Source organism: Veillonella agrestimuris, assembly GCF_943193065.1.
In the GTDB taxonomy this organism is placed as follows: Bacteria; Bacillota; Negativicutes; order Veillonellales; family Veillonellaceae; genus Veillonella; species Veillonella agrestimuris.
In genome coordinates this window covers 1-115,343 of sequence record NZ_CALPCS010000002.1, presented here as the reverse complement: position 1 = coordinate 115,343, position 115,343 = coordinate 1, and the positions used below count along the sequence as shown (strand labels likewise).

Genomic DNA, 115,343 nt, shown 5'->3' with positions numbered 1-115,343 from the left:
TGGTTTTTCGATGATTTTACCAGAACCATGACAGCGAGAACAAGTTCGCACCGATTGCATACGACCAAAAGGTGTATTTTGGATCACTGCTTCTTGACCTGAACCATTACAATTTGGGCAAGTATCTACTTTTGTACCTGGTTCACCACCAGTACCATGGCAATGATCGCATTCTTCATGACGATGAATTTCGATATCCATAGATTTACCGAAAGCAGCATCTTCAAAAGAAATATCAATATCTTCTCGAAGGTCATTCCCTTTTTGTGGTCCTTGTTGCGCGCTAGCACCGCCACCGAAGAACATGTCAAAAATATTATCGAAACCGCCGCCACCGAAGCCACTGAATCCTCCAAATCCACCTTGGAACCCACCGGCACCAGCGCCGCCTCCTTGTTTGAAGGCGTCGTGGCCGAATTGGTCGTACTGAGCTTTTTTAGTTTCATCAGACAATACTTCGTAAGCTTCATTAGCTTCTTTAAATTTTTCTTCTGCTTCTTTTGGATTGTCTTTATTTACATCTGGATGGTATTGGCGAGCCTTTTTACGAAAGGCTTTTTTAATTTCATCTTGGGATGCATTTCTATCAACCCCTAAGATGTCATAATAATCTCTTGCCATTCCTTACCAACCCTTCTTATTTCTTTTCATCATCTACTACAGTGTAATCTGCATCTACTACATTATCATCAGCACTTGTATTGCCTTGTGAATTAGCATCACCTGTAGCTTGTTGTGCTTGTTGCGCTGCTGCATACATTTGTTCAGCTAATTTATGTAGTGGCGTAGTTAATGCTTCGCTATCTTTTTTGATATCTCCAATATTGCCGGATTCGATAGATTTTTTAAGTTTATCTTTTGCTTCTTCAACTTCTTTCATCAATGCAGCATCACCTTTGCCTTCAAGATCTTTTAAGGCTTTTTCTGCTTGGTATACAAGAGAGTCAGCATTGTTTTTAATGTCTAATTCTTCTTTTCTAGCTTTATCTTCTGCTGCATGAGCTTCTGCTTCTTTTACCATGCGCTCGATTTCGTCTTCTTTCAAACCACTAGAAGAAGTAATAGTGATTTTTTGTTCTTTTTGTGTACCCAAATCTTTTGCTTTTACATGAACGATACCGTTCGCATCAATATCAAAAGTAACTTCGATTTGAGGTACCCCACGAGGTGCTGCAGGAATGCCATCTAAATTGAAACGACCTAATGTTTTATTATCCGCTGCAAACTCACGCTCACCTTGAAGTACGTGAATATCTACAGATGGTTGATTATCAGCTGCTGTCGAGAACACTTGAGATTTAGAAGTAGGAATTGTCGTGTTACGATCGATAATACGTGTAAATACACCGCCCATAGTTTCGATACCTAAAGACAATGGAGTTACATCGAGAAGCAATACGTCTTTTACTTCGCCTACTAATACACCGCCTTGAATAGCAGCACCAATAGCTACAGATTCATCTGGATTTACATTTTTAGTTGGTTCTTTACCAAGTTCGCGTTTAATTGCTTCTTGTACAGATGGAATACGAGTAGAACCACCAACTAACAATACTTTATTAATATCAGCTGCTGTTAAACCTGCATCAGACATAGCTTTGCGCGTTGGTTCAATAGTAGCTTGTACAAGATCAGCAGTTAATTCATCGAATTTTGCACGGCTCAATGTTACATCTAAATGTTTAGGTCCTGTTGCATCAGCAGTGATGAATGGCAAGTTAATATTTGTACTTGCTACACCAGACAATTCGATTTTTGCTTTTTCTGCAGCCTCTTTTAAACGTTGATCTGCTAATTTGTCAGTAGATAAGTCGATACCAGTTTCTTTTTTGAACTCTTCAATTAAGTAGTTCATAATGCGTTGGTCAAAATCGTCACCACCGAGGTTATTATTACCAGATGTAGCTAATACTTCGAATACACCATCACCTAATTCAAGGATAGATACGTCGAATGTACCGCCCCCAAGGTCGAATACGAGAATTTTGCCATTTTCATCTTTATCTACACCGTAAGCAAGTGCTGCTGCTGTAGGTTCGTTGATAATACGGAGTACATCAAGACCTGCAATAGCACCAGCGTCTTTTGTAGCTTGACGTTGAGAATCTGTAAAGTAAGCTGGAACAGTAATAACTGCTTGATTTACAGTTTCACCTAAGTATGCTTCTGCATCAGCTTTGATTTTTTGAAGAATCATAGCAGAAATTTCTTGCGGGGTATAAGATTTACCTTCTACCTCTACTTTATAATCTGTACCCATATGACGTTTAATGGAAATAATTGTGTTTTCTGGGTTTGACACAGCTTGTCGTTTTGCTAATTGGCCTACTAAACGTTCGCCATTTTTTGCAAAACCTACAACGGAAGGAGTCGTACGAGCCCCTTCTTGGTTCGTAATAACAACTGGTTCGCCGCCTTCCATAACAGCCACACAAGAGTTCGTTGTACCTAAATCAATACCAATTACTTTTGCCATATTATATGACCTCCTAAAAATTATTTATTCTACTACTTTTACCATTGCAGGACGAATGCAACGTCCATCAACAGTGTAGCCAGTTTGTAATACTTCAGATACCGTATTCGATTCAAACTCATCAGACGGTACGCGCATAACAGCTTGATGCAAATTAGGATCAAATGGTTGACCTACTGCATCAATCGTTGCCAATCCATGTTTTGACAACAAAGCCATTAAGTTTTGATGAATCATAATAAATCCATCTAGAAATACTTTGGCGTCTCCTTCTGCAGGAGCTTGTACGGCTCTTTCAAAATTATCTAATACAGGAAGCAAGTCTGTAATAATATCACCTTTAATAAAACCTGCTAGTTGTTCTTTTTCTTGATGTGTACGGCGTTTAAAATTTTCAAAGTCAGCTTGTAAACGCTTATATCGATTATCAAATTCTGCCGTCAATGCTTCTACATCGATAGATTCCTCTACTACTTCTTCTGCAGATGAAGTGTCTGTCGTTTCAGCATCTTCCTCAAGAATATCCTCTTTTACTTGTTCTTCAGCCATATTGTTACCTTTCTATTTTTGATTTCTTGCTATAGATTCCATTAATTGTTTCATATACGTCAACATATTAATAATACGCCCATATTCCATTCTTGTTGGCCCTAATATAGCCAAAGTACCAAAACTTTTATCGTCTTGTGAAAAATCAGCTTGAATTAAACTCATATCATTTAATTCTGCTATATTATTTTCAGATCCAATTTTAACCTTTATAGGGTGTTTAGAATCATCTTGTAGCACATGCCCTAATTGATGTTGTTCTTCTAACAATGAAAGCACTGGCTGCATCTTTTCTACACTTTTAAATTCAGGTTGTTGTAAAAGTTCTGTAGCACCTACAGAATAGAATAATTTACGCTTTGTTATACTTCTTAGCAATGTCTCGCCAATTATTAACAATAACTTTCTGGACCCATTCATACGACTAATGAGTACGCTCATAGATTGGGATGTAATATCTTGTAAAAACCAATTTTGCACAGCATTAGAAAACTGAACAGCTAAGCGCTGTAGTTCTTCCGCCTCTACAGGTTCATCAAAATACATCAGTTCATTATCTAGCGCTCCTGTAGCAGTAATGACAACCATAACGGCTTGATGACTATCTAAGGGCAATATATGAATGTATTTAAGCAATACGCGATCATGGGCTGGCGCTAAAAATAAACTCATACTATGGCTAACTTGAGATATAAGTTTAGCCATACTTAAGAATAGTTCAGTGCTAGCACCATTGGCATTGTCCCATACTGTGCGTATCCGCGCAGCATCTTCGCCGAGTACAGGTCCTTGATGCATCATAGAATCAACATATAAGCGATATCCTTTATTAGATGGTATGCGTCCTGAAGACGTATGGGGTTGCTCTAAATAGCCTAATTCTTCTAAATCAGACATTTCATTTCGAACAGTGGCCGGACTAATGCCTAAATCATAATTTTTCGCAATCGTCCTAGATCCCACAGGTTCTGCAGACTTAACATAATCCTCTATAATTGCTCGCAAGATGCGTTGTTTTCTTTCATCCATAATGACACCTCACTTGTTAGCACTCGTTAAGTTTGAGTGCTAATCGCATGTATAATATTATCACATAGAAAATAAAAGTCAAGAGAAAATATCGTAAAAAGTCAAATAAAATCAGTTTAGTCAAAAAGACAATAAAGAAAAATACTAAGGTAGTGAGTCCCTACCTTAGCATACTAAGCCTCTATTTAATTTATAGCGTAACACCTTCTAAGGGATTTCCTAATCTAACCAATACATTATGAATTCGCTCACGCGGTTCACCATGTTCACTATACCAATTGATCAATATACGAGCAGCTTTTTTAGCCTCTTCTATCGTTAAATTACGCGCTAAAATCGTTCCGGCTACTGGATTATGTCCAGTTCTGCCCCCTACAGCCAATAGAAATCCTTGAGATGTACCGATAAAAGCGATATCTTTAACCATTGCATCAGGACAGTTTCGGCCGCAGCCGCTCACGCCAATTTTACACTTATGAGCTAATTTCTTCCCATAGAAATTCTTTTCAATATAATCAGCTAATTCCCACGTTTCCATTTGCCCGTTTTTACAATGACCTTTACCAACGCAAGCAATTAGGGAATTGAGCCCCCTATGAACAACAGGTATAACACCATCTGGCAATTCTGCAATTAAAGCTTCTTTATCAGCTTTTTCAATGCCAATAATTTGAAGGCCTGTCACAACATGGCGAAAGGAACCGCCATATTTTTCAGCCAATACAATACAAGCTTTCATTTGATCTAAGGAAAATTCATTACGCAGTCCATGTAATATAACAGATGTTTTCATCATTCCTCCTATAACATGGGCATTCATCATCATCCTAATTATTATATCACGATTATAATAGAGGTCATATAAAATGTGTAAATACGTAATTCCCTCGTTTAATACCTTCTTTTGTTAATTTATAAACCCCTGCTTCATAGACTATGAGGCCTTGATTTATTAATGTTGCCAATACATCACTGTATTTTAATGCAAGAGAAATACCAAACTTCTCATAAAATCGTTTTTCTGAAAGTCCCCATTTCGTCCGCAGTGCTAAAAAGGAATAGTCTTCCATAGCTCTATCTTTAGAAATCACTTCTTCTTGTACAATAGGAAGTTCATAATTATCAACAGTTCTTGCATAAGGCATGACATTTCGATTATTTTCTCTCCTTACACCTTTGTAAAAGGAATGAGCCCCTGCGCCAAAACCTAAATAATCAGAGTCATGCCAATATTTGAGATTATGTGCGCTATAGGCGCCATCTTTAGCAAAATTAGAAATTTCATATCGTTCAAACCCTAGTTTTTCTAATCCACCTATAATCGTTTCATACATCTGCTCTTCACTATCCTCATCAGGTAAAGATAGTAATTCTGTATTTACTAAATGATACAAATATGTCCCTTCTTCTACTTGAAGACCATAAGTAGACACATGATTAATAGGTACAGAAGAAATGATACGAAGAGTCTCTTCTATATCAGCTCCCTTTTGGTTGGGCAAACCATAGATTATATCTATATTAATATCAGGAAAACCTACATCATGAGCCATCTTCACTGCTTCTATGGCCTCCTCACCAGTATGGCTTCGCCGCAACATTTGTAAAGCCTCGTTATTAAAGGTTTGAACACCAAAACTAATTCGTTGAAAGCCTAACTTTCGTAGTCCTACTAAATAGTCTCGTGTTACCTCCCCCGGATTAGACTCTATGGTGAAATAACAGTCATCAGCTAAGTGATAGAGAGATTTTATATGGTCAATAATTTGTTCCAATTGTAAAATTGATAATTCTGTTGGCGTGCCGCCCCCAAAATAAACCGTATCGATCAAAATGTCGCCCGATTCAGGATAAGCTTCTTTAAACAATGTCATTTCTTGCAATAAAGCATATAGATAGGTATCGTAATAGTCCTGCAAATTTTGGTAAGCAGGAAAATCACAGTATATACATTTTTGTTTGCAAAACGGGATATGGATGTACATCCCCATACCCCGTTCTACCAATCGTAATGATTGATTACTATTCATTTAATCTTCTACCTTTAAGATTGCCATAAATGCTTCTTGTGGAATTTCAACAGAGCCCACTGATTTCATACGTTTCTTACCGGCTTTTTGTTTTTCAAGCAATTTACGTTTACGAGAAATATCGCCACCATAACATTTGGCCAATACGTCTTTACGCCATGCTTTTACAGTTTCTCGAGCTACAATTTTAGTCCCTACAGCAGCTTGAATCGGTATTTCGAACATTTGACGCGGAATTAACTCTTTCAATTTCTCTGCTAAAGCACGTCCGCGAGTAGCTGCACGATCCTTATGTACAATAATGGATAAAGCATCAACAGGATCTCCATTTAAGAGAATATCCATTTTCACCATAGGTGATTGTTGATAACCAATCAATTCATAATCTAATGAAGCATAGCCTTTCGTAGCAGATTTCAATTTATCGAAATAATCATAAATGATTTCACTTAATGGCAAGTGATACACTACGGATACCCTAGTTTCATCTAAATATTCCATCGATTGATATTCGCCTCGTTTATCTTGTGAAAGCTCCATAATAGTACCTACAAAATCTTTAGGCACTATAGTTGTAGCTTTTACATAAGGTTCTTCGATATAATCGATTTCTGTAGGCGGTGGCAACTTCGCTGGGTTATCGACTTCTAGCATTTCCCCATTTGTTTTATACACCTTATAGTTTACAGATGGTGCTGTCGTGATAAGGGATAAATTATATTCCCGCTCTAAACGCTCTTGAATGACGTCCATATGAAGAAGCCCTAAAAAACCACATCGGAAACCAAAGCCTAAAGCTAATGACGTTTCGGCTTCATATTCTAGCGCTGCATCGTTAAGCTGTAATTTCTCTAACGCATCTCTAAGATTTTCATAATCTTTAGAATCTGTTGGGTATAAACCACAATATACCATAGATACAGCTTTTCGATACCCAGGCAATGGTTCAGCAGCAGGATTATTAGCTAAAGTAATGGTATCTCCAACGTGACAATCTTTTACATTTTTAATACTCGCCGCTACACAACCTACAGAGCCACAAGGAAGTTCTGTAACAGGTACTAAATGAGGTGTAAAAATAGCCAACTCAGTAACATCAAAATCCTTATTATCATGCATCATGCGAATTGTATCTTTAGCTTTTAAAGAACCTTCTTTTACGCGTACGTATGCAATAGCACCTTTATAAGCATCAAATCTCGAATCAAAAACAAGGGCTCTCGTTGGTTCATTGGATTTATCTTCTGGAGGAGGCACTTTCTTTACGATAGCCTCTAATATTTCAGGAATACCAATACCAGATTTAGCAGATGCTAACACTGCTTCTGATGCATCAAGACCAATAATATCTTCAATTTCTTGTTTTACTCGCTCTGGATCAGCAGATGGCAAATCAATTTTGTTGATAACAGGAATAATTTCCAAATCATGCTCTAACGCAAGATATACATTTGCCAACGTTTGTGCTTCTACACCTTGTGCAGCATCTACTACTAGTAAAGCACCTTCACAGGCCGCTAGTGATCGAGATACTTCATAACTAAAATCTACATGACCTGGCGTATCAATAAGATTTAACGTATATTCTTCACCATCTTCTGCTTTATATAAGATACGTACAGATTGCGCTTTAATCGTAATGCCCCGTTCTCGTTCTAAATCCATAGAATCTAAGACTTGGGCTTCCATTTCACGTTTCTGCAATGTACCAGTATATTCGATTAAACGATCGGCAATAGTCGATTTACCATGATCGATATGGGCTATAATACAAAAGTTTCGAATCTTTTCGGTTGACATAATATTTCAACAAATCAGATGATTTGTCGTCTCCTTTCTAACATACTGTATCGATAACCGCGCCTCCTAATAGTTGAGTTCCTTTATAGAACGCTACCGATTGGCCCGGTGTAATAGCTCGTTGCGGTTCCTCAAAAATGACTTCCATCGTTTCATCATCTAAAATTCTAGCTACGCAAGGAGATGGGTTGGCAGCATATCGAATTTTCCCTTCCGCATGTAATTCTTTTGGAATTGTGTCGTCTAAGAAATTATAAAATTTACAAATCATTTTATTCGTAAATAATCGTTCATTAGGTCCTACGATAACTTCGTTTTTCTCACCGTTAAAACCTATTACATATAAAGGATATTTATAAGCCACACCTAGGCCTTTTCGTTGGCCAATGGTGTAATTAAAAAGACCTGTATGACGACCTAATACTTCCCCCTCTTCCGTAACAATATTGCCCGGCTTTGGTGGCGCTTTCATTTCCTCTTCTACTAATTTTTGATAATTACCATGCGGTAAAAAACAAATATCTACACTATCCGGTTTTTTCGCTACAGGCAAATTAAATTCTTCTGCCATTTTTCGAGTTTCCGTCTTATGTTGCCCACCTAATGGGAACATAAGATGACTCAAAATGTGTTGGTTCATATTGTACATAACATAACTTTGATCTTTCGATGGATCAATGCCTTTATGCAATTCATATAAACCGCTCGTTTCATTAAAATTAACTTGCGCATAGTGACCTGTTACCATATGAGTCGCACCTAGTTCTAAGGCTCTATTTAACATTAAATCAAATTTAATATTTTTGTTACAAAATACGCATGGATTCGGTGTACGACCATAAGCGTATTCTTTTACAAAATAATCTACCACATTATCATAAAATACATCTCTCGCATCGATAACATGATGTTCTATACCGAGAAAATCACACATCTTCTTAGCATCTGTCACTGCTAATGGTACAGAATCGTAGTCTGTTCCACTAACCCATAACCATAATGTAATGCCAAATACTTCATAACCTTCTTTCAGTAACATAGCAGCTGTTAACGAGCTATCTACGCCACCACTCATGGCAACAGCAATCTTTTTTTTCATACTTTCTCCTTACAGGTCAAAAGACCAAGAATAATCAGGGTGAAAGCCTGACGTGTAAAACACTAATTATTGTATTCCATACTAGGAATACTAGTACTATACCATTTACTGGCGATATTTCAAAATTTCTTCTGCAGCGCCTAAAATACCGAGCATGGAATGTTCAAATACTAGGCCACCTTGCATAAAAATAGTATATGGTGGTCGAATAGGGCCATCAGCACTAAGTTCAATAGAAGAACCTTGCACAAAAGTACCGCCAGCCATAATGATTTTATCTTCATACCCAGGCATATCTCCTGGAATAGGATGAACATGAGCATCTACTGGGGAATACGCTTGCATACCGCGACAAAATTGTTCCATCTCATCAGCATTTTCTAAATTAATGGCTTGAATCAAATCATAACGCTTTGCATTAACTTTAGGAAATACTTCATATCCTAACAGTTCTCCTACTGCCGCTGTATACACCGCCCCTTTTAAAGCTTGCAATACAACGTGAGGAGCCATGAATAGTCCTTGGAAAAACAATCGATACCCAGGTGTATACGATCCCATATGATCCCCTAAACCAGGTGCTATTAACTGATATGCTGCATCTTCGACTAAGTCTGCTCGACCTACAATATAACCACCGGTAGGTGCTAATCCACCGCCAGCATTTTTAATAAGTGATCCAGCCATAATATCTGCACCGGCTTCTAAGGGTTCCTCTAATTCTGTAAATTCACCATAGCAATTATCAACGAAACAAATCGCTGCTGGGTTCTTAGCTTTCACTACGTGAACAATGGATCGAATATCATCAATTGATAAAGGCTCACGAGTGCTATAACCACGAGAACGTTGAATCACTACTGTTCTCGTATCTTTAGTAACAGCATCACCAATAGCATCTAAATCATAGCGATTGTCTTTTAAAGGTACTTCTTTATAGATAAAGCCCTTTTCAACTAAGGAGCCTCTCACTTCTCTCGTAGCGCCAATGACAGATTGCATAGTATCGTAAGGAGCGCCTACAGCATAAATAAATTCCTTACCTTTATCACCATTCCCCATAATTGCCATCAAAGTGGTAGCTAACGCATGGGTGCCCGATACAAAATGAGGTCTTACCAGTGCTTTTTCACCTTTAAAGACATAGGCGAATACTTCATCTAATTTTTCCCGACCTCCGTCATTATAGCCATATCCAGTAGTGCCATTGAAATGGTAGTCAGATACTTGGCATTCTTTAAAGGCTTCTAATACTTTTTTTGTGTTAGCCAATGCAATCGGTTCAAACTTCTTAAATTCTGGTTCTGCCATTGCAAGAGCTGTATTGCGAATATCTTCTAATGTCATTATATCTCTTCTTTATATACGTTACTTTATAATATCCAATACTATATATGCCAATCTAGATACCTAAATTTTTTGTAATAATAGATTGAGCTTGTTCAAAAATATCTAATTCAGTCATAGATGAATCAATATAGATCCACTTAATATAAGGCATCCGCTTATACCATGTAATTTGACGCTTTGCAAAATGACGCGTATGTTTCTTAATTAACTCAATAGCCTCATGAAGGGTAATATGACCATCGATATATTGAATCATCTCTTTGTAACCGATACCTTTGAAAGCTTGTCTTTCTCTTTGAACACCGTGATGTAATAAAAATCTGACTTCATCTACTAATCCACGGTCAATCATGATATCCACGCGTCTATTGATACGCTCGTATAAATCATCTCGACTTCTTTCTAATCCTATCACTGGCCCCATATAGGATAAACCATCTTTCGTTTGATTTATTACCCCTTCATAATGGCCAGCCTCCATCAATTCAATGGCACGATATAAGCGATGTTTATCAGTATAATTAATCTGAATTCCGCCTTTGTCAGCAAGATCTTCAGCCTTATGCCTAAGGCCATCTATACCACGTTCTTCATATAGTATATCTAATTGTTCTCGCAGTTCAACATTTGGTGCTATATCATTAAAATTATAATTTTCTAATAAGGACTGTACATATAACCCAGTCCCACCGGATAGAATAGGAATAGTCCCTTTATCATTTAACCTTGCAATAATATCTTTTGCTTGTCTTTGAAAAAGAGAAACACTATACGTATCATTAGGCTCTAATATGTCGATTAAATGATGCGGGGCTATATGCAATTCTTCTTCATTAGGTTTCGCCGTACCAATCGTTAACCCTTTGTATACTTGGTAAGCATCGCCAGAAATAATTTCGGCACCGTAGGCTTTAGCTAACGCCAATGTTAAGTCTGTTTTCCCTACTGCTGTAGGACCTAGAATCGTAATTAACCGCTCCATCATATCTCCTATACGTAATATATACCATATCCAATACGACTGTATTTTCCACCTACCCATGCATGAGGTGGATATCTACGAAAAATAGAACTAGATGGTCTTTCTTTTATAATCACACCTAACCGAGCTACTTCTTTAGACTGCATCATCACAGCATCAGTAATCGTACTCTCCACCGTATATCCACGCAACGGTTTAAATTGAGGACTTTCTTCAATAGGCCGTTCAAACATAGGATCAAAATAAATGATATGGACACTCTTTTTTTCTTTCTTAGCTAGTATATCCCGAAAATCACCGTGGATCGTTGTAATCCGTCGTAACGCAGCCGTTACATCGTCCTTTTCGTGGTGAAAGTTCTGTAAGCCATAAGTAGTAGCTAACCAAATGGGAAAAGAACCTTCTATACTTTCAATGGAAGCGTTAGGAAAGGCATAAGATAAGATGATACTATCCCCGCCAAGTCCTAATGTACAATCTAACATGGATAAATTCTGTACGGAACCATGATCAGATGCATCCTTATTATGTATGAGTTGGTTCACCGCAGATACTAAATGATCATCGCCATCTTTATCAATTCTCAACAATCTCAGTTGCGCCATAGATAGATGAAAGCTATGTCTTTGGTCCTCATTGAAATGAATCGTTAAGTCCTGATTACCGACTACCGCTACAGGCTGAGATATAGTTAACAACTCTTGCAAAGGACGCTTAGCACGTTCAACATAAGATAAAGAAAATTCTAAGGCCAATCGTTTAGCTTCTAATTTTTTCTCTTCTGTTATTTTTTGCGATGTCGTAATAATCATATAACCCTTTTATCTAAACTCTATTATCATTAAGAACGCAAAAATAATTTTCCCAGTTCTTGTGGTGTAAATTTAATAATAGTAGGACGTCCATGAGGACACACATATGGTTTTTCTGTATGAAATAAGTCTTCAATAAGTGTAGTCATTTGATACATATTGAGATTATGGCCCGCTTTTATAGCACCACGACACGAGGCGTAGGCTAACATTTCATGACGCAATTGTGCTTGTGTAGGTTGTTCATGATTATGTAAATAGGTAAATACATATTGCAAAATTTCTTGCGCTTTACTTTCTACAAGATCAACAGGCGCTCCTACCACTTTCATTTGACTAGGTCCACCTAATTCAACGTCAAAACCCAAGTCTAATAAAGCATCTCGTTCTGTGTCGATCAAATCGATTTCATCATCCGTTGCACTATGATAAATAGGTACTAATAAAGTTTGCATGGGAATTGCTTCCGACGATTTACATAATACATCGTAACGCACTCGTTCATGAGCAGCGTGTTGGTCGATAATGTATAAATCGTCTCCTTTTTTTGCCAAAATATAGCAAGAAGCAACTTGTCCCATCGGTATAAAACCAGAGGTTTGAATTTGCCGTTCTTCTATAGTTTCGCTGTGGATACGATGGAATCGTTCTTTATCTTCCGTCGTATAACTACTATAAGCAGTTGGTACAGCGGTGAAAGAAGCATCGTCAAAATATTCCTGTTCATAATTAACTTTTTTAGGTGCCGTGTAGCCCTTTTCTTTTAATCCATCTACAAAGTCTTGTGTTTCTTGGCGCAATACTTCATAGCCTTTGCTACGAGTATTGCCAAAAACCTTATCATAGTCAACTGTAGTAGCAATATGTTCTGCTACATTGTTCATATCTTTAACAGACTGTGTGGATTGATACGAATCATAGCCTTTAGACTCGGTATTCATAGAAGAGTCTAAAAATTGAGAAGACTCTCGCTGATATCGTTCGTGCAACGGATTATTTAAAGCGTTTAAAATACTATGATAAACAGCTTTAAAAATGATTTTATCATCCGAGAATTTAACTTCACTCTTGCGAGGATGTACATTAATATCCACTATGTCCGGTGGCACTGTAATTTGTAAAACCACTAAAGGATGTCCATTTTTGGGGAGCAATGCATGATAGGCATTGTCGATGGCTTTAATAATAGTTTTATCAGAAATAACGCGATTATTAACGATAATTGTTTGCCAAATACGAGTGCTCTTCAATAATGTCGGTTTTGATACGACACCTTCAATAAAGATATGTTCACTTTCATAGGCAACAGAAAAAATATCTTCTTTCGTTTTATATCCATATAAGGCTGCCACAGTATCGGCTAATACTCCATTTCCAGGAGTGATAATGGAGATCTTATCATCTACAGTGAGTTTAAATGCAATATGAGGATTACTAAGCGCTAGTTTACCTACAATATCTTGAATTTTTGAGCTTTCTGTACGCTCTGTTTTCAAAAATTTTCTTCGCGCTGGCGTATTATAAAATAAATCTCGTACTTCAATGGTCGTACCAGGCGCTGACCCATAAGGACTACAATCTGTGAAAGCACCGCCATCAATAAGGATACGCGTGCCCATATCATTCTCTTTTGTTCGCGTTACTAAGGAAAAATGAGATACTGAGGCAATACTAGCTAACGCTTCGCCGCGGAAGCCCAATGAAGCAATATCAAATAAGTCTTCTACTTGTTGAATTTTTGACGTCGCATGGCGCAATACAGCGAGACGAGCATCTTCTTCAACCATCCCTTTTCCATTATCGGTAATGCGCATATAATTAATACCACCATCACCAATTTCTACGTCAATCGTTGTAGCACCAGCATCGATAGAATTTTCAACTAGCTCTTTTACCACTGATGCAGGTCTTTCTACAACTTCTCCGGCAGCTATTTTATTGATTGTTGTTTCATCCAATACATGAATAGTCGCCATTATTTACCGCCTCCATTGCGAGCTTCTAATTGTAATTGATGAATAGCATTTAACGCTTCTATAGGGGTCATCGTATTGATGTCCATAGCTAATAATGAATCTACTACAGAGTGAGTAAATAGATTTCCAAATCCCTCTAAACTGTTTATATCTTTAGCAGTTAAGGGTGTAATCAGATCTGCACCATTCACTGTATGAGACGTCTGTACTCGATCTGCTAAATTTTCACTAGATGGACCTTGTTCTTCTAAATTCGATAAGATCACTTCTGCTCGTTTTAATACTTGTTGTGGAAGACCTGCTAATTTAGCTACATGAATACCATAACTCCGGTCTGCGCCGCCTCGAATGATACGGCGCAAGAAAGCAATATCTTTCCCTTTTTCTTTGACAGCTACGGTATAATTTTTTAACCTCGGATATACATCTTCCAAAGGAATTAACTCATGGTAATGTGTAGCAAATAAAGTTTTTGCATGCACGTGTTTACAAATATGTTCTACTACCGCTTGAGCAATGCTCAAACCGTCAAACGTACTTGTGCCTCGACCAATTTCATCGAGGATGATTAAACTTTTCGAAGTAGCATTATCTAAAATATAAGCTACTTCCTTCATTTCCACCATGAACGTACTTTGCCCAGTAGAAATATCATCACTAGCACCAACGCGTGTAAAAATGCGATCTACTGGAGAAATCGTGGCTTCTCGAGCAGGAATAAAAGAACCGATTTGGGCCATAATCATAAGAATTGCTACTTGTCGCATATACGTAGACTTGCCGGCCATATTAGGGCCTGTAATGAGCATAAACTCTTCTTCATCGTGATTCAATAGTACATCATTAGGTACAAATACCTCACGTTTTAAGAGTTTTTCAATGACTGGATGTCTACCATCACGAATATTAATAGAGCCATTCATAATGATACTCGGGCAAATATAATTCGACTCATATGCTACTGTGCTTAACGATGCTAATACATCTAGTTCGGCCAGAGCTCTTGCCGTTTCTTGAACACTTTTAACCACATCTTTAATTTGCTCCCGCAATTCTTGATATAAGCGATGTTCTAAAGCGATGATTTTTTCTTTGGCACTGAGAATTTTGATTTCAAATTCTTTCAATTCTGGCGTAATATAGCGTTCTGCATTAGCTAACGTTTGTTTACGAATAAAGTAAGGAGGCACATTTTCTGCATGTAATCGAGTCACTTCAAAATAGTAACCAAATACTTTATTATATCCAGTTTTTAATTTAATACCAGTTTCTTCCTTCGCTTTATCTTCTAACTCTTTTAACCATTCTTGACTATTGGTAGATAAAGAACGAAGTTCATCTAGTTCTTCATTATAGCCATCTCGAATGACACGACCTTCTTTTAATGTCAAAGCAGGCTGTTCAGCAATCGCTCTAGATAAGAGCTCATATATATCGCGATGATCATTCATGCGTTCATTAATAGATGTTAAAGCGAGACCTGAAAACTGGGCCAATACAGATTTAATACGCGGCAATACTTCTAATGATTCCCGCAAAGAGGTAAAGTCTCGTGGTGATACAGATCCAGTTTCAATACGACCTACAATACGTTCAAAATCATAAATATTGTCTAAATACGATTGTAATTCTAGACTTTCCGCATGTTTTGTAATCAATTCAGAAATAGCCGCTTGTCGTCTTTGAATATGAGGTACATCTATGAGTGGTGTTTCTAACCATTGTTTTAATAGCCGTGCCCCCATAGGTGTTAATGTACGATCTAATACATCAAGTAAAGTCCCTTTTACACCGCCATCACGAAGATTATGGGTAATTTCTAAGTGGCGCAGTGAGGCAGTATCTAAAATCAATCGATTGCCCACATCTAATTGATGAAGGTAGTTAATATGAGAAATACCAGTTTTGATAGACTCTTCTAAATAGAGGAGCATAAAACCTAATGCTTCTAGCACATCTTCTTCCATTAAACCAACACTTTCAAAATGGTCATTGGCTTTTTGTCTAGCTTCTTCTATTCGATTCAATGCAGAAAATGGAGAAAACACAATATGCTCAAATTGATTATCAATAAAATCTGTAATTTGCGTCGGTATCGTGCTACCCTCAGGAACAATGATTTCAGATGGTCTATAAATACTAAAAGCATCATAGAGATGACTCATTTGATCTGTAGGAACGCGGTCCCAGATGACTTCCCCTGTTGATATATCCGAAAAAATCAAAACCCATCCATCTTTTACAGCATAAAAGAGAGATAAAAAGTTATTACTCCGTGCATCATTTCCATTTTCTGTCATAACAGTACCAGGGGTAATGACTTTTACAACATCCCGCTTTACAATACCTTTTACAGCTTTCGGATCCTCTAATTGTTCGCAAATAGCAACTTTATAGCCTTTTTTTACTAAAGTATCGATATAACTTTCAGCAGCATGAAAAGGAACGCCACACATTGGTGTTCGTTCCTCTTCCCCTGCAGATCGGCCTGTTAAGGTAATATTTAATTCTCTAGATGCTGTAATTGCATCTTCATTAAATAGTTCATAAAAATCACCTAACCGAAAGAACAATAATTCGTCAGGATGACGAGATTTAATCTCTAAATATTGTTCCATCATAGGTGTTAATTTTTTTGCCATTCTTACCCCTTTTGAATCGTGCCGTAGCAGACCCAAGTTTGTGCTTTATCAATATAAGCTGGTACAGTCATACCTACTGTTAAAGACTCATCTTTGGGAAATAATACCATTTTATTCCCTGATGTACGACCAAACCACATATTATCATCTTTTGCACTTGGACCTTCTACGATAATATCATATATGTGACCTTCCATTTCTTTATTTAGCTCTAAAGAAATTTCATTTTGAATGTCCATTAATTGTTGTAATCGAACTCGTTTTACTTCCTCTGGTACTTGGTTTTCCATCGTAGCTGCTGGAGTGCCCGACCGCTTAGAATAAATAAATGTATACGCCATATCGTATCGTACATCTTTAAGCAGTTGTAACGTTTGTTCAAAATCTTCCTCTGTTTCTCCTGGAAAGCCTACAATAATATCTGTAGTAACTACTACATCTTTGATTGTTTCACGACAATATTGTAATAGTTCTTTATAATGCTCGATGGTATAGTGTCTATTCATCTTTTGTAAAATACGATTGGAACCAGACTGAATTGGTAAATGTAAATGAGTCACAATATTGCTAGATCGACCTAATGCATCAATCATGGATTTCGTCATATCTTGAGGATGACTCGTCATATAGCGAATCCGCTCAATACCAGGAATATTGTCAAGAGCATCTACTAAAGTACCAAAATCAGTGCCATCTTTAAAGTCTAACCCATAGGAGTTTACATTTTGCCCTAACAAAGTAATTTCTTTAAAGCCTTTTTTACCTAACTCGGTTACTTCTTTTACGATAGCTTCCACAGGTCGACTAATCTCGCGGCCTCGTACATGAGGAACGATGCAATATGTACAGAACTTATTACAGCCATTCATAATAGGAACCCAAGCAAAAAACGTACCATTTGGTTTAGCCTCTAACTCTGGTAACACTGTATGGTCCATTTCTACATTGATTTGATGTTTGTGAGTTCGTTTTACTTCATCAATCATTTCATTAATATGTTGAATATTATGCGTCCCCAATACAATATCAATATGTGGAGCTCGTTTGAACATATCTGCTTGATTTTTCTGAGCCATACAACCAGTAATAGCAATAATTAAGTCTTTATTTTTTTGTTTTAATCGTTTTAATTCACCAATCCGTCCATACACCTTAGTTTCTGCAGTTTCACGAACAGCACAAGTATTCAATAGAATTAAATCCGCCTCTTCTACATCTTCTGTAGGACCATAGCCAACCAGTTCTAATTGATGCGATAGTCGCTCGGAATCGGCCGTATTCATTTGACAACCGTAGGTATAAATATAATATGACTTCATTCTTACTCCTAGGTGCGTTTAATAATTTTACGCTTTGTTTCTACAATATGTTTAACTTTAATGGTCATCCGTTCTACAGACATGCCTGTAATATATTCTAATTCGTTGCGAACTGATTTCTGTACCTCTTGCATTAATGGTTTCACAGAATAACCTCGTTCAATAACAACAGACATATCTAACATCAATCCATTTTGCCCTTTCGAACTTTTTTTGAAAGTAATGTCTGACGATGTATCTACGCCAGCTACTTTTTTCAATCCATTTTTAACAAGTTTAATAATTACGTCATCATCAAATGTTAGACGACCATAATAGCTAAAGGCCGGTCTTACCACAGAACGTTCAAAACCTTCAGAACCAATGTGACCAATTTTGTCTGGATCTTGTTTTCTAAATGTTCTACGACGCCAAATTGTTTTTAATGGATCAATTAAGTACCCTCTAAAATGAGGCTTTAATTCCATGGTAGGAACAGGAATAATATGCTTCCCTTCTTTTAACCGCGCATATTGAGCGCGTTCAATCTCCTTTGGTGTAGCTACATCTTCAATACGAATATAACGATCAGGATCTTGCAATCCTAAAGCTTTCGTTATTTTTTTCACCATATTGTCAGAGGTGCCAATAATCATAAGTTTATTTGGATTAATTTTTTTCAGTTCTTCTTTTACAGCTTTAACTTGTAATGGGTCTTGAAAAATAGCTCGCCGAACTGCTTTGAGTCGGTTGGCTTCCTTTTTTGCCGATGTACCGGCTACAATTTTATTATCATAAATTAAAATACCATCATCAATGATGCATTCTACACTATTTTCATGAGCTAGTACGAGAGCTCTATGACTCTTACCAGTACCGCTGCTACCAACAAAAGCAATTACTTCCATTGATGCGTCCTTTCATCTAAAAGATTGATAAATGACTCTACTTTGCTACTATCTACGGTATATTCACCTAAATAACGAGGATATCGATTAGGTATACCATGGTAATCAGAGCCACCTGTAACAAATAGATTTCGTTCTTTTGCCATTTGCGCATATAATGCTTCGTCTTCTTCATTGTGTTTCGAATGATACACCTCGACACCATCAAAATCATAGGTTAATAATTCTTTTACATAGTCATCATTATTAATTAACTTTGGATGAGCTAGTACAGACAAACCATGAGCACCATGAATAATATCTAAAATCTCTGACACCTCGATTTTCACTTTAGGTATGTAACAAGGACTTTTAGAGCTCAAAATAGAACTAAACACTTCTTGTACATCTTTTGCATAACCGTGATTGATCAATAACTGTGCCACATGAGGGCGCCCATAAGCTTTTGTATGAGAATATAGTTCTTTCAATTCTTCAAAACTAATAACATAACCATGTTCATTGCATAATCGTATAATTTCTTTAATACGGTCTTCTCGCTTAGTTTTAAAATACTCAATAAATTCACATAATCTAGGACTATAACGATCAAAATCATAGCCTAAAATATGAATATCTTTGCCTTTATAATGACCACTAAATTCGCAACCTGTAATAATTCTCACGGGTGATATAGATGCTAATAATTCATCCACACCTGCAATTTCGTCATGATCGGTAAGTGATATGATGGAAATATTGTTAGTAACGGCATGTTGTAATAATTGTTTTGGTACTTCTACACCATCAGAAAAGGTAGAATGCATATGAAAATCGACAATCATATATACCTCCTTATTACAAATCCTTATCTTTTTATTATGACTTAAAAAGGCGCTAAATTCAAGAACCTCTATACAGATCCCTGAATGATCTCTTATACACGCCGACATATTATCACTTAATTTAGTTTTATGTATGCACCCTATTAAGACACAATAAATAATATAAAAATTGCGATTCTAATGAAAGATTCACTAGAATCGCAGTTTTCATATGCTATAGAGTCATACGATTATGTATCATTTACAGTGCTGTACGGAGTAAATCACACGTAGAGAAACTTATTATAGTGTAAATAATAGAGCACGAACTTTTTCAAGAACTTCATTAATTGGGCAATTAATAGCTTCCCCTGTTTTTCGAATGCGAATTTCTACTTCCTGACTCTCTAATGTATTTTTACTTACTGTAATACGTAATGGATAACCAATTAAGTCAGCATCTTTAAATTTTACACCAGCCCGATCTTTACGGTCATCTAATAATACGTCTACTCCATTCTTAAGGAGTTCGTTATAAACAGCTTGACTCACGTTCATTAAAGATTCGTCTTTTGCATTAATTGGAACAATAACAACTTCAAATGGAGCGATAGATCTCGGTAAAATAATGCCATTTTCATCGTGATATTGTTCAATAGCCGCCGCTAATGTACGACTCACACCAATACCATAACAGCCCATGACCATAGGTGTAGGACGCCCATTTTGGTCTAAAAATGTAGCATCTAAACTTTCAGAATATTTCGTACCAAGCTTAAATACTTGCCCCACTTCAATCCCTTTGCTTTTCTCTAATGGAGAACCACATATTGGGCAACTATCTTCATCAGTAATGAAACGAATAGGTGCCACAATGATGTCGTCAACGTTAAAATCACGTTTAGGATTGATATTGATATAATGAGCATCAGCTTTATTAGCACCACCACAAACATTGTAAGACTCCATAATGGATTCATCTACGACGATTAGGAAGTTTTCATTTTGTTCTAAACCAACAGGACTAATAAAACCAGCCGTTAATCCTACAGATGCTAATTCTTCTGGAGTTGCCATTTCTGGTTCTACAGAACCATTCACAGCATGTTGCACTGCTACTTCATTCACTTCGTGATCGCCACGAACCATAGCTAATACAACTTTACCATCTACGGAGAGAACAACAGCTTTCATTGTTTTTTCAAGTGGTAATTGCAACATATTCGCTACAGCTTCAATAGTAGAAGCATTTGGAGTATCTACGATTTGTAATTCTCCTAATGGCTCTACCTCTTGTTTCATAATGCCTGGTTTACCAATTTCAATATTGGCCGCATAATCACAAGATGTACAATGTACTATATCGGCTTCACCAGCTTCAGCAATGGCCATAAATTCATGCGTTTTGCTACCACCAATTGCTCCGCTATCGGCTTCAACTGGTCTGAAAGTAAGTCCACAGCGAGAGAAGATCCGACTATATGCATCGTACATAGATTGGTATGATATATCTGCACCGGCTTCATCGATATCAAAAGAGTACGCATCTTTCATAATAAATTCTCGACTGCGCATTAAGCCATAGCGGGGACGGCGTTCATCGCGGAACTTACTTTGAATTTGATATAAATTAACAGGTAATTGACGATAGGAGTTAATTTCATGTTTCACTAAGGTAGTAATCATCTCTTCATGAGTAGGTCCTAAGCAATACTCTACATCATGACGGTCATTGATGCGCATCATTTCTGCACCATAAGCATTCCAACGACCAGATTCTTTCCACATATCGGCAGGTTGCAAAATAGGCATCATAATCTCTTGAGCCATAGAACGATCCATTTCTTCTCGTACAATAGCTTCAATTTTTTTAATACTCCGCCAACCTAATGGTAAAAAACTATATAATCCATTAGCAACTTTACGCATAAATCCTGCGCGCAACATTAATTGTTGACTCACTACATCGGCATCAGAAGGAACTTCTCGCAATGTAGGAGCATATAATCTAGTGGCTAACATATTTTACTCCTCACTAAGTATTTCTAAATATTCGTCAATTTCTCTAAATAATGCGTCTACCAATTCTGCTTCAGGGACTGTTTTAAGAACTTCCCCTTTGCGGAAAACAATGCCTTGACCATTGCCACCGGCAATACCAAAATCAGCTTCTCGAACTTCTCCTGGACCATTTACAACGCACCCCATAACAGCAACTTTTATAGGTGCCGAAATAGTAGCTAATCGTTCTTCTACAATAGCGGCCATATCAAATAAATTGACTTGGCAACGACCACAAGTAGGACAAGAAATCATAGTAGCACCAAAGTTCCGTAATCCTAAATTTCCTAATATCCCTTTAGCTACTTCAATTTCATGAATGGGATCCCCTGTTAAGGATACGCGCAATGTATCACCAATACCATCTAATAATAAGGCCCCAATACCCATAGCAGACTTTATAGTCCCTTGCTTCACTGTACCAGCTTCGGTTACACCTAAATGCAAAGGATATGGTACTTTATCAGATAGTTTCCTATAGGCTTCTACCATTAACGGAACTTCTGTAGCCTTAATGGATAGTTTCATCTCTGTATAGTCTAGCTTTTCTAAAATACGTACATGTTCTAATGCCGTTTCTACCATGCCATCGGCTGTTGGATGTCCACCATGGGCTTCTAAAATATGTTCTGGCAGTGAACCTGCATTTACACCTATTCGAATAGGAATTTGTTTTGGTTTAGCCTTTTCAATGACAGCTAATACCTTGTCTTCTCCCCCAATATTGCCAGGATTAATACGAAGACCATCGACATTGTTATCAATAGCTTCTAAAGCTAACCTATAATCAAAATGAATATCTGCAATTAAAGGAATTTGAATGCCTGCGCGGACGGATTTTAACGCTTTTGCCGATGCCATTGTTGGCACTGCCACGCGAACTAATTCGCAACCAGCAGCGGCCAATCCATTAATTTCAGCAATCGCCTTTTCGGTATGCACTGGATCAGTAGTAATCATCGATTGGATACTGACTGGCGCATAGTCCCCAATTTTAACAGCCCCTACATGAATACCCTTTGTGGGCTTTCTAGTAATCATATATACTCCTTTAGATTATTGTATTACAATAATCGAATAATATCTTTTGTAGTGACATACACAAATAAAGCAATCATCATAGCTACGCCAGCCATTTGAATGTACATTAGTGCCTTTGGTGGCAATTTGCGTCGAGTAATGGCTTCTACCAAAATAATCACTAAATGGCCACCATCTAGCACCGGCAATGGTAATAGGTTGATGATTCCTAAATTAATACTTAACAGTGCTGCAAAAGCTAATAGTGGCACAAATCCTTGTTGCGCTACAGATCCAGCCATTTGAGATATCCCAACCGGTCCAGATAATTCAGCTTTTTCTGTGCCCATAATCATATCTTTCAAACCTAGTACCATAGATTCAATAATATGACCAGTTCTCTGTACAGCTAACGTAAAAGACTCCCCTACGCCAAGAGCTTGTCTATCAAAAGACGGATAAATACCAATACGAATGCCATTACCATCATCTTTAGGTACAACAGTCGTCTCTAAAGATTCACCATCTCGACTCACTACAATAGGAACACCATGATTAGCTTTTGTTTCTTTTAAAGTCACGGAAATGTCTTCCCATTTGGCAATTGGTTTATCATTAATAGATAAAATGACATCTCCATCTCGCAAATTAGCGAGCGCTGCTGGCTCCCCAGAAATAACACTTCCAATAATAGGCTTATCAGAAGTCGATAAGGAACCGACAAACACATTAATGCCAAAGAAAATAATGATGGCTAATAGAAAATTAAAAATTGCACCTGCAGAAATAACAATAAATTTCTGATAGGCTGGTTTATTATAAAAAGAACGATCATTTAATGGTTCTTCAGGACTCATACCAGCAATTCTATTAAATCCACCTAGTGGGATGGCACGAATAGAATATAAAGTTTCCCCATATTGAACTTTCACTAAGACAGGGCCAAAACCGATAGCAAATTCATCGACTTGCATTCCCGAAAGCTTGGCTGTAACAAAATGACCTAATTCGTGGATAAAGACGATGAGGCCAAATACAAATATTGTGGCTAATGCCGTTATCATATTATCTCCTATATATTATTTCATTAGCTATTTTGCGAGCCCATAAATCGACAGCTAATAAATTATCTAATGTAAATTCACTCGTATTCTCTGCTTTATCTAATACAGCAGTTACTATTTTATAAATATCGCCAAAACGAATAATATCATCTAAAAATGCATATACAGCTGTTTCATTGGCAGCATTAAAAATAGCAGGCATAAAATGTCCTGCTCTGCCTACTTCATAAGCTAATGCTAAGGCAGGGAAATCCTTTATTCTAGGCGGTATAAATTCGAGTTGTAATATCTCTTTAAAATCCAAATGATTCATATCTAACGGTAATCGTTTTGGATAGGTTAAGGCATATTGTATAGGCTCACGCATATCAGGATTGCCTAATTGCGCCAATATAGCTCCGTCCTTCATACGAATCATGGAATGTATAATGCTCTGTGGATGTACAACCACATCGATATGATCATAATCAAAACTAAATAACCAATGTGCTTCTATCACTTCTAAACCTTTGTTAAAAAGTGATGCCGAATCAATAGTAATTTTATTGCCCATATTCCATGTAGGGTGTTGCAAACAATCTGCTGCAGTGGCAGTGGCAATATCTTCACTTTTCCAATTTCGCAAAGGTCCACCAGAAGCGGTAAGAATCAAGGAGTCTACATTATCCTCATGTTGACCTTCTAAACATTGAAATATAGCACTATGCTCACTATCAATAGGAAGAATTTGTACATCATAGTCCTTAGCCAGACGAGTAATAAGAGGCCCACCAGCCACCAATGTTTCTTTGTTAGCAAGACCGATTGTTTTTTTATGTTGTATAGCTTCTACTGTAGGTTTAATACCTACAGCACCTACAATAGCGGTGATAACCATAGTTGCTTCCTGTAAAGTAGCCGCTGCTATCAAAGCCTCTTCACCGCCAATTAACTTTGTTGGCCCCGTATATTTTGATTTAAGGGTCGCATATGCTTCTTCATCAACAACACCTGCTAAAAGTGGTTGAAATTCATTAATTTGAGCTTCTAGTAATTCAATATTTTTATGAGCTACTAATGCCACTGCAGAAAACATATCTGGATGTTGTCTTATAACGTCTAATGTCTGCGTTCCAATAGAACCAGTACTGCCAAGTATACTTATATATTTCATAATTACCTTCTACTCTATTGTGAGACTTATGAATATAAGAAAATAAATAGTAATGTAGCTGGTGCTGTAAATAATAGACTATCAAAACGGTCTAATACGCCACCATGGCCAGGTAATAATACACCAGAATCTTTCACATTACATAAGCGTTTCATTTTCGATTCAAATAGATCTCCTAATGGCGCTAATATACCGCAAATTATTCCTACATAAATCCCCATAGAGATAGGTAAGAATGTGATAACTGCATATACTGCACCAGTTATAATACAACCAATAAATCCGCCAATAAATCCTTCTAGAGTTTTATTAGGACTAATATTAGGTACAATTCTATGTTTACCAAACGCTCGGCCTGCAAAATAAGCAAAGGTATCGCTAGCCCAAGTAGAAAATAACAGAAGCCATAATAGTACTACACCCCAAGCAGTTCCTTCCATAGGCATTTGCACTGTAGTATATAGCTCATTATGACGAATGAGTAACAACGATACAAATCCTAATACTACATAAAATAGTCCAAATATACTATAAGCAACACTAGTCATATTATATTTTCCAGTGCTGAAGGTTGTAATCATATAGAGTAATGCCACGAAAATAATCCCTATGGATATACTCATAACATAAGCATTAAACCATAGTGGTACAAAGATAGCGATAATCGCTAAAAATCCCCATAGAATAGGCAAGCGTAATCGCTTTTCTTTATAAAGAAATACGAATTCTCTCCATCCTAGTAAGGCTAATAATGTAATAACAATATCGTAGATTAATCCGCCTACAGTAATAGCACCTAAAGCAATAATAAAACCTATAATAGCTGTAATTACTCGAGTCTTAAGCATAGATTACTCCTCTTGAAGACCACCAAAACGGCGCTCTCTCTTTTGATAAGCTGCTACAGCCTCTAATAATGTTTCTTTCGTAAATTCTGGCCAATGCAAAGAGGTGAACCAAAATTCTGCATACGCTAATTGCCAAAGTAAGAAATTACTAATTCTATAGTCACTACTTGGTCGAATTAACAAATCTACATCACTAAATTCTTTAGTAAATAACTGTTCACTTACATAGCTTTCAGTAATATCATCACTTTGCAATGTACCACTTTTAACGGACTCTACCATCTTGCGCATAGCCCTTACTATTTCATCACGCCCCCCATAATTAATAGCTAATTGAAGGGTAAGACCTGTATTATTCGCTGTTAATTCTTCAGATTCTGCAATAATCTCTTGCAGTTCCTCTGAAAGTCCGTGAATATGTCCTATAAAACGAATACGAACATTATGCTCATGCATATAAGACACATTATTTTGTAAATATTCTTTAATTAGCGACATTAAGAAGGACACTTCTTGTTCTGGTCGCTTCCAATTTTCTGTAGAAAACCCATAAACGGTTAACGCTTTAATGCCAATTTCATCGGCACCTATAACGATTTGTTTTAACACATCTGCTCCAGCCCGATGTCCCATAGAACGTGGCATTCCACGGCGCTTGGCCCATCGACCATTGCCATCCATAATAATAGCAACATGGCGAGGTATATTCTGATCCTCGATAATAGGTTTCTCTGCAGATGATCGTTTAAATAATGTTTTTAGCATACATGACCTCCTGTGCATGGCCAAAGTCACTAGCAACCATCGGTCTATACAATAGAACATGTATTCCATCTTCATGGTCAGTGATGCGTGCTACATAGTATCCTTCAGAGGATACTTCAAAAAAACGATTAAAATTATCGCCTATGATTACCTTAAAAGGAATATGGGCAGCCCGCAATTGAGATTTTGCGAGCTGCCAAGGCATTCCCACAAGACTACTAGAATCAGTCATTATACTTCTAATACGTCCTTTTCTTTTACTGCTTTCAAATCATCGATTTGTTTGATTTTAGCATCCGTTAATTTTTGAATTTGCTCTAAACCTTCTTTAGCTTCATCTTCAGTGATTGTTTTCGCTTTTTCTTCTTTTTTCAATGTATCATTAACATCGCGACGAATATTACGGATAGCTACTTTTGCATCTTCTGCTTTTTTATGTACTAATTTAACGATTTCTTTACGACGCTCTTCTGTCAATTGAGGAATCGTTAATCGAATTTGTGCACCATCATTGCCTGGGTTCAGGCCAAGATCAGATTGCAAAATGGCTTTTTCAATAGCACCAATCATGCTTTTGTCCCATGGCGCTACTAAAATCATACGTGGCTCAGGAACAGAAATATTAGCCACTTGGTTAATTGGCGTTGGCGTACCATAATAATCAACCATAACTTTATCAAGTAATGCTACACTAGCGCGGCCTGTACGAATAGAAGCAAACTCATTTTTCATTGCTTCTATGGATTTATTCATACGCGTTTCTTGCTCTTGCAATAACTCTTTTAATTCCATAATATGTCTCCTTGTTTTGGAAGTTAATTTAACGACTATTCTCCACGAACGATTGTACCTACTTCTTCACCTTTAGCCGCTTTAGTAATATTACCTGGAATATCCATGCTAAATACGATAATAGGGATATTGTTATCTTTACATAAAGTAGTAGATGTAGCATCCATTACTTTTAATTCTTTTGCAATAATATCATTATATGTTAATTCGTCGAATTTAACGGCATTTGGATTTGTTTTTGGATCAGAATCATATACGCCATCGGCAAATTTCTTCGCCATTAAAATAGCATCTGCTTCAATTTCTGCTGCTCTTAATGCTGCTGTTGTATCAGTGGAAAAATATGGCTTCCCTAGTCCAGCACCGAAGATAACGATACGTTTCTTTTCTAAATGGCGAATCGCTCGACGACGAATATATGGCTCTGCCACTTCTTGCATTTCAATAGCAGTTTGTACACGTGTATCAACACCAGCTTGTTCTAATGCATCTTGCAATGCTAAGGAGTTCATAACTGTAGCAAGCATCCCCATATAGTCAGCTGTGGCACGATCCATACCTTGATTACTACCAGCTAAACCGCGCCATAAATTACCACCGCCAACGACAATAGCAATTTCTAAATCTGTACTTTTAGCGATATCTGCAATTTCTTTCGCAAATGTTTCTACTACATCTGGATTAATGCCAAAACCTTGGTCACCAGCTAGTGCTTCACCGCTTAATTTCAATACAATGCGTTTAAAATCTCTTTTTGCCATGTTTTAACTCCTCTATTGCAAAATAAGAGAACACTGTACGGTGTTCTCTTATTGTATCTTACTTATTTACCAACAGATGCCATTACTTCTGCAACGAAGTCATCTTGACGTTTTTCAATGCCTTCGCCCAAACCGTAGCGAACAAAACGGCGTACGTTGATGTTTTCACCGATTTTTGCAATGCTTTCATTAATGATATCTGTAACAGATTTGTCTCCATCTTTAATGAATACTTGTTCTAATAGGCAATTTTCTTTATAGAATTTTTCAATACGACCAGCTACCATTTTTTCCAAAACTACTTCTGGTTTTGGTTTACGGCCAGCTTTTACATCTTCTTCAGCTTCTACTTTAGCTTGTTCTAACAATACTTGGCGTTCGTGTTCAATAACAGATTCAGGAACTTCTTCACGGTTCAAGTATGTAGGGTTTGCAGCTGCGATTTGCATAGCAATATCACGTGCCAATGCTTGGAAATCATCAGTCTTAGCAACGAAGTCAGTTTCGCAGTTAACTTCTACTAACACACCAATACGACCACCAGCATGGATGTAAGATTGTACAACCCCTTCTGCAGCAATACGACCAGCTTTTTTAGCTGCTGCTGCTAAACCTTTTTCACGAAGAAGGTCAACCGCTTTATCGATATTACCATCAGTTTCTACTAATGCTTTTTTAGCATCCATCATACCTGCGCCAGTCATGTCGCGCAATTCTTTTACTAATGCAGCAGTAATTGCCATTCTTTTGTTACCTCCTAGTACTAATTAAGGTAAGGATATCCCTTACCTCAATTATATATGTTATAGATTTATCTTTCAAATAACCCCTAATAACGATTAACCGCGACCGTCTTGAACCATTTCAGTTGCGTCAGATACTGCATTCTCCAAAGCATCTTCAAAAGATTCTCCTTGACGACCTTCCAATACAGCATCCGCCATTTTAGATGCTAACAATTTAACGGCACGAATAGCGTCATCATTAGCTGGAATTGGGAAATCTACTTCATCTGGATCACAGTTAGTGTCAACAGTTGCCACTACAGGAATACCTAACTTTTGTGCTTCTGCAATAGCAATTTTTTCTTTTTTAGGGTCAACTACGAAAAGCGCACCTGGCATTTTAGGCATATCTTTAATACCGCCAAGGTATTTTTCAAGTTTATCCATTTCATGGCGAAGACCAATTACTTCTTTTTTAGGAAGTAATTCGAAAGTACCATCTTCAGCCATAGCTTCTAATTGTTTTAAACGTTTAATACGTGTTTCAATAGTTTTAAAGTTTGTCAACATGCCGCCTAACCAACGTTCGTTTACGAAGAACATGTTAGCGCGTAAAGCTTCTTCTTTAATTGCTTCTTGAGCTTGTTTTTTAGTACCTACGAACAAAATTACTTCGCCTTGGGAAGCAACTTCACGTAAGAAAGCGTAAGCTTCTTCTACTTTTTTTACTGTTTTAGATAAGTCAATGATATAAATACCATTGCGTTCAGTGAAGATGAATTTCGCCATTTTAGGATTCCATCTTCTAGTCTGATGACCAAAGTGTACACCAGCCTCTAATAATTGTTTCATTGATACTACTGCCATTGTGGCACCTCCTGTTAATTAACCTCCGTCGCTTCATCTTTCGGGTCACTCGAAATTGAGCACAGTACCGAAATCCACTGACGTGCGTATTTTTAATACTTTGGTATTTTATCACAAATATATGTGCTAAATCAAGCAATCTAATGATAAAATCGAGTAATTTATCTCAAAATCTAACCCCTTTAATTATTTCTGATAGCTTCAATCATAGCAGCCCGATCTGGAGCGCCAAATACGGCTGATCCTGCCACCAGAACCGTAGCCCCTGCCGCTTTAATAGGAACTGCTGTTTTATCATTAATCCCACCATCTACTTCGATAACAGCTGTCGTATTACCAGCAGCATCGAGCAATGCTTTAGCTTGCTTTACCTTTTCAATAGCTCTTGGAATGAAAGTTTGTCCTCCAAAGCCTGGATTTACAGACATAATTAAAATCATATCTAACTCGGCAGCTACATCTTCTAACGTCGATACAGGTGTACTTGGATTTAAAGACACTCCCGCTTTCATGCCAGACGATTTAATGTATTGAATTAAACGATGCATATGAGGCACTGTTTCCTGATGAAAAGTAAAATATTCCACACCAATTTTGGCATATTCTTCTACATAATCACTAGGATTAGTGACCATTAAATGCACATCAAACGGAAGTTTCGTATGTGGACGGATAGCTTTTACAATTGGGGCACCAAATGTTAGGTTTGGCACAAAGTGACCGTCCATCACATCGATATGAAGAAAATCAGCGCCAGCTAATTCGATGCTTTTAATCTCTTCCCGCAATATAGAAAAATCAGCAGATAACATAGATGGAGCAACTTTAATCATATTAAAACCTCTTTCTCTGATTTTTAATCTCTTCACGAATAGACATATAGGATTGATAACGACTCTCTCTAATTAAACCACTTTCTATGCCCGTTTTCACGCCACATACAGGTTCATGGTCATGGTAACAAGGACTGAATTTACAATCCGAAACATAGTCACCAAACTCAGGGAATAATGTAGGTAAACGTTCTAATGAAACATCGTTAAATTCAATAGCACTAAATCCAGGTGTATCCATAATAAATGAATGAGCATCTAAGCTAAAGAGAGAGGCATGACGCGTCGTATGCCTACCTCGTTTAATTTTTTCACTAATCCCCCCTGTTTGAAAGGAAAATTTAGGATCTACTGCATTGAGGAGACTACTTTTACCAACCCCAGAAGGACCAGCAAAAGCAGTAACCTTTCCAGATAATACATGTCGCAATTTATCTATATCGGTATTCATATATGCTGATGTAGTAATCACTGTATACCCTACAGATTGATAGAGTTCAAGAATTTCGTGTGTCTTATCATCTGCTAAATCATATTTATTAATGCACAATACAATAGGTATATCCGCATGTTCAATCATCACTAGCATCTTATCGAGCAACAATATATTGATATCTGGATCATGGGCTGCTACGACAAGAACAACTTGATCGATATTTGCTACAGCAGGGCGAACCATAGAATTGTGTCGCTCCAATATAGATTCAATTAAATTCTCATCGGAGAATTCAACATAATCCCCTACTAGAAGACTATACTTATCTTTTTTTAAGCGGCCACGAACTTTACATTCATGAACAATGCCGTCACCATCTTGAACGTAAAAATATCCGTTCATATTTTTAATCACTATACCAGTATTCATAGAACCTCTATAGTGCTGTATCTTGCACTAATGCTCCATCTAAATATACTTCTATGCGCACATTACCCACACCAGATACATTTCTAACAATTCTATCGCCCGGTTTATGGGCATCGTCATAAACAACTACAGAACCTTCGTCATCTTTGACAACAATACGTAACTCTTGTCGCTTAGCACCATTTGGTATCGTTACATCTACCGTACCTTTTACTCGATTCTCTTCTTTTTTAGGTTCTTCTTTTTTCTTTTCTTCTTTAAATTCAGTGGTCAAGTTTACAACTGAACCTTCTTCAATATCTTCACCAGCTTTAACGCTTTGATCGAGAACGACAGATTTTTCTTCTAACGAACCATCTACTTGATTCACACCTAAATTATGAGAGCCTAATACATCACGAGCATCTTTTAATGTCATCCCCACTAAAGAAGGCATTTTTATCTTTTTCGCTTTTGTTTGACTCAATACGATATCTACGGCCGTACCTTTGGCAACTTTAGAGTCTCCTGAAGGACTTTGAGAAATAATAATGTTATTTGGTTTATCCTCTATCGGCTGTTGCGTAATCTTACCTACTACAAGGCCGATGTCTTTTAATCTTTGACGCGCTTGATCAGCAGTTAAGCCCGATAGGTCTGGCACTGTAATATCGCCGACACCTTTCGATACGACTAAATGGATAGTCCGTTGTTCTTTTACTTTTTCACCAGCTCCCGGTGTTTGAGAAATAACTTGACCAGCTGGTACATCGACATTTGTTACTTCACTGGTGGAAACACGTAAGCGTTTATCTTCTAACATATTTCTAGCTACTGATGCTTGTTTACCTACTACATTAGGTACTTCTACTGTGGTATTACTCCAGAAATTACCATAACTCAAAAAAGCTCCTAAGAAAGCTATTAAGAAAATAATCGCTGCACTAAGTACAATATACTTCTGCGGAATCGATGCAATTCTATTTAACATAGTTTTTTTCTTACCCTCATTCGACATATCGTCATCTATTGTATTAAATTCTTCCATCGTGTCAGCGTTAACGGTAGGAATCATTTGGGTCGCAAAATCGTAAGGTTCTACTCGCTTTGTCTTACCAATAGTAAAACCTTGAGATAAGCGCAAATCACTAATCATATCTGTAATGGAGGCAAAACGATCCTTCGGATCTTTTTCTAAAGCTCGCAATACTACACCTTCTAATAATGGTGGAATAGAATGATTATGTCGCGTTGGTGGTGTTACTTTTTCTCTTACATGTTTTAACGCAACTGAAATCGGCGTTTCCCCTTCAAAAGGTACTTTCCCAGTTAACATTTCGTACAACACAACACCTAAAGAATAAATATCTGTGCTTCCATCAACAGATTTGCCACTTGCCTGTTCTGGTGATAAATAATGAGCTGACCCCATAATAGAATTCGTGTACATCATCGTATTAGTAGAGTTCATAGCTCTAGCAATACCAAAATCAGTCACTTTTACACGACCATTATCAGTAATAATTACATTATGCGGTTTAATATCACAATGTACGATTCCCATTGCATGGGCGTGTTCTAAGCCTTCTGCAATGGCAATGGTAAACTTAACCGCTTCATCAATGGACAGCGGGCCTTTTTCTTTAATGTACTCTTTTAATGTTTTCCCATCCACATATTCCATAATGATATAGTGTAAGCCTTGGTCAAATCCTACATCATACATATTGACAATATTAGGATGGTTTAATTTGCCTGCTGCTTGCGCTTCTCGTTTAAATCGAGCTACAAATTCTTCGTCGTTAGCAAAATTAGAATGTAATATTTTTATCGCCACTGGACGGCCTAACAACGCATCTTCCCCTAAATATACATCTGCCATCCCACCGGAACCAATCTTTCTGATTATGTTATATCGGTTGTCCAATATTATATCTTTTATATTCATAGTCCTTATTAATCTCCGTCTCTAGATTAAAGGGTACCTAAAATAATAGTTACATTATCACCAGCACCAGCTTCATATACAGCATCCATCATCTTTTGTACAGCTGCTTCATTATCAGTTGTACTAAGAATTATCTCTTTTATGACATCATCACTGACGTAACTAGTTAGACCATCAGTACATAAAAGAAGTCTAGAGCCTGGTGTAATGGAAATCGTGCCACTATCAACTTCCAATATATCGGCAGTCCCAATAGCTCTCGTAATTAAATTTCTCTGCGGATGTGTGAGCATTTCCTCTTTTGTAATTTCCCCAGAATCAAATAATTCTTGCACTACAGAATGATCCTTTGTGATTTGCTGCAATATAGTATCTTGGCAAATATATAATCGGCTATCACCTACACTAGCCCAGAATAATTGATTATCTACAACAGCAGCTACTACAGCAGTTGTTCCCATCCCAGATAATCTATCTTCATGAGCAACCCGCTGTATGATTTTTTGATTTGTCTGTAAAATCGCCTTTACTAAAGACTCTTCAGTAATTGGATTTGTTGTCTCTAAGGACTCTTTAATTTCATCAACTGCATAGGTACTAGCGATTTCGCCACCTATATAACCACCCATGCCATCAGTAACGGCACAAATATTTTGGTCAATGAAAAATCGATCTTCATTTTGCTGTCGCACTAAACCAATTTTGCTTAAACCAAATATATTATTCATGAATCTCCTCTTTTCGGCCATGAGCAACTTTCAATTGCCCACATGCGGCTTGTATAGCATCTCCCATTTCCTTTCGAATTGTAACAGAAAGGCCATAAGATGATACGATATCTTTAAATGTATTCATATTCTCATTAGACGGTTTATACAAGTCTATATGTTCATTACCATTAACAGGAATTAAATTGATATGACAATTTGGGAATTTCTTTCCAATCTCACCTAATTGATGTGCTTCTTTGAAAGATGCATTAACACCGTCAATCAAAATATATTCAAAGGTCACGCGTCGTTGTGTTCTCTCATAATAATAATGAACTGCTTCGAGCACTTCATCCAAAGCATGGTAAGCACCAACAGGCATAATAGTCCGTCGCACTTCATTTGTTGTAGCATGCAACGATAGAGCTAACGTTATTGGTAATCCCTCATCGGCTAATTTATAAATATTAGGAACCCAACCACATGTAGAGATCGTCATTTTACGATAACTTATATTGAAAACTGTTGGTTCATGGATTAATTGCAAGGCTTTCAATACATTATCGTAGTTTTGTAATGGTTCACCGGCCCCCATAACTACTAGTGAATGGATATCTTCTCCTTCTAATTGCGCAAATAGGAGGACTTGACTAACAATTTCAGCTACAGTTAAATCTCGAAATAATCCGCCTTGTGTAGAGGCGCAAAACACACAGCCCATAGCGCAACCTACTTGAGATGAAACACAAACAGAATTCCCATAATGTTGTTTCATTAGTACCGCTTCAATACGACTTGAATCAGCTAATTGGAGTAATAACTTCTTCGTTTTCCCATCAGGAGCCACTGATTCTGTCACAACCGTAGGCAATGAAATAGAACAATGTTCTATCAACCATTGTCTCAATTCTTTAGGAAATTGTGTCATCTCTTGAAAGTCAAAAATATGACGATGATAGATATAATCGATTAATTGTTTTCCTCTAAACTTAGGAATCTCATAGGATTCGAAGAGATTCTGCAACTCATCTAATGACTTTTCCAATAATTCAATCATAAATACTCCTATATAAGCTATATATTAGGACTGCTTAATCATGGAAACCATGAAAAAACCATCCATATGATCAATAGCTGGATTTGTAGTAATCATGCCATCTGTAGAAGATAATGGAAAATCACTAGGTACCATTTCTACAGAAAACTCACTATGTTTAGCAAGGAAAGCACGAACAACATCTTCGTTTTCCTTTTTATTCAATGTACAAGTGGAGTAAACAATTCGACCGCCAGGTTTTACAGTATTAGACGCCTTCTCTAATATATCCAATTGCAATGGTGGCAATTCTGAAAGAATAGATTCATCTTTTCTCCATCGCATATCTAATTTCTTTTGTAAAATACCTAAGCCTGAACAAGGCGCATCGACAAGAACTTTATCGAATTTCTCTTTCCAAGTACTAGGCAATTGGGTAGCGTCTTGTAATGTAGCAGATACAATATCAGCTCCTAAGCGCTGTGCATTATACTTCATAAGGTCTACTTTATGTTCGTAAATATCACAACTCATAATAGAACCTTCGTTCTCCATTAAAGCAGCCATGTACATGGACTTTCCGCCGGGAGCGGCACAACAATCTAAAATGCGATCCCCTTTTTGCGGATTCACTAGTCTCGCCACTAACATAGAGGCTTTATCCATAAATGTAATATGGCCATGGCTAACAGCCCTCGATTTTTCTAAACTGCCAATATGTTTATCAATATAAATCATATCCTTATAGTCAGAATCTTCTTCAATTACCCAATTATCTGTTCTTAATGCATTTATGCAAGAAGAACTATCTGTTTTTAAAGTATTAATACGAGCCGTCAGTCTCGGTTGTTCGTTGAACCAAGCACACAAGTTCTCTGTATATTCTTGACCAAACTCATTAACCCAAAGCGCAATGAGCCATAAAGGCATATTATAAATTAACGATATACGCTCTAACTCATCGGTGGCTAAATCATCAATACCAAGCGTACCTTGTTGCCGTATCACAGATCTAAGGATAGCATTGACGAATCCGGATAGTCCACGAGTTAGCTTTTTCGATAATGTTACAGATTCATTAACGGCTGCACTAGGGGGCACTTTATCCATGTATATAAGCTGATAAACGCCAAGCCGAAGAATCTCAACGGCCATAGAAGATAGTTTTTTCAGTGGACGCTTTGCCAAATGTACAATAATAGCGTCTAAATAATTTCTTCTCCGCAATACACCATAAACGAGTTCTGTAAAAAATCGTCGATCTAAATCAGAGAGATTATATCGTTGTATATACTCTTGTAATGTAATATTCGCATATGCACCATGACGATTGATATCACTTAAGGCTTTTACAGCTAACAAACGAATATTTTGTTTTTGAGATGTGTCTATATGTCCCATAATCTTCCTTACTGTGCATATCTTTTATAAATTTAGAGTCATGAATATAGTCATTACTTATTAATAACTTTTTCTATAGCAATTCGTACATTTTGTAAATCAATTTTTGTATTATAACAAGGCCCATTAGGTCGCTCATTAAGTACACCTATGACAGGAATTGGAAATACGTCGACCATACCGCTCGCCAAATCTCGTTCACAGGCAATGGCAATGACAAGTTCTGGTTTAGCAGATTTCACCTTCATGCGCGCTAATGTGCCACCAGTAACGACGATAAATTGACATCCATATTCCTTTGCCAGACCTAACAAGCCACCTACGTCACATTGACCACATTCTTTACAGTTATAAACGTCATGAGTGACTTTGTGAATGCAATCACTTTTTTGCAAGCAATGAGGTGTGAGCAATAAAATACGGTCTGGTGAAATCGAATCCCCATCGAGTAATACTAAATGATTAATTAAGCTAATCATAGACTGTCGTAAGGAATCTTTTGTTACGCCTCCCACAATAGATCCTATGGTTAACGTAATAGGAAATAGAGCGTAAATAAAACGATTCGATAAACGCAATAAAAATGGATGTATCTTCATACCTAGTGAAGCTAGCACTAATACAAGCCATAAGGTAATCATTAAAATAATGATTATAGCTCCTATCATTTCAAAGATTATAGCCCATATATAAGATAGTCGCTCTAATCCAGGCCACATAACATACATAAAGAAAACAATAATGCTAACTAATAGCAAACAAGTTACGCCCGACAGCTGTATATAAAGGCTATAGTTTTTATTATTCACATTATCCTTTGTCAAAAGCCATCCCACCTTTGATTTGGTGTCCGTTAATAAAATCTTGAGCAGTCATGCGCTTTTTGTTTTCTGGTTGAATTTCTGTAATTAAAAGATAGCCATTATTTCCTGTAGCAACAATCATACCACCTACGGTAGATACGATTGTACCTGGTTCATCTGCATCACTAACAGATAGATATTTCCCATTCACTTCAATAGTATTAGCACTAGCAATGATAGGGATAGCTTTCCATACTTTTAATCGCTTTCCACTTAAATAGGTATAACAACCTGGTGTTGGATTTAACCCGCGAATGAGATTAGCAATAGTCACCCCATCTTTAGTCCAATCAATATGTCCCATATCTTTCGTAATCTTAGCGGTATGTGTAGCAGCGTCATCATCTTGAGGGATACTTTGAATAGTACCTGCTACCCATTTATCTAGTACAGGATTAATTGTTTCTGCTCCTAGTTTAGCTAGTCGTTCAAAAAGCTCACCTGTCGTTTCGTTAGGACCAATATCTGTTTCGACGATATCAATGATATCCCCTGTATCAAGACCATCATCCATATGCATAATAGTAACACCTGTCTTACTATCACCGTTTAAAATGGCATAATGAATTGGTGCTGCCCCTCTGTACTTTGGCAATATAGAAGCATGCACATTGATACAGCCATATTGAGGGAATCGAATGAGCCATGGCGGTAAAATTTTACCATACGCAATAACTACCACCACATCCGGCTCTAAAGCCATCAGCTCTTCTTTTACCGCTTCATCTTTTAATGTGTGCGGTTGAAAAATTGGTAGTCCTAATTCTAAAGCAGCCATTTTAACAGGAGGCTTCTGTAATTGTTTGCCACGGCCCTTTTCTTTATCTGGTTGGCAATACACTCCTACAATATGATGGCCCCATTCTGCTAATGCTTTCAAAGTAGGCACAGAAAAATCAGGCGTACCCATAAATAGAACACGCAATGTTTCGTTAGACAATTTCTTTCTCCTCTGGATGATCTGCAATTAATCGCAAGTTTGTCGCCTTTTCAATAAATAAATAGCCTTCCAAATGATCAATTTCATGTTGGAAAATACGTGCCAAGAAGCCTTCTGCTTTAATCGTTACTTTTTTGTTATGTTCGTTAATCCCTTTTACAGTAATTGTTTCATATCGTTCTACATCACCAAAATAACCAGGAACGCTTAAACAACCTTCTGGTCCAATTTGAGAACCTTCAGCACGAGTGATTTCAGGATTAACAAGAGCAATCAAACCACTGCCTGCATGATCGTCAACAACGATAATACGCAATGATTCGCCTACTTGTGGTGCAGCTAAACCTACACCTTCTGTAGCATACATAGTTTCTGCCATATCAGCAATTAATGTACGCAATTTTTTATTTACATGTTCAACTGGCTTTGCCACCTCTTTTAATACAGGGTGACCTGCCTTTACAATATCTAAAACTGCCATATATTTCCTCTTTATCAAATAGGATCTACATCAATAAGAAGACCTTCTTGTGTAAAAATCCACGAATTATATATATATTCTTTTAATTCCTTCAAGTCCATACCGCGAATCATAATAGATAATCGATACATATTGCGAATTTTTTTGATACCGCTTTCATAAGGACCTATAATTTCAATGTCATTACTTTGAAAATGCGAGTCCAAATCGGTTACTATGCGCTGTGCAATATCACTCACCATGTCTTCTTTTTCATGGCGTACGACCATATATATCATATCTTTGAAAGGCGGATATCCTAGTTCACGACGATTTGCAATTTCTTCATTATAAAACCCTTCATAATCATGAGCCTTACTCTTTATTATAGCATAATTCAAAGGATTATATGTTTGGATTACAACGCGTCCCTCTTTTTCACCACGTCCAGCACGACCCGATGTTTGGGTAAGCAAATCGAAAGCTCTCTCTGAAGCGGAGTAAAGCGGAATATTTAGTACTGAGTCTGCCGTTAGTATACCTACCGCAGTGACATCTTTAAAATCATGACCTTTAGAAACCATTTGAGTGCCTAGCAAAATATCGTATTTGTGATTTCCAAAATCGCGGAGAATATCTTCGGCTAAATGCTTCCGTCTCGTTACATCTTGATCTAACCGAGCAATACGAGCCTCTTTAAAATGACGACGTAATTCTTCTTCTACTTTCTGTGTGCCAGATCCAAAGAATTTAATTTTTTTACTGGCACACTTAGGACACATAGTGGGAATTGGTTCATGATGATCACAATAATGGCACCGAAGTTCTTCACCTTCTTGATGATATACCATAGACACCGAACAATGAGGACACATTATAGTCTCACCACAATCGCGGCACATAACAAAAGTACTATAACCACGGCGATTTAAGAGCATAATCATTTGATTTTGCTCTTCTAACGTACTTTCAATTAATTCCATCATGGCATCTGAAAAAACTGAGTAATTGCCACGAATCATTTCCTCTTTCATATCGATAATATGAACTTCCGGCATAGGCTGTTCATAAATACGATAAGGCAATTCTAGCAATGTATATTCTTTTTCTTGCGCTTTATAGAAAGAGACTATAGATGGCGTAGCAGAGCCAAGTATAACAGGACATTGGTGTGCCTTAGCGCGCCACAACGCTACATTTCTAGCATGGTAACGAATCATATCTTCTTGTTTGTACGATGTATCATGTTCTTCATCTAACACAATCAATCCAATATCTTCAGCTGGTGCAAATATAGCCGAACGAGCACCGATAATGATGTGACTATCTTTTCTTCGAATCCGTTCCCAATTATTATTCCGTTCGCTAATAGTTAATTTACTGTGGAATACAACAACTTCTTGTCCAAAAGTCTTTACAAATCGTCGTACAATTTGGTCGGTCAACACAATTTCAGGAACTAAAATAATAGCAGTCTTCCCCTCACCTATACAGCGGGCGGCCGCTCTCAAGTACACTTGTGTTTTACCACTCCCTGTCACACCGTGAAGTAAAAATGGTTCATAACGGTGTTCATCAATAGCTTGTTGTATGGGCTTATAAACAGACGCTTGTGCATCAGTTAAAGGAATATCTTCTTCCTTACTTAATAGTTCTGTAAAAGTCGTTTTAGTATCTTTAAAACGAGACTCAATAGAAATACCTGGTTCAGCCGCTACTTGTTTAATCACCATATGGGAAAAGCCTTTAGCTCGCAATAATGATTTAGGAGCACCGCCAACTTCTATTAAGTAAGCCGCTAACTCCCTTTGTTTCTTTTTCTTAGGACTAAATTGAGTAACCGAAAATTCTGAAGAAACAACGAGCCACTCCTCTTTTGGTGCATCATAAGATTTCAATGTTTTATGAACCGTAAAGAGTCTCAATGCATCGCCATAAGAGCAAAGATAATACTGACTAATCTGTTTCGCTGTATCCATCATTTCCTTCGTAAACCACGGTTCACTATCCAAAACCTGAATAATGGCGCGAAGAGCAAAGTCGGGAGCTTCTGTTAACTCTTCATAACCAATGAGGATACCTTCTTCGCGACTACCACCGAGAGGGACTAATAGACGTGTCCCAGAGGCAACATCGCCAAATTTATCTGGCAATATATAGCTTAATGGTTTATTTAATTGTTTAGCAGGGCGATTAATAATTACCTGTGCAACACGCATTAGTCCACCTCCTTTAACCTTTACATTATATCATGAAAAGAGAATAAAATAAGACCCTAGTACTGTGCTAGGGTCTTATGTAAATCTTATAAACCTGCTTCGTGACGAAGAGTATCAGCTTTATCTATACGTTCCCATGGTAGGTCTACATCAGTTCTACCAAAATGGCCGTAAGCCGCTGTTTTACGATAATGTGGTTTTAATAAATCAAGCATTTCAATAATACCTGCTGGACGCAAGTCAAAGTGCTTTTTCACTAATTCTTCGATTTTAGCTTCTTCAATATGAGCTGTACCAAATGTATCGACTAAAACAGATACTGGTTTTGCTACACCAATGGCATAAGCAACTTGCACTTCACATTTATCAGCGAGGCCTGCAGCTACTACATTTTTCGCTACATAACGAGCGGCATAAGCTGCAGAACGGTCAACTTTGGAAGGATCTTTACCAGAGAATGCACCACCTCCATGACGAGCCATACCGCCATAGGTATCTACAATAATTTTACGGCCTGTTAAACCAGCGTCACCATGTGGGCCGCCAATAACAAATCGGCCAGTAGGATTGATGAAATATTTAGTATGTTCATCCACAAATTCAGCTGGCAACGCTGCGTCAATTACATAGCGTTTTAAATCAGCTTTAATTTGCTCTTGTGTAACTTCTGGGCTGTGTTGTGTGGAAATAACGATAGTATCAATACGTTTCGGCTTTCCATCAACGTATTCTACCGTAACTTGTGTTTTACCGTCTGGACGTAAATATGTTAATGTGCCATCTTTACGAACTTCTGCTAAACGACGAGATAAACGATGGGCCAAAGAAATCGGCAACGGCATTAATTCTGGCGTTTCATTAGAAGCGTAACCAAACATCATACCTTGGTCACCAGCACCAATTTTATCGAGCACTTCCCCATGACCTTCTTTAGATTCTAAAGCCTCATCAACGCCCATAGCGATATCAGCAGATTGCTCATCGATAGATACAAGTACGCCACAAGTATCGCTATCAAAACCGTATTTTGCACGAGTATAACCGATTTCTCGAATCGTATCGCGAACGATACGTGGGATATCTACATATGTAGTAGTGGAAATCTCCCCTACTACATGAACTAAGCCAGTTGTTACTAGCGTTTCGCAAGCCACACGTGCTTTTGGATCTTTTTCAATAATCGCATCCAATACAGCATCAGAAATTTGGTCTGCTATTTTATCTGGATGGCCTTCAGTTACAGACTCAGAAGTAAAAAACATATGTTTTTCTGCCATTTGTTCCTCCTATAATAAAAAAATCCCTCATGGTCTCTCATGAGGGAGACCCATCTATCAGTCTAGGACTGTTGGATTTAGCACCTTCTTCTATAAAGGGTTGCTGTAGCTTCACTGGGCCTATCCCTCCACTACTCTTGATGAGTTAAAAACTTATGTACAATTCTAACCTATTTAGTTTCAAAAAGCAAGCAACTTCTAAGAAGTAACTATTTATGAGCCGATTCTGTTTCTATATACCGTTCAGCTTTCTTTAAAGCCCGTTCAAATTTACGCCACATATGATGACGCCCTAATACGTCTAAGAAATCAGTTTTATACATTTCTCGTCGAATCTCGTAGTTTGCATCACTAATTAAAACGATAATATTTCGTTTTTTTAATTCTTCTACAATACTACTCAATACACGAAGACCTGTTAAATCAACAAAAGGAACTTCATTTAATCGAACGATAAGCACCTTAGGATCTTGATTAATGGATTTCAATACTTTTTCAAAGGCCGTAACAGCACCGAAAAACAACGGCCCTTCTACAGTATAGACCATAATATCAGGATGAATATGAAGCTCATGTTGCACTTCTGCCGATAACTCTTCACAGCTCACTTCGTGAATATCTATAGTATTTACCATTCTACGCATAAATAATAATACTGATAATATGACGCCTACATTAACAGCTACTACTAAATCTGTAAAAATAGTTAAGAAAAATGTAAGAATTAATATAATCTGGTCTTGTCTCGGAGCTAAGCGAATCATCTTAATAAAACGAGGAGCATCGCTCATTTTATAAGCTACTACAAATAGTATAGCCGCCATGGAAGCAAGCGGAATATATATGGCATAGGGCGCTAAAAACAATAATATAGCAATTAGCACAATGCCGTGTACAATGCCAGCAACTGGCGAATTACCACCTTGTCGGATATTTGTCGCTGTCCGTGCAATAGCACCTGTTGCAGCAATACCACCTAGTAAAGGAGTGACAATATTAGCCAATCCTTGACCCAATAATTCCGTATTCGATTCATGTTTTTGGCCACTCATACCATCTGCAACGACAGCAGATAACAAAGATTCAATTGCTCCTAGCATTGCTATTGTGAAAGCAGGACCAATGAGTGCTAGCATTTCATCGAGGGAAAAAACAGGTATCGTTAACGATGGTAAACCTTGAGGAATACCGCCAAAGGCAGAGCCTATAGTGCTAACGGTAGGAAACTGATAATACGCTTGTATCATAGTAGCCACTACCATCGCCACAATCGGGGCAGGCACTTTGTTTCCTATAGAAAATTTAGGAAACACTAATAAAATGAATAAACTTAACAGAGAAATCCCTAATGTAGGAATATCAGAATATGGCAATGATTGGATCATTCCCCACAACTTTTGATGAAACTGTTCTACATAAGGTAGTGTAGGAAAGCCGAAAAAATATGGCCATTGACCAATCCAAATAGTAACGCCAATACCAGCGGTAAAGCCCATAATCACAGGGGTAGGAATAAATCGGATAACCGTACCGAGTTTAGCAAAGCTCATAAAAATAAGCATAACCCCTGCCATAATCGTCGCCACTTGAAGACCTCTTATACCATGATTGGCTACAATGCTACTCAAAAGAACTACAAAAGCCCCCGTAGGGCCAGCTATTTGAACTTGTGAACCACCAAAGAGAGAGACTAAAATCCCTGCTACAATAGCAGTATAAATACCAGCTTGTGGTGTAACCCCGCTAGCAATAGCAAAGGCCATGGCCAACGGCAAGGCTACGACGCCCACTACAAGACCAGCTATTAAATTATTTCCCCATTGAGAAGGCTTTAGAGAACCTTGAGAATATGCTTTTTGTATAGCAAACATGGTATACGCTTCTTTCTTTTATTTATCCTTATTCCTCAACAATGTAGATACTTCTTTAATAATAGCAGCAGCTAATTCTGTCTTTTTCATATTAGGGATGACTTTAGATGTTCCATGAGGGTAGACAAAATATCCTTCATTTGTATCTACATTAAAGCCTGCATTAGATTTGCTCACATCATTGGCAACGAGCATATCTAAATTTTTCCGTTTCACTTTATCTTCCCCATAGGCCAATACATGCTCAGTTTCAGCGGCAAATCCCACTAATAGTTGATCTTTTTTTCGTTCCCCTAAACCTTGTAAAATATCTGGGTTTTTTACTAGTTCTAAGGTCATAGAATCCATTTTCTTTATTTTTTGTTCCGCCTTATTAGCAACTCTAAAATCAGAAACAGCAGCAGCCATAATCACTACATCTGTATTGTCATAATAGGAATCAACAGCAGCTTTCATAGATTCTGCAGAATCAACAGGAATATATTCTACCCCTTGAGGTACATCTAAGGATGTAGGAGCGCTCACTAAAATTGTTCTAGCCCCTTGTTTAGCAGCTTCTGCAGCAATGGCATAACCCATTTTCCCACTGGAATGATTCCCAATATAACGAACAGGATCAATATATTCTTGTGTACCTCCAGCAGTAACAAGAACAGTCTTATCTTTCAATAAGCCGTTCCCATCTATTACCTGGAGTTCCTGCGTTAACCACGATACGATTGCCTCTGGTTCAGGTAATCGACCGACACCAGTAACGCCACAAGCAAGCCATCCGGATGCAGGTTCCATAATATGGTAGCCCAGCTGTCTTAAACTTTCTAAATTGCGTTGTACAATAGGATTCTTATACATTTCGCTATTCATAGCAGGACAAAGAAATTTAGGTGCTGGTGTAGCCATAATGGTAGTTGTTAACATATCGTCAGCAATGCCAGCATTAATCTTCCCAATTACATTGGCCGTAGCAGGAACGACAATATACGCATCAGCCCAAGTAGCCAGAGCAATATGTTCTACATTCCAATTATGAATCTCTTCCCACATATCAATAGCAACAGGATGTCCACTAATTTCTCCGAAGGTTAGAGGCGTTGCAATATGCGTAGCATGCTCCGTCATCACTACTTTTACTTCTGCTCCAGCTTTGCGCAAACGGCTTACTACTTCAATTGCTTTGTATGCTGCAATCCCTGCAGATACACCGACAATAATGTGTTTCCCTTCCATAATTCTCCTTTTAAAAATTCCTTGTACTCCAAAAGAATACAAGGAATTGATTGTATTTATTTAATACCTTCTTTAGTTCGTTTATAAGATACTTCGCCTTCAGCAATTTCATAAAAAGCCAAAGATACTGGTTTATCTGTATGATGAATATCAGTTGCCAAACATGGTTCACCATCAGTTAATTCTCGAGCGCGTTTCGCTGCTAACGTAACTAATGTATATTTGCTATCTACTTGTTCTTCTAATCGTTTCAATGGAGGTTTTACCATCATATTATCACTTCTCCTTAGACTCTTGGTATTGTTTATAAATATACTGAATTTGTTCTTTATTACGACTAATTTTACATGCTTCTGCGCGTAAAATAGAAGCTACTTTTTCTGATGCTTCTTCTAAATCGTCGTTCACTACAATGTAATCGTATCGATGGGCTAAGGCTAACTCTGAACAAGCCATGGATAAGCGTTTATCGATTACTTCTTTTGCATCGGTACCTCGATTGTGTAACCGCTCCGATAATTCACTTAAGGACGGTGGTACAATATAAATAAAGACGGCATCGCTAAAGCGCTCCTTTACTTGCATAGCTCCTTGAATATCGATTTCTAATAATACACTTTTACCTTCGTCAAGTAAATCCATAACGTGCTGTTTCGGTGTACCATAGTAATTATCATATACTTTAGCATATTCTAAAAATGCATCTTCTGCTAGCAAAGCTTCAAATTCTTCCTTGCTACGGAAGAAATAGTTAACGCCTTCTTCTTCCCCTACACGCGGTGCTCGTGTTGTCATAGATACAGAATATACTAAGTTTGGCATTTCACTGCGTATATTGGAACAAATTGTTCCCTTTCCTGCACCTGAAGGACCAGATACGACGATTAATAATCCTCTGTCTGACATATGAACTCCTAATCTTCTGCAGATTCCTCTTCTACTTCATGTTGTACAATACGGTTAGCTACCGTTTCCGGTTGAATAGCAGATAAAACGATTTGACCACTATCCATAACTAATACTGCACGAGTTTTGCGGCCATATGTAGCATCAATGAGGAGACTTTTATCTCTTGCGTCTTGCACCATTCGCTTAATAGGCGCCGATTCTGGACTGATAATAGCGATAACGCGATTGGCAGACACCATATTACCAAAGCCAATGTTTAGTAATTGGATACTCATTATAGGCCTCCTTATTCTATATTTTGAACTTGTTCTCTAACTTTTTCTAATTCACATTTTAGTTGTACCACTCGATCTGTAATAGATAGGTCCATCGCTTTCGAACCGATTGTATTAATCTCTCGATTCATTTCTTGAATGATAAAATCTAATTTACGACCTATTGGTTCATCCTGTATAAGTGTGTTCCCTAATTGTACCACATGAGACCTGAATCGGACAATCTCTTCTGTTACATCTGTTTTATCAGCCACAATCGCAACTTCTTGTAAAATACGATCTTCAGAAATGCTTACATCTTTGGAGGCTAATAGATCACTTATTTTACCTTCTAATGATACTTTATATGTCTCTAATATATCTATCTTATGGTCATCTATATAGTCTATACTCGTCGTCATATGTGAAAGCATATCTAATAAGGCTTGTTGTATATTGCCCCCTTCATCCCTTCTCATATGAATGAGTTGATCTAACGCTTCTTTTGTAGTATTCACCACAAGGCTATCGATCTCCTCTTCTGGTATTGATTCTTCCTTATATTGAATCCAATCTTTAGAAATAGCTAGCACTGCTTGAAGCGGTACCTCTGCCATGGATGGATAAAAGCCTTCTTTTACTAATAGTTCTTGAATTTGTTCTTTTAAAGCACTGTTTACAGAAAAATCGTTACTATCCTCTATCTGCCGCTCCAATATAATGGACACGTCAACTTTACCACGATGAATTGTGTCTTTTATAAGCTTTCTCAGAATATGTTCAATGTGATTTAATTCTTTAGGGCTACGAACATTAATATCTAAAAAACGAGAATTTACCGATTTAATTTCTACCGTACATTGTAATCCTTTAATCATATTGGAACTTCGTCCAAATCCAGTCATACTTTTCATGAGAGCCTCCCTTTTTATTTATTGTAACACAACTGTAAAGAAAGCTATGTTATACTTATATACGTAACTCTATACTATGAGAAAGGAGTACTATGAATTTAGATGGATTAACCCTCTCTGTACTATGCCGAGAACTTAACGAGCAATTACAGTCAGGTCAAATACAACGTTTATATCAAATCGATAAACATACATTACTTTTTAAAGTACGAGCTTTCAACAATGATGTGAATCTTGTTATTACTGTTGGTGCAAATCCTGCTATTTATATAAGCAAGCCCATTCAAGATTTGCCGAAAGAACCGAGTTCCCTCACTATGTTTCTGCGCAAACACATTGAAAGCAGCCGTATTACAAAGGTGGAGCAAATTAATGGGGACCGCATTCTATGCGTACATCTCGATAAGTTGGAACTAGACGGATCCATTGCAACTACACAAATTTACATAGAATTAATGGGCAAATATTCAAATGCGATCTTTGTTCAACAAGGTATAATTTTAGAATCACTTATCCATGTATCACCTATTATGAATCGAGAACGATCCATTGGTCCTAAGTTAACCTATGAATTACCACCTAATGCTAACCGCGTTTCCCTTTTCGATTTTAATCACCTAGAAATCGTCAATCTCATTAAATCTTTTGGCGATGGCACGGTAGCACAAACAATTCGCTATATTTTTAATGGTTTCGGCAAACATTTACTAGACTATGTGCTAAAAAAAGTTCACTTAAATGGTAATGAGTCTATTGATTCTATTGAACGCGACCGTATTGAACAATTAGCATTAAGCCTTATAGACTTACAAGAGCAATTAAAGCATGCTAGCTATTTATACGACTATGAATTGAATGGAAAGTCTGTACTTTCACCAATTAGATTAGACGAAGGCACCTTACAACATACTTATACCACTATATCAGAAGCTATTGAACAAGAAATAGTTGCCAAAGGTTCTATTCATACAGCCGATCGAGAATTAGAAAAAATTATTACTCACGCCATTGCCAAAGAAGAAGTACGTCATCAAAAAATTCAAGATGAATTAAATGACACCGATAAAATGGAAACCTATAAATTATACGGCGATCTACTCATGATTAATAGCTATTTACAAGTTAAGTATGAATCATCTGTAGAAGTACAAAACTTATTGGCTGATGATAATAAAATGATAACTATCCCTTTGAAACCACAATTGACTATTGTAGAAAATGCACAATGGTACTATAAACTGTATACGAAATTAAAAAATCGTATAGTTAGTGGCCGTTATCAATTAGACCAAAGTAATATTAAGCTAGACTATTTACAATCGATTTTATATAGCTTCTCCTTAGCGAATACGCGAGAAGCATTAGAAGAAATTCGTCAAGAATGTATGGATGCAGGGATCATCAAAAAATCTAAAAAACCATTATCTTACAAGTTAGATAAGTCCAATTATATTCATCTTGAAATACCTGAAGGCGACCTCTATATTGGCCGAAATAATCAGCAAAACGAATATCTTACGCATCGCTTTGCCAAACCTACCGATATGTGGTTCCATACTCAAGATATTCAAGGCTCTCATTTGATTTTACGACCGAACCAAGAACTTGACGATATGGTAATTTCTCAAGTGGCCAAATATGCAGCATACTTTAGTAAAGCTCGCCACACATCTAAAGTTCCTGTAGATTACACGTATATTAAAAATATTAAAAAACCGCCTAAATCGCCGTTGGGCATCGTTATTTTTAGTACCCATCAAACGATGATTGTAGAGCCAGAGAAGCCACCGATGTATGATGAGTAGTCAAATCTAATAAACTATAGGCCTTCAAGGACAACTGACAAGATATGGCACTAAGTATTATCAAAACAGATTAATAAAATCCACTAAAAAGATAAAAATAGCATAAAAAAAGGGCGAGTTAATCCGTTGTGATTAACTCGCCCTTCTTTACGATTTACAATGACGCCTATTATTCAGCTTTTTGTTCGTTTTGTTTTAAGCTTTCACGATTTTGGCGAAGGCTTTCTAATGTTTTTTCCAAATTATTTTCTACGTATTTCAATACGTCACCAGCATATTGTAAAGAGCTAGATTTCAACTCTTCAGAAGATTGGTTGGCAGCATTGATAATTTGGTTAGCTTGTTCCTGTGCTTCTTTTACAAGTTCACTTTCAGCAGTTAATTTAGCAATATATTCTTTTGCTTGATCGATGAGTACTTCTGCTTGACGTTGTGCATCAGCAAGGACTTTATCTTTTTCTGCTACAATGCGACGAGACTCTTCTAATTCAAGAGGCAAAGATTCTTGAATGGCATCGATAATGCGAATGATTTCATCTTCTTCTACCATTCGTTTTGTAGTCATAGGAATACGGCTACTGGATTCAATAAGCACTTCCAAATCTTCAAGTAATTTTTCTGTTTTCATACAATTCACTCCTATTTTTGATTACTACGATTACGAAACCGTTCTTCTAGTTTTATCCTTACATCATCAGGCACAAGACCTTCTAAACGACCGCCAAATTTGGCAAGTTCTCGGATACCTGTAGAGCTGACAAAAGAATATTTATTATTCGTCATAATAAATACTGTTTCAATGTCATCATCTAAATATTTTGAAAAAAGAGCTCGTTGAAACTCGTATTCAAAATCGCTAAGCGCTCGTAAACCACGAATAATAATAGTGGCATTTTTCGACTTAACATATTCGTTCAGTAATCCACCAGTACAATCGATTTCTACATTATCTATATGCTTAACGGAGTTTCGAATCATCTCTACCCGCTCGTCCATAGTGAACAATGAATTTTTATTAGGATTCGTACTGACAGCAATAATTAATTTATCGACTAAACGACTGCCTCGTTCAAAAATGTCAATATGACCATTCGTTACTGGATCAAAACTTCCCGGACAAACTCCAATTCGCAAAGGTCTAACTCCTCTCACGAGATTTCACATAATAGGATACTAAAGTGTATCCAAACTTCTGCTCTTTTATAGATTCCCAATGATCTGGTACTGTAAATGTTTCGTCCTTATGATGTTCTAAAATAAGAACACCTTCAGGGGCTAACAAATCATGACCATCTACTAAATCAATAGTACTTTGAATGAATCCTTTTTCATAGGGAGGATCAGAAAATATATAATCAAATTGCTGATTATCTATAAAAGGCATGACTTGCGAAATCTTCTTTGGTACAATTGTCAATTCCTTTTCTACCCGGCAATGCGTTGCATTTTCTAATATGAGTTTCCCTGTCTTCATGTCTACTGCGACAGCAGAAGAAGCTCCTCGACTTAACGATTCAATGGCCAGAGCACCGGTACCAGAAAATAAATCTAATACTGATGCACCTCGGATACCACGATTACTAAGTACATTGAAAATACTTTCCCGAACCCGGTCCAAAGTAGGGCGCGTATCAATCCCCTTTGGTGCTTTTATAGTATGACCCTTTGCAGTGCCTCCAATAATCCGCATACAATCCTCTCAAGATTATAATACTCATTAATTATAGTATATAAATAAGTAAAATAAAAGTACCTTTTCAGATTAAGACACTTCTATTTTACTATTTCTACTCATTAATTCTTGTATAGCTAATGTAGGAGATTTTTCTTCGTATAGAACTTCATATAAAGCCTGTGTAATAGGCATATCTAAGTTTCGCTCAAGAGCTATATTCCTAACAATACGAGTAGCAAAAAAACCTTCTACCACCATCTTTGTATGGTTCATAATATAATCCATAGAATGACCTTTTGCTAATGATTCCCCTGCTTTCCGATTCCGACTATAAGGACTCATACAAGTAGCAATTAAATCTCCCATGCCCGCTAAACCAGAATAGGTTTCTTTTTTAGCCCCTAATGCTACACCAAATCGAGTCATTTCATGGAGCCCTCTTGTTAATAATAAAGCTTTACTATTGTCCCCTAATGACAAACCCTCTACGATACCAGCGGCTAAGGCTATAATATTCTTAGTAGCACCTCCCAGCTCAACACCAACGATATCATCTGTAGTATAAATACGAAATTCTTGGCAGTGTAATGCTTGTTGCACTTTCTCTGCTATATCTATAGCTTCTGCGCCTATAACGGCAGCAGCTGGTAAGTTACGCGCTATTTCTTCAGCATGGTTTGGTCCTGACAAAGCTACTAGATGCGTACCCTTCCCACGGAGTTCTTCCTCTACTACAGTAGTTAATAATTTACCTGTCGACTGTTCCACACCTTTTGAGCAAAGCACAAAGATTTGATCTTTTTTTACGAAATCCTTAATGCTCTGCAATGTATTACGCACATGTATAGATGGTGTCACAAGAAGTACTATATCTGCACTTTCGATGGCATATGTAAGGTCAGTGCTAATAGTAAGCGCCTTTGGTAAACGTACACCAGGCAAATAGTCTTTATTTTCTCCAGTTTCCTCTAGAAGTTTCGCGAATTCTGGCCGACGGCAGTAAAGTGTCGTTTCATTGCCTGCAACGACAGCTTTCATCGCTAGCGCTGTTCCCCAGCTGCCAGAGCCAATCACAGAAATATTCATATTATTCTCCTCGCTTTACTCGTTCTACTTTTAGCTCTTGTCCTGCTAATAAGCGTTGAATATTTTCTCGATGTCGTATAACTACAAACAATGCAGCTAGTGCATTAAAAAGAACGAACCAAATTGATTCATTTGTAAACCACATCAAAAAAGGCCCTGCTATAGCCGCTACAATAGATCCTAAGGATACGAATTTTGTAAAATATACAATGATGCCCCAAATAGCAAAACAGATTAACGCTACTAAAGGAGAAAGTGCAATGAGGACACCAAGACCAGTAGCGACACCACGGCCACCTTTAAAACCTAAGAAAATAGACCAATTATGACCTACCATGGCTAAAATCCCACCGAGTAACATATATATAGGACCTAACGATGAAAATAATAAAACACCTATAGCCCCTTTTAATACATCACACAAAAATACTGGCAAAGCAGCTTTTAAACCGATAACCCGATAGGTATTAGTAGCACCTATATTTTTAGACCCATACAAGCGCACATCGGTATTAAAAAAGAGTTTCCCAATAATGAGACCACTTGGGATAGAACCAATTATATACGCTAATAGAGCCAATCCAATTGTCATCAATGCTTCATTCATCATATACATATAATCCCCTATTCGATGTATTAATCATCATCGTCACGCTTTTTACCACGCAATACTAACCGTATTGGTGTACCTTCAAAGCCAAAGGATTCTCGCAAGCGGTTTTCTAAAAAGCGCATATAAGAGAAATGAATCAATTCTGGCTCATTTACAAACAAAATAAAGGTTGGTGGCTTAACGCTAGCTTGCGTCATATAGTAAATTTTAGGAATACGACCATTTCGAGATGGTACGGGATTAACCGTTTGTGCATCTTGTAACAATTGGTTTAATGTACCAGTCGATACACGGCGATATTGTTGTTCTGATACGAATTTTAACATATCTGCTAAGCGGTGAATACGTTGTTTCGTTAAGGCAGAAGCAAATAAAATAGGAGCAAATTGCAGGAAACCTAATTCATCATAGATATCTTCTGTATACCGTAATGTTGTTTTATCATCTTTTTCTACAAGATCCCATTTATTAACAACGATGACAACACCTTTACCAGCTTCATAGGCATAGCCAGCTATTTTTTTATCTTGTTCTGTTACCCCATCCACCCCATCTAGTACGAGTACGACGATGTCAGATCGATCAACAGAGCGAAGGGACCGTACAATACTATAGCGTTCTACAGCTTCTTCAATTTTAGACTTTCTTCGCATCCCGGCTGTATCGATGAGTACGAATTTTTGTCCTTCATGAGTCCAATACGTATCGATAGAGTCCCTAGTCGTTCCTGCTACGTCAGATACGATAACACGGTCTTGCCCTAATAAAGCATTCGTAAGAGATGATTTACCTACATTGGGACGACCAATAATAGCTACGTGAATCGTATCTTCTTCGTCTACATTTGTTCCTACAGGAGGGAAATGTTTTACTGTATCGTCCAGCAAATCACCTAAATTCATTAAGTTTTTAGCTGAAATACCAATAGGGTCACCTAAACCTAAATTGTAAAATTCATAAATATTAGGTTCTTGGCTAATACTATCAATTTTGTTAACTACTAATACAATAGGCTTTCCACTAGTGCGCAAAATATTAGCTACTTCTTCATCAGCTGGTACAATGCCTTGTTTGCCATCTACTACAAAGAGAATGACATCAGCTTCTTCAATAGCAAGTTCTGCTTGAAGACGCATCATTTTAGGGATAACATGACTATTTTCAGTAATAAACTCAATACCCCCAGTATCGATCATTGTGAATTCACGATTTAACCATTCTGCATCAAAATAAATTCTATCCCGTGTTACACCGGGAATATCTTCTACAATGGAAATTCGTTTATTAACAATGGCATTAAATAGTGTAGATTTACCTACATTGGGACGGCCTACAACAGCCACTAATGGTTTTGCCATAGTTTCACCTCATTTTAAATCTATATACATCACTCTATTTTATCATACTACAGGGAGCAGACGCAAAAAAGGCTAATCAAGGATAGACTTGATTAGCCTTTATAAGTAGCAATTATTCTGCTGCTTCTTCTTCAGTTTCTTTGGATTCCATTAACTCAGTTAAAGCCAAACCCAATTTTTTCTCATCTTTGTTAAGAGAAATGATTTTAACTTCAACTTCTTGGCCGCGGTTCAAATAGTCTTCCACTTTCGCATTACGTTGTTTTGTAATTTGAGAGATGTGTAACAAACCTTGGATGTCATCATTAACAGCTACAAATGCACCGTAAGCTACTAAACGAATAACTTTACCAGTAATAACATCGCCAACTTGCAATGTTTCTTCTGCTACATCCCATGGGCTTTTTGTTAAAGCTTTCAAGGATAAAGACAATTTGTTGCTTTCTTCATCAAAAGATTGCAATTTAACTTCGATTTCTTGACCAACGGAAAGAATATCTTCCACTTTTTTGATTTTTTGCCAAGAAATGTCGGAAATGTGAAGTAAACCTTCGATACCACCGATATCAACAAATGCACCGTAAGGCATGATTTTGCGAACAGTACCTTTGTAGTTTTCGCCGACAGTAATATTTTTCAATGCTTCAGCTAATTTAGCTTGGCGTTCCACTTCAAGTACGGCACGACGGGAAAGAACCAAACGGTTTTTCTTTTCATCGATTTCAAGAACTTTTGCTTCGAATTCAGTACCTACCAAGTTGTCCAAGGATTTTACAAAGTGTACATCACCTTGGGACAATGGAATGAAACCGCGAAGAGATTTAACTGTAACAACTAAACCCGCTGGAATAGCATCGATACCTTTACATACGATAGCTTCATCTTTTTCTTGAGCTTCAATAACATATTGCCAATCTTCATCTTTAGCCAAACGAGTCATGGAAAGATAAATAGGATTATCTTCTTTGATGTGATTCATAATAACGGCTTTAATTTCATCACCATATTTCAACACATCTTTGGCAGATTCTGGTGCTGGATAAGAGATTTCAGTTTTATTCAAAATCGCTTCAGTTTTATAACCGAAAGATACGTATGCACGATCGTCTTCAACTTGAACTACTGTACCTTCTACAACGTTCCCTTTCTTAAATTCTTCTTGACCTTCTGCTGCTAATAATTCTGCAAAATCTTTCATTGTCTCAATGACCTCCTTAATAATCCAGTCAGGAGTTGACGCTCCCGCTGTGACCCCTACCGTTTGTATTTTATTAAACCATATTGGCTCTAATTCAGTAGCGGTTTCAATGTGATACGTAGTACAACCAACGTCACGACAAACCTCTGCCAATCGGTTTGTATTACCGCTGTTTTTACCACCTATCACAATCATAAGATCAACATTACGAGCTAACTCAACGGCAGAATTTTGGCGCTCCTGTGTTGCATTGCATATCGTTTTGAAAACCTTAAGATTCTTAGATTTTTTCTCTAATATGTCTATTATACTGTTAAATTTGAATTGTGAAAAGGTCGTTTGAACAACTACCCCCATTTTTTCAACAATTTGTAGTTTTTCAGCGGATTCTTCATCTTCAATGATTATACCTTCGTTATTAGCCCATAAATTGATACTTTTAACTTCAGGATGATTTTTTTCACCTAAAATGATAAGATTCCGTCCTTCTTCAATAACAGATTTCGCATCTTGTTGTGCCTTTTTTACATGTGGGCAGGTAGCATCAACTACATCTAATCCCTTGGCTGCGGCTTCTTCGTAAATCGCTGGCCCTACACCATGAGAACGAATAATCATAGTCCCTTCTGAAATATCCGATACTTCAGCAATAGGATGCACCCCTTTAGACTGCAGTCGTTCTACCACTTGAGGATTGTGGATAATAGGTCCCAAAGTATAACTATTGCCTTCTTTGTTAGCCGCCTCATCAGCCATTTCTACAGCTCGTTTTACACCGTAACAAAAACCGTGATTATTAGCTAAAATTATTTCCATAAAGTCTCCTCGATCGCATTATTATGATAAGAATCTATCATGCGTTGAATTTCAGATTTTACTTTATCATTAACTTCTTCAATCGCTTCTGGCGTAGGTTTTGCCTTTTCTACGGGAATCATTTTACCAATAATGCAGGCGCTTTCATTTTTCTTCATCTCATAAGAACCAATAATAGCGACTGGAACAATACCTACACCCGTACGTAATGCAATAGATGCAGCACCATCGTGAAAACGACCTAATTTACCATTTCGTTGTCGATTACCTTCTGCAAATATGCCTAATACTTTATTATCTTTTAATAATCCTAACGCATGGCGAATCGCCACTTTATCAATGGCACCGCGATTTAACGGAAACGCTCCAAGCCAGGTGCAGATAAATCGCGACACAGGATTAACGAACAATTCTTGTTTAGCCATAAAGTGAACATGTCTAGGTAAAGCATAACCACAAATAGGTGGATCATTATTGCTCAAATGATTTGGCACAACGATAACAGGTCCTTCCATAGGAAAATTATCTCGACCGTATACTTTCAAACCAAAGCCTACTTTATAGCGCAACCAAAAGGCAGTGCGCCAAAGCCAAGTTGAAAATTTATTCACAATTAACGCGCTCCTCTACTAACGACAAAATATGTGTAACTGTTTCATCAAATGTCATATCGCTGGAATCCACTAATATAGCCTCTGCTACTTGCACTAACGGAGATTCTTTGCGGTTTTTATCCATTTCATCTCGTTCTGTAACGCTTCTTTGAATTGCTTCCAAAGGTAATTCATTAGGTGTTCCCTGTACTTCTAACCAACGTCTTTTAGCACGGGCCTCTACAGAAGCAGTTAAATAAATCTTAAGTTCCGCCTTTGGCAAAACAACAGAACCAATATCGCGACCATCTAAAATGACGCCGCCCACCTCTGCCATAGCTTGTTGACGTTCTACTAAATATTGGCGTACCCCTTTGTAAGAAGCAATAATGGACACATTATCATTGATTTTAGGTTGGCGAAGAAATTCCGTAACATCTTCACCTCTAATATAGACTTTACATCCTGTTTCTGTGGCTTCCATTGCCAAATCTAAGGTTTTCAGCAATCGCTCTACCGCTTTTTGATTATGTACATCTAAATGCTCATGTAACACAGCCCACGTAACAGCACGATACATAGCACCTGTGTCGATATATAAATAATGTAATTTATTAGCCACTACTTTTGAAATACTGCTTTTACCAGCCCCTGCAGGACCGTCAATGGCAATAGCAATTTTCTTAATACTCATAGTCTCCTCCTAATCGTCACCGTGAATGATATGCATAGCCGCTACATAGGCAGTGGAAAATGCAGCTTGCAAATTATATCCCCCTGTAAAAGCATCAATATCTAAGACTTCTCCAGCACCATATAAACCATTAACTAATTTAGACTCCATCGTTTTAGGATTGAATTCTTTCAGCGATAGCCCACCAGACGTAACGATAGCTTCCTCTACGGGACGCAATCCTTCAACAGTAACGGTCATATGTTGCAATGTATGGCACAAACGAAGCCGTTCTTCCTTTGTAATCTGATTAATTGGTTTATGCCCATCTAATTGAGCCAATTCAATGATGATAGGAATTAAATTTTGTGGTAACAAATCTTTCATCCCATTATTCAACTGTTTTTTGGAATATAGTTCAAAATCTTTTTGCAATCGCTTATCTAATGTTTCTGCTGACAAAGCAGGCTTTAAATTGATAGAGATAGTAATAGGTTCACTATTTTTTTTGCGCAGTAATTTCCCCACTGTATGACTTAAGGATAAAATGGTTGGTCCTGTCAATCCAAAATGAGTAAACATCATTTCGCCAAACATAGAAGCTTGTGTTTTTCCCTTACTAATGACCGATACTTCTACATTGCGCAAGCTTAAGCCCATAATAATCTTAACCCAAGGCTCTTTAGTAACAATAGGAACTAAAGACGGACGAATATCTGTAACACTGTGACCGACGCCACTTGCCAAGGTATAACCATCACCAGTAGATCCTGTTGACGGATACGATTTGCCACCTGTAGCAATAATGACTGCATGAGCAGCATAGAATTCCTTTTCCGTCCTGACGCCCGTAATACTATTATTTTCAACAACAATTTCTTGTACAGGTTCATTTAAATGAACTTTTACACCGTATTGCTTGAGCACCTTCATAAAGGTATTTCGCACTTCTAAGGCCGAGTCCGATTCAGGAAATACCCGTCCCCCTCGCTCCACCTTAGTCTTAAGTCCCCAGCTATGCAAGAGATCTAACAAATCAGTATTGCTGAAACGTTCGTAGGCGCCGTACAAAAATTTACCATTTCCCGGTGTATTCTTGATAAATTCAGACATATCTGCACTATTAGTAATATTGCACCGACCCTTACCAGTAATGCCCATTTTTTTGCCTACCATATTCATTTTTTCAAGCGAAATGACGCGAGCTCCTTCGCGACCAGCAATAGCTGCTGCCATCAATCCAGCGGCACCAGCACCAATAATTACTATTTGCTTCATTTTTTCTTAACTCCTAAAGCTTTTAGGGTATTGACTTCACGTTGTGTTAATTGTCGAGCACCACCACGTTTAACCCCGCTCAATGTCAAGCCACCGTAAGCAATTCGCTTTAGATTATGGATACGATAACCAAAATATTCGAACATACGCCGAACTTGTCGATTACGCCCTTCATGAATGGTAATTTCTACTTCATGAACCCCATTATGATCGTCAAAGCCTAAATCTACAATCGTAGCTGGCGATGTCAAACCATCTTCAAGCATGACTCCATTGGCAATCTCTTGTAAATCCTCTTCTTTAATGCGGCCTTTAAGACGAACTTCATATGTTTTTTCTACACCTTTTGAAGGATGTGTCAAATTTTGTGCTAATTCGCCATCATTGGTCAACAATAACAAGCCTTCTGTATATAGATCTAACCGGCCCACTGGGAAAATTCGTTTCTTTTCATGTTTAATGTAATCTAATACTGTTTCTCGTCCTTGTGGATCCGACACAGAGGTGATAACCCCTTTTGGTTTATTTAGTAAATAATACACAGGTTTTTCCATAGCTAATAATTGACCATTTACTTTCACCTTATCTTTTGCGGGATTAATTTTAACACCTAACTCAGTGACTTTTCGGCCATTTACTTGGACTTTGCCTTCTACAATTAACTCTTCTGCTTTTCGCCGTGAAGCAATACCGCAACTAGCGATATATTTTTGTAAACGCTCCATATTCTCTATCTTTCCTTCTATTTATTCATCATTGCAATTTACGCTTCCCTAAGTACATCGCTAGACTCAGGCGATTCGTAAATCTCTAATTCTTTATGTAAATCATCAATAGATGTAACACCAGTACTGCGTAAAAATTCATCAGTAGTACCATATAAAATAGGTCGTCCTACTGTATCTTTATGACCTAATTCAGCTATAAGAGATCGGGATAGCAATTGTTTTATCACTTTATCACTATTTACACCTCGCACCTCTTCGATTTCCGCTTTTGTTATGGGCTGCTTATAAGCGATAACTGCTAATGTTTCCATAGCTGCATTGGACAATTTATCTTCTTTCTTCCGGATTTGACCTACATACTCTGCACAGGAAGAATCACTCACCAATTCTATCCCTGCTGCCGAAGATCGAATGCGAATCCCTCGGTCTTGCGATTCTAATTCACCACTCAATTGATTGATACAATCGTTCATATCCTCTTGTGAAAGTTCAAATATATCTGCCAACATCTCTAATGATAGTGGTTTAGCAGCAGAAAATAGAACGGCTTCTACATATTTTGTTTCCATATTATGGGGCCTCCATTTCTGCCACATCTTCCTCTATGAGAGGGGCTGTAAATATAATATCATCGTCTTCGTAATACATATGAAGTGCTTGTTGCTTCAACAATTCCAATACAGCCATCACAATAGTTACCATACCACTGCGATTACCAATGCCAAGCAAAAGCTGACGGAACTGCAATCGCTCTCCCCTTCTAGCTCGACTAGAGAGGGAAATAATCATATCTTCTAAACTATACGTATCTTTCTCAACCTTCACTTCTACCATTTGTTCTGACTCAACAGTAGCTATAGTCCGTTGTAAAACGCTGAAAAATATATCATACAGTTTAGTGAGTTCTAAATTATAATAGCTATCGATTCCTAATATACTCGTTTCTTCAGGTCGACTAAATACATCTTCTTCTAACGATGCCTTATCCATTAATAAAGCTGTAAAATCTTTGATCTTTTTGAACTCTACTAATTTGGCTACTAATTCATCACGAGGGTCCAAAGATTCCTCTTCTTCAGGCTCCACCTTTGGCAATAACATACGAGATTTAATTTGTAATAATGTAGAAGCCATCAATAAAAATTCGCTACTATAATGAATGTCAAAGTGATTCCAATTATCTAAATACTCCAAATATTGAGATGTAATTTCTACAATAGGAATATCTGTAATATCTATTTTATGTTTTTCAATCAAATGTAATAATAAGTCGAGCGGTCCTTCAAAAACATCCAGTTTATAACTATAATCTCCCATGCATCGCCATCCCTGAGTTACAATATACCTAACTATATAATTATAGCGTAATTCTAAGAATTCTTCCACGTTGTCTATATACTTGTTTCACATATAATCCTTCTAAATCTGTGCTATTAGAAAATAATAGATATTTGCCTCTGTAATTTGTTTTTTTTATATATCTTTGTTATCTTTATAATGATAGATTATACTATGTAATTTATATTCCTTAAGAAAGGATTTCATATGTCATCAGCATTGGCACAAATAGGTCGGAATCCCATATTTCGATACGGTATTATCGGCATAGTTTTATATATCATTTTATTTTTAATCTATGAACCCATAACACTAGGTCTCGATGTAGAAGATCTATCTATTTTAACGATCCCTACCATTGTAGGTATGTTTTTATTTCAGTATTTTATGGGCACTACAGTCTTTCATAGAGCCTTCTTAGGTTATGGATTAGTAGGTATATTATGGGTTTTAACTTTTCCCTTATTATTCCATTGGTCCTATGTAAAGCCCTTATACTTCTATGAGTTTGCTAATGATTTTTTATTTGGCCTTTTATTATTTATGGGGTTATCAGGATTGCAGTTTTTTATATCACAATCCTACCGCTTTCATAAAGTAGGGTCTGCTATATTAGCTATTCTGTCAACTCTACTTAGTTTAATTCCATTTATACAAATCGGTTATTATATGACTACTTGGCACTGTTTAACGCCAGCTAGTCTCCTCGCATTATATATGACAAATCCAGAAGAAGCTTTTGGTTTTCTAAAAAATGCCGCTGGTATCCCTGGCCTTGTCGCTATAATCATAGGATTTTTACTATGGATAGCCTTCCTATATTGGTGTAATTTAGATATGAAACGAGTCGTAGAATTTAATTCCACACGACCTATGAGAAAATGGATTCTTTCCCTATCATTATTATCCTTTTTAATATATGTACCATTCTATGTATTTCCCCAAACCTGTATCATAGCCAATTGGAATTCCGTAGCCGATTATGTAGAAGAAATGCAAACTTATAATGATAAACATACTACCATCTATGAGTCATTTCAATTAACAACGAATGAAACTGCTGCTCAAAAAGTGCCCGGTACGGTAATTCTCGTCATTGGTGAGTCTAGCTCTCGAGATTATATGAAAGTATTCAATCCAGAATTCCTCTACGATGATACCCCTTGGCAAAGCGATATGCGTCATCACAATAGTGAGTTTATATTTTATGATAATGCTTACTCTTCTTATGTACAGACGGTACCAACATTAGAGCGAGCTTTATCGGAACGAAATCAATATGATGATCGACCATTTCTCGATTCTGCTAATATTCTAGACGTAGCTAAAAAAGCAGGTTATAAAACATCTTGGTTCAGTAATCAAGGGGTATTCGGAGAATATGATACGGCTATATCGCTCATAGCTAAAACGGCAGATATTACACAATGGGCTCACGATTCATATGCCTTTTCCGATCAATACGATGAATCTGTTTTGCCTCTTTTAGAGACGGTGAATCCTAGTGAAAACAACTTTATTGTCATCCATATCATGGGTAGCCATATTTACTATAACGATCGGTACCCATCATCGTTTAGTAAATGGAAACAAGGACCTTATCCGGAAGGGCTAGAAGCTTACGCTAACAGTCAACTCTACACAGATTGGGTATTGCAACAAATCTACAACTACGGAAAAGAACATCTCAACCTACAAGCTATGGTGTATTTCTCCGATCACGGTGAAAGCCTTGATAAATCTCACAATCCAGATACTTTTGATTTTGTTATGGCCCATATTCCATTGTGGGTGTATCTGTCTCCTGAATATGCTGCAACCTATCCAGAAACGGTAACGACCCTAAAAAAACATGAAACACAATATTTTACAAACGACCTTCTATACGATACATTAGTAGGGATTTTACAAGCCCCTAGCAACCGGTATGATCCGTCTAGAGATTTTAGTAATCCTAGCTATCGATTTAATGTACATAATCTAACAACATTGTTAGGCCAAGAGCCATTAATCAAAGATCCAGATAATAAAACTCAGTAACATCTGAACTATTATTCCACTATGCAAAAAAGCGTCCAGTTGATATATTACAATCAACTGGACGCTTTTTTGCATAGTATAATTCCCCTCCTATCGATAGAACGCTCCACAAAGACATTTACTAATCAATAATTTAGGATTTTCTTCCCTAATAATCTCTTATAAATTCGTCATCAATACATCTATGATATTTCATCAACAATTACGTCTATAGGTCATATAAATGAAAAAAAGACTAACCGAAGTTAGTCTTAATTGGTGCCGAGGACCGGAATCGAACCGGTACGGTTATTTCTAACCGACGGATTTTAAGTCCGTTGCGTCTGCCTGTTCCGCCACCCCGGCATGGGTAACGTATAGTGGAGGCGGCACCCAGAATCGAACTGGGGAATAAAGGTTTTGCAGACCTCTGCCTTACCGCTTGGCTATGCCGCCATACAATAGTGGAGCGGGAAACGAGATTCGAACTCGCGACCCCCGCCTTGGCAAGGCAGTGCTCTACCACTGAGCTATTCCCGCATGTACATGGTGCCTCAGGACAGAATCGAACTGTCGACACACGGATTTTCAGTCCGTTGCTCTACCGACTGAGCTACCGAGGCATGAATGGCGACCCCGATCAGATTTGAACTGACGATCTTCGCCGTGACAGGGCGACATGTTAACCGCTACACCACGGGGCCGTATCCAAAGTACTTGCTTAGTATATCTGTTCTAGAATTATTTGTCAAGCTTATATTATAAACTTCATTAAGAATTCAACTTCATCTTTTAATAAGCTATTGTCTTTATGTCCAGGGCATATAATTAAGTCCTTATTAAAAGTCATAATACGCTTAATACTCTCTTGTAACGCCTCAGCATTGCCATTATAATTGTCGCTATTCCCTACATTCTGTTTAAACACTGTATCGCCTGTAAATAAATGCCCCTCTATTTCTATACATACCGAACCAGCACTATGACCAGGCGTATGGTAAATAGTAAACGAAAATGGTCCAATCCGTAGCGATCCTTCTTCCAAAACTTCACAAGGCGTAAACATTTTCTTTTTATACACGCTAGGTCTCCGGCGAATCAATTGCAACAATTTATGATCATCAGCATGCAAATACACAGGCACTTGATAATATTTGTAAACATCATCTAAAGCAGATACATGATCACAATGACCATGTGTAAGAAGAATGGCTAACACCTTCGTATCTCCTACCATATCAATAATATGATGACTATGAAAGCCCGGATCAATAATGACGGAATAACCATCCTTCTTTAATACATAGCAATTTGCTTTATACAGCCCTAAAGGACGTTTTTCAATATGCATGAATAATTCTCCTGTTAGGGTAATAAGATAGTTAATTACAAAATGCGATATCGCTTTGTATCTTTCTTAATAAAATAACCTTCCCAAAATTGAGGATGAAGCATAACAAGGATTGTAAATAGTTCCAAACGGCCTAAGAGCATATCGAGGATAGCGATACATTTAGCGCCATATGGTAATACACTAAAGGAGTCTGTTGGCCCATAGCCTCCGAAGCCTAAGCCTACATTACTAAGGAAGGATGTCACAATGCGTAAGGCATCTCCACTACTCACCCCAAAGCAAGTCATAAGAAATACGGAAATGACATAAATCATTAAATATAGAAAAATAAATTGTTGTGTCATTTGTATCCATTTTTCAGGCATAGGTTTTCCGTTAATGCGAACGACTTGTACCATATCAGGATGAATTGATTTTCGTAAATACATAATACTACTCTTTACGAGGATAATAAGGCGGATAATTTTTATCCCCCCTGTAGTGGATCCACTACACCCACCAAAGAAGGTCGCAATAAATAACATCATTTGCGCGGCACCAGGCCATAAATCATAGTCTACGATAGCAAATCCACTACCAGTTTGTAAGGATACAAGCGTAAATGCAGCATTACGTAAGCTTTCACCAATGTAATCGGTTTGATGATTAATATACAAAAATACTGACGTAATAACAATGCCTGTAGCTAATATCAACCAATACATACGAGTTTCAAAATCATCTACTAAAGAACGGAGACCTTTTTGGAAAACTGTGTAATAGACAGAGAAGTTGCCACCAGCTAAAATCATAAAGAAAATAAATACTAATGAAATGTAAATACTATGACTATACGCAAAAGTTCCTTCTGAAGTAGGTGCAAAACCACCTGTAGATATAATAGAGAATGCATAGTTTAACGCATCAAATGGAGGAATGCCACCAGCCCAAAGCAATACAAAGCACAACGCCGTAAATAGGATATACAATTTCCACAATTTCGATGCAATATCTCTAATCCTTGGCAATACAACACCCGGCTTTGGTACCGATGCTTCGGCATTAAAGAAATGAGCTGCATCAGCCCCCAAGTTGCGCAAGAAAGATAGAATTAAAACGATAATTCCCATCCCTCCAATCCAGTGCATTAATCCCCGCCAGAGAATAAATGTCTTAGGAATATAGTTTACATCTGCAATAACTGTCGCCCCTGTAGCAGTAATACCAGATGTAGCTTCAAAGAGAGCATCTAAAGGATGTGTTAACACTTGAGATATTAAAAATGGAATAGATCCTAATAAGACTGTAAATCCCCAAGTAGAACCAACCACTAAAAATCCATCTCGCAAACTAAAATTATCACTAGAAATGCCCCATTTTGTAAAGATATATCCTAATCCTATAGATAAGGCTGCAGTCAATGCAAAGGACCAATATGCAGTTTCAAAGAGTATGCTATATATAAATGGAATCGTTACAAAGACGCCATAAATATAGAGCAATCTGCCCACTAAGGACATGACAATTTGTATACGCATAAAACCTCTATGTTAAATAGTTCAATAATTTACTTACTGATTCAGGTAATGTAAACAATACGATATGGTCGCCTACGAATATGTCTGTATTACCTCGTGGCACAATGGCTTCATCGCCACGAAGGATGACTCCTACCAAAGCCTTACCAGGCAATCGAATGTCCTTCAATTGCTTGCCTGCTACTGGAGATTGGTCATTAATTTCGATTTCAATGGATTCTGCTTTCCCGCCTTCAAAGGTGGAAATGGACACAACCCCTTCACCACTTCGAACGAAGCGTAGAATTTGCCCTGCTGTAAGAAGACGCGGAGAAAATACCACATCGATACCAACTTGTTCCATCAGCATAATATATTCTGGTCGTCCTACGCGAACTACCGTTTTCGGTATGCCCATATGTTTTCCCACTAAGGCAACTAATAAATTCAATTTATCATCATCAGTTAAGGCGATGATAACATCGTTATCAGCTACTTCTTCAGCTTCTAACAAATCGAAATCAGTACCGTCACCGTTAATAATAATGGCTTTATCCACTTTTGCTGCTAATTGTTCACAGCGCTCTAAGTCTTTTTCAATGACTTTAACAGTAAATCCAGCTTCTTCAAGGAGAACCGTTAAATTCTGACCCAATAAGCCAGCTCCAATGATGACCACTCGTTTATGAAAAACTGAGTGATCAGAAAACCATTGACTCTCTACAAGCTCAATAGCTTCTTTTAAACCTAAAAAGAAAACACTATCATTAGCTTCTACATAACTTTCACCGTGGGGAATGATCATATTCCCATTGCGCAAAATCCCCACTAATAAAGCTCCATCAGGAAATCGAACATCTTTTAAAGGTATTTTCTGGAATGGAAAATCATCTTCGATTTTAAATTCCATTAATCGTACAGTACCTTCGCCAAATTCTTTCACATCGATAGCAGATGGCGTTTCTAGAATATTCAAAAGTTCTTCAGCAGTAACCATTTCTGGATTGATAAACAAATCAACACCTAGTTTGGCTTTCATTTCATCATCCATATAGTCCGCTATATTCGTATCTCGCACACGAGCTACTGTTGTAGGAACGCCAGCAATTTTAGCAACAGAACAAGACAGCATATTGACTTCATCAGAGTCAGTAACGGCAATAAACATGCCCACATCATCCATACCGATTTCATTGAGCAAATTAATATCGCTACCGTTGCCTTGCACTAAACTCACATCAAGAACATTTTCTAAATTGTGAATTCGTTCTTGCGAACGATCGATTACATATACATCGTGATTATCTTGTATTAATCGTTGTGCCAATGAGTAGCCTACCTTACCAGCACCAACTACAACTATTTTCATACACTGTCCTCTTGGTTTGTAGGGGGAACCCATTCTTTTCCGATATCAGTTAAGAGTGTCCATCCCTCTTCTTGTACGATTTTTTTCTCTTTCATTAACCGCCCTAATGCGCGTTTAAAAGCAGCTTTACTAATATTAAACCTGTCTTTAATACGCATAGCTGACGATTCATCACTATAAGGCATTTTACCGCCTCGTTGCAATAAATATTCCATAATAATATCGCCATCCGAAAGAAGTGCTTTTTCTTTTGTCGGTCTCATAGAAATATTGATGCGACCATCATCGCGTTTGAAAGTGACACGCGCTTCTATCATTTCCCCTACTTTAAGATGATGTGTCATTTCAGAGCGATGTAAGAAAGCAATCCAACGCTCTGGTGTAATGATAAACGCACCATCTTTAGTAAGGTTATAAATGGCACCTTTTACAATTTGACCTACCGTGGCATCAGTAGCGGCTTTAGAGGCGCGACGCATTTCATCATCTACATCCATAGAGACAGCCATACGACCAGATTTATCGACATAAAGTCTTACCCAAACCTTTTCTCCCACTTGTGGCCGGCCCCGCATTTCTGCATGAGGCATAAAGATGCCTCGCTCTGTACCAACTTCAACGAAACATCCAAAGTTCGTCGTATTGATTACTTCTACATAACCGATTTGTCCTACTTTCATAGCCGGTAACCGCATAGAGGCAGTGAGACGACCTTTAGGATCACGATATAAAAAGACCTCTACTTCATCACCAATCTCAACAGGTGATAGTTGCTGATCTTTGTGAAGTAATATATCATCATTTGTATTACCTGTTTGACCATCTAAAAAGGCACCTTGATCGCTCGTGCGGAGCACTGTTAATGTAGCAATCGTATTTTCCAATAATTCGCTAGGCATATTATACCCCTTCAAATGGAATGCGCGGTGCATCGCTCCACAACGACTCTAAGTCATAGAACTGACGTGTATCTTCACCACCAAAGATATGACAAATAACATCACCAAAGTCTAAGAGAATCCATTCCCCCTCACGATAACCTTCTCGATGAAGGACAGTCATACCAATTTCTGCACCAATATCTTCAATCTCATCAGCAATGCTTTGAGATTGTTTACTATTTCTAGCACTTACAATCATAAAGAAGTCTCCAAGCATAGAAATCCCTTCTAAATCTAAGATTTCAATATGACTCCCCTTTTTATCAAAAGCCCCTTGTGCTAAGGCTAGTACACTTTGTTTAATATCTTCCTTTTGTTTCATAATAACTCCTAATTCGTTCTTTCTCCATTATCCTTAGTAGAGCTTGCGTCCCTACTAGTAGCTTCATCACCTGGCTCACTTGCTTGAGTAGTAACTCTGCCAGTAGAAGTATTTGTATCACCACCATCAATAGTTCCATTACTTTCAGACGCATTCTCTTCTACTTTCCTTGACATCGTCATCGTGTTCGTAACAAACTGACTGTAATCTTGTGGCGATAAATCACCTGTCATGATGCCTACCAAGCGTTGCGCTTCTGTAGGGTTAATAGACCAGTAGATGCGACCATCAATCGTTTCTTTCTCTCCTGGCAAGATATAGAAATGAATATTTTCTTTTTCCATCCCCCCTATGGAACGCATCAATTGAATGGCATCCCAAGTAGAAATATTCGTATCATAGAAATCCCATAAACGCCAAATATGCCACATATTGGTCAATGTAAATCGATCCTGTTCTCGATCTATCCACAATTTGAGGAATCGTTCTTGTCGTTGTAGACGACTGAAATTATCTTGTTTTTCGTCAGTATATCGCAAATACGCAAAGGCATTATCAGCATCTAAGTTTTGATAGCCTCGTCTTAAATCAATATCTTTTAAACCGCTTTCACTATCGATATGTTCCATATCTTTTTCAACATAAAACTGCTGATCCCCTAGCATATTGTGAGTTTTTTTGAAAGCAGTTTCATCAACCACAACATAGTAAGGGATAGAAATATGAAACATATCTTCTACAACAGCTTTAGTCAATTTGATGCCATCTTGTTCATACATTCTATTCAACATAGATATGGACTGCTGATCGCGACTTTCAATTTTACTATTGCTTGGAATACCAATGATATCCATCGTATGTTGAGACGTATTAATAGACATAAGGAATAAAGCATCACCTTGACTAGGATTGTTTTTATCTTTCCCTACCACTAACACATAAATTGGTTTGTCTACAGCTTTTTGTTCTACTTTAAGAGTTTCTGTATCTTGTTTTGGCTCTTCTTTTTCTTCTGTCACAGTAGGTGTTGTCAAACGGTTGTAAACATAAGAAGCGCCACTATAGATGCCCCAACCAATTCCTAATAGAATGACTAATGCAATGATGCCTACTAACATTAATCGGCCCCATTGAATAGTCGGCTTAGATTGAGCTCGTCTACGACGCCGTTTTCTGCGGATTCGCGCCCTTTCTAACTCATCCACATCAATTCCCTCCCCTCATGTGCTGTAGAATATCATTACGTCCTAAAATAGTGAGTACATAAATAGATAACCCCTTATCTAATAGATGTCGTATCGTCATATCGTAACCAGCTAACACACCTTCATTAAGACTTTTGTTCGCCGCCTCTCGTATAAAGTCTACCCCAGGGAAATCCCTATTTTTTTCAATGTAATCTGCTAAAAAAATGATTTTATCTAACTCCGACATATTCGGTTTTCCCGTCGTATGTACACGAATTGCTTCTAAAACGTCTTGCTTCGTCACACCATAGCGAGATTGAGCCAATACCATGCCTGCCAATCCATGCAATAACGCACCATTAGCAAACATCTCATCATCACAAGGAATATCCTGCACTAGTAACTGCATGTCTTGTAAAGATAATTCTTTACCACAATCATGTAATAACGCAGCTATATGCGCATCCTCTTCATTAACTCCATATATTCTAGCTAATGCTCGTGCTGCCTCTACTACACCTAATGTATGAGTAAATCTCTTTTTACTTAATCGCTCAGATAGATCTTGTTCAATCGCTTCTATATCCATTCTCTACTATTCCTTTTGATAAATATCATGACTTTCAATATAATCAGCTACAAGCTTAGGTACCATATAGCGGATGCTTTTCCCTCGTTGGAGACGATCTCGTAAATAAGTAGATGATAGTTTCATCTCTGGTACTGTTAATAAGTGAATTTTATCTTTTCCTCTAGGTCCTAATGATCTAATAGCCTCTTCTAAAGCTAGGCGGTTATCATTTCCATTAGGCCGTATAGCTCCAATAAAATGGCAAGATTCTAATACTTCATCAATCGATTTCCAATTAGGTAAATCCATAATTGTATCTGTACCAGCAATGAAATAGATTTCACAATCATCACCTAATTCTGATTTTAGATGGAGAATCGTCTCAATCGTATAAGAAAATCCGTCGCGTTTCATTTCAACATCAGACACTTCAAAGTATGGATTGTCAGCTACTCCTGCAACAGTCATAGCATATCTATGTTCCGCTGGTATAACCCCTTCAGATTTATGAGGTGGAATGCGAGAAGGGACAAATAAAACCTTCTCTAGGAGAAATTCTTCTCGAGCCACTTCAGCAATCATTAAGTGGCCTAAGTGGATAGGATTAAAAGTACCGCCAATAACACCAATTCTCGTCTGTTTTACCATATATATGACACGCCCTTTATGACTATAAAGCAAATCAAGATAAATAATAGTATGGCCTTACCATATGAAATCCATTCATATCGACCTTTAGGTGTTTGAATATATGCATAGTATGCCTTGATTAAGTACAGTAATCGTCTCACTGTCTAACCTGCCCATCACCATAGACGAAATATTTATAAGATGTAAGCGCCGCTAATCCCATAGGCCCTCTTGCATGTAATTTTTGTGTGCTAATACCAATTTCTGCACCAAAACCAAATTCAAAGCCATCTGTGAAACGGGTTGATGCATTATGATATACCGTAGAGCAATCGATGAGATTCATAAATAGGGTAGCTCGTTCTATATCATTCGTAACGATGGCTTCTGAGTGATGTGTAGTGTAACGATTGATATGCTCTATAGCGGCTTCCAAAGAATCAACAATCTTAATATTAAGATCAAAATCATTATACTCTGTGCTAAATGAAAGTTCGGTTACAGGTACGCCTGGAATTAACTGTAATACATCATCGGTAGCATGAATAGTTACTTTATGCTCTTCCATCGCTTGTGATAAAGCAGGCAAAAACTCTTCTGCTACTGCTCGATGAACTAATAAAGTTTCCATCGAATTACATACTGACGGACGTTGTACTTTAGCATTCATCGCAATGGATAGAGCCATTTCTAGATCAGCAAATTCGTCCACATAGGTATGACAAATACCGCTACCAGTTTCGATGACAGGAATTTGGCTTTCACTAATAACTCGTTGAATTAATCCCGCGCCACCACGTGGAATGATGACATCAATATAGTTTCGTTGACGCAAGAAAACTGCCACAGCATCTCGATCTAACACTTCCACTAATTGAATGGCCTCTCTTGGCAAATTATGAGCTTCTAGTACATCTTGTAGGATAGATACGATGGCACGATTTGTATGAAAAGCTTCCTTACCACCGCGAAGAATTACAGCGTTGGCCGTTTTAAAACAAAGAACTCCAGCATCAACAGTTACATTAGGACGAGCTTCAAAAATAATACCAATTACACCAAAAGGAACAGCCCGTTTTTCTATGCGCAAACCATTAGGTCGTTCTATCGATTCTAGAGTCGTACCTACTGGACTTTGTAAAGATGCAACTTGTCTAACACCTTCAGCCATTTGATGAATTCTTTCTTGTGTTAATAACAATCGATCCATCATCGCTTCAGGCTGACTCTCTTTTGCCAATCGAAGATCTGCTTCATTTGCTTTCAATATTAATGATTCCTGCTTAGTAAGTGCTTCTGCCATATCATGTAATACATCATTAATTTTCGCTTCTGAAATTTGACTTAATTTGATAGATGCGGCACGAGCAGATTCGCCCATAAGTTGGAAAATAGATTCATATTGATTCATATACTACCTCTGCTGTAAATTCTAATGAATAATCACCAAATTATTACGATGTATCACTTCATCATGAGTGGCATTGATTTGCAACACCTTAGCAATATCTGCTGTGCTATGACCTTTGATAAGCAATAAATCATGAGCATCATAATTGACTAATCCTCGAGCAATTTCTTTTCCATCATGAACGATAGATACGGTGTCACCTGATTCAAATTGCCCTTCTACATCGATGATACCAGCAGGTAATACGCTGGCCCCATGATTTAAAACAGCCGATGCACAACCATTATCGACGAGGATAGTCCCATTAATACGCTTTCCATAAGCTAGCCAATGTTGTTTTTGGTTAACTTTCTGTTCATTGGCCACAAATAAAGTGCCTATCACTTCACCTTTGCATACACGACGCAATGAATTTTCTTCTTCTCCACTGGTAATCACCATATGTATACCAGAGTTTGTGACCATATGAGCAGCTTTTATTTTTGTATACATACCGCCTGTACCCATATTACTACCAGCGCCCCCTGCAATCGCATAGGTTTCATCAGTAATACTATATACTTCACTAATTAAGGTAGCATTAGGGTCTGTAGTTGGATTGGCTGTATATAAACCATCTATATCAGAAAGAATGATTAATACATCTGCTTCTACAATGCCTGCTACAGTAGCTGACAATGTATCATTATCACCAATTTTATATTCTTCTATAGCAACTACATCATTTTCATTAATAATAGGAATAACATTGAGCTGTAATAAAGCATGTAATGTATTTCGCAAATTTAAATATCTATGGCGTGCCGTACTATCTTCTTTTGTTAATAAAATTTGACCAACTGTGCGTCCATATTCTCTAAATAGGCGCTCATACATATGCATCAATACACCTTGTCCTACCGATGCAGCAGCTTGTCGCAACACTAAATCTCTAGGCTTTTCTTTAAATCCTAAAGGAGCTAATCCCGCACCTGTAGCACCAGAAGAAACAAGAATAACCTCTTTTCCTTGATTAGCTAGATCTGACAATTGTCGTACTAATGTTTCAATGCGCTCTAAATGCAAGTGACCATTGGGATAGCACAATGTACTACTCCCTACTTTTACAACAATACGATTAGCATTTTTTATAGCCTCTCTCATAGAATCGCCTCCTCAAGGAAAAAAGGTTATATCATTTATTTCGGTAATATAATTTTTGGTTCTTTTTTTGCTTTATAAAGGACTCCATTAAATCCAATAATTTGTACTAATTCAGCACCGAGCATATCTGCTAGTTCTTGGAATACTTCTTTATCTTCTGGGCTATTATTATGCATCTTCACCTTAATAAGCTCACGAGCCATCAAAGCAGCTCGAGCACTGTCGATAACACTATCTTCTAAGCCATTTTTACCAATTTGCACAACCGGTTGCATGGTAGCTGCTAAAGAACGTAAATATCGTTTTTGTTTTCCTGTCATTATATCTCCTACTCTTGGAATGTAAATCGTTGATCGCCGATTACTACTTCATCGCCGTCTTTACATCCTTTTTCGCGTAACTTAGCATCTAATTCCATAAACCTCCAAATACGTTGGAATCGACGTAACGATTGGTCATCATCTAAATTAGTCATCGCTACGAGACGCTCTATACGTTTGCCTGTAATATAGAATGCTGCATCATCACCGCGAGTAATAACAAATTCCGTATCTGGCTTTGCTTCATACATAACAGTATCATCAGTAGCTTCTACTTCTGGCTCATAGTTTTCAACGTAATAGTAAGCACGTTCCATCAATTTTGGTAAACCATCACCACTTAAGGCATTGATAAGAAATACTTCATATCCTTTATCTTCAAAATATTTCTTTGTATTCGGAATCGTTTCATCATCAAAAACCATATCGATTTTATTAAGTGCTATAATTTGTTTTTTATTGGCTAATCTTTCAGAATACTTACGTAATTCTTCATTAATAGCATCAAAATCTTCTTTTGGATCTCGGCCTTCCATACCAGATACGTCAAGAACATGAATGAGAATGTTAGTACGTTCTACATGGCGAAGGAAGTTATGCCCTAAGCCCACACCTTCGCTAGCCCCTTCGATAAGTCCTGGAATATCAGCAAGGACAAAACTTCTATCTCCAGAAATGGTAACAACCCCTAATACGGGTGTTAATGTTGTAAAGTGATATGCTGCTACTTCTGGTTGTGCTTTTGATACTTTTCTCAAAATACTAGACTTACCAACGCTTGGATATCCCAATAACCCTACATCTGCCAAAACTTTTAATTCTAATTGCAACCAACGTTCTTCACCTGGTTCCCCCTTTTCCGCAAAGGTAGGGGCCCGGTTAGCACTTGTTTGAAATCGAGCGTTACCACGACCGCCACGACCGCCTTTAGCAATGACAAATGTATCACCATCATTAATTAGGTCACAGAAAATCTTACCTGTTTCATCATCTTTTACAACAGTTCCTAGCGGTACAGGAATAACTAAATCATCGGCACCGCGACCATGTTTATTAGAACTTTCACCATTGCCCCCTTGTGGCGCTTTAAATTGGCGTTTATAACGGAAGTCCACAAGAGTATTAATATTTTTATCAGCCTTCAAAATAATATCTGCTCCTTGGCCACCATCGCCACCACTAGGCCCACCATTAGGAACATATTTTTCTCTGCGGAAACTAGACATACCGTCACCGCCATCACCCGCTTTTACAAAGACACGAGCGCGATCTATAAACATAATTTTTCCCTTTTCTACACTACCATTGCTATAACGCTAAGTTTATTGCAATACTTCTAGTGCTTTTTGAACTTGAACATCGGAAGTCGTCCCATTTGGAGTCACTCCATTTGGTAATTCAACTTCTACATCTGGTTTTATACCAATACCATCAATAATACGATCATTAGGAGTATGATATTTAGCAATCGTCACTTTAATACCTTCTCCATCAAAGTTAGGATAAATGGTTTGCACCGTTCCTTTACCATAACTTGTAGTACCTACGATAGTACCTAGCTTTCGATCTTGCACCGCACCGGCAATAATTTCAGAAGCGCTAGCCGAACCTTTATTAATCAAAACGACCATTGGCACTGGCATATCTACACCTTTAGAACTATACATTGTAGATTCACCGCTCCGTGGCGTCATACTTACGAGAGGTCCTTCTGGCATAATAACGCTAGCAATATCTTCTGCGCTATTTAATAATCCTCCTGGATTATCACGCAAATCAAGAACTAATGAAGTCATCCCTTTATTTCGTAATTGATCATATTGCTCTTTAAAAGCCTCTGCTGTATGTTCTGCAAATTGACTAATTCGAATATATCCTACCGTATCTGTTAACATGTGACTTTTTACAGTAGGCAATGTGATTTCTTCTCGAGTAATAGTGAAAGTCTGTCTTTCCCCATCCCGTTCAATTACAATAGTCACGTCAGTGCCAGCTTCACCGCGTATGGTTGCAGCAGCCTCTTCGATTTTCATATCTTTTGTATCTTTTTCGTCAATAGATATGATATAGTCGCCACTTTTTAATCCGGCTTTATAAGCTGGCTGGTCATCAATAACAGTCACTGCTTCTAGACCTTTATCACCGTAACCTAAGACCATCCCAATGCCTGCATAAGTACCAGATGTATGTTGTTTTATGGTATTTAAATCTTCTTCATCTAAATACACACTATGCGGTTCTTGTAAGGATTCAATCATACCTTTTAGAGCGCCTTCAAATAATTCACCCTTACTAACAGGATCCATAAATTTCTGTGTCGCTACATAATAGGTAAAAGCGAATTTTGGGAGACCCCAAAAACTGCCCGATAAATACCAAAAAGTAAACCACATAACGAGTATGCCTGCCCCTATATATCTAAAAAGGTTCCAGCATATATTTCTTATATTCCACTTCATTTTATAAATAACCCATAGGATCTACTGGATCCCCATCTACGCGGACCTCAAAGTGAACGTGAGGGCCTGTACTATTACCAGTACTACCAGCATAAGCAATGAGCGAACCTTTGCTAACATATTGACCGTCGCCAACAGCGAGATCAGAATTATGTGCGTAAAGAGTAGATAAACCATTGCTATGGTCGATGATAACGGCATAACCATAACCACCGAGCCAGCCAGCCCACACGACAGTACCACTATCTGCTGCGTATACAGGATCTCCTTCATCAACACCAATATCGATACCAGCATGAAGAATTGAAGTCCCCCAAATTGGATGAATACGATAACCAAAGGACGATGTAAGAGGACCACTAGCAGGCCAACCTAAAACACCAGACCCTTGTGACCAAGTAGCATTTTGTTCGGCCGCAGCAGCCGCTGATGCGGCTTCCGCTGCACGTGCAGATTGTCGTTCTCGCAACAATGCAGTTACTTGTGCAGAAGCAGCATTTAACTCTTCAATAGCTTGCATAGCTGTAGCACGATCATTTTGTGCTCGTGCTAATACTTCGTTACGCTCTGCTTTTTTCGCTTCAATTTCTGCTTGTTTAGCTAAAGCAGCTTTTTCAATTTCTAATAATTGTGCTCGTTTTGCTTCTAATTCTTGTTTGCGAATCTCGATTTCTTCGCGCTCTCTTTTAATCTCATTAATCAAATTAATATCAGCGTCAATGATTCGTTTTAAAATTTCTAAGCGATTCGCAAAATCTGTAAAGTCTTTAGAGCCAATCACAACATCCAAATAACTAAGACGGCCATTGATATAAATATCGCGAACCCGCTTATAAAAGACAGCTTCTCGTTGTTCAAGACGTCGTTGTGCCTCTTCTAATTGTTGCGTACTCACTGCAATATCAGCTTCTACAGCAACGCGCTGTTCTGTTATAACTGCTAATTCAGCATTGGCCTGTCTTAATTCTTCTTCAATTTGTCGCAATTGTTCCGATACGCTACCAATAACGACTTCAGCGTTGGCTTGCTTAGAACTCTGTTCATTAACTTGCTGCTGTATTGAATCTAACTGATTTGTTAAATCCTCATCTACAGCCCATATATGAGTCGGTATTCCCGTCAATACCAAACCTGTCAAAAGGGCTGCTAAGAGGCGAGTTTTAAATGTATACTGTCTCATATAACCCCTATTATACTTTCATATATTGACGCAATGAAATGGTACTACCAATAGCACCTACGACGATACCACCTGCTAATAAGTAAAGGATAACGTCATAGAAAAACGGGAACATTGGTACTAATGGGAAAAATGCTAGTGATCTAGCTACTTCTAAGGTAATGAAATTGTATAACCAGCCTACACAAGCAACGGCAATGATAGCACCAATTAAACCTAATAGCATACCTTCAATCAAGAATGGCCAGCGAATAAATCCATTAGTAGCCCCTACGTATTTCATAATGGCAATCTCTTTGCGACGCGCAAATACAGTGAGGCGAATCGTATTGGAAATAATAAACAATGTAGCCCCTGCCAAGAATGCAATGAGTATAATACCACCAAAACGAATAACTTGAGTAATGCGGAACAATTCCTCAATGATATCTTGTCCATAGTGAGTACTTTCAACACCGCTGAATGTAGTGACTAACTTAGCTGTTGTTTTCACATCTTCTGGGTTTTCAAAAGTCAGTACATAGGAATTAGGCAACGGGTTTACCCCATCTAAAGCATTGACTAATTGTTGTTGCTCCCCAAGGCGTTCTTTAAAATCTTTCATAGCCTGTTCTTTATTGACAAATTCAAGCTGTTTTAAATTAGGTATCGCCTTGATTTGCTTTCCTGTTTCCATGATTTGTTCAGTAGTAAGACCATCTTTTAAATAGACGCTTAATTGTACTTGATTTTCCAGATTAGACGCCATATTGTTTAAATTCATAACGCCACAAAGGAATACGCCAAGCATAAATAAAGACAATGCTACTGTAGAAATAGAAGCTAATGTCATGAGACCATTACGCTTCATAGACTTAAGCGCTTCTTTAAAGAAATATTTCATTGTTCTAGGCTTCATTGAATTCTGCACCTCTCATATTATCACTTTGTATGCGACCATCTTTTAATTCGATAACCCGCTTATTCAAATACGTAACGATATCCATGTTATGAGTAATCATAACAACCGTAGTGCCGAAATCATTGATGTGCTTAAACAAATCTACAATATCTTTACTCGTAGTTGGATCAAGATTACCTGTCGGTTCATCAGCAATCAATACAGTCGGTCTATTTACAATAGCTCGAGCAATGGCAACCCGTTGTTGCTCTCCTCCAGATAAATCTTCTGGCAAATCGTTTGCTTTATCAGTAAGTCCGACTAGCTCTAATACATGAGCTACTTTTTCTTTAATAACTTTTGGTTTTTCCTCAATTACTTCTAAGGCAAAAGCAATATTTTCAGCTACCGTTTTATTAGGCAATAGTCTAAAGTCTTGGAATACAACACCTAATTTACGACGCAATTTAGGAATGCGACTACGGCGCATTTTGGTGACTTCATACTCATCCACAATAACGCTACCAGAATCAGGCACGACTTCATGTGTCAAAAGTTTAAACAATGTAGATTTACCTGCTCCACTATGACCACAGACAAGCACAAATTCACCGTCGTGAATATTGAGGCACACATCATCTAGCGCAACAGATCCATTTTCATATACTTTACTAACATTTTTAAATTCAATCATGGGTTCCCCTTTATTATTTACGTGTTACCACTCGCTTAACAGCTTCTACAATATGAGCTGCTGTCAAACCATATTTAGCCATTAATTCATTAGGTGTACCACTTTCCCCAAATGTATCTTTTACACCAACAAATTCCATCGGCACAGGATGATTAGCAGCAACGACTTCAGCTACAGCAGAACCAAGACCGCCTAATACATTATGTTCTTCTGCTGTTACAATAGCGCCTGTTGTAGTAGCAGCTTTCACAATCGCTTCTGCGTCGATTGGTTTAATAGAAGCCATATTGACTACTGTACAAGCAATACCGTTATTGTTCAATTCTTTTGCCGCTTCTAGTGCAGGACCTACAAGGGCACCACAAGCGATAATAGTAGCATCAGGACCTTCTTGCAATATAGTGGATGTACCAGGTGTGAAAGTATAGCCTTCCGGCATAACATCGTCTACACTAGCACGGCCTAGGCGAACGTATACAGGCCCTTCATATTGAGCAGCCCATTCGATAACAGCTTCTGTCTCTCGTTCGTCAGCAGGTACTATTACAGTCATATTTGACAATACGCGCATACATGCAATATCTTCTAAACTCTGGTGTGTAGCACCATCTTCACCTACAGTGATACCAGCATGAGTAGCACAGATTTTTACATTTAATTTTGGATAACATACGGCATTTCGAATTTGTTCAAAAGCACGGCCAGTAGCAAACATAGCAAAAGAAGATACAAATGGAATTTTCCCAGCTGCTGCCAAACCAGCACCAACAGAGATTAAATTTTGTTCTGCAATACCTACATTAAAAAATCGATTACTATTATCTTTTTTAAATGTATCTGTCTTAGTAGATTTCGATAAATCTGCATCGAGAACAACGATATTGGTATTCTCTTTACCGATACGAGCTAAGGCATTACCGTATGCTTCACGTGTTGCTTTACCCATTATTACACCCCCATAATTTCATTGACAAATGCTTCACCTTGTTCAGCACTAGGCGCTTTACCATGCCAACCTGCTTGGCCTTCCATTTCTTTTACGCCTTTTCCTTTTACCGTATGCATAACGATGCAAGTAGGCCCTTCTGTAAAGGCTTTAGCACTTTCGATAGCATTATGTAACTCAGTTATATTATGACCATCGACTTCGATTACGTTCCAGTTGAAAGCTTTAAATTTCTCTGGAATAGGTAATGGCGATAAGACCTCTCTAATGTCTCCATCAATTTGTAAGCCATTGAAATCTACAAAAGCAGTCAAATTATTTAATTTGTAATGACCAGCAAACATAGCTGCTTCCCAAACTTGACCTTCTTCTAACTCACCATCTCCAAGAACGGCATATACGCGGTATCCAGCATTGTCGATTTTACCCGCCAAAGCCATACCTGCTGCTGCAGAAATACCTTGTCCAAGAGAACCAGTCGACATATCTACACCAGGTGTATATTTCATATCTGGATGACCTTGTAAGATATGGTCAATTTTTCGTAAATTCAATAATTCTTCTTTAGGGAAATATCCTTTTTCTGCTAGCGTCGCATATAAGGCAGGCGCTGCATGACCTTTAGATAAAACAAAACGATCCCGATTTGGATCCTTTGGATTCTTTGGGTCTACCTTCATTTCCAGAAAATATAGTAAAGCCATAATATCTGCAATGGACAAAGAACCACCAGGATGGCCAGATTTAGCAGCAGTTACGGATCTAATAATACTAGCTCGAATCGCTTTAGCTTTCTCTTCAACTAATTGTAATTGCTCTTGTGTCAATGTAGTCATAGAGACCTCTCTTTCTGGATAGGATCCATTTAAATTAACCATGGTTTAGAAGCGATAGTGCAATCTCTGCATTCCGCTTCGAATCTACACGCAGTTGTTTAATCCGTTCAAACGAGCCCCTATAAGAGTCGGTACTCGTTAATAAATCGCGACAACGTTCATATAACATTTGCGGATCTAATTCTTTCATCGTTCCAATTGGCTCTTGTCCAATCATATGAAGGAAACTTGTAATCTTGGGATCATAAGAAATTCCAATAACAGGCTTGTTCATTAAGGAACTAAAAACAAGTGCATGAAGACGAACGCCAATCATAACATCTACATTACCTGATAAAGAAACTTGCTCCTCTGTTGTAAAAGGCCCTTCTAATACGATAGATGGCGCTGTCATAAGATGAGCAATTTCTTTTGCCTCCATTGTATCATCTGGATGAGACATAGGAATGAAGATAATTTCTGCATTATCTTTTTCACTAAGATTCGACAAAACAGTGGCTAAGCTTGTGCGGTATGCTGTATCTTCTTTCCAGCTACGTACAGCAATACCGATTCGCTTTTTATCACTAGACGTATTGCAGTCATAGCTTTCTAATATGTTGCGTCCTACCGATATATCGCCTTGATGCATAGCCAATACAGCATCAGCTGTCACCTCTACATCGTGAATACCTAATGATTGAAGTTCCTCTTTCGATATAGAGTCACGAACAGTAATGCGATCAACGTATTTTAACATAAAGCTAACAGCTTTACGCGTCGATTGACGATATAAAGGTCCAATCCCTTGCGAATAGAGCATAACAGGCTTACCAAATAACTTAGCAAGGCCCATAATACTCAAGTAATAATAGGTGTTTCGAATACTTGTTGCATCTTGCAGAAGACTACCTCCACCACTAATGACTAGATCAGCTTTAGTAATGGCTTTTACAATCGATAATCCCGCAAAAGTACCTACCGCTTGTATATTATGTTTTCGACTCGTTTCTGTAGGATTCCCGGAAATAACAGTAATATGAGCTGTACTTTCTACATCTCTAATGGCATCGATAATAGCGGATAACATAGCTTCATCGCCAGCATTGCCAAAACCGTAATACCCGGAAATAACGATATTACTCATGGCTTTCCTCCTTAGCGACGAACCATTGAGCGATATATAGGCATAGGCGGACGCCAATAATAGCGACTACACCTAATACTGCGCCTAATAAAAGTCCATCATAACCACGCATAATAGACATAAATACTGGCGTTCGAACGTGACAGAATGTTTGAACCATAGAAGCTATGCCAATAACGCCAGCAATGGTCAAGACGAAGTGAATAACCATTGGCCATTTGCGAAGTAATGCAAAAGTTGCCAACATCAATGCAGGATGACCGATGAGGAATTCCTTTTCTCGAGGTCTTGCATATAATGTATTCTCCAGAAATCTGCGCAACATCAGTTCAAAGCTAGGTACTGGAACACCTGCTGTATGACCACTACGCCCCACAAAAATCCAACCTGCCGCGCCTAATGCAGCAACTACAAAGAAAACGTACATTTTTACATCTGCAGTGAAAAATTCCACTACAAATTGTTTTGCTTCTTTTGAAGAATTGATCATACGCCCTTTCCATAATGGGAATCGCTGTAAATAAGCAATAGCCACCAAAATGACTGGTAATACAAAAGTTAATTTAACACCTCTAAATAAAGCGAACTCCATAAAGAATCGTGTATTCCCTAATAAAGCAGCTACATACATAGCACCTACTGCAGCAATAATAGCTGCTACGAGTAGATAAAAGAGGGATAATATTGTGGCTTTCCATGGCTCTATTTTGAGAGATTCACTATATCGGCGCCACTCTTCCATAAGAAGAATCATCGCCCCTACAGGTGCCAAAATAGCTGCAAAAAAAGCCCATACTTGAGTAATCAAGGTACCACTTGTCATAGTCATGCCTACTAAAGACAGGATAGACAGCACTACAAAAGCTATAATTTGCCATATTTTTTGCATAGCAATGAGCATTTGCCCTACATAAATAAATAGAGCTACACTACCAATAATAGTGAGTCCCAATGCAATTGGATTAGGCTCATAAGGTGGATAAATATTAGCAGGACCAAATTTATAGCCTTTTTCAGCTAACTTAGTAGTGGCTATATCGATATAATTTATGGTCGTTTGTAATACGGTTTCATTATTTTGTCCCGTTTCATAAACAGGGAATAAATTAAATCGAATATTCCGTTCTATATCGCTAATATAGAAGCGTTGTGCAGCCTCTTGCGGAGCAATTTTCTTTAACTCTTCTTTAGCAATTGTATAGACCCGACCTACACTATACTCTTTCTTAGCAGCCATCTCTAAGAAACCCATTTGTGGTTCATATTGCAACTGATTAACTGCTTCAATACCAACTAATGGAATGTGCAACTCATCCATATGAGCTAGTGTTTCATCAATATAGTGAGGTGCGCCTAACACTTCTTTACCAGCAAATATCATGCCCGTAACACGAGGAACACCTTCTAAACGACTAAATACATGTGCTATATCTTCAGGTGTTACATTTCGATAATTCGTAGGTCTAACGATAACGTTAAAACCTGAGTCTGCTACTTCCATAGCTTGAATTTTGGAAATACCTAAACTTAATTTTGCATAGTTTTCAGCACTAGCACCATATAGCTGAAGGACAGGACCAATGCTCGTTTGTAACTCTTTAACTTTATCTTTACTAATGCGATGATATAAATCTTCCCGAATCTCTCGATAATACCCTTCTTTTCCTGGCACTAGAGCTACATAAGTAGCACCAGGCGTTGCTGTATCACCATCAATCCTCACATTCGATAAATCCTGAGCATTAAGCAATTTGATATGACCAGCATCATTTGCTTTTTCTAATGTCCGATCATAAATGGCAAACGCTGTTACACCTGCATCTTTTAGTGCATCAAAAGCCTCTTCTTGACTTCGCTTTTCAAAAGCATTAGCTCTTAATACAGCATCATAATCGACAATATTTTCAATGTGATTTTGCACTTTCTCGACATTGTGTCTTTCCACCACTAAATACAAGGAGGATAAAAGACCGATAATGATACATGCAATGAGAACTAAGGAATGCTTAGTTTTATTAATCATCTGCACGATAAATCCTTTCTAATTGATTACAGGTTTGATTTTAATATGAATTTCATCACTTTCCACACTAACAGACTCTGCTTTCACAGGAATTGGAAATGTATTGAAATCATAAATCGTAATTGGCTCTAACACTTGTGATGTCAAACCACCGACAGTACTACCATTAATAGTAAATCGAGTAGGCGCAAAGGAAAGTACATTGTCTTTTAATTCTAAATTACCTTCCAAATTACCTTGTCCACGAAGAGCACCTAATAAGTTAACAGATCCAGAAACAGTAATTTTTTCGTTGCTAAGTTTTACATTGCCATTTTCTAACCCTGGCGTATTATCAACGAGGAACGTTTTTAAATCATCAGCCAATACAATACCTTCTAAAGAAGCGCTATTAGCACTGATTACATCAATCTCACGAGACATAAGCAAAGACACAGGATTGATTTTCAATCCTTCTGCACTATATTGAAAATGATTGAAATTTAATTTTCCTAACTTTACGTTCTCTAATGTACCTTTTACTTCATCCACTTCCCCATAGGTCAATTTAAAAGCAGGCATAGAACTAATATCTATAGTTTGGCTACTAGGATGTAATGCTTCATCAAGTTCAGATTGTACTTGTGATTCCAAATAAGATGGAAGTGCAAATTGTGCACCTACGGCGAGAAGCACAATGAGGAAAATAAGGAATAGAAAAAACTTTTTCATATAATCTCCTATACTGTTAAATTAGCTTCCTTCTTAAGGAATCCTTCGATAAATTGGTCTAAGTTGCCATCCATAACGGCTTGTACATTACCTGTTTCTACAGATGTACGGTGATCTTTTACCATATTGTAAGGATGGAATACGTAAGAACGAATTTGACTACCCCACTCGATAGCTTGATAAGTGCCACCAATTTGTTCTTTTAATTCTGCTTGTTTTTCTAATTCTAATTCAAATAATTTAGCTCTCAATAATCGCAAAGCTTGTTCTCTATTTTGCATTTGAGACCGTTGCGATTGACATTGCACGACGATGCCTGTCGGTTTATGGGTCATTCGAACAGCAGAATCTGTTTTATTAATATGCTGACCACCAGCACCACTAGCACGATAAGTATCGACTTGAACGTCCTTCATATCGATATTGATTTCTACAGCATCATCAATTTCTGGCATGACATCAACGGCTGCAAAAGATGTATGGCGACGAGCCGCTGCATCGAAAGGAGAAATGCGAACGAGGCGATGTACCCCTTTTTCTGATTTCAAATAGCCAAAGGCATTTTCCCCTTTTACAAGAAACGTAGCACTTTTAATACCAGCTTCATCACCTGGTTGCTCATCCATTAACTCAATGGAAAAACCGGCTTTTTCAGTCCATCTTAGATACATACGAATCAACATGGAGCACCAATCTTGCGCTTCTGTACCTCCAGCGCCAGCATGGAAGGTTAAAATCGCATTATTAGCATCATATTCTCCACTTAAGAGTAACAATACTTCTTGTTTCTCTACCGCTTCTTGAATGCCATTGATAAACTGCTTAATCTCATTTTCCATAGAACTATCGTCTTCTTCAATAGCTAAATCAAGCATCATGCTTGCATCGTCAATATCAGATACTAATTGCTTATACCCTTCTACAGAGTTTTTCAATTGTGTCGCTTCCTGTGATATTTCACGGGCTTTATCAGGATTGTCCCAAAATGTAGGGTCACTCATTTGTACATCGAGAGTGAAGATTCGATCTTCTTTCTGAGCGATGTTAAAGTGAATCCCTCATTCCATAAATACGTTCTTCTAGATTCGCTATCATTGGCTTTAAATCTTCTAACAATTTATGTCACCGCCTTTATCAATTCTATACTCATTTTTTACATTATAGATAACTCATATGACTACATCATATTTATCTTATTAACGTATTACAGTATTACTACAATGCCGTAATAAAAGAAAAATGGCCGTTGCTAGAAGGGAATCCATCAGCAACGTGCCATTTCACAAATCTAATCTATGTTTTGTGGCTCCAACACATCTTCATGATGGGACTGTGCACCCTCTAATTGATCTTTCGGTTCTTCAATTTCTTCAATCAATTGTGCACGAATTTTATACAATGCCATAATCGTTTCATCTTGAATGGCTTCGACCATACGTTGGAACATTTCATAGGCTTCAAATTTATATTCCACAAGTGGATTTTTTTGGCCATACGCACGAAGGCCAATTCCTTCGCGAAGCATATCCATGTTATCTAAGTGTTCCATCCATTTGTTATCTACTACGCGTAACATAATTGCTCGTTCTAATTCATTAAACATAGCATCTCCTAACAAGTCGATACGATGTTGGTATTCTTCATGAGCAATATCATGCAAGCGTTCATCTAACTCTTGGCGTGTATAGTTTTCCATATCTTCTGCAGACATAATCTCTTCTGTTAAGAAGTATTGGCTAAGGTGTGTATACAAACCTTCATAATCCCATTCTTCTGGATAGAGTTTTTCGTCTGCATAGGTGTCTACCGCTTCTGTTACAAGGCGATCAATCATTTCTTTAATCGTATCTCGTAATGATTCATTACCTAAGATGCGACGGCGTTGTTCGTACAGGACTTCCCTTTGTTGATTCATAACATCATCATATTCCAAAATATATTTACGAATATTGTAGTTATGATCTTCGACTTTTTTCTGAGCTCGTTCAATTGATTTTGTAATCAATGAATGTTCAATTGGCTCATCTTCTTCCATGCCTAAACGATCCATAATGCCAGAGATGTTATCAGCTCCGAAAATACGCATCAAATCGTCTTCTAAAGATAAGAAGAATTGAGAGGATCCAGGGTCCCCTTGACGACCAGAACGACCGCGCAACTGATTATCGATACGACGACTTTCATGGCGTTCTGTACCTAAAATAGCAAGGCCTCCAAGTTCAGGTACGCCTTCACCTAATGTAATATCAGTACCTCGTCCAGCCATATTAGTAGCAATCGTAACCATACCCATTTGGCCTGCATTCGCTACGATTTCTGCTTCCTGTTCGTGATGTTTTGCATTTAATACTTTGTGTGGAATGCCTGCGCGTAACAACATATCAGATAATTCCTCTGATTGTGTAATCGACGTAGTACCAATCAAGATTGGTTGTCCTAATTTATGTCGTTCTGCTGCATTGCGCACTACAGCGCGATACTTAGCAGCTTTTGTTTTAAAGATTTGATCGGCCAAATCTAAACGAATCAACGGACGGTTTGGCGGAATAGGAATAACGTCTAAACCGTAAATATCATTAAACTCTTTTTCCTCAGTTTTGGCAGTACCTGTCATACCTGCTAATTTATGGTACATACGGAAATAGTTTTGGAATGTAACAGATGCTAATGTTTGGCTTTCACGTTCTACTTTAAGGCCTTCTTTAGCTTCAATAGCTTGATGCAATCCGTCGGAATAACGACGACCAAACATTAAACGACCTGTGAACTCATCTACAATAACGACTTGTCCATCTTTAACTACATAATCTGTATCGCGGTGCATCATCGCATGAGCTCGTAAGGAAGCTCCTAACAAGTGATTAAGCTCGATATTTTCAGCATCATACAGATTTTCGACACCTAACATCCTCTCTACTTTTGCAATCCCTGCATCAGTAGGAGCGATAGTCTTCTGCTTTTCATCAACCGTATAATCTTCATCTTTCACAAGATGAGGTACGATTTCAGCTAATTTATAATAATTATCTGTAGAACGGTTACCTGGCCCAGAAATAATAAGCGGTGTACGAGCTTCGTCGATTAAAATGGAGTCCACTTCATCAACGATGGCATAATTTAATGGACGTTGCACCATTTGAGACACTTCAGAAACCATGTTATCGCGCAAATAATCAAAACCAAACTCGTTGTTTGTACCATATGTTACGTCAGCACTATAAGCTTCTCTTCGTTGATGGTAATCTAAATTAGCCACAATAAGACCTGTAGAAAGGCCTAAGAAACTATATAGACGTCCCATTTGTTCGCTATCGCGACGCGCCAAATAATCATTAACAGTAACTACGTGGACACCTTTCCCTGTTAAAGCATTTAAATATACCGCCAAAGTAGCTACTAACGTTTTACCTTCACCAGTACGCATTTCTGCAATATTGCCCTTATGAAGACAAATGCCGCCCATTAATTGCACGTCAAAATGGCGCATTCCCAATACGCGTTTTGATGCTTCACGACATACGGCAAATGCTTCTGGTAAAATATCATCTAATGTTTCACCTTTTGCAAGACGACGTTTAAATTCTTCTGTTTTTGCCACTAAATTTGTATCACTGAGTCTTTCAAATTCTGCCTCTAATTCATTTATATGGTCTACTACTTTGCGCATTTTCTTCAATTCTTTAGCGCTAGTATTACCAAAAAGACTTTGTAAAAAGTCAAACAATCAAATCACTCCTCTATAGGACATATCATTACATTATTTTATCTTATTTATTATAACGAAAAAGCCTTGAATAGTCAAAATTCAAGGCTTTTTACAACAATTTTATCGATTTATTTTCAATATACCATCGATTATTTCTCTATATAGTTTCGTACCTAAAAGACTGATTCGTTCACGAATGTTAACTACTGAAGTTCTGGTTCGATCAAACCATAGAATCCATCATGTCTACGATATACAACATTCATTGTTTCTGTTTCTGCATTAAAGAACATAAAGAAGTCATGCCCAATCAAGTTCATTTGCAAAATAGCTTCTTCTACATCCATAGGACGAACAACAAAATGTTTCCGTTTAACCACTTCTATTTGTTCTTCTTCTACAGGTATATCTAATGTAGCCACATCGGGGCGGAACACTTCTTGTCGTTTAAAACGTTTTGCCAAACGAGTTTTATGTTTGTGAATCTGACGTACAATTTTATCAACAACGAGATCGATGGCAGCGTACATATCATCGTTAGTTTCCACACCACGTAATACAATCTTATCGACAAAACAAGTTAACTCAACAGTTGCTTTTTCTTTTGCCACAGATAGTACTGCTTGTGCATCTAACTCATCATCAAAGTAACGAGTCAATTTGCTCAATCGTTTTTCTACATAAGCTCTAAGAGCAGCTGTTACTTCAATGTTTTTACCTCTGACTTGTACCTTCATATGTCAACATCCTTTCTAACAATCCACAAACAATATATCCCTATAGATATATCATTGTGTTATTTAAATATTTCTACCAACTTCAGAAAAACTCCTGCTTTTATATTATATAAATTTATAAAAATATTTTAACAGATTAATAAGGAAACAAAAAACTCACATCGGATATAAATTTTCTCAACTTACATCCGACGTGAGTGTATATGACTATATAAAATTGGTATTCCTATACGTGTCGATTTCGTATTAGGCTTTCACAACGTTAGCCGCTTGCGGACCACGATTGCCATCAACGATATCAAATTGAACATTTTGGCCTTCGCTCAAGGATTTGAATCCTTCATCTTGAATCGCAGAATAATGTACGAATACATCGCTGCTATCTTCTCTTTCAATAAATCCATAGCCTTTTTCTGCGCTGAACCATTTTACTTTACCCAACATGGTAACATCCTCCTAAAATATCTATATGTCTTAACTGTCTTGCACTACACTTGTATCATAGCACACTATGCATAAAATATCAAATAATAATAATTTCCTTTTAATGATTATACATATATAACTTTTTGTCAGTATCAACTATACATCAGAAGAAATTCAGATATTTATTCATTCATTTCAATCCTATATCTTTTTCTCATAATTAAGGGCCTTCTATATTAATAAACCATATTCGTATTAAAAATTATTATGCATAATCGTGTATGCATAAACCACGTTGATATCACAAATATTTATATCATTAATCTGTAAAACATGATGTACCTACTTAAACTAACCACTTTAGTTATAGATTTATTGTAAATTTTAATTTTTATTTATCATATTATTTGATATCTAAGAAATGCATAATCCTATATTTATAATAAAAAGTAGTCCTCTATGAAGATTAGAAAATCGTCACAAAGAACTACTGTATTCTTATTTTGGATTATAGAATTTTGGAGAGAAAACTCTTTGTTCGCTCATTAGTAGGCGTATCGAATATCTCTTGTGGTGTTCCATCTTCTAAGATTAAACCACCATCTACGAAGAGAACTCTATCAGCCACTTCTTTGGCAAAACCCATTTCATGAGTCACAATGACCATCGTCATTCCCTCTTCAGCAAGAGATTTCATAACATCTAAAACTTCCCGCACCATTTCAGGGTCCAAAGCAGATGTAGGTTCATCAAACAGCATGACTTTTGGTTTCATCGCTAATGCTCTAGCAATAGCAACACGCTGTTTTTGACCACCAGACAAGGAATTTGGATACGCTTTTGCTTTATCTGCTAGCCCAACTCGTTCTAACAATGCAAGAGCTATATTTTCAGCTTCTTGTTTCGGTGTTTTTCTCACTTTTGTTTGTGCCAATGTTAAATTATCAAGCACCGTCATATGAGGAAATAAATTGAAGTTTTGGAATACCATCCCCACTTCTTTGCGGACTTCGTTCAAATTGTTTTTATCCGCTAAATCCATGCTATCTACAATAACTTTTCCACTACTAGGTTCTTCTAAATAGTTCATAGTTCGTAACACCGTACTCTTGCCAGAACCAGAAGGGCCAATAATAACTACAACTTCCCCTTTTGCAATATGAAGATCAATGCCTTTTAGTACTTCGTTTTTACCAAAGGATTTACGCACCTTATCTAAAATAATCATTTTACGCTATTTTTCCTTTCCAAATAACCAACCAATTGAGAGATAGTAACAGTCATAATTAAGTAAATAACTGCTACAGTTCCCCAAATTTCAAAGGATGAGTAAGTTTTAGCAATGATCAACTGACCACGACGAGTCAACTCTTCAAATCCGATAACAGATACAAGAGAAGAATCTTTCAACATAGCAATAAACTCATTGCCCAATGGTGGAATAATAGCTCTGAAAGCTTGCGGCATAATGATATATCGCATAGTTTGGGCCCATGACAACCCGAGAGAGCGACCTGCTTCCATTTGTCCTTTATCAATAGATTGGATACCAGCACGGAAAATCTCAGATACGTAAGCACCAGAGTTAATACTACAAGCAGTAACAGCAGCAATAAATGGATCAATACGTTGACCTGTTATCATTGGTAAGGCGAAATAAATTAAGAAAATTTGCACCAATAAAGGTGTACCACGAATAATATCTACGTAGCATTTCGCCAATAATCGAACCACCATAAACCGAGATAAACCAGCTAAGGCTACTAATAACCCAATAAGAAAACCACAACCTACAGACATGGCTGTAATTTCAATTGTCACTAACGCCCCTTGTAATAACAAAGGTAAGTTATTAATGATAACATTCCAATCCATTCATGACTCCTATTATTTAAATTCTAATACTACCGGCATATCTGCAGGAGCATCTACATTAAACCACTTTTTATATAACTCATTGAATTCGCCATCAGCCTTCATATCAGCAATCGCTTTATTGATAGCTTCTTGCAATTCTTTGTTATCCTTATTCAAAGCTAACCCTAAGTATTCTTTTGTATTAGGGTACTCAAACAATTTGATAGATTCATCAGGGTGTTGTGTACTATAATACTGCGCTACTGGTAAATCGATAACAGTAGCATCTACACCACCATTTTGTAATTCTAACAAAGCTTCATTACTATGGTCAAATTCTGTTACTGTAGTACCTTCAATTTTATGAGCTAAATCAGCTCCTGTAGTCCCCATTTGAGCAGCGATTTTTTTACCTACTAAATCCTCTAAACTATTGATATTTACATCACCTTTATAGACTACAGCTAATGCATTTTCATAATAAGGAGATGAAAATAATACTTTTTCACTTCTCTGTGCGGTAATCGTCATGCCAGAAGCAGCTACATCAATATCACGTGTATTCAATGCTGGAATTAAAGCATCAAAGGCTACATTTTTAAGTTCTACATTTTTATTGAGTCGTTTACCAATAGCCCGAATCAACTCAATATCAAAACCAGTGTAGTCACTTGTTTTTTCATCTTTAAATTCAAATGGTACAAAGGTAGCATTTGTACCTACTACAATACTATTGCTTTTGTTAGCACCGTCAGAACCACAGCCAGCAATAAAAAAGCCTGCCATAGCTAGCATGAAACTACTTAAAATCAGTTTTTTTACTTTATTTTTTTTCATAAGTATTCCCTCACTTTACAAACTATCTTACGTTATAGTCATAGTATATAATAACCGAATATTTATGTCAATAATTTTATATATATTTTTAAAAAATGCATTATTAACGCCTTTTGATTTCATCTTTTATGCATTGACTGTATAAATATTCTATTTGTGTATAAAACAATTTGCCTGTTTTTTTATATATAACTATCATTTTTATATAGCTATGAATAAATGGCATACAAAAAGCACATGAGAAAGCCTCATGTGCCTGTATACGGCTGACCTGGTCTTTGCCCCCACACTCGCCTGCTGGAAGGTTCGCTCCTAAGCCTGTGGCTCCCCACTACTACTTCTCTCGGTTTACCGGCAGGACTTATATCTAAGCCGCACCATGCTCACAGTTTCTTAAACTGCTTATGTGGATCGTTTTGCCTGCGACTGGCCTCGACTTGCAACCACAGACCCGTATTCTTTAATTATAGAATATATAGCTAAGAAATGTCTATCAAATATACATATCTTATTATATATAAAGAAAGCAAGAAAGCAAACATATATTTCCTCTATTATCAGATCTATGAGAATGAAAATTTCAACCCCTTATTTTCATGTATAGAAAATAGGAATAGGATTTATAAGATTTTCTTAATAAATAAATATCATTTATTATATCGCAACATATGATCCACACCGTTAAGGCATTCTATTTTTGTCAATCTTTTTTCTTATGCAAAATGTGAATACTAATTTTAAATTACTTATCTACTTCATACACAAATCAAAAAAAATGTTGTATAATACGAATACTGTTATAGAAGATCGACCTAAAAACTGTACGATGTATACATCTTTTGGGAGAATATGTATACTGTCTAATTGTCTAGTAATTAAAGGGGTATATTATGTTTATGTTATCATTAATGCAGCCATCGGGACTGTATGAATTAGAGAAGGATAGTTTAGAAGCCATAAGCGCTCAGCTATTACAAATGATTCAGATGAAAAGTTATCATTTATATACACATTCTATTCAAGTCTCAAATTACGCAGTCAGTATTGCTGCAAAAATGGGTTTACCATTAAATGAAATTGAACAAATTCGTCATGCCGCTTTATTACATGATGTAGGATTATTAATGGTGCCTAATTCACTGATTCAAAAAGCACCATATCTTAATAAACAAGAAATGTCCAAATATAAACAACACCCTGCTAGCGGTGCCAACATGATTGAAAACTATCCATGTTGCCAACAAATTTTACCATATATCCGCTATCATCATGAAAAATGGGATGGATCTGGCTATCCAAAACACTTACGAGGGGCTAATATCCCTCTCGGAGCGCGCATTATTGCCGTTGCTGATTACTATGACTCTACTGTCAATCCATCTACGGAATTTTGGGCGAAAACAAAAGCGAAAGCCAAAGAAGAATTATTCAGTGCCTCCGGTTCCCTCTTTGATCCATCGGTTGTAAAAGCATTTATAGAAGTGTTAGGCTAAAAACTACCACTCGTCAATGTGAGCCCTTCAATTCTAAGAGGTGACCGAGTCGCTAGCACACGGCTAGCCGCTTCTAATGTGGCTCCAGTCGTATAGATATCATCTACTAATAAAATTCTTGTATCAGTAAAATCTATATCTTTATAATCATCTTGCCAAGTAAAGGCATGTTTCACCGTTTCTAATCGTTCTGTTCCACTTAAGGCCCACATTTCTTTTTTCGTATCGATTTTAGCTAAACAATCTAGCCACCGATAATATTGGCCGTTCCCATACTCTCCTTCTAAGGACAAAGCCCAATCTTTGAAGAAAAGATCGACTTGGTTATAACCTCGAATTTTCTTCTTTTCTGTGCTAGACGGAACAGGAATAATATAATGCGGTTTAAATTGGTGTATATAGAAGTTGTGCGATGCTAAAAAAGGAGCAGTCCCTTTGGACTGCTCCTTTTTTTCATTAAATTTTACATCGTATATAATTGACTTCATACCACCGCGATAATCGCTAAGAATATAAACACAGTCTAAGGATTGTAAAAACTTCTCTGGCACTTGTCTCACATGTAGAATATCAGTAATACAAGATTCACACCATTCCCCTTGTGTCACTACAGGAGTACCACAATGAGGACAAATGGGAGGAAATAAAAAATCTAATAGACCCATTATCCATCACACTTTCCTTGTAAACGTTCTTTAAACAATGTAAATCGTTCTTCTCCATTAACAGTAGCTACCGCTCTTTCAACAGAACTTTTAGTACCAATAATGATCACCTTTCGTTTTGCCCGTGTCACAGCAGTATATAATAAATTACGTTGCAACATGCCTCCATACATAGGAATAAAGGGGATAATGACAACCCCATATTCACTACCTTGGCTTTTATGTACTGTAATGGCGTAAGCAGGCATAATCATATGCACTTCATCGAGAGATAGGCGTACTTCTTTGTGAACGAATCGAATGCACATATCACTCTTCGTAATAGCATAAATAATGCCAATTTCACCATTAAAAATTTCTAATTCATAATTATTTAATATTTGGATCACCTTATCACCAACGCGATAAGTAATCCCATTGGCACGCACTTCTCCTTTATGTGCACTACTAGGGTTCACCACTTGCTGCACATATTGAGATATGCTGATACTCCCAGCTTTTCCTCGGCGCATAGGCGAAATGATTTGAATATCTAACTCATCATCTACGGTGTTAACTTCTCGTTCGTAAACATCGGTAATAGCTTTCATCATGTCATTTAAGGAACTAACGGGAATGAAAGTAAATTCTCCATTTACCGATTCTAAATTAGGCATGTTACCGCTATTAATCGCATAAGCACTATCCACAATACTATTCCCAGAACTTTGCCGATATATATGTTGCAATCTCGTATAAGGTACCATATCGCTATGGAGTAGATCTTTTAAAACAAATCCAGCACCAATAGGCGGCAATTGATCCACATCACCAACGATGACAATATGCGCTTCTTTCGGTATAGCTGCCATTAAAGAATAAAAAAGACGTACATTTAACATGGAAGCTTCATCAATAATGATAACATCAATATCGAGAGGATCATCTTCATTTTTCGTAAAATCATAAGAATCACTGCCTACAACAGGCATCAATAAGCGATGTATAGTAGTGGCTTCAAATTCTGTAGCCTCTGTTAATCGTTTAGCAGCCCGGCCCGTAGGAGCACATAAGACAATGCGATTTAAGCCACCTAATTGAAACCCTTTCACCAAAGCTTTGATGATGGTTGTCTTCCCTGTTCCTGGTCCCCCAGTAATGAGGGAGAACTTTTCAAAAAAGGATAGAGAAATGGCTTCTTTCTGCTCGTCCCCTAATCGGATATGGTTAGACGCCTCAAAGCTTTCAATAAATGTAGGAATGTCAAGAGCAACTGGATCTGCTCCTCCTAAAAAGTGCCGTGCATAATGAACGCCTTCTAATTCTGCTACATATAATTCTGGAGGATAAATATAGAGAATATCATCATAATAAGTACTATATAACAGGCCTTGAGAGATGTTATTTTCAATATAATCAGCTACTAAGTCCGGATTGATCTGTAATATATCATAAGCCCGACTAATGAGCATATCTACAGGCAAACAAGTATGTCCTTGATTGTCTAAAAGCCCTAAAATCCAGTTAATACCAGCTTCTAAGCGACGTTCATCTTGAGGATCCACCCCTAATTGTAAAGCCAATGTATCAGCCGTATTAAATAGCATATCAGGGACGATACGAAGCAATACATAGGGATTGTCTTCTATGACAGAAATAGAGGATGCCCCATAATAATTGTAAACTTGGCGAGACCATTTCGACGAAATTTGATGAGACTCAAAAAACTGGTTCAGTTCTGCTAAAATTCCTTCACCTAAAAGAGTATTATATAACTCTTCTTTCACGCTTTTGCGAATATTCGGCACATCTTTGATCTCTTCTGGCTTCTCTTCTCGCAACACGTCGAGAAGGCGAAGGCCAAAATAATCGCAAATCTTTTCTACCGTCTTTTCCCCTAAACCTTTAATACCCAAATTTAATAAGTAAAGCCTAGCAGCCCCCATATTATCAGGTTTAAGCTTTTCAATGCTATGGGCATCAAATTGGTGTCCATATTTTTTATGCTCTACATATTGACCTTTTACTTCTACGTCTTCCCCTTCTTTTGGGGCTTCAAATCGACCAGTACAAGGGATTGTTTCTTCGTTATAATCTTTCAAGAGAAATACACAATACGTATTCTGCGTATTTTGATATATAATTCGATACACAAATCCTCGTATTGATTCCATTATTTCTCCGTATTTGGTAAAGCTTCTATAATTTCCTGTACAGCATCAGTAATACTACCTTCATTACCAATTTTGATATGAGCTACCTCTTCATAGAGTGGATAACGCTCTTCATACACATTAAAGATATATTCAATACTCTCTTTTACGAGAGGGCGAATTTCTAAATCTAAATCGTCGAGAATATGATTTACGTCTCGATTAACAAATACAACTAAACCATTATTGCGCATAAGATTAACAGTTTTTTCAGACGTAACCGTGCCGCCACCAGTAGCAATAACAGAAGGCTTATTATGAATCAACTCTTTAATCGTTTCATATTCATATTCGCTGAAAGCATCTTTGCCATCGTAAATAAAAATATTTTGTACCGATTTTCCCACTTTATCTTGTATAGTTTGATCTAGATCGTAGAAATCACGGCCCAATTCTTTAGCCAACATTTTCCCTACTGTCGTCTTACCTGCACCAGGCATACCGATGAGGAAAATGTGCTTATGCATATGTTCTTTTAAAAACTCATTGCTAGTAGCTACTACTTGTTTCATGTAAGATTCAATATAAGGAGCCCATTGTGTTTGGCTGCAATTTTCTTTATGTTTGGCAATGATTTCTTCATCTCGCGCTTCATCAATTAAAGGCAAATGATGCTCATCTTTATATTTAGCAATAGCTTCAATAAGTAATAAACGTTGTTCAAATAATGTCACTAATTGCGAATCTATACTGTCAATTTGTTGACGTGCGTCTTTAATATCCATAATTCCCCCTTATGGCTTCTAACCTCTTAAAATCGACAACGCTTGGGCTTCATCAATTTTCATTTGTTCAATTAATTCCTCTAACTGATTAAATTTAATTTCCCCTCGTAAATAAGAAATAAATTGAACTGTTACTTCTTTACCGTATGTATTTTGATCAAAATCAAATAAATGGACTTCACAACGATGATATTGGTTTTTGAAAGTAGGATTATCTCCTATATTGCCTACTCCATCATACCATTTGCCATCTACACAAACGCGATTAGCATATACGCCATCTGGTGGTGTTGCCATTTCATTAGGCAATAATAAATTTACCGTAGGAAATCCTAAAGTGCGTCCCCGCTGATCTCCTTTGATGACAATTCCTTTAAACTGGTAAGGACGGCCAAGCCACTCTGCAGCTTCTTCCATACGCCCTTCTTCAATAGCTTTTCTAATAGCTGTACTAGAAACAGGTCCTTCTTCTGTAGGTAATAGTGATTCTACTAATACTTCAATACCTTTCGAAGCTAATAAATCTACCATAATAGCAGGCGTACCAGCTCCTTTAGCACCAAAAGTAAAATTAGTGCCTACAGCCATAGCTATGACATCAAGATGGTCCGTAAGAACATCTAAAAATGATTGAGGAGACATACTCATAAGCTCTTCGCTCATAGGAAGTCGCAATAGATAGTCTATACCCATTTTCACTAATATATCGTCCATAATAGAAGTAGATAATAACCGTTTTGGCACTTTGTCTGGACATAAAACAGTCTTCGGATGGGCATCAAATGTAACAAGAACAGTAACTCCATTATGAGTGTTAGCAGCTTCAATAGCTCTTTGAATTACCCTTTGATGACCTCGGTGCAATCCATCAAATGTGCCCAGTGCATATACAATTTTATCTTGAATAATAGATAACTCATCAAAGGAGTGTAATTGTTTCATAATGATCCTTAAATAAAAATATTTTTCTCTACCCGTATCGAATCAGACTTCCGTTTGACAATACCAATAAACCCATCTGGTCCATAAGCTCTATATAAGTGAGATGGTACCGTATGACTAAAACTATCTGTTATAGGCAATTCTTTTCCTTGCACCATCATCTTCAATTGTACACTATTTACATCTATTTTTGAAAGATGACTCACTGCAAAATCCGTTGGTAGCAACAAGTTTTCACCATGCACCATTAACTCTTCCGCCATATAGGAATCATGAATAGAAAAAGGTCCTACAGCAGTTCGTGCCAGAGAAGTCATCGTTCCTGGTAATCCAATGCGCATACAAATGTCTCGCAACAGCGATCGAATATAGGTCCCACTGGAACAAGTAACACGAATCGTGAAATACGGGAATGAATGGGCTAATAATTCAATATGTTCAATCATTATGGTACGGCTTGGCAATTCTACAGGAATTCCTTTGCGAGCATATTCATAAGCTCGAATGCCATTGATTTTAATGGCAGAATATTTAGACGGTCTCTGCTCTTGCGTCCCTCTAAAGGTCTCCAATATAGCCTCTAGTTCATCCCAGATAGGCTCATCATGACGAATATGCATCTCTTCATCAGGTAACACAGAGGTGCCCGTACTGTCTTCCGTATCTGTGAAAGTACCGAATCTACATTCGCCTACATAGGTTTTAGAAAAACTTTCTGTATATTCAATGAGACGCGTAGCCTTACCTAAAAATATAGGTAATACACCATAGGCCATAGGGTCTAAAGTACCACTATGCCCTATGCGCTTCTCTTTTAAAATACGTCTACAAATGGCAACTGCATCGTGACTCGTAATCCCCGGCGGTTTTAGAAATGGTAAAATGCCATCCATTATCCAATGACCTCCAACAATTGTTTCTTCGCTTCTTCTATATCGCCTGTAATGGTGCAACCAGCAGCGCGAATATGACCTCCACCGCCGAATTGTTGAGCAATAGCATTTACATCAGTTCTTTTGGAACGAAGGCTAACACGAGTACGGTCATGGCTTTCACCTTTTAACAAAATAGCAATATCTACGGTATCTACGTTGCGGATAATATCCACAAACCCATCTGTATCGTCCTTAAGAATAGCCATTGCTATAGGATCTAACTCGATAGTGGCAACCGTATTATCCTTATGAAAACTAATGGTTTGCATAACTGATTTAGTCAATTCCAAACGTTCCGCACTGACTGCTTCAATACGTTCAGAAATGATATGTGGACGAGCGCCCTGTTCAACGCAAAGAGCCGCCATAGCTAATGTGTTAGCCGTGGTGTTACTAAATTTAAAAAATCCACAATCTGTAGCGATAGCCATATATAAAGCATTCGCCATCGACTCTGTAATAGGCCAATTCCAGTTCTTACATAAATCTGTAATGATCTCACCAGTTGCTGCAAAATCGGATTTTAAATATAGATAATCAGCAAATTGAGTATTTGAAATATGATGATCTATATTAAAAATAGGTGCACTATGCAGTGCACCTATTTTACCAATTCGTTCATACGTGCTAGCATCCAATACCATGAGCATATCAACAGATACAGGATTCTCCTCAAAATAAGCAACATCGTGAATGTGATCTGCATAAGTTAAGAAAGAATATTTCTCTGGTACTATATCGTCCACCGCCATATAAACAGTTTTGCCTTGACCTACGAGGGCTTCGTAAAAAGCCAACATCGAGCCAATAGCATCTCCATCGGGGCGAACGTGAACAGTGAGCATAATAGAATTAGCTTCACACAGAGCCATGTGTAATTGATCAATCGTTATATTACTCATGTCTCTTCCTCTATATTAATTAGATGGTTCATCCTTTTTGATTTCATTCAAAAGGGATTCAATATGCATGCTGTAATCTAAAGATGTGTCTTTATCAAAAGAAATCTCTGGAATATGGCGCAATCGAAGAACTTTACCAAGTTCTGTACGAATGTGTCCAGCTGCATGTTTTAGGGCTATCAAAGTATCTTCTTTTTCTTTATCAGACCCAAATAGACTAACGTATATAGTCGCTTCTCGTAAGTCACCTGTTACGTGTACATCGGTAATGGTAGTGAAACCGATGCGAGGGTCTTTAAGACCTCGCATCAGCATCTGACTTACTTCTTGCTTAATAAATTCTTGTACTTTTCGTACCCGAACATCACTCATAATAACCTCCTAGAATTGAGGTGCAATTTCTTCCATCAAGTACGCTTCGATAACGTCCCCTTCTTTGATGTCGCGGTAACCTTCTAAAGAGATACCACATTCGAAAGTTGCTTTAACTTCTTTTACTTCATCTTTAAAGCGGCGTAAGGAATCTACTTTACCTTCAAATACAACGATACCATCACGGATCAAACGCACTTCAGAGTTATTGGTAATGCGACCTTCTGTTACATAAGATCCTGCAACAATGGCTTTCGGTGTAGAAATAACTTGACGTACATCAGCGCGACCAACTACAACCTCTTTAAATTGTGGCGCCAACATACCACGCATAGCAGATTCTACGTCATTAATTGCATCATAAATAACGCGATATGTACGAAGATCGACTTTTTCAGTTTCTGCCGCACGACGTACATTCGCATCTGGACGTACGTTAAAGCCCATTACAATAGCATTAGAAGCAGAAGCAAGCATAATATCAGATTCATTAATAGCACCTACAGCAGCGTGAACGATAACGATACGCACTTCTGGATTTTTAATGCCTTCTAAGGATTGACGCAATGCTTCTACAGAACCTTGCACATCTGCTTTAATGATGATATTAAGATCTTTCAATTCACCTTGTTGAATTTGGTTGAAAATATCATCTAATGTAACTTTATGAGTTGCATTTAATTCTTGAACGCGTTGTTTTGCAATACGTTTTTCTGCAATAGCACGAGCTTCGTTATCATCCATACCATTGATGATTTCACCAGCTTGAGGCACTTCGGAGAAACCGAGGATCTCTACTGGCATAGATGGACGAGCGACTTTTACTTTTTCCCCTCGCTCATTTGTCATAGCACGTACTTTACCATATGCAGTACCAGCCAGTACAGTATCACCTACACGGAGAGACCCTTTTTGTACTAATACAGTACATACAGCGCCACGACCTTTATCGAGCTGTGCTTCGATAACAACACCGTAAGCTTTGCGGTTTGGATTAGCTTTCAATTCCATCACTTCTGCAACGAGCAAAATATTTTCCAGAAGGTCATCGATACCTTCTTTTTGTTTTGCCGATACAGGAACCATAATTACATCGCCACCCCACTCTTCTGGCAATAAGCCGTGTTCGGACAATTGTTGTTTTACATGGTCAGGGTTAGCTCCTGGTTTATCCATTTTATTGATGGCTACAATAATTGGTACTTCTGCAGATTTAGCATGGTTAATAGCTTCAATAGTTTGTGGCATTACACCGTCATCAGCAGCTACTACGAGAACCGCAATATCCGTAGATTTAGCACCGCGCAAACGCATCGCTGTAAACGCTTCGTGACCTGGCGTATCAAGGAATGTAATTTTGTTGTCATTATAACGAACTTGGTATGCACCGATATGTTGTGTAATACCGCCAGCCTCTCCAGCTGTTACATTAGTTTGACGAATTACGTCGAGCAATGATGTTTTACCATGGTCAACATGCCCCATAATCGTAACGACTGGTGGGCGAGGTTTCAATGTTTCAGGTGCGTCTTCAATTTCGATAATATCCGTAGGATCCTCTTCTGGCTCTACTTCTGTTACGACTACACCAAATTCTTCCGCTACGATAGTAGCTGTATCTAAATCAATTTCTTGGTTGATGCTCGCCATAACACCTAAAAGCATCAATTTTTTGATGATTTCAGATACTTCACGGCCCATTTTTTCAGCTAATTCTTTAACTGTTAAAGAACCACTTAACTCAATTTCGCTAGCAATAGCGGCTTGTGCCTTACGCTCTTCTTCCGCTTTTTGTTGTAAATATTGCTCATTACGGTGTTTAACCTTATTTTTCTTCTTTTGCATAGAAGTGGACAATAAGGATTGAGGGCGATTATTTCCTTTTTTATTTTTCTTATTTCGGCGATCATCGTTGTTACGACGATCATCATGATTGCGACGATCCTCGTTATGACGACGGTCGTCGGAATTGCGGCGATCATCATGACGATGATTGTGGTGTTGTTCACGATTATCGTTATGACGATTTACAGCATTGTTATGGTTGCCATCTTGGCGAGGACGACCGTTTTCATCTCTGTTTTCATTACGATTATCTTTATTGCGTCCTTTACGATCTTGTTGTTGACCGCTTTTTGTAGGGGCATTGATTTGTACGTGGCGTACATTTGCTCTCGCCTTTTCTTGTTTATGTTCCTTTTTCTCGTCACTACGTTTCTTTTGCGGTTCGCTCACTTTTTTTGATTGTTCTACTTTTGACTGTTCTTGTTTACCTTTAGTTAATGCTTGTTTTACCACATTATATCCTGCATCGTCTACAGTATTAACAGCTTTAGTAATATTTTCAAAATTATTGTTTTGTAAAATAGAAATAACTTCTTTGCTTTCCACGCCAAACTCTTTGGCTATTTCATGAACGCGCTTTTTTGACATCTACATACCCCCTTATTACTGATCAATCTCTTTTAGCAATGCCTTTGCAAATCCCTCATCGTGTACGGCTATAACTACGCGTATTTCTTTTCCAATCGCTCTACCCAAAGCTTCTTTATGCGCTATTTTACGAAGTGGAATATTATGTACCGTTGCTAATTCGATATATTTCTTTTCATTATTCGCTACACAATCACTGGCTAACAATATCAATTTAGCATCTCTCTTTTTTACTGCTTTTTCAACAATAAAATCACCAGAACTAATCGAACCTGCCCGCTGTGCTAATCCTAAGAGATTTAATATTTTTTCGTCATTCATTATGCTTGTTGTTCCAAATCCTGCTCTAATGTTTCATATACATCTTTCGATACAGCATGCTTCAAAGAGCGTTCTAGTTTTCTGCCTTTATAGGCCGCTTGTAAGCACTCTTTGGAAGGACAAATGTAAGCACCTCGTCCAGGCGCTTTGCCAACTCTATCAATACTAATTGTTCCTTCTGGGCTCAATACAACGCGCATTAGCTCTTTTTTGCTCTTCTGTTCTCCACAGCCTACGCAGCTACGCATAGGTTGAGATTTGGTTTTCATTATGCTTCACTTTCTGCTTCATCATCAGTACCGAATCCAGTAAAAGGATGTTCTGCATCTTGACTTTCACTTTTGATATCGATTTTCCAATTCGTCAATTTAGCTGCTAAACGAGCATTTTGACCAGCTTTACCGATAGCCAAAGATAATTGGTAATCAGGTACGACTACATAGGAAGACTTTTCAGACTCACTTACATCTACAGAAATGACTTTAGCAGGACTTAAGGAATTAGCAATATAAATAGCTGGGTCTTCATCCCACTTTACAATGTCAATTTTTTCATCATGTAACTCATCGACGATATGTTGTACACGTTGTCCTTTAGGACCTACACAAGCACCTACCGGATCGATGCTTTCATCGCGGCTATATACGGCAATTTTAGATCGCATACCTGGTTCACGAGCAACTGATTTTATTTCTACAACACCTTCATAAATTTCCGGTACTTCCAATTCAAAAAGTCGTTTCAATAACCCTGGATGGGTGCGAGAAATCATGATTTGAGGGCCTTTTGTAGTTTTCTTAACTTCTACGATATAGCACTTAATGCGATCTCCTTCACGATATATTTCATTGGCAATTTGCTCAATTGGAGGCAAAATCGCTTCTGTTTTACCAAGATCTATATATACGTTCTTACCTTCCACACGAGTAATAATACCAGTAATAATATCGCCTTCACGGCTGTAATATTCTTCGTACACAACACTACGCTCTGCTTCTTTTAAACGTTGAATCAACATTTGTTTTGCTGTATGCGCTGCGCTGCGGCCAAAGTTAGCAGGCGTAACATCTACTTCTACAGTGTCACCGATTTCAAAGCGTTTATCTTTTTGGCGAGCTTCTACTAAACTAATTTCTGTTTCTGGCAATTCTACGTTTTCTACAACTTGTTTCTTTGCCATTACTTTATAAGCCCCTGTTTCCCGATTGAGCTCTACATAAGCGTCAGGATTTGATGTTGGTTCTTTTCTATATGCTTGTAATAAAGCAGCCTCTAAGGATTCAAAAATGACTTCTGGTGCAAAGCCCTTTTCCTTTGTAAGCACCATAACTGCTTGAATTAATTCTTGACTCACTCCTATGCCTCCATATACTAAAAATCAAGATGTAATCGAATTTGTGCGATACTAGACCGTTCAAAGGTCGTACTGTCACCATTGATTAAGAATTCTATAGTCTCATCCGTAAAGCCTTGCAATATACCAGTATATTGTTTTGCCCCATCAATAGGCTTAAACAATTGGATATCTACTTCACGGCCATTATAACGAATAAAATCTTTATCTTTTTTCAATACTCTGTCAAGACCAGGTGAGGATACTTCTAATAAATAATTCTCCACAATTGGGTCTTTTTCATCTAAAGCGGCGCTTACTTTTTCGCTCACCATTTGGCAATCGTCTAAGTCGATACCACCTGGTTTATCGAGATATACTCGTAAATACCAATCTCGTTCACGCACATAGTCTACATCGACTAATTCTAATTCTGTACCGGCAATTACGCCTTCCACTACAGAGGCTACAAACTCCTCTATGGCTTCTCTTTTCATTGCCATCCCTCCTTGTAACTTATACAATCTATATCTTTATAACATGTATCCTTGTTTTACAAACAAAGTACGGTTAATCATAAATGAAAGAGTGGGCTATTTGCCCACTCTTAAAAAAGTTTATATACAAGTCACCCTTATTATAACATATATTACCCATAATGTACAAATCGATTAGCGCTGATTCAACTCTTGTAACATAGGCTGTAAATGTGCTTCTAATAATGGTCCTAATTCTTCAATCGTTTTCGCATCTAAGCGATGATCGATTTCTGGATACTGTTTATATCGCAGCTCTGCAAAAAATTCATCGCGAAATTCATTATAAAAAAGTAGCAAACCTGTACACTCATCTTCTTTGCGATACTCCGCAATAATGAAAGACCCATTAATCATAGATACCGCATTACGAGGTGTAATGTCTAATGTAAAATCTTCAATGCGAGACGGCAATAGCGTTTCAAAATCCCAATTAGGGATACCTTTCTTTCTATAGGTATAAGAAAAACTTTCACTACTATTAATGAGCATTTTCGTTAACCCTTGTACAGCTCGTTCTTGCAATCCACGCCAAAAAGAATCAATATCTGCCCTGACAAACGAAATATCGACGAAGTAGAATAACGGCATTACTACGTGAACCGTGTAATCCTCTACTTCTTTATCATAAAGAGCACACCACTTCCAGCCTAATTCATTTTCATAATGGAATAATGGTAATTGTAAAACTATTTCGCCCTTTTCTAATCGTTCTTCGACCAACTTAATGGCATCTGGACCTGTAACAACTAAAGAAAAAGCTCCTATCGTCTCTGGCAACCAAGAATAATCTAACTGTTTACAAGCTTCAACGACGGTTTTCATATAATACTTCATACCTTTCTTGATAGGTTAATACATTTCTCACGTATTCTCGTGTCTCCGGAAAGGGAATAGTATCAATCATACCATTCCAATTATCGTCTTTAATCCACGATTCCACATGTCCACGCCCTGCATTATACGCCGCTAAGGCTTGTACTTCATCACCATTAAACTCTTGTAATAAATGTGCCAAATACCAAGTGCCTAATTCAATATTTGTATGTGGCTCTTGCAATTGACGATCTGTATAATTGCCATGTCCCATTTGCTCCGCTACCCAATGAGCTGTTTCTGGCATCAATTGCATTAACCCCATAGCTCCTGATGCAGATTGTGCGGTATTTTTATATTTGCTTTCTGCTAAAATAACGCTAGCCACTAAAGATGCTGGAACCCCTTCTTTTATAGCTGCCGCTTCAACTACCTGTCTATATTCATAGGGGTATGCTGTATTGCGGGCTACATTATCTTGTAAATAACAGAAATAGGCCACACCTAATACAACAACTGCCAATGCTGTTGCGGTAGTCCGTTTCATAAAGCCTCCCATTACATTAGACTATAACGTTTTCATAATCCAACACATATATTAATCACATATTTGTACATTCGTAAACAATAAATTCAAGTACGCATAATATAATACATCCAGATCAATATAATTTCATTATACATATAACGACTGCAATTTGTCATGCCATAGAGAATCTAACTGCGCTTGTAAAGATGCCAAATCACCAGTATTATCAATAATAATATCCGCATACTGTCTCTTTTCATCTATCGGCATTTGGCTATCAATACGAGCTAATGCCTCTTCTCTTGTAAATCCATTGCGGTCCATAAGTCGATGTAATTGAACTTCTGGTGTTACATAGACGAGCCATATAGTATCTAATATTTCATACCACTTACCTTCAATAAGAAGTGGAATATCATAGATCAAAACAGGTACACCTTGAGACTCAAACTGTCGTGTTAATTCCTCGATTCGATTTCGAATAAATCCATGAATCGAAGTATTCAATCGTTCACGCTCTTTTGGGTCATGGAACACAATAGCTCCTAAAGCCTCTCGATTGAGTGTTCCATCATCATTGATGACAGTAGATCCAAAGAGCCTTTCAATATCAGCTAGACCTTCTGTACCAGGTGCAACAACTTCTCTTGCTACTATATCAGCATCAATAAAGGGAATTTGTTTATTTTTAAAATAGTGTAAGACTGTGCTTTTTCCTGATGCAATACCACCAGTTAAACCAATTTTTAACATATAATCCCCTTCTGATTAATGCATTTAACACATATGTGCATCATAATGCTAGATAACGCATCTATAATCATTACGAATAAGACTCAACCGATTCATCTTCCAGTACCGCTTACTTAACAAGAGCCCAATTTTCTGCATCATGAACATCTACAATGAGTGGTACATCTAAGGTTACTACACTCTCCATAGTCTCTTTCAACAGTACTTTAATAGCTTCTAGTTCCTCATTAACAGCCTCTAACACGAGTTCATCATGCACTTGTAATAATAGACGCGATGTAAATCCTTTTTCTTCTAACAAGGACTCTACTTTGTTCATTGCTAATTTAATAATATCCGCTGCGGTCCCTTGAATTGGTGTATTCATAGCTGTTCGTTCAGCAAAAGAACGGCGATTAAAATTGCGACTATTAATATCTGGCAATTCTCTAACACGGCCGAACATGGTACGAACTTTTCCCGTCTCATGAGCTTCTTTCACCATATTGTCCATATATTCTTTAACTCGTGGGTAACGACTAAAATACAAATCGATATAATTTTTGGCCTCTCCTCGAGTTATACCTAAATCGCGAGACAAACCAAAATCAGAAATACCGTAAATGATGCCGAAATTAATGGCTTTGGCATGGGACCGCTCTTCACTAGTTACCTCTTCTTGAGCTTTACCTAATACTTCTGCAGCGGTAAAACGGTGAATATCCTTTCCTTCTGTGAAAGCCCGAATTAACGCTTCATCGCCGGATAAGTGAGCTAAAATGCGCAATTCAATTTGAGAGTAATCGGCGCTTACTAATGTATCAAAGCCTTCTCCTGGAGAGAAAAGAGCTCGAATTTCTCTCCCTTTTTCAGTACGCACAGGAATATTTTGAAGGTTTGGATCCGACGAACTCAATCGTCCCGTAGCCGTTACCATTTGATTAAAGGTAGTATGAATACGATGTGTTCTATCATTAATTAACACCGCAAGACCATCTAAATAAGTAGACACTAATTTTGAAATAGTTCTAAAATGTAAGATTTTTTCAATTAATGGACTTTCATTGCGCAACATATCCAATACTTCTGCATCTGTAGAATAGCCTGTTTTTGTCTTCTTAATAACAGGTAACCCCATTTTTTCAAACAAAATAACACCTAATTGTTTTGGCGAATTAATGTTAAAGGTTTCGCCTGCCATATCATAAATTTCTTGCTGCACTTCTTCTAGTTCAGCTTTAAAACGAACTGTCGTATCTTCTAATTTATCTGTATTAATATAAATACCGTTTTTCTCCATAACGAGGAGTGTGTGAATCAATGGTAATTCTATAGTTTCATATAAACGCCATAACTCTTCTCGTTGTACTGTTTCCACTGCAGGCTTGTTCATGGCGAATAAAGCTTTCACCATAGATACACATTCTACGTCCACGCTGCCAGTAGCAATGGATGGAACGGAGAATAGCTCAGTTAAGTACAAGTAACCATAATTAGTCCTAGTTGGATCTAATAAATAGGCCATTAAAGATATATCGTGAATGCGAGGCGTTCCATTATCTTGGAATAATCGAATCGCTGCCGGCTTATCCGTACCTAGTGCTTCTAAAAGGTCCTTCGTTTGCGTCGTTATAACCGTACTAGCACCGTTCAAAACATCTAATAAAAGGGTACCATTCGTACCATCTGTTTTTACAATGAAGTCACCATTAAAGATATAGATAGAATCAATCGTTCTAAACGGAGTTTTTCCATCAAACAAAGCATGGATAGCAACTTTTTTCTCTGTATAGAAATCAGGTGTCAATGCAGTACTATCTGCTAAATCATCTAAGGAAACCTCTTCTTGGACCGCAAATAAGCCGCCAATTTCATCTGCGCTATCACTATCATTGCCCATAACTTGCACTAATCGAGGCGTTAATTTCGTAAAACCTAATGTTTCAAACATAGGTTTTACCTCACTAACGTGAAATTGTTGTACAAAATTTTCTAATTCATATGGCAATTGAAGATCTGTTTTTATAGTCGCCAATTGGCGCGACAAAAAGGCAAGTTCTTTATTTTCTAATAATCGCTCTTTTAATTTCTTACCAGAAATAGCATCGATATTCTCATAAACACCTTCTAATGTGTCGTATTCGGCAATCAACTTAAGGGCTGTTTTTTCACCTACGCCAGGAACACCAGGGATATTATCAGACGAATCTCCCATAAGAGCTTTAATATCAATTACCTTGTCAGGGCCATAACCATATAATTCTTCCATATTCTCCAAGGTCACTTCCAACATATCAGAAATGCCTTTTTTCGTTAGAAATACATGGCTGTGTTCTGTAATTAATTGTAAGTTATCTCGGTCGCCTGTAATAATTTGAACGGCTAAATCAGAAGATCCAAATGTTTTAGATAGAGAGCCTAAAACATCATCTCCTTCAAAACCTTCTTCTTCGATAACACAAATGCCCATCGCTTTTAGTACATCTTGAATAAGACTAAATTGAGGCCGCAAATCTTCTGGAGCATCGGGACGATTCCCTTTATAGTCACTATATAGTTCTGTACGAAAGGTTTGGCGACCTTTATCGAAAGCCACCGCAATGTAATCTGGATTAATTTCTTCGTATAGTTTTATGAGCATCGTCAAAAATCCGTATACTGCATTAGTCGGTGTGCCTAATGCAGAACGCAATGGTGGCAATGCAAAAAAGGCACGAAATAATAGGCTACTGCCATCTATAATCATCAGTTTTTTCATAGAGCACCTCACTTAAATCTATCTATTAATTATACCATAAAAGGAATATATCACTCATGCTGTAACCTCCCTTTTATGAATAAAATAAAAGTTCTTGCTTATCAAATATCTTCTATGATATAATCATTCAGGTATAGAAACGATATTTTAAGGAGGTGACTCAATTGCCAAACATTAAATCCAGTATTAGAAGCGTAAAAACGGATGCTGAACGTCGTGCGAAAAACGCCGCTGTGAAATCTCAAATTCGTACAGCAACTCGTAAAACCGTTGAAGCTGTTCAAGCAGGCGCAGTAGAAGATGCAAAACAAGCACTTGTTCATGCTACTAGCGTAATTGATAAAGCGGCCTCCAAAGGTGTTCTTCATAAAAACACTGCAGCTCGCAAAAAATCTAACTTAGCAGCGAAAGTAAACGCTTTATAATTTAGATCTCAATAGCCTCTACTCTGTAGAGGCTATTTTTGATATAAGGCACAATCACTATAGAACTAAAAAGCAGCCTATCCCATATGGGAAGGCTGCTTTTTGTTTTCTATAAAGACTTTCACTCTATTACTCAACCTATAGTAGCTAACACTCTACAACACCTTTCGTAGTGACGCGAATAGCTGGAATGACTGTAAGGGCTAAGAAACTTAAATTAATAAATGGATCTAAGTCTTTACTGATCCCCATAGCATAGGCTTTCTCTTTCATATGTGCTACTTTTGCATCCACTATATCATGCGGTTCATTGGTAATTAAACCCATAATTTCTAGTGCTAATTCCCCTATAATCTGTCCATTTTCTACCATGACGTAACCACCACCGATGTCTTTGATCCGTTCAATGGCTATCATCATATCCGTATCATTATCACCAACGACGATAAGATTGTGCGAATCATGGGCAAAGGATGTAGCAATAGCACCATTATGAATATTAAATCCTTTGAGTACGCCGACACCATTACGCCCGCTTGCTTTATAACGTTCAATACAGGTAATTTTATTGAATTCACTATTCGGTTTAAATATTCCATTCTCTGATGGTACTATCTCTTCTGTTTTAGCCGTCACAATTTGTCCTGGTATGATATTAATCACTGCATGCGGACCATCAATAGGTAAATCTAATTGAGATGCTTTAAAGTCGCCAATATTAATAGTATTTAGCAACGCTGGTGGCACAGGTCGTTTCGACTTGTGGTATTCACTATGACGATCTACAATTTCTCCATTATAAATGACATCGCAAATAGACACTGTTATTTCATCATCGAGGACCACTAAATTAGCTTTATAACCTGGCGCAATCCAACCAGCATCTCTCAAATCATAACATTGTGCGGGATAGGTACTAGCCATTTTATAGGCTTTAATAGGCATTAACCCAAGTTCGATGGCTCTTCTAATATTATAACTAATATGACCTTCTCGACGGATATCTTCAATATGTTTATCATCTGTACAGAATCCATAACGCTCAACAGGACTACCACTATTAATAATGCCTTTTACAATGGCCTCTAGATTGTGAGCTGCACTGCCTTCACGAATCCACACATATAAACCTTGGCGCACTTGTTCACGAGCATCTTCATAGGTAATGCATTCGTGATTTGTAGTAATACCTGCTAAGCGATAGGCTGCTAATTGCTTCTGTGAAAGCCCAATAATATGACCATCTAACACGCCACCTTTATAAGCGTCTATCTTAGCTAACATATCTGGGTCAGCACCAATAACACCATAACAATCCATGACTTCCGCTAAGCCAAGAATAGCAGGATTATCTAATAATTCGGTAAGCGCTTTACTATCTAATAATGCACCATTATCTTCTCCGGGTATAGCCGGCACACAAGACGGTGCCATAACGTAAACATCACCGCGGGCTTCTCGCGTTTCATCAATCATATACTGAATACCTTTTATCCCTGCCACATTACCAGCTTCATGAGGATCTACAATATACGTTAATGTACCCTCTCTAGATGCTTCAAAAACGAGCTCTCTGGGATTAACTAAGGTCGATTCTAAGTGAAGATGAGCATCTATGAAAGCAGGTACAATATATTTATCGCTATAATCGATTTCCTTAATTCCTTCGTAGTCACCAACGCCCACAATATAACCGTCAGCAATAGCAATATCTCTTACATCCCACACTTCATTACCTACATCTAATACATGAGCTCCTTTTAATACTAAAGGGGCTTTTTCTAGACCCTGTGCAATATTAGATAATTCTTTTGTATATTTCATGCCAGTCTCCTTATTTCACAATGTTTTACGGTTCTATCTATTAAACTATTTTTGCCATTTTATATGTGATCCCCTATTATAATTCCTTATACTCTTATATCTTAGCTTCTTACGCTAGTATTTCTTTTAATACAAAAATGCCTGCTAACACGTACATCACAAAAGATACATCGCTATATTTTTTAGATAGTACTTTTACTAATACATAACTTACTAGCCCCCATTCAATACCTACGCCAATGGAATAGGCAAAAGGCATCATAATGATAGTTAAAAATGCTGGTAATCCTTCAGATATATCGCCAAAATCAATATCTTTTACAGATGCCACCATAAATAAACCTACTACAATCAGTACAGGTGCAGTCGCAGCTACTGGAATAGCTAATAATAAAGGTGCCGCAAATAAAGAGGCAATAAAAAGAACAGCTACTGTCAACGCAGTTAAACCAGTTCGGCCTCCTTCTGCTATACCTGCCGCGGACTCGACAGCTACAATATGCGGTGATGTACCGAGAGCACTACCTACAATGGTACCGATAGCGGCGACTTTCATAGAAGAGCCTTGTACTGCCATTTGCTGTTCTGCTGGTACTTCCGCTTGATTTGTTAAGCCAATCAATACACCTACAACATTAAATAAGTTAACAAATAAGAACGTAAAAATAACGAAGATCATATCTACACTAAAAATTTCAGAGAAATCATAATGCAATGCGATAGGCGCTAAAGACGGTGGCATCGATAGAATTGTATCAGGCATTGTAGTAACACCTGAGAAAAACCCTACAATAGCAGCAATAATAATGGCAAGGAATATGCCACCTTTTACATTACGTACTGTAAATACAGCAATTAATAGTATGCCAAGCATAGCAATCAAACTATTGGCACTATGTAAATCACCAAGGCTCACTAATGTAGCAGGCGAACTCACAATAAGACCGGCACTGCTCAGACCTATGAGGGTAATAAATAATCCAATCCCTGCTGTTACAGCCATCTTTAAGGTATGTGGAATGGCATTAAAAATAAGATTCTTCAAAGGTGTTAGAGCAATGATTAAAAATAAAATACCTGCTATAAGCTGTGCCGTTAAAGCAAAAGCAAAACTATGCCCCATTTGTATAACAACAGTATAAGCAAAAAATGCATTAATCCCCATCCCGGAAAGTCCTGCAAATGGCATATTGCTGACAAAAGCAAGAAGTAAAGTCATTACAATAGCCGATAGAGCAGTGGCCGTAAAAACAGCACCACCATCCATGCCACTAGCGCTAAGTATAGCAGGATTAACAGCTAATACATAAGCTACACATAAAAAGGTAGTAGCTCCCGCAAAGATTTCACTACTGACCGTGCTACCCCGTTCTGTAATATGGAACAATTTATCCCATATACTTGTTCCACGCACCTCATTCATAGTACCTACCTCCTTTAGATTTCTATTAACAAATACGAATCAAACTATATGTATACATTTCTACATACATACACAATTATCCTTTATAAATATACTTGATAACTGGAATTCTAAAAAAGATATACAAAACGCCTTTCATAGAATCTGTATTGATTCGCTTACAGTTGGATGCATACATCGAACTTGGAACCTAAATCCAATCCTATAAAAGGCGTTTTAATTTATATATTTAATTTTGATAAAAATGACTGACCTATATGATAAGAAGCAAGTCCAAAGTTTTCTAATATCGTTTCCCCTATATCAGAAAAGCTACGTCTTGTCCCTAAATCTATAGCATCATTCATACGACAATGATATGCCAATATAGGGACTTGTTCTCTCGTGTGATCCGTTCCCTCCCAGGTAGGATCATTGCCATGATCTGCAGTAATAAGCAATAAGTCATCATCACCTAATAACGGTAATAACCCACTCAACTGATAGTCAAACTCTTCAATAGCTCGTTTATAGCCCTCTGCATTGCGACGATGACCATATAAACTATCAAATTCTACAAGATTAACCATCATGAGTCCCTTAGTAAAACTGCCGCCCAATATATAAGGTACCAAATTCATACCATGAGAATTAGACACGGTAGGATACGACACATCCCATCCTACTTGAGCATAAATATCGCCAATTTTGCCAACGGCCACCGTAGGAATATGCGCTGCTTGCAATTCTTGCTGTACCATTCGCTTCTCAGGCATACGGCTATAATCATGACGATTAGCGGTGCGCATAAAACTTCCTGGCTCACCTACAAAAGGTCTAGCAATAATACGGCCTACATAATAATCTCCAATGCAAACCTTATTACGCGTAATATCACACATGCGATACAATTCCTCAAGAGGGATGACATCTTCATGAGCAGCAATTTGAAACACCGAATCAGCAGATGTGTAAATAATAGGTTTCCCTGTTTTCATATGCTCCTCGCCAAGGCGTTCAATAATCTCTGTACCAGATGCTACTTCATTGCCGAGGAATTCATAGCCCGTTTCTTTTGTAAAAGTCTCCATTAATGCCTGTGGGAATCCATCATAAAAGGTAGGAAACGGCACAGTTACAGGATGCCCCATCATCTCCCAGTGACCACTGGTAGTATCCTTTCCCGTACTAGTAGCTTCCATTTTACCATATGCTCCTATAACCGGATTGGTAGTTTTTTCAATATCTGCAATATGAGATAAGCCTAATTGCTTTAAAGTAGGACAATGAATCGGCCCTACAGTAGATTCAATATGACCTAATGTGTTGGCACCTTCATCATTGAATCTAGCTGCATCTGGTGCATGACCAATCCCCACACTATCCATGACGAGCAAAATAATACGCTTAAACATAAGTACCTCTCTATCTTTTGATACGCAAACCTACTATTACTTAAGATGAGGCAAAGCCAACATAATAGCAGCTAATGATTTACTATCTTTAATATTTTCCTTCTGTATAGCTTCTAGCAATTCAGGTAACGTATAATACTCAATCTCTACATATTCATCAGGGTCCCAATTCGTTGTTCCCATAGTAAGGCCTTTCGCTAAATACAGGTGTAATGTTTCATTACAAAATCCTGGGCTAGTAGCAATGACACCGAGAGGGCGCCATTCAGCAGCACTATACCCAGTTTCTTCCGCTAATTCTCTCTTAGCACACTCTAATGGATCTTCCCCTTTATCCAATTTACCTGCTGGGATTTCTAATAATGGTTCCCCCAAGGCATAACGGAATTGACGTTCCATAACAATCTTATTATCATCTGTAACAGCAATAATAGCCGTGGCACCAGGGTGATGAACTACCTCCCGCCATGCATCTTGCCCATTAACATCAGCAATATCGTAAGTCACTTGTATTAACTTGCCAGCGAATTTTATGTCTGAAGATTTTTGTATTTCTTTAATCACTGCCATAATAAAACTTTCCTTTGATTATATTTATAATTTCCATATAAATATAATTTTACTATAAAAAACCACATATAAACAATTGCATAAAAGCAGGTTCTATAATAAATGTTGGGGTGTCACCATCAAGGTGGCACAACCAACATTATTTTTTTGCAAAAAAAATAAGCA

General features: G+C 37.6%; 109 protein-coding genes, 5 tRNA genes and 1 riboswitch (1 of these 115 running past the window's edge). Of the genes, 4 read left to right on the top strand and 110 right to left on the bottom strand.

The window, feature by feature from the left end; genetic code table 11:
• The 44 genes from dnaJ to NFR29_RS01350 form a co-directional block, all read right to left on the bottom strand.
• Positions 1-621: the 5' portion of a molecular chaperone DnaJ gene (dnaJ, locus tag NFR29_RS01565; RefSeq protein ID WP_251422208.1), read on the bottom strand. The gene continues 531 nt to the left of window position 1, outside the view; only the first 621 of its 1,152 coding nucleotides appear in the window; the start codon lies at positions 619-621; the stop codon falls past the left edge of the window.
• A 16-nt stretch (positions 622-637) separates the two neighbouring features.
• Positions 638-2,476 (bottom strand): molecular chaperone DnaK, encoded by a 1,839-nt coding sequence (gene dnaK / locus NFR29_RS01560; RefSeq protein ID WP_251422205.1) that lies wholly within the window; start codon positions 2,474-2,476, stop codon positions 638-640.
• A 24-nt stretch (positions 2,477-2,500) separates the two neighbouring features.
• The gene (gene grpE / locus NFR29_RS01555) at positions 2,501-3,025 is read right to left on the bottom strand and encodes a nucleotide exchange factor GrpE (RefSeq protein ID WP_251422202.1); all 525 of its coding nucleotides are present in this window, start codon (positions 3,023-3,025) and stop codon (positions 2,501-2,503) included.
• Positions 3,026-3,037: 12 nt separating this feature from the next.
• On the bottom strand, positions 3,038-4,054 hold the full coding sequence (gene hrcA / locus NFR29_RS01550) for a heat-inducible transcriptional repressor HrcA (protein ID WP_251422199.1): 1,017 nt from the start codon (positions 4,052-4,054) through the stop codon (positions 3,038-3,040).
• Positions 4,055-4,244: 190 nt separating this feature from the next.
• A complete protein-coding gene (locus NFR29_RS01545) occupies positions 4,245-4,847 on the bottom strand; it encodes a nitrite/sulfite reductase domain-containing protein (protein WP_251422196.1) in 603 nt (200 codons plus the stop codon).
• Positions 4,848-4,911: 64 nt separating this feature from the next.
• On the bottom strand, positions 4,912-6,084 hold the full coding sequence (gene hemW, locus NFR29_RS01540) for a radical SAM family heme chaperone HemW (protein WP_251422193.1): 1,173 nt from the start codon (positions 6,082-6,084) through the stop codon (positions 4,912-4,914).
• Positions 6,085-7,884, bottom strand: coding sequence for a translation elongation factor 4 (lepA, locus tag NFR29_RS01535; RefSeq protein ID WP_251422190.1), 1,800 nt, complete (start codon positions 7,882-7,884; stop codon positions 6,085-6,087).
• A gap of 37 nt (positions 7,885-7,921) precedes the next feature.
• Positions 7,922-8,983, bottom strand: a complete 1,062-nt coding sequence (mnmA, locus tag NFR29_RS01530; protein ID WP_251422187.1) for a tRNA 2-thiouridine(34) synthase MnmA — start codon at positions 8,981-8,983, stop codon at positions 7,922-7,924.
• A 105-nt stretch (positions 8,984-9,088) separates the two neighbouring features.
• The gene (locus tag NFR29_RS01525) at positions 9,089-10,330 is read right to left on the bottom strand and encodes a methionine gamma-lyase family protein (RefSeq protein WP_251422185.1); all 1,242 of its coding nucleotides are present in this window, start codon (positions 10,328-10,330) and stop codon (positions 9,089-9,091) included.
• Between the two features lie 55 nt (positions 10,331-10,385).
• Entirely contained in the window at positions 10,386-11,315 is a 930-nt protein-coding gene (gene miaA, locus NFR29_RS01520; protein WP_251422182.1) for a tRNA (adenosine(37)-N6)-dimethylallyltransferase MiaA, read from the bottom strand.
• 8 nt (positions 11,316-11,323) lie between these two features.
• Entirely contained in the window at positions 11,324-12,127 is an 804-nt protein-coding gene (locus NFR29_RS01515) for a class I SAM-dependent methyltransferase (protein WP_251422179.1), read from the bottom strand.
• 29 nt (positions 12,128-12,156) lie between these two features.
• Positions 12,157-14,103 carry a DNA mismatch repair endonuclease MutL gene (mutL, locus tag NFR29_RS01510; RefSeq protein WP_251422176.1) on the bottom strand — a complete coding sequence of 649 codons (1,947 nt, stop codon included), beginning with the start codon at positions 14,101-14,103 and terminating at the stop codon, positions 12,157-12,159.
• Complete coding sequence (gene mutS / locus NFR29_RS01505; protein WP_251422173.1) at positions 14,103-16,745, bottom strand: DNA mismatch repair protein MutS; 2,643 nt, start codon at positions 16,743-16,745, stop codon at positions 14,103-14,105. Before mutS ends, mutL begins: the two co-directional genes overlap by 1 nt.
• A 2-nt stretch (positions 16,746-16,747) precedes the next feature.
• Positions 16,748-18,064: a tRNA (N6-isopentenyl adenosine(37)-C2)-methylthiotransferase MiaB gene (gene miaB, locus NFR29_RS01500; protein ID WP_251422170.1), complete on the bottom strand. Its 1,317-nt coding sequence runs from the start codon at positions 18,062-18,064 to the stop codon at positions 16,748-16,750.
• Positions 18,065-18,072: 8 nt separating this feature from the next.
• Entirely contained in the window at positions 18,073-18,951 is an 879-nt protein-coding gene (locus NFR29_RS01495; protein WP_251422168.1) for an Asp23/Gls24 family envelope stress response protein, read from the bottom strand.
• A complete protein-coding gene (locus NFR29_RS01490; RefSeq protein ID WP_251422165.1) occupies positions 18,942-19,775 on the bottom strand; it encodes a PHP domain-containing protein in 834 nt (277 codons plus the stop codon). The genes NFR29_RS01495 and NFR29_RS01490 overlap by 10 nt, the downstream gene beginning before the upstream one ends.
• Positions 19,776-20,057: 282 nt before the next feature.
• Positions 20,058-21,776, bottom strand: coding sequence for a proline--tRNA ligase (locus tag NFR29_RS01485; protein WP_251422162.1), 1,719 nt, complete (start codon positions 21,774-21,776; stop codon positions 20,058-20,060).
• A 3-nt stretch (positions 21,777-21,779) separates the two neighbouring features.
• Positions 21,780-22,856 (bottom strand): flavodoxin-dependent (E)-4-hydroxy-3-methylbut-2-enyl-diphosphate synthase, encoded by a 1,077-nt coding sequence (gene ispG / locus NFR29_RS01480; protein ID WP_251422159.1) that lies wholly within the window; start codon positions 22,854-22,856, stop codon positions 21,780-21,782.
• Between the two features lie 23 nt (positions 22,857-22,879).
• On the bottom strand, positions 22,880-23,899 hold the full coding sequence (gene rseP, locus NFR29_RS01475; RefSeq protein WP_251422155.1) for an RIP metalloprotease RseP: 1,020 nt from the start codon (positions 23,897-23,899) through the stop codon (positions 22,880-22,882).
• 1 nt (position 23,900) lies between these two features.
• Positions 23,901-25,052, bottom strand: a complete 1,152-nt coding sequence (locus NFR29_RS01470) for a 1-deoxy-D-xylulose-5-phosphate reductoisomerase (RefSeq protein ID WP_251422153.1) — start codon at positions 25,050-25,052, stop codon at positions 23,901-23,903.
• A 26-nt stretch (positions 25,053-25,078) separates the two neighbouring features.
• The gene (locus NFR29_RS01465) at positions 25,079-25,900 is read right to left on the bottom strand and encodes a phosphatidate cytidylyltransferase (RefSeq protein WP_251422150.1); all 822 of its coding nucleotides are present in this window, start codon (positions 25,898-25,900) and stop codon (positions 25,079-25,081) included.
• Positions 25,901-25,903: 3 nt separating this feature from the next.
• On the bottom strand, positions 25,904-26,665 hold the full coding sequence (locus tag NFR29_RS01460) for an isoprenyl transferase (RefSeq protein WP_251422147.1): 762 nt from the start codon (positions 26,663-26,665) through the stop codon (positions 25,904-25,906).
• Positions 26,646-26,897, bottom strand: a complete 252-nt coding sequence (locus NFR29_RS01455; RefSeq protein ID WP_251422144.1) for a hypothetical protein — start codon at positions 26,895-26,897, stop codon at positions 26,646-26,648. The genes NFR29_RS01460 and NFR29_RS01455 overlap by 20 nt, the downstream gene beginning before the upstream one ends.
• On the bottom strand, positions 26,897-27,457 hold the full coding sequence (frr, locus tag NFR29_RS01450; protein ID WP_251422141.1) for a ribosome recycling factor: 561 nt from the start codon (positions 27,455-27,457) through the stop codon (positions 26,897-26,899). Before frr ends, NFR29_RS01455 begins: the two co-directional genes overlap by 1 nt.
• 35 nt (positions 27,458-27,492) lie before the next feature.
• Positions 27,493-28,218 (bottom strand): UMP kinase, encoded by a 726-nt coding sequence (gene pyrH, locus NFR29_RS01445; RefSeq protein ID WP_251422138.1) that lies wholly within the window; start codon positions 28,216-28,218, stop codon positions 27,493-27,495.
• Between the two features lie 62 nt (positions 28,219-28,280).
• On the bottom strand, positions 28,281-28,961 hold the full coding sequence (tsf, locus tag NFR29_RS01440; RefSeq protein ID WP_251422135.1) for a translation elongation factor Ts: 681 nt from the start codon (positions 28,959-28,961) through the stop codon (positions 28,281-28,283).
• A 96-nt stretch (positions 28,962-29,057) separates the two neighbouring features.
• Positions 29,058-29,810, bottom strand: a complete 753-nt coding sequence (gene rpsB / locus NFR29_RS01435) for a 30S ribosomal protein S2 (RefSeq protein ID WP_251422132.1) — start codon at positions 29,808-29,810, stop codon at positions 29,058-29,060.
• A gap of 182 nt (positions 29,811-29,992) precedes the next feature.
• A complete protein-coding gene (rpe, locus tag NFR29_RS01430; protein WP_251422128.1) occupies positions 29,993-30,643 on the bottom strand; it encodes a ribulose-phosphate 3-epimerase in 651 nt (216 codons plus the stop codon).
• 1 nt (position 30,644) lies between these two features.
• Complete coding sequence (gene rsgA / locus NFR29_RS01425; RefSeq protein ID WP_251422126.1) at positions 30,645-31,508, bottom strand: ribosome small subunit-dependent GTPase A; 864 nt, start codon at positions 31,506-31,508, stop codon at positions 30,645-30,647.
• Between the two features lie 7 nt (positions 31,509-31,515).
• Positions 31,516-33,435 (bottom strand): Stk1 family PASTA domain-containing Ser/Thr kinase, encoded by a 1,920-nt coding sequence (pknB, locus tag NFR29_RS01420; RefSeq protein ID WP_251422123.1) that lies wholly within the window; start codon positions 33,433-33,435, stop codon positions 31,516-31,518.
• Between the two features lie 26 nt (positions 33,436-33,461).
• Positions 33,462-34,163, bottom strand: a complete 702-nt coding sequence (locus NFR29_RS01415) for a Stp1/IreP family PP2C-type Ser/Thr phosphatase (protein ID WP_251422120.1) — start codon at positions 34,161-34,163, stop codon at positions 33,462-33,464.
• Positions 34,156-35,202 (bottom strand): dual-specificity RNA methyltransferase RlmN, encoded by a 1,047-nt coding sequence (rlmN, locus tag NFR29_RS01410; protein ID WP_251422117.1) that lies wholly within the window; start codon positions 35,200-35,202, stop codon positions 34,156-34,158. The genes NFR29_RS01415 and rlmN overlap by 8 nt, the downstream gene beginning before the upstream one ends.
• Positions 35,203-35,226: 24 nt before the next feature.
• The gene (rsmB, locus tag NFR29_RS01405) at positions 35,227-36,582 is read right to left on the bottom strand and encodes a 16S rRNA (cytosine(967)-C(5))-methyltransferase RsmB (protein ID WP_251422114.1); all 1,356 of its coding nucleotides are present in this window, start codon (positions 36,580-36,582) and stop codon (positions 35,227-35,229) included.
• 53 nt (positions 36,583-36,635) lie between these two features.
• Complete coding sequence (locus NFR29_RS01400) at positions 36,636-37,223, bottom strand: DUF116 domain-containing protein (RefSeq protein WP_251422111.1); 588 nt, start codon at positions 37,221-37,223, stop codon at positions 36,636-36,638.
• 169 nt (positions 37,224-37,392) lie between these two features.
• Entirely contained in the window at positions 37,393-38,355 is a 963-nt protein-coding gene (gene fmt / locus NFR29_RS01395; protein WP_251422376.1) for a methionyl-tRNA formyltransferase, read from the bottom strand.
• 22 nt (positions 38,356-38,377) lie between these two features.
• Entirely contained in the window at positions 38,378-38,866 is a 489-nt protein-coding gene (gene def / locus NFR29_RS01390) for a peptide deformylase (protein WP_251422108.1), read from the bottom strand.
• 14 nt (positions 38,867-38,880) lie between these two features.
• The gene (gene priA, locus NFR29_RS01385; protein WP_251422105.1) at positions 38,881-41,064 is read right to left on the bottom strand and encodes a replication restart helicase PriA; all 2,184 of its coding nucleotides are present in this window, start codon (positions 41,062-41,064) and stop codon (positions 38,881-38,883) included.
• Positions 41,065-41,150: 86 nt separating this feature from the next.
• A complete protein-coding gene (gene metK, locus NFR29_RS01380) occupies positions 41,151-42,341 on the bottom strand; it encodes a methionine adenosyltransferase (protein ID WP_251422102.1) in 1,191 nt (396 codons plus the stop codon).
• Positions 42,342-42,388: 47 nt separating this feature from the next.
• Positions 42,389-42,488: riboswitch (SAM riboswitch) on the bottom strand.
• A 62-nt stretch (positions 42,489-42,550) separates the two neighbouring features.
• Positions 42,551-44,212: a SulP family inorganic anion transporter gene (locus NFR29_RS01375; RefSeq protein WP_251422099.1), complete on the bottom strand. Its 1,662-nt coding sequence runs from the start codon at positions 44,210-44,212 to the stop codon at positions 42,551-42,553.
• Positions 44,213-44,230: 18 nt separating this feature from the next.
• The gene (gene coaBC, locus NFR29_RS01370) at positions 44,231-45,439 is read right to left on the bottom strand and encodes a bifunctional phosphopantothenoylcysteine decarboxylase/phosphopantothenate--cysteine ligase CoaBC (RefSeq protein WP_251422095.1); all 1,209 of its coding nucleotides are present in this window, start codon (positions 45,437-45,439) and stop codon (positions 44,231-44,233) included.
• A gap of 56 nt (positions 45,440-45,495) precedes the next feature.
• Positions 45,496-45,711 carry a DNA-directed RNA polymerase subunit omega gene (gene rpoZ / locus NFR29_RS01365; protein ID WP_251422092.1) on the bottom strand — a complete coding sequence of 72 codons (216 nt, stop codon included), beginning with the start codon at positions 45,709-45,711 and terminating at the stop codon, positions 45,496-45,498.
• A gap of 4 nt (positions 45,712-45,715) precedes the next feature.
• Positions 45,716-46,345, bottom strand: coding sequence for a guanylate kinase (gmk, locus tag NFR29_RS01360; protein WP_251422089.1), 630 nt, complete (start codon positions 46,343-46,345; stop codon positions 45,716-45,718).
• An 8-nt stretch (positions 46,346-46,353) separates the two neighbouring features.
• Complete coding sequence (gene remA, locus NFR29_RS01355; RefSeq protein ID WP_251422085.1) at positions 46,354-46,623, bottom strand: extracellular matrix/biofilm regulator RemA; 270 nt, start codon at positions 46,621-46,623, stop codon at positions 46,354-46,356.
• 11 nt (positions 46,624-46,634) lie between these two features.
• On the bottom strand, positions 46,635-47,516 hold the full coding sequence (locus tag NFR29_RS01350; RefSeq protein WP_251422082.1) for a YicC/YloC family endoribonuclease: 882 nt from the start codon (positions 47,514-47,516) through the stop codon (positions 46,635-46,637).
• Positions 47,517-47,608: 92 nt separating this feature from the next.
• Between NFR29_RS01350 and NFR29_RS01345 the strand changes: the two genes are divergently transcribed.
• Positions 47,609-49,321 (top strand): Rqc2 family fibronectin-binding protein, encoded by a 1,713-nt coding sequence (locus tag NFR29_RS01345; protein ID WP_251422079.1) that lies wholly within the window; start codon positions 47,609-47,611, stop codon positions 49,319-49,321.
• Between the two features lie 169 nt (positions 49,322-49,490).
• Here the strand turns inward: NFR29_RS01345 and NFR29_RS01340 are convergent, their stop codons facing one another.
• From NFR29_RS01340 to NFR29_RS01280, 13 genes are all read right to left on the bottom strand, one after another.
• Entirely contained in the window at positions 49,491-49,949 is a 459-nt protein-coding gene (locus NFR29_RS01340; RefSeq protein ID WP_251422077.1) for an ATPase, read from the bottom strand.
• Positions 49,950-49,960: 11 nt separating this feature from the next.
• Positions 49,961-50,455, bottom strand: coding sequence for a pantetheine-phosphate adenylyltransferase (gene coaD / locus NFR29_RS01335; protein ID WP_251422074.1), 495 nt, complete (start codon positions 50,453-50,455; stop codon positions 49,961-49,963).
• Between the two features lie 4 nt (positions 50,456-50,459).
• Positions 50,460-51,011 (bottom strand): 16S rRNA (guanine(966)-N(2))-methyltransferase RsmD, encoded by a 552-nt coding sequence (gene rsmD, locus NFR29_RS01330; RefSeq protein ID WP_251422072.1) that lies wholly within the window; start codon positions 51,009-51,011, stop codon positions 50,460-50,462.
• A 72-nt stretch (positions 51,012-51,083) separates the two neighbouring features.
• Positions 51,084-52,082 (bottom strand): NAD(P)H-dependent glycerol-3-phosphate dehydrogenase, encoded by a 999-nt coding sequence (locus NFR29_RS01325; protein ID WP_251422069.1) that lies wholly within the window; start codon positions 52,080-52,082, stop codon positions 51,084-51,086.
• A 1-nt stretch (position 52,083) separates the two neighbouring features.
• A complete protein-coding gene (gene plsY / locus NFR29_RS01320) occupies positions 52,084-52,689 on the bottom strand; it encodes a glycerol-3-phosphate 1-O-acyltransferase PlsY (protein WP_251422373.1) in 606 nt (201 codons plus the stop codon).
• Between the two features lie 29 nt (positions 52,690-52,718).
• Positions 52,719-54,053, bottom strand: a complete 1,335-nt coding sequence (gene der, locus NFR29_RS01315; protein ID WP_251422066.1) for a ribosome biogenesis GTPase Der — start codon at positions 54,051-54,053, stop codon at positions 52,719-52,721.
• A 112-nt stretch (positions 54,054-54,165) separates the two neighbouring features.
• Positions 54,166-56,067: a bifunctional 4-hydroxy-3-methylbut-2-enyl diphosphate reductase/30S ribosomal protein S1 gene (locus NFR29_RS01310; RefSeq protein ID WP_251422063.1), complete on the bottom strand. Its 1,902-nt coding sequence runs from the start codon at positions 56,065-56,067 to the stop codon at positions 54,166-54,168.
• The gene (locus NFR29_RS01305) at positions 56,058-56,678 is read right to left on the bottom strand and encodes a lysophospholipid acyltransferase family protein (protein WP_251422060.1); all 621 of its coding nucleotides are present in this window, start codon (positions 56,676-56,678) and stop codon (positions 56,058-56,060) included. The genes NFR29_RS01310 and NFR29_RS01305 overlap by 10 nt, the downstream gene beginning before the upstream one ends.
• On the bottom strand, positions 56,671-57,354 hold the full coding sequence (gene cmk / locus NFR29_RS01300; RefSeq protein WP_251422057.1) for a (d)CMP kinase: 684 nt from the start codon (positions 57,352-57,354) through the stop codon (positions 56,671-56,673). Before cmk ends, NFR29_RS01305 begins: the two co-directional genes overlap by 8 nt.
• A gap of 9 nt (positions 57,355-57,363) precedes the next feature.
• A complete protein-coding gene (locus NFR29_RS01295) occupies positions 57,364-58,611 on the bottom strand; it encodes a BaiN/RdsA family NAD(P)/FAD-dependent oxidoreductase (RefSeq protein ID WP_251422055.1) in 1,248 nt (415 codons plus the stop codon).
• Positions 58,608-59,336, bottom strand: coding sequence for a pseudouridine synthase (locus tag NFR29_RS01290; RefSeq protein ID WP_251422052.1), 729 nt, complete (start codon positions 59,334-59,336; stop codon positions 58,608-58,610). Before NFR29_RS01290 ends, NFR29_RS01295 begins: the two co-directional genes overlap by 4 nt.
• 38 nt (positions 59,337-59,374) lie before the next feature.
• The gene (gene scpB / locus NFR29_RS01285) at positions 59,375-59,908 is read right to left on the bottom strand and encodes an SMC-Scp complex subunit ScpB (RefSeq protein ID WP_251422049.1); all 534 of its coding nucleotides are present in this window, start codon (positions 59,906-59,908) and stop codon (positions 59,375-59,377) included.
• Between the two features lies 1 nt (position 59,909).
• Positions 59,910-60,656: a segregation and condensation protein A gene (locus NFR29_RS01280; protein WP_251422046.1), complete on the bottom strand. Its 747-nt coding sequence runs from the start codon at positions 60,654-60,656 to the stop codon at positions 59,910-59,912.
• A 228-nt stretch (positions 60,657-60,884) separates the two neighbouring features.
• Between NFR29_RS01280 and NFR29_RS01275 the strand changes: the two genes are divergently transcribed.
• Positions 60,885-62,717 carry a phosphoethanolamine transferase family protein gene (locus tag NFR29_RS01275; RefSeq protein ID WP_251422043.1) on the top strand — a complete coding sequence of 611 codons (1,833 nt, stop codon included), beginning with the start codon at positions 60,885-60,887 and terminating at the stop codon, positions 62,715-62,717.
• A gap of 256 nt (positions 62,718-62,973) precedes the next feature.
• Here NFR29_RS01275 and NFR29_RS01270 read toward each other — a convergent pair.
• From NFR29_RS01270 to NFR29_RS01110, 33 genes are all read right to left on the bottom strand, one after another.
• Positions 62,974-63,062, bottom strand: a tRNA-Leu gene (locus tag NFR29_RS01270).
• Positions 63,063-63,077: 15 nt separating this feature from the next.
• A tRNA-Cys gene (locus NFR29_RS01265) sits at positions 63,078-63,152 on the bottom strand.
• A gap of 9 nt (positions 63,153-63,161) precedes the next feature.
• Positions 63,162-63,236, bottom strand: a tRNA-Gly gene (locus NFR29_RS01260).
• A gap of 7 nt (positions 63,237-63,243) precedes the next feature.
• Positions 63,244-63,319: transfer RNA gene (locus NFR29_RS01255), tRNA-Phe, on the bottom strand.
• A gap of 5 nt (positions 63,320-63,324) precedes the next feature.
• Positions 63,325-63,400: transfer RNA gene (locus NFR29_RS01250), tRNA-Asp, on the bottom strand.
• A gap of 50 nt (positions 63,401-63,450) precedes the next feature.
• Positions 63,451-64,047 (bottom strand): MBL fold metallo-hydrolase, encoded by a 597-nt coding sequence (locus tag NFR29_RS01245; protein ID WP_251422040.1) that lies wholly within the window; start codon positions 64,045-64,047, stop codon positions 63,451-63,453.
• Positions 64,048-64,082: 35 nt separating this feature from the next.
• Positions 64,083-65,567 (bottom strand): TrkH family potassium uptake protein, encoded by a 1,485-nt coding sequence (locus tag NFR29_RS01240; protein WP_251422037.1) that lies wholly within the window; start codon positions 65,565-65,567, stop codon positions 64,083-64,085.
• A 7-nt stretch (positions 65,568-65,574) separates the two neighbouring features.
• Complete coding sequence (trkA, locus tag NFR29_RS01235) at positions 65,575-66,915, bottom strand: Trk system potassium transporter TrkA (protein ID WP_251422035.1); 1,341 nt, start codon at positions 66,913-66,915, stop codon at positions 65,575-65,577.
• Complete coding sequence (locus NFR29_RS01230) at positions 66,912-67,814, bottom strand: CvfB family protein (protein WP_251422032.1); 903 nt, start codon at positions 67,812-67,814, stop codon at positions 66,912-66,914. Before NFR29_RS01230 ends, trkA begins: the two co-directional genes overlap by 4 nt.
• Before the next feature lies 1 nt (position 67,815).
• On the bottom strand, positions 67,816-68,178 hold the full coding sequence (gene rsfS, locus NFR29_RS01225) for a ribosome silencing factor (protein WP_251422029.1): 363 nt from the start codon (positions 68,176-68,178) through the stop codon (positions 67,816-67,818).
• 8 nt (positions 68,179-68,186) lie between these two features.
• Positions 68,187-69,383: an LCP family protein gene (locus NFR29_RS01220; RefSeq protein WP_251422026.1), complete on the bottom strand. Its 1,197-nt coding sequence runs from the start codon at positions 69,381-69,383 to the stop codon at positions 68,187-68,189.
• Position 69,384: 1 nt separating this feature from the next.
• The gene (gene yqeK, locus NFR29_RS01215) at positions 69,385-69,954 is read right to left on the bottom strand and encodes a bis(5'-nucleosyl)-tetraphosphatase (symmetrical) YqeK (protein WP_251422023.1); all 570 of its coding nucleotides are present in this window, start codon (positions 69,952-69,954) and stop codon (positions 69,385-69,387) included.
• Positions 69,955-69,960: 6 nt separating this feature from the next.
• Positions 69,961-70,584: a nicotinate-nucleotide adenylyltransferase gene (gene nadD / locus NFR29_RS01210; RefSeq protein ID WP_251422020.1), complete on the bottom strand. Its 624-nt coding sequence runs from the start codon at positions 70,582-70,584 to the stop codon at positions 69,961-69,963.
• Between the two features lie 139 nt (positions 70,585-70,723).
• Positions 70,724-71,977 (bottom strand): glutamate-5-semialdehyde dehydrogenase, encoded by a 1,254-nt coding sequence (locus NFR29_RS01205; protein WP_251422017.1) that lies wholly within the window; start codon positions 71,975-71,977, stop codon positions 70,724-70,726.
• Positions 71,978-71,998: 21 nt separating this feature from the next.
• Positions 71,999-73,120, bottom strand: coding sequence for a glutamate 5-kinase (gene proB, locus NFR29_RS01200; protein ID WP_251422014.1), 1,122 nt, complete (start codon positions 73,118-73,120; stop codon positions 71,999-72,001).
• A 35-nt stretch (positions 73,121-73,155) separates the two neighbouring features.
• On the bottom strand, positions 73,156-73,440 hold the full coding sequence (gene yhbY / locus NFR29_RS01195) for a ribosome assembly RNA-binding protein YhbY (protein WP_251422011.1): 285 nt from the start codon (positions 73,438-73,440) through the stop codon (positions 73,156-73,158).
• 8 nt (positions 73,441-73,448) lie between these two features.
• Positions 73,449-74,720, bottom strand: coding sequence for a GTPase ObgE (gene obgE / locus NFR29_RS01190; RefSeq protein ID WP_251422008.1), 1,272 nt, complete (start codon positions 74,718-74,720; stop codon positions 73,449-73,451).
• 42 nt (positions 74,721-74,762) lie between these two features.
• Positions 74,763-75,899, bottom strand: a complete 1,137-nt coding sequence (locus tag NFR29_RS01185; protein ID WP_251422006.1) for a S41 family peptidase — start codon at positions 75,897-75,899, stop codon at positions 74,763-74,765.
• Between the two features lies 1 nt (position 75,900).
• Positions 75,901-77,079 (bottom strand): murein hydrolase activator EnvC family protein, encoded by a 1,179-nt coding sequence (locus NFR29_RS01180; protein ID WP_251422003.1) that lies wholly within the window; start codon positions 77,077-77,079, stop codon positions 75,901-75,903.
• A 10-nt stretch (positions 77,080-77,089) separates the two neighbouring features.
• The gene (gene ftsX / locus NFR29_RS01175) at positions 77,090-77,977 is read right to left on the bottom strand and encodes a permease-like cell division protein FtsX (RefSeq protein WP_251422001.1); all 888 of its coding nucleotides are present in this window, start codon (positions 77,975-77,977) and stop codon (positions 77,090-77,092) included.
• On the bottom strand, positions 77,967-78,653 hold the full coding sequence (ftsE, locus tag NFR29_RS01170) for a cell division ATP-binding protein FtsE (protein ID WP_251421998.1): 687 nt from the start codon (positions 78,651-78,653) through the stop codon (positions 77,967-77,969). The genes ftsX and ftsE overlap by 11 nt, the downstream gene beginning before the upstream one ends.
• Positions 78,654-78,666: 13 nt before the next feature.
• Complete coding sequence (locus NFR29_RS01165; RefSeq protein WP_251421995.1) at positions 78,667-79,599, bottom strand: transketolase family protein; 933 nt, start codon at positions 79,597-79,599, stop codon at positions 78,667-78,669.
• Positions 79,600-79,601: 2 nt separating this feature from the next.
• The gene (locus NFR29_RS01160; RefSeq protein WP_251422370.1) at positions 79,602-80,435 is read right to left on the bottom strand and encodes a transketolase; all 834 of its coding nucleotides are present in this window, start codon (positions 80,433-80,435) and stop codon (positions 79,602-79,604) included.
• A 34-nt stretch (positions 80,436-80,469) separates the two neighbouring features.
• The gene (gene csaB, locus NFR29_RS01155; protein WP_251421992.1) at positions 80,470-81,561 is read right to left on the bottom strand and encodes a polysaccharide pyruvyl transferase CsaB; all 1,092 of its coding nucleotides are present in this window, start codon (positions 81,559-81,561) and stop codon (positions 80,470-80,472) included.
• The gene (locus tag NFR29_RS01150) at positions 81,554-83,584 is read right to left on the bottom strand and encodes a DUF5693 family protein (protein ID WP_251421990.1); all 2,031 of its coding nucleotides are present in this window, start codon (positions 83,582-83,584) and stop codon (positions 81,554-81,556) included. The genes csaB and NFR29_RS01150 overlap by 8 nt, the downstream gene beginning before the upstream one ends.
• A gap of 18 nt (positions 83,585-83,602) precedes the next feature.
• Positions 83,603-84,295: an LmeA family phospholipid-binding protein gene (locus NFR29_RS01145; RefSeq protein WP_251421987.1), complete on the bottom strand. Its 693-nt coding sequence runs from the start codon at positions 84,293-84,295 to the stop codon at positions 83,603-83,605.
• Positions 84,296-84,303: 8 nt separating this feature from the next.
• Positions 84,304-85,411 (bottom strand): peptide chain release factor 2 gene (gene prfB, locus NFR29_RS01140; protein ID WP_251421984.1). Its coding sequence is split into 2 segments (ribosomal slippage): positions 84,304-85,353 and positions 85,355-85,411, totalling 1,107 coding nucleotides; the frame shifts between segments, so codons are not numbered across the junction.
• 172 nt (positions 85,412-85,583) lie between these two features.
• The gene (secA, locus tag NFR29_RS01135; protein ID WP_251421981.1) at positions 85,584-88,019 is read right to left on the bottom strand and encodes a preprotein translocase subunit SecA; all 2,436 of its coding nucleotides are present in this window, start codon (positions 88,017-88,019) and stop codon (positions 85,584-85,586) included.
• 185 nt (positions 88,020-88,204) lie between these two features.
• Positions 88,205-88,738 (bottom strand): ribosome hibernation-promoting factor, HPF/YfiA family, encoded by a 534-nt coding sequence (hpf, locus tag NFR29_RS01130; protein ID WP_251421976.1) that lies wholly within the window; start codon positions 88,736-88,738, stop codon positions 88,205-88,207.
• Between the two features lie 246 nt (positions 88,739-88,984).
• Entirely contained in the window at positions 88,985-89,182 is a 198-nt protein-coding gene (locus NFR29_RS01125) for a cold shock domain-containing protein (protein WP_251421973.1), read from the bottom strand.
• 490 nt (positions 89,183-89,672) lie between these two features.
• Complete coding sequence (locus NFR29_RS01120) at positions 89,673-90,392, bottom strand: amino acid ABC transporter ATP-binding protein (protein WP_251421971.1); 720 nt, start codon at positions 90,390-90,392, stop codon at positions 89,673-89,675.
• Positions 90,389-91,039: an amino acid ABC transporter permease gene (locus NFR29_RS01115; RefSeq protein WP_251421968.1), complete on the bottom strand. Its 651-nt coding sequence runs from the start codon at positions 91,037-91,039 to the stop codon at positions 90,389-90,391. The genes NFR29_RS01120 and NFR29_RS01115 overlap by 4 nt, the downstream gene beginning before the upstream one ends.
• Positions 91,040-91,051: 12 nt before the next feature.
• A complete protein-coding gene (locus tag NFR29_RS01110; protein WP_251421966.1) occupies positions 91,052-91,858 on the bottom strand; it encodes a basic amino acid ABC transporter substrate-binding protein in 807 nt (268 codons plus the stop codon).
• Between the two features lie 890 nt (positions 91,859-92,748).
• Here NFR29_RS01110 and NFR29_RS01105 point away from each other — a divergent pair.
• A complete protein-coding gene (locus tag NFR29_RS01105) occupies positions 92,749-93,351 on the top strand; it encodes an HD-GYP domain-containing protein (protein ID WP_251421964.1) in 603 nt (200 codons plus the stop codon).
• On the opposite strand, the gene NFR29_RS01100 is transcribed toward NFR29_RS01105, so the two are convergent.
• The 16 genes from NFR29_RS01100 to polA form a co-directional block, all read right to left on the bottom strand.
• Positions 93,348-94,016 carry a ComF family protein gene (locus NFR29_RS01100; protein ID WP_251421961.1) on the bottom strand — a complete coding sequence of 223 codons (669 nt, stop codon included), beginning with the start codon at positions 94,014-94,016 and terminating at the stop codon, positions 93,348-93,350. The genes NFR29_RS01105 and NFR29_RS01100 overlap by 4 nt on opposite strands.
• Complete coding sequence (gene recD2, locus NFR29_RS01095; protein ID WP_251421958.1) at positions 94,016-96,169, bottom strand: SF1B family DNA helicase RecD2; 2,154 nt, start codon at positions 96,167-96,169, stop codon at positions 94,016-94,018. Before recD2 ends, NFR29_RS01100 begins: the two co-directional genes overlap by 1 nt.
• Complete coding sequence (locus tag NFR29_RS01090; protein ID WP_251421955.1) at positions 96,169-96,933, bottom strand: shikimate kinase; 765 nt, start codon at positions 96,931-96,933, stop codon at positions 96,169-96,171. Before NFR29_RS01090 ends, recD2 begins: the two co-directional genes overlap by 1 nt.
• Before the next feature lie 18 nt (positions 96,934-96,951).
• Positions 96,952-97,875 carry a bifunctional riboflavin kinase/FAD synthetase gene (locus NFR29_RS01085; RefSeq protein WP_251421952.1) on the bottom strand — a complete coding sequence of 308 codons (924 nt, stop codon included), beginning with the start codon at positions 97,873-97,875 and terminating at the stop codon, positions 96,952-96,954.
• 8 nt (positions 97,876-97,883) lie between these two features.
• Positions 97,884-98,768 (bottom strand): tRNA pseudouridine(55) synthase TruB, encoded by an 885-nt coding sequence (gene truB / locus NFR29_RS01080; protein WP_251421949.1) that lies wholly within the window; start codon positions 98,766-98,768, stop codon positions 97,884-97,886.
• Positions 98,768-99,712: a DHH family phosphoesterase gene (locus NFR29_RS01075; protein ID WP_251421946.1), complete on the bottom strand. Its 945-nt coding sequence runs from the start codon at positions 99,710-99,712 to the stop codon at positions 98,768-98,770. Before NFR29_RS01075 ends, truB begins: the two co-directional genes overlap by 1 nt.
• A gap of 15 nt (positions 99,713-99,727) precedes the next feature.
• On the bottom strand, positions 99,728-100,084 hold the full coding sequence (gene rbfA, locus NFR29_RS01070) for a 30S ribosome-binding factor RbfA (RefSeq protein WP_251421943.1): 357 nt from the start codon (positions 100,082-100,084) through the stop codon (positions 99,728-99,730).
• A gap of 9 nt (positions 100,085-100,093) precedes the next feature.
• Complete coding sequence (gene infB / locus NFR29_RS01065; protein ID WP_251421940.1) at positions 100,094-102,517, bottom strand: translation initiation factor IF-2; 2,424 nt, start codon at positions 102,515-102,517, stop codon at positions 100,094-100,096.
• Positions 102,518-102,532: 15 nt separating this feature from the next.
• Positions 102,533-102,838, bottom strand: a complete 306-nt coding sequence (locus NFR29_RS01060) for a L7Ae/L30e/S12e/Gadd45 family ribosomal protein (RefSeq protein WP_251421937.1) — start codon at positions 102,836-102,838, stop codon at positions 102,533-102,535.
• Entirely contained in the window at positions 102,838-103,107 is a 270-nt protein-coding gene (gene rnpM, locus NFR29_RS01055; protein ID WP_251421935.1) for an RNase P modulator RnpM, read from the bottom strand. Before rnpM ends, NFR29_RS01060 begins: the two co-directional genes overlap by 1 nt.
• The gene (gene nusA, locus NFR29_RS01050; protein ID WP_251421932.1) at positions 103,107-104,192 is read right to left on the bottom strand and encodes a transcription termination factor NusA; all 1,086 of its coding nucleotides are present in this window, start codon (positions 104,190-104,192) and stop codon (positions 103,107-103,109) included. The genes rnpM and nusA overlap by 1 nt, the downstream gene beginning before the upstream one ends.
• 17 nt (positions 104,193-104,209) lie before the next feature.
• Positions 104,210-104,668 carry a ribosome maturation factor RimP gene (locus NFR29_RS01045; RefSeq protein ID WP_251422367.1) on the bottom strand — a complete coding sequence of 153 codons (459 nt, stop codon included), beginning with the start codon at positions 104,666-104,668 and terminating at the stop codon, positions 104,210-104,212.
• Between the two features lie 174 nt (positions 104,669-104,842).
• Positions 104,843-105,532 (bottom strand): hypothetical protein, encoded by a 690-nt coding sequence (locus tag NFR29_RS01040; RefSeq protein WP_251421930.1) that lies wholly within the window; start codon positions 105,530-105,532, stop codon positions 104,843-104,845.
• The gene (locus tag NFR29_RS01035; RefSeq protein WP_251421927.1) at positions 105,516-106,070 is read right to left on the bottom strand and encodes a lytic transglycosylase domain-containing protein; all 555 of its coding nucleotides are present in this window, start codon (positions 106,068-106,070) and stop codon (positions 105,516-105,518) included. Before NFR29_RS01035 ends, NFR29_RS01040 begins: the two co-directional genes overlap by 17 nt.
• Before the next feature lie 129 nt (positions 106,071-106,199).
• Positions 106,200-106,805 (bottom strand): dephospho-CoA kinase, encoded by a 606-nt coding sequence (gene coaE, locus NFR29_RS01030; RefSeq protein WP_251421924.1) that lies wholly within the window; start codon positions 106,803-106,805, stop codon positions 106,200-106,202.
• A 109-nt stretch (positions 106,806-106,914) separates the two neighbouring features.
• A complete protein-coding gene (polA, locus tag NFR29_RS01025) occupies positions 106,915-109,542 on the bottom strand; it encodes a DNA polymerase I (RefSeq protein WP_251421921.1) in 2,628 nt (875 codons plus the stop codon).
• 164 nt (positions 109,543-109,706) lie between these two features.
• On the opposite strand from polA, the gene rpsT reads away from it, so the two are divergent.
• Positions 109,707-109,967, top strand: a complete 261-nt coding sequence (gene rpsT, locus NFR29_RS01020) for a 30S ribosomal protein S20 (RefSeq protein WP_251421918.1) — start codon at positions 109,707-109,709, stop codon at positions 109,965-109,967.
• A 147-nt stretch (positions 109,968-110,114) separates the two neighbouring features.
• On the opposite strand, the gene ade is transcribed toward rpsT, so the two are convergent.
• The 4 genes from ade to NFR29_RS01000 form a co-directional block, all read right to left on the bottom strand.
• Complete coding sequence (gene ade, locus NFR29_RS01015; RefSeq protein WP_251421915.1) at positions 110,115-111,791, bottom strand: adenine deaminase; 1,677 nt, start codon at positions 111,789-111,791, stop codon at positions 110,115-110,117.
• A gap of 109 nt (positions 111,792-111,900) precedes the next feature.
• Positions 111,901-113,214: an NCS2 family permease gene (locus tag NFR29_RS01010; protein ID WP_251421912.1), complete on the bottom strand. Its 1,314-nt coding sequence runs from the start codon at positions 113,212-113,214 to the stop codon at positions 111,901-111,903.
• 221 nt (positions 113,215-113,435) lie between these two features.
• Positions 113,436-114,608, bottom strand: a complete 1,173-nt coding sequence (locus NFR29_RS01005) for a phosphopentomutase (RefSeq protein WP_251421909.1) — start codon at positions 114,606-114,608, stop codon at positions 113,436-113,438.
• Positions 114,609-114,644: 36 nt separating this feature from the next.
• Entirely contained in the window at positions 114,645-115,178 is a 534-nt protein-coding gene (locus NFR29_RS01000) for an NUDIX hydrolase (RefSeq protein ID WP_251421907.1), read from the bottom strand.
• Positions 115,179-115,343: the final 165 nt, after the last annotated feature.

Bases quoted from the DNA above. Each gene is read 5' to 3' on its own strand.
- coaE (WP_251421924.1), bottom strand. From the start codon at position 106,805: ATGTTAAAAATTGGTTTAACTGGTGGTATTGCATCAGGAAAAAGCACA.
- hrcA (WP_251422199.1), bottom strand. From the start codon at position 4,054: ATGGATGAAAGAAAACAACGCATCTTGCGAGCAATTATAGAGGATTAT.
- NFR29_RS01495 (WP_251422168.1), bottom strand. From the start codon at position 18,951: ATGGAAGTAATTGCTTTTGTTGGTAGCAGCGGTACTGGTAAGAGTCAT.
- yqeK (WP_251422023.1), bottom strand. From the start codon at position 69,954: ATGGATATAGAAGCGATTGAACAAGATCTATCTGAGCGATTAAGTAAA.
- NFR29_RS01000 (WP_251421907.1), bottom strand. From the start codon at position 115,178: ATGGCAGTGATTAAAGAAATACAAAAATCTTCAGACATAAAATTCGCT.
- NFR29_RS01035 (WP_251421927.1), bottom strand. From the start codon at position 106,070: ATGAAACGGACTACCGCAACAGCATTGGCAGTTGTTGTATTAGGTGTG.
- NFR29_RS01400 (WP_251422111.1), bottom strand. From the start codon at position 37,223: ATGATTACCTTATGGCTTGTATTAGTGCTAGCTTCACTAGGTATGAAG.
- ade (WP_251421915.1), bottom strand. From the start codon at position 111,791: ATGAAATATACAAAAGAATTATCTAATATTGCACAGGGTCTAGAAAAA.
- miaB (WP_251422170.1), bottom strand. From the start codon at position 18,064: ATGAAGTCATATTATATTTATACCTACGGTTGTCAAATGAATACGGCC.
- rnpM (WP_251421935.1), bottom strand. From the start codon at position 103,107: ATGAAAACCAAATCTCAACCTATGCGTAGCTGCGTAGGCTGTGGAGAA.
- mnmA (WP_251422187.1), bottom strand. From the start codon at position 8,983: ATGAAAAAAAAGATTGCTGTTGCCATGAGTGGTGGCGTAGATAGCTCG.
- NFR29_RS01375 (WP_251422099.1), bottom strand. From the start codon at position 44,212: ATGTTTGCTATACAAAAAGCATATTCTCAAGGTTCTCTAAAGCCTTCT.
- NFR29_RS01085 (WP_251421952.1), bottom strand. From the start codon at position 97,875: ATGAAACAATTACACTCCTTTGATGAGTTATCTATTATTCAAGATAAA.
- NFR29_RS01120 (WP_251421971.1), bottom strand. From the start codon at position 90,392: ATGATTATTTTAGATAAGGTGCGTAAATCCTTTGGTAAAAACGAAGTA.
- proB (WP_251422014.1), bottom strand. From the start codon at position 73,120: ATGAGAGAGGCTATAAAAAATGCTAATCGTATTGTTGTAAAAGTAGGG.
- NFR29_RS01345 (WP_251422079.1), top strand. From the start codon at position 47,609: ATGAATTTAGATGGATTAACCCTCTCTGTACTATGCCGAGAACTTAAC.
- NFR29_RS01180 (WP_251422003.1), bottom strand. From the start codon at position 77,079: ATGAGACAGTATACATTTAAAACTCGCCTCTTAGCAGCCCTTTTGACA.
- NFR29_RS01470 (WP_251422153.1), bottom strand. From the start codon at position 25,052: ATGAAATATATAAGTATACTTGGCAGTACTGGTTCTATTGGAACGCAG.
- NFR29_RS01340 (WP_251422077.1), bottom strand. From the start codon at position 49,949: ATGAAAACAGAAAAATTACTTGAAGATTTGGAAGTGCTTATTGAATCC.
- mutS (WP_251422173.1), bottom strand. From the start codon at position 16,745: ATGGCAAAAAAATTAACACCTATGATGGAACAATATTTAGAGATTAAA.
- rsgA (WP_251422126.1), bottom strand. From the start codon at position 31,508: ATGAATACTGGTATAGTGATTAAAAATATGAACGGATATTTTTACGTT.
- hpf (WP_251421976.1), bottom strand. From the start codon at position 88,738: ATGAAGGTACAAGTCAGAGGTAAAAACATTGAAGTAACAGCTGCTCTT.
- NFR29_RS01515 (WP_251422179.1), bottom strand. From the start codon at position 12,127: ATGATTATTACGACATCGCAAAAAATAACAGAAGAGAAAAAATTAGAA.
- NFR29_RS01325 (WP_251422069.1), bottom strand. From the start codon at position 52,082: ATGAATATTTCTGTGATTGGCTCTGGCAGCTGGGGAACAGCGCTAGCG.
- yhbY (WP_251422011.1), bottom strand. From the start codon at position 73,440: ATGACAGGAAAACAAAAACGATATTTACGTTCTTTAGCAGCTACCATG.
- NFR29_RS01245 (WP_251422040.1), bottom strand. From the start codon at position 64,047: ATGCATATTGAAAAACGTCCTTTAGGGCTGTATAAAGCAAATTGCTAT.
- NFR29_RS01350 (WP_251422082.1), bottom strand. From the start codon at position 47,516: ATGAAAAGTATGACTGGATTTGGACGAAGTTCCAATATGATTAAAGGA.
- polA (WP_251421921.1), bottom strand. From the start codon at position 109,542: ATGAAAAAACTGATGATTATAGATGGCAGTAGCCTATTATTTCGTGCC.
- metK (WP_251422102.1), bottom strand. From the start codon at position 42,341: ATGGCAGAAAAACATATGTTTTTTACTTCTGAGTCTGTAACTGAAGGC.
- NFR29_RS01090 (WP_251421955.1), bottom strand. From the start codon at position 96,933: ATGGATATTAAAGACGCACGTCAACAAATTGACAGTATAGATTCGCAA.
- recD2 (WP_251421958.1), bottom strand. From the start codon at position 96,169: ATGGAATCAATACGAGGATTTGTGTATCGAATTATATATCAAAATACG.
- NFR29_RS01490 (WP_251422165.1), bottom strand. From the start codon at position 19,775: ATGATTGTCGATTTTCATATGCATTCTACCTTTTCTGATGGTGTAGAA.
- scpB (WP_251422049.1), bottom strand. From the start codon at position 59,908: ATGGAAACAAAATATGTAGAAGCCGTTCTATTTTCTGCTGCTAAACCA.
- NFR29_RS01105 (WP_251421964.1), top strand. From the start codon at position 92,749: ATGTTTATGTTATCATTAATGCAGCCATCGGGACTGTATGAATTAGAG.
- gmk (WP_251422089.1), bottom strand. From the start codon at position 46,345: ATGTCAGACAGAGGATTATTAATCGTCGTATCTGGTCCTTCAGGTGCA.
- obgE (WP_251422008.1), bottom strand. From the start codon at position 74,720: ATGTTTATAGATCGCGCTCGTGTCTTTGTAAAAGCGGGTGATGGCGGT.
- NFR29_RS01115 (WP_251421968.1), bottom strand. From the start codon at position 91,039: ATGGATTGGAATGTTATCATTAATAACTTACCTTTGTTATTACAAGGG.
- NFR29_RS01185 (WP_251422006.1), bottom strand. From the start codon at position 75,899: ATGAAGTGGAATATAAGAAATATATGCTGGAACCTTTTTAGATATATA.
- fmt (WP_251422376.1), bottom strand. From the start codon at position 38,355: ATGGGTACGCCTGATTTTTCTGTGCCTACTTTGAAAGCATTAGCAGAA.
- rsfS (WP_251422029.1), bottom strand. From the start codon at position 68,178: ATGAAACAAAAGGAAGATATTAAACAAAGTGTACTAGCCTTAGCACAA.
- NFR29_RS01275 (WP_251422043.1), top strand. From the start codon at position 60,885: ATGTCATCAGCATTGGCACAAATAGGTCGGAATCCCATATTTCGATAC.
- NFR29_RS01485 (WP_251422162.1), bottom strand. From the start codon at position 21,776: ATGTTAGCCACTAGATTATATGCTCCTACATTGCGAGAAGTTCCTTCT.
- csaB (WP_251421992.1), bottom strand. From the start codon at position 81,561: ATGAGTAATATCGTTATTTCCGGGTATTACGGTTTTGGCAATGCTGGC.
- NFR29_RS01205 (WP_251422017.1), bottom strand. From the start codon at position 71,977: ATGAATCAATATGAATCTATTTTCCAACTTATGGGCGAATCTGCTCGT.
- rsmB (WP_251422114.1), bottom strand. From the start codon at position 36,582: ATGGGACATATAGACACATCTCAAAAACAAAATATTCGTTTGTTAGCT.
- rpoZ (WP_251422092.1), bottom strand. From the start codon at position 45,711: ATGATGGTAAAACCTCCATTGAAACGATTAGAAGAACAAGTAGATAGC.
- ispG (WP_251422159.1), bottom strand. From the start codon at position 22,856: ATGATTACTAGAAAGCCCACAAAGGGTATTCATGTAGGGGCTGTTAAA.
- coaBC (WP_251422095.1), bottom strand. From the start codon at position 45,439: ATGGAAGGGAAACACATTATTGTCGGTGTATCTGCAGGGATTGCAGCA.
- lepA (WP_251422190.1), bottom strand. From the start codon at position 7,884: ATGTCAACCGAAAAGATTCGAAACTTTTGTATTATAGCCCATATCGAT.
- rpsB (WP_251422132.1), bottom strand. From the start codon at position 29,810: ATGGCAGTAGTATCAATGAAACAATTATTAGAGGCTGGTGTACACTTT.
- der (WP_251422066.1), bottom strand. From the start codon at position 54,053: ATGGCAAAACCATTAGTGGCTGTTGTAGGCCGTCCCAATGTAGGTAAA.
- NFR29_RS01160 (WP_251422370.1), bottom strand. From the start codon at position 80,435: ATGACTACATTGACACAAGAGCAATTACAATTAGTTGAAGAGAAAGCT.
- rsmD (WP_251422072.1), bottom strand. From the start codon at position 51,011: ATGCGGATTATTGGAGGCACTGCAAAGGGTCATACTATAAAAGCACCA.
- NFR29_RS01525 (WP_251422185.1), bottom strand. From the start codon at position 10,330: ATGACATTAGAAGATATTCGCAATACAGCTCTTGCAATGGCAGAACCA.
- cmk (WP_251422057.1), bottom strand. From the start codon at position 57,354: ATGAGTATTAAGAAAATTGCTATTGCCATTGACGGTCCTGCAGGGGCT.
- NFR29_RS01075 (WP_251421946.1), bottom strand. From the start codon at position 99,712: ATGAGTAATATAACGATTGATCAATTACACATGGCTCTGTGTGAAGCT.
- plsY (WP_251422373.1), bottom strand. From the start codon at position 52,689: ATGAATGAAGCATTGATGACAATTGGATTGGCTCTATTAGCGTATATA.
- nadD (WP_251422020.1), bottom strand. From the start codon at position 70,584: ATGGTAAAACAGACGAGAATTGGTGTTATTGGCGGTACTTTTAATCCT.
- trkA (WP_251422035.1), bottom strand. From the start codon at position 66,915: ATGAAAATAGTTGTAGTTGGTGCTGGTAAGGTAGGCTACTCATTGGCA.
- infB (WP_251421940.1), bottom strand. From the start codon at position 102,517: ATGTCAAAAAAGCGCGTTCATGAAATAGCCAAAGAGTTTGGCGTGGAA.
- rseP (WP_251422155.1), bottom strand. From the start codon at position 23,899: ATGATAACGGCATTAGCCACAATATTTGTATTTGGCCTCATCGTCTTT.
- truB (WP_251421949.1), bottom strand. From the start codon at position 98,768: ATGGATGGCATTTTACCATTTCTAAAACCGCCGGGGATTACGAGTCAC.
- grpE (WP_251422202.1), bottom strand. From the start codon at position 3,025: ATGGCTGAAGAACAAGTAAAAGAGGATATTCTTGAGGAAGATGCTGAA.
- pknB (WP_251422123.1), bottom strand. From the start codon at position 33,435: ATGAATATAAAAGATATAATATTGGACAACCGATATAACATAATCAGA.
- NFR29_RS01280 (WP_251422046.1), bottom strand. From the start codon at position 60,656: ATGGGAGATTATAGTTATAAACTGGATGTTTTTGAAGGACCGCTCGAC.
- def (WP_251422108.1), bottom strand. From the start codon at position 38,866: ATGGCAGTTTTAGATATTGTAAAGGCAGGTCACCCTGTATTAAAAGAG.
- NFR29_RS01455 (WP_251422144.1), bottom strand. From the start codon at position 26,897: ATGACTGATTCTAGTAGTCTTGTGGGAATGCCTTGGCAGCTCGCAAAA.
- NFR29_RS01165 (WP_251421995.1), bottom strand. From the start codon at position 79,599: ATGGGTAAAGCAACACGTGAAGCATACGGTAATGCCTTAGCTCGTATC.
- ftsX (WP_251422001.1), bottom strand. From the start codon at position 77,977: ATGAAGCCTAGAACAATGAAATATTTCTTTAAAGAAGCGCTTAAGTCT.
- rbfA (WP_251421943.1), bottom strand. From the start codon at position 100,084: ATGAGTGATGTTCGGGTACGAAAAGTACAAGAATTTATTAAGCAAGAA.
- NFR29_RS01040 (WP_251421930.1), bottom strand. From the start codon at position 105,532: ATGAAAACCGTCGTTGAAGCTTGTAAACAGTTAGATTATTCTTGGTTG.
- remA (WP_251422085.1), bottom strand. From the start codon at position 46,623: ATGAGTATCCAATTACTAAACATTGGCTTTGGTAATATGGTGTCTGCC.
- dnaK (WP_251422205.1), bottom strand. From the start codon at position 2,476: ATGGCAAAAGTAATTGGTATTGATTTAGGTACAACGAACTCTTGTGTG.
- frr (WP_251422141.1), bottom strand. From the start codon at position 27,457: ATGGAATTAAAAGAGTTATTGCAAGAGCAAGAAACGCGTATGAATAAA.
- NFR29_RS01310 (WP_251422063.1), bottom strand. From the start codon at position 56,067: ATGGAAATAATTTTAGCTAATAATCACGGTTTTTGTTACGGTGTAAAA.
- mutL (WP_251422176.1), bottom strand. From the start codon at position 14,103: ATGGCGACTATTCATGTATTGGATGAAACAACAATCAATAAAATAGCT.
- rlmN (WP_251422117.1), bottom strand. From the start codon at position 35,202: ATGATTGAATTATTGGAAAAGTCATTAGATGAGTTGCAGAATCTCTTC.
- NFR29_RS01290 (WP_251422052.1), bottom strand. From the start codon at position 59,336: ATGGAGCGTTTACAAAAATATATCGCTAGTTGCGGTATTGCTTCACGG.
- hemW (WP_251422193.1), bottom strand. From the start codon at position 6,084: ATGAATAGTAATCAATCATTACGATTGGTAGAACGGGGTATGGGGATG.
- priA (WP_251422105.1), bottom strand. From the start codon at position 41,064: ATGCGTGTTGCACAGGTAATTATTAATCGCCCTGCTAAACAATTAAAT.
- NFR29_RS01295 (WP_251422055.1), bottom strand. From the start codon at position 58,611: ATGAAGCAAATAGTAATTATTGGTGCTGGTGCCGCTGGATTGATGGCA.
- NFR29_RS01240 (WP_251422037.1), bottom strand. From the start codon at position 65,567: ATGCGTATACAAATTGTCATGTCCTTAGTGGGCAGATTGCTCTATATT.
- NFR29_RS01045 (WP_251422367.1), bottom strand. From the start codon at position 104,668: ATGAAAAGAGAAGCCATAGAGGAGTTTGTAGCCTCTGTAGTGGAAGGC.
- NFR29_RS01005 (WP_251421909.1), bottom strand. From the start codon at position 114,608: ATGTTTAAGCGTATTATTTTGCTCGTCATGGATAGTGTGGGGATTGGT.
- NFR29_RS01545 (WP_251422196.1), bottom strand. From the start codon at position 4,847: ATGAAAACATCTGTTATATTACATGGACTGCGTAATGAATTTTCCTTA.
- NFR29_RS01465 (WP_251422150.1), bottom strand. From the start codon at position 25,900: ATGCTTAAGACTCGAGTAATTACAGCTATTATAGGTTTTATTATTGCT.
- tsf (WP_251422135.1), bottom strand. From the start codon at position 28,961: ATGGCAATTACTGCTGCATTAGTAAAAGAATTGCGCGACATGACTGGC.
- NFR29_RS01060 (WP_251421937.1), bottom strand. From the start codon at position 102,838: ATGAATGACGAAAAAATATTAAATCTCTTAGGATTAGCACAGCGGGCA.
- miaA (WP_251422182.1), bottom strand. From the start codon at position 11,315: ATGGAGCGGTTAATTACGATTCTAGGTCCTACAGCAGTAGGGAAAACA.
- ftsE (WP_251421998.1), bottom strand. From the start codon at position 78,653: ATGATTGAATTTAAAAATGTTAGTAAAGTATATGAAAATGGATCTGTT.
- NFR29_RS01150 (WP_251421990.1), bottom strand. From the start codon at position 83,584: ATGATTAATAAAACTAAGCATTCCTTAGTTCTCATTGCATGTATCATT.
- NFR29_RS01460 (WP_251422147.1), bottom strand. From the start codon at position 26,665: ATGCTAAAAACATTATTTAAACGATCATCTGCAGAGAAACCTATTATC.
- NFR29_RS01145 (WP_251421987.1), bottom strand. From the start codon at position 84,295: ATGAAAAAGTTTTTTCTATTCCTTATTTTCCTCATTGTGCTTCTCGCC.
- NFR29_RS01100 (WP_251421961.1), bottom strand. From the start codon at position 94,016: ATGGGTCTATTAGATTTTTTATTTCCTCCCATTTGTCCTCATTGTGGT.
- NFR29_RS01010 (WP_251421912.1), bottom strand. From the start codon at position 113,214: ATGAATGAGGTGCGTGGAACAAGTATATGGGATAAATTGTTCCATATT.
- pyrH (WP_251422138.1), bottom strand. From the start codon at position 28,218: ATGGCAAAAAGAGATTTTAAACGCATTGTATTGAAATTAAGCGGTGAA.
- NFR29_RS01125 (WP_251421973.1), bottom strand. From the start codon at position 89,182: ATGTTGGGTAAAGTAAAATGGTTCAGCGCAGAAAAAGGCTATGGATTT.
- NFR29_RS01110 (WP_251421966.1), bottom strand. From the start codon at position 91,858: ATGAAAAAAAATAAAGTAAAAAAACTGATTTTAAGTAGTTTCATGCTA.
- rpe (WP_251422128.1), bottom strand. From the start codon at position 30,643: ATGATTAAAGTTGCTCCATCTATGTTATCTGCTGATTTTTCTATATTG.
- NFR29_RS01415 (WP_251422120.1), bottom strand. From the start codon at position 34,163: ATGAATAATATATTTGGTTTAAGCAAAATTGGTTTAGTGCGACAGCAA.
- NFR29_RS01230 (WP_251422032.1), bottom strand. From the start codon at position 67,814: ATGCCTAGCGAATTATTGGAAAATACGATTGCTACATTAACAGTGCTC.